Annotated in this window: 113 protein-coding genes, 4 tRNA genes and 1 pseudogene (1 of these 118 running past the window's edge); 69 read left to right on the forward strand and 49 right to left on the reverse strand. The window is 66.7% G+C overall.

Translation table 11 applies throughout. From position 1 onward, the window contains the following. Positions 1-552 (reverse strand): annotated as a pseudogene (locus ASE66_RS23755) (DoxX family protein); the annotation flags it as partial. Positions 553-599: 47 nt separating this feature from the next. Between ASE66_RS23755 and ASE66_RS23760 the strand changes: the two are divergent. Together ASE66_RS23760 and ASE66_RS23765 are read left to right on the forward strand one after the other, a co-directional pair. After that, positions 600-1,532: a ring-cleaving dioxygenase gene (locus ASE66_RS23760; protein ID WP_057192235.1), complete on the forward strand. Its 933-nt coding sequence runs from the start codon at positions 600-602 to the stop codon at positions 1,530-1,532. A 66-nt stretch (positions 1,533-1,598) separates the two neighbouring features. Then, positions 1,599-2,243, forward strand: a complete 645-nt coding sequence (locus ASE66_RS23765; RefSeq protein WP_057192236.1) for an alpha/beta hydrolase — start codon at positions 1,599-1,601, stop codon at positions 2,241-2,243. 6 nt (positions 2,244-2,249) lie between these two features. Here the strand turns inward: ASE66_RS23765 and ASE66_RS32230 are convergent, their stop codons facing one another. Continuing rightward, the gene (locus tag ASE66_RS32230) at positions 2,250-2,399 is read right to left on the reverse strand and encodes a hypothetical protein (protein WP_156412304.1); all 150 of its coding nucleotides are present in this window, start codon (positions 2,397-2,399) and stop codon (positions 2,250-2,252) included. A gap of 160 nt (positions 2,400-2,559) precedes the next feature. Then, entirely contained in the window at positions 2,560-2,862 is a 303-nt protein-coding gene (locus ASE66_RS23770) for an SH3 domain-containing protein (protein ID WP_057192237.1), read from the reverse strand. Between the two features lie 141 nt (positions 2,863-3,003). Between ASE66_RS23770 and ASE66_RS23775 the strand changes: the two genes are divergently transcribed. From ASE66_RS23775 to ASE66_RS23785, 3 genes are all read left to right on the forward strand, one after another. Further along, positions 3,004-3,279 (forward strand): hypothetical protein, encoded by a 276-nt coding sequence (locus tag ASE66_RS23775; protein WP_057192238.1) that lies wholly within the window; start codon positions 3,004-3,006, stop codon positions 3,277-3,279. Between the two features lie 118 nt (positions 3,280-3,397). Then, positions 3,398-3,601 carry a hypothetical protein gene (locus ASE66_RS23780; protein WP_057192239.1) on the forward strand — a complete coding sequence of 68 codons (204 nt, stop codon included), beginning with the start codon at positions 3,398-3,400 and terminating at the stop codon, positions 3,599-3,601. Positions 3,602-3,669: 68 nt separating this feature from the next. Then, positions 3,670-3,747: transfer RNA gene (locus tag ASE66_RS23785), tRNA-Pro, on the forward strand. Between the two features lie 331 nt (positions 3,748-4,078). Here the strand turns inward: ASE66_RS23785 and ASE66_RS23790 are convergent. After that, positions 4,079-5,332: an O-antigen ligase family protein gene (locus ASE66_RS23790; protein ID WP_057192240.1), complete on the reverse strand. Its 1,254-nt coding sequence runs from the start codon at positions 5,330-5,332 to the stop codon at positions 4,079-4,081. After that, the gene (locus ASE66_RS23795; protein WP_057192241.1) at positions 5,329-6,870 is read right to left on the reverse strand and encodes an undecaprenyl-phosphate glucose phosphotransferase; all 1,542 of its coding nucleotides are present in this window, start codon (positions 6,868-6,870) and stop codon (positions 5,329-5,331) included. The genes ASE66_RS23790 and ASE66_RS23795 overlap by 4 nt, the downstream gene beginning before the upstream one ends. Positions 6,871-7,383: 513 nt before the next feature. Between ASE66_RS23795 and ASE66_RS23800 the strand changes: the two genes are divergently transcribed. Continuing rightward, complete coding sequence (locus ASE66_RS23800) at positions 7,384-7,752, forward strand: DMT family transporter (RefSeq protein WP_082613690.1); 369 nt, start codon at positions 7,384-7,386, stop codon at positions 7,750-7,752. After that, positions 7,749-8,087: a multidrug/spermidine efflux SMR transporter subunit MdtI gene (mdtI, locus tag ASE66_RS23805; RefSeq protein ID WP_057192242.1), complete on the forward strand. Its 339-nt coding sequence runs from the start codon at positions 7,749-7,751 to the stop codon at positions 8,085-8,087. The genes ASE66_RS23800 and mdtI overlap by 4 nt, the downstream gene beginning before the upstream one ends. A 15-nt stretch (positions 8,088-8,102) precedes the next feature. Here mdtI and ASE66_RS23810 read toward each other — a convergent pair whose 3' ends face one another. The 6 genes from ASE66_RS23810 to ASE66_RS23835 all read right to left on the reverse strand — a co-directional run bounded on the left by ASE66_RS23810 (position 8,103) and on the right by ASE66_RS23835 (position 13,092). Then, positions 8,103-8,462, reverse strand: coding sequence for a hypothetical protein (locus tag ASE66_RS23810; RefSeq protein WP_057192243.1), 360 nt, complete (start codon positions 8,460-8,462; stop codon positions 8,103-8,105). Between the two features lie 5 nt (positions 8,463-8,467). Then, positions 8,468-9,838 (reverse strand): sulfite oxidase, encoded by a 1,371-nt coding sequence (locus tag ASE66_RS23815; RefSeq protein ID WP_057192244.1) that lies wholly within the window; start codon positions 9,836-9,838, stop codon positions 8,468-8,470. A 103-nt stretch (positions 9,839-9,941) separates the two neighbouring features. After that, the gene (locus tag ASE66_RS23820; RefSeq protein ID WP_057192245.1) at positions 9,942-10,706 is read right to left on the reverse strand and encodes an anti-sigma factor family protein; all 765 of its coding nucleotides are present in this window, start codon (positions 10,704-10,706) and stop codon (positions 9,942-9,944) included. Continuing rightward, on the reverse strand, positions 10,690-11,217 hold the full coding sequence (locus ASE66_RS23825) for an RNA polymerase sigma factor (RefSeq protein ID WP_057192246.1): 528 nt from the start codon (positions 11,215-11,217) through the stop codon (positions 10,690-10,692). The genes ASE66_RS23820 and ASE66_RS23825 overlap by 17 nt, the downstream gene beginning before the upstream one ends. Positions 11,218-11,344: 127 nt before the next feature. Next, the gene (locus ASE66_RS23830; RefSeq protein ID WP_057192247.1) at positions 11,345-12,508 is read right to left on the reverse strand and encodes a glycosyltransferase; all 1,164 of its coding nucleotides are present in this window, start codon (positions 12,506-12,508) and stop codon (positions 11,345-11,347) included. A gap of 26 nt (positions 12,509-12,534) precedes the next feature. After that, positions 12,535-13,092: a polysaccharide biosynthesis/export family protein gene (locus ASE66_RS23835; RefSeq protein WP_057193318.1), complete on the reverse strand. Its 558-nt coding sequence runs from the start codon at positions 13,090-13,092 to the stop codon at positions 12,535-12,537. Positions 13,093-13,279: 187 nt separating this feature from the next. Here ASE66_RS23835 and ASE66_RS23840 point away from each other — a divergent pair, with 187 nt between their 5' ends. After that, the gene (locus ASE66_RS23840; protein ID WP_057192248.1) at positions 13,280-15,466 is read left to right on the forward strand and encodes a GumC family protein; all 2,187 of its coding nucleotides are present in this window, start codon (positions 13,280-13,282) and stop codon (positions 15,464-15,466) included. Positions 15,467-15,516: 50 nt separating this feature from the next. On the opposite strand, the gene ASE66_RS23845 is transcribed toward ASE66_RS23840, so the two are convergent. Further along, on the reverse strand, positions 15,517-16,752 hold the full coding sequence (locus ASE66_RS23845; protein ID WP_057192249.1) for a GNAT family N-acetyltransferase: 1,236 nt from the start codon (positions 16,750-16,752) through the stop codon (positions 15,517-15,519). 116 nt (positions 16,753-16,868) lie between these two features. On the opposite strand from ASE66_RS23845, the gene ASE66_RS23850 reads away from it, so the two are divergent. Further along, positions 16,869-17,924: a polysaccharide deacetylase family protein gene (locus ASE66_RS23850; RefSeq protein WP_057192250.1), complete on the forward strand. Its 1,056-nt coding sequence runs from the start codon at positions 16,869-16,871 to the stop codon at positions 17,922-17,924. Positions 17,925-18,121: 197 nt separating this feature from the next. On the opposite strand, the gene ASE66_RS23855 is transcribed toward ASE66_RS23850, so the two are convergent. Further along, positions 18,122-19,132 (reverse strand): amino acid ABC transporter substrate-binding protein, encoded by a 1,011-nt coding sequence (locus ASE66_RS23855; protein WP_082613797.1) that lies wholly within the window; start codon positions 19,130-19,132, stop codon positions 18,122-18,124. Positions 19,133-19,349: 217 nt separating this feature from the next. Then, a complete protein-coding gene (locus ASE66_RS23860; protein WP_057193323.1) occupies positions 19,350-19,559 on the reverse strand; it encodes a DUF2842 domain-containing protein in 210 nt (69 codons plus the stop codon). A 129-nt stretch (positions 19,560-19,688) separates the two neighbouring features. On the opposite strand from ASE66_RS23860, the gene ASE66_RS23865 reads away from it, so the two are divergent. Further along, positions 19,689-20,750 carry a COX15/CtaA family protein gene (locus ASE66_RS23865; protein ID WP_057192251.1) on the forward strand — a complete coding sequence of 354 codons (1,062 nt, stop codon included), beginning with the start codon at positions 19,689-19,691 and terminating at the stop codon, positions 20,748-20,750. Positions 20,751-20,869: 119 nt separating this feature from the next. Here ASE66_RS23865 and ASE66_RS23870 read toward each other — a convergent pair whose 3' ends face one another. The 4 genes from ASE66_RS23870 to ASE66_RS23885 form a co-directional block, all read right to left on the reverse strand. Further along, positions 20,870-22,147, reverse strand: coding sequence for an O-acetylhomoserine aminocarboxypropyltransferase (locus ASE66_RS23870; RefSeq protein WP_057192252.1), 1,278 nt, complete (start codon positions 22,145-22,147; stop codon positions 20,870-20,872). Between the two features lie 45 nt (positions 22,148-22,192). Next, positions 22,193-23,446, reverse strand: a complete 1,254-nt coding sequence (locus tag ASE66_RS23875) for an FAD-dependent oxidoreductase (RefSeq protein ID WP_057192253.1) — start codon at positions 23,444-23,446, stop codon at positions 22,193-22,195. A gap of 10 nt (positions 23,447-23,456) precedes the next feature. Next, positions 23,457-24,431 (reverse strand): Bug family tripartite tricarboxylate transporter substrate binding protein, encoded by a 975-nt coding sequence (locus tag ASE66_RS23880; protein ID WP_057192254.1) that lies wholly within the window; start codon positions 24,429-24,431, stop codon positions 23,457-23,459. Positions 24,432-24,506: 75 nt separating this feature from the next. Beyond that, positions 24,507-25,037, reverse strand: a complete 531-nt coding sequence (locus ASE66_RS23885; protein ID WP_156412305.1) for a CoA-binding protein — start codon at positions 25,035-25,037, stop codon at positions 24,507-24,509. Positions 25,038-25,192: 155 nt separating this feature from the next. Here ASE66_RS23885 and ASE66_RS23890 point away from each other — a divergent pair, with 155 nt between their 5' ends. Further along, entirely contained in the window at positions 25,193-25,633 is a 441-nt protein-coding gene (locus ASE66_RS23890) for a hypothetical protein (protein ID WP_057192256.1), read from the forward strand. A 68-nt stretch (positions 25,634-25,701) separates the two neighbouring features. On the opposite strand, the gene ASE66_RS23895 is transcribed toward ASE66_RS23890, so the two are convergent. After that, positions 25,702-26,508: an enoyl-CoA hydratase gene (locus ASE66_RS23895; RefSeq protein WP_057192257.1), complete on the reverse strand. Its 807-nt coding sequence runs from the start codon at positions 26,506-26,508 to the stop codon at positions 25,702-25,704. A 105-nt stretch (positions 26,509-26,613) separates the two neighbouring features. On the opposite strand from ASE66_RS23895, the gene ASE66_RS23900 reads away from it, so the two are divergent. The 3 genes from ASE66_RS23900 (at position 26,614) to rpsI (ending at position 28,145) form a co-directional block, all read left to right on the forward strand. Next, positions 26,614-27,030 (forward strand): PaaI family thioesterase, encoded by a 417-nt coding sequence (locus tag ASE66_RS23900; protein WP_156412306.1) that lies wholly within the window; start codon positions 26,614-26,616, stop codon positions 27,028-27,030. Positions 27,031-27,201: 171 nt separating this feature from the next. Beyond that, complete coding sequence (rplM, locus tag ASE66_RS23905) at positions 27,202-27,663, forward strand: 50S ribosomal protein L13 (RefSeq protein WP_057192259.1); 462 nt, start codon at positions 27,202-27,204, stop codon at positions 27,661-27,663. Between the two features lie 2 nt (positions 27,664-27,665). After that, entirely contained in the window at positions 27,666-28,145 is a 480-nt protein-coding gene (gene rpsI / locus ASE66_RS23910; RefSeq protein WP_057192260.1) for a 30S ribosomal protein S9, read from the forward strand. A gap of 64 nt (positions 28,146-28,209) precedes the next feature. On the opposite strand, the gene ASE66_RS23915 is transcribed toward rpsI, so the two are convergent. Continuing rightward, positions 28,210-29,091 carry a LysR substrate-binding domain-containing protein gene (locus ASE66_RS23915; protein ID WP_057192261.1) on the reverse strand — a complete coding sequence of 294 codons (882 nt, stop codon included), beginning with the start codon at positions 29,089-29,091 and terminating at the stop codon, positions 28,210-28,212. Positions 29,092-29,210: 119 nt separating this feature from the next. On the opposite strand from ASE66_RS23915, the gene glyA reads away from it, so the two are divergent. Next, positions 29,211-30,536, forward strand: a complete 1,326-nt coding sequence (glyA, locus tag ASE66_RS23920; RefSeq protein WP_057192262.1) for a serine hydroxymethyltransferase — start codon at positions 29,211-29,213, stop codon at positions 30,534-30,536. 123 nt (positions 30,537-30,659) lie between these two features. Here the strand turns inward: glyA and ASE66_RS23925 are convergent, their stop codons facing one another. Further along, on the reverse strand, positions 30,660-32,024 hold the full coding sequence (locus ASE66_RS23925) for a serine hydrolase domain-containing protein (RefSeq protein WP_057193325.1): 1,365 nt from the start codon (positions 32,022-32,024) through the stop codon (positions 30,660-30,662). 169 nt (positions 32,025-32,193) lie between these two features. On the opposite strand from ASE66_RS23925, the gene ASE66_RS33395 reads away from it, so the two are divergent. Next, positions 32,194-32,406: a DUF3126 family protein gene (locus tag ASE66_RS33395; protein ID WP_057192263.1), complete on the forward strand. Its 213-nt coding sequence runs from the start codon at positions 32,194-32,196 to the stop codon at positions 32,404-32,406. A 150-nt stretch (positions 32,407-32,556) separates the two neighbouring features. Here the strand turns inward: ASE66_RS33395 and ASE66_RS23935 are convergent, their stop codons facing one another. Beyond that, positions 32,557-33,282 (reverse strand): hypothetical protein, encoded by a 726-nt coding sequence (locus ASE66_RS23935; RefSeq protein WP_057192264.1) that lies wholly within the window; start codon positions 33,280-33,282, stop codon positions 32,557-32,559. Positions 33,283-33,454: 172 nt separating this feature from the next. Here ASE66_RS23935 and ASE66_RS23940 point away from each other — a divergent pair, with 172 nt between their 5' ends. After that, complete coding sequence (locus ASE66_RS23940) at positions 33,455-33,784, forward strand: DUF6949 family protein (RefSeq protein ID WP_057193327.1); 330 nt, start codon at positions 33,455-33,457, stop codon at positions 33,782-33,784. 52 nt (positions 33,785-33,836) lie between these two features. Continuing rightward, a complete protein-coding gene (locus ASE66_RS23945) occupies positions 33,837-34,367 on the forward strand; it encodes a gamma carbonic anhydrase family protein (protein ID WP_057192265.1) in 531 nt (176 codons plus the stop codon). A gap of 367 nt (positions 34,368-34,734) precedes the next feature. Here the strand turns inward: ASE66_RS23945 and ASE66_RS23950 are convergent, their stop codons facing one another. The 3 genes from ASE66_RS23950 to ASE66_RS23960 all read right to left on the reverse strand — a co-directional run bounded on the left by ASE66_RS23950 (position 34,735) and on the right by ASE66_RS23960 (position 37,322). After that, positions 34,735-35,367: a transglutaminase-like cysteine peptidase gene (locus tag ASE66_RS23950; protein WP_057192266.1), complete on the reverse strand. Its 633-nt coding sequence runs from the start codon at positions 35,365-35,367 to the stop codon at positions 34,735-34,737. Positions 35,368-36,071: 704 nt separating this feature from the next. Beyond that, positions 36,072-36,686 carry a PilZ domain-containing protein gene (locus tag ASE66_RS23955; protein WP_057192267.1) on the reverse strand — a complete coding sequence of 205 codons (615 nt, stop codon included), beginning with the start codon at positions 36,684-36,686 and terminating at the stop codon, positions 36,072-36,074. A gap of 63 nt (positions 36,687-36,749) precedes the next feature. Next, positions 36,750-37,322 carry a PAS domain-containing protein gene (locus ASE66_RS23960; RefSeq protein WP_057192268.1) on the reverse strand — a complete coding sequence of 191 codons (573 nt, stop codon included), beginning with the start codon at positions 37,320-37,322 and terminating at the stop codon, positions 36,750-36,752. Between the two features lie 394 nt (positions 37,323-37,716). Between ASE66_RS23960 and ASE66_RS23965 the strand changes: the two genes are divergently transcribed. After that, complete coding sequence (locus ASE66_RS23965; protein WP_244495045.1) at positions 37,717-38,508, forward strand: rhomboid family intramembrane serine protease; 792 nt, start codon at positions 37,717-37,719, stop codon at positions 38,506-38,508. Positions 38,509-38,697: 189 nt separating this feature from the next. Beyond that, positions 38,698-39,129, forward strand: a complete 432-nt coding sequence (locus ASE66_RS23970; RefSeq protein ID WP_057192270.1) for a CBS domain-containing protein — start codon at positions 38,698-38,700, stop codon at positions 39,127-39,129. Between the two features lie 74 nt (positions 39,130-39,203). Here the strand turns inward: ASE66_RS23970 and ASE66_RS23975 are convergent, their stop codons facing one another. The 4 genes from ASE66_RS23975 to folE form a co-directional block, all read right to left on the reverse strand. Beyond that, the gene (locus ASE66_RS23975; protein ID WP_057192271.1) at positions 39,204-40,223 is read right to left on the reverse strand and encodes a patatin-like phospholipase family protein; all 1,020 of its coding nucleotides are present in this window, start codon (positions 40,221-40,223) and stop codon (positions 39,204-39,206) included. A gap of 149 nt (positions 40,224-40,372) precedes the next feature. Continuing rightward, positions 40,373-40,774, reverse strand: a complete 402-nt coding sequence (gene hisI, locus ASE66_RS23980; RefSeq protein WP_057192272.1) for a phosphoribosyl-AMP cyclohydrolase — start codon at positions 40,772-40,774, stop codon at positions 40,373-40,375. A 154-nt stretch (positions 40,775-40,928) separates the two neighbouring features. Continuing rightward, positions 40,929-42,074, reverse strand: coding sequence for an IS4 family transposase (locus tag ASE66_RS23985; protein WP_057192273.1), 1,146 nt, complete (start codon positions 42,072-42,074; stop codon positions 40,929-40,931). Between the two features lie 138 nt (positions 42,075-42,212). Continuing rightward, positions 42,213-42,854 carry a GTP cyclohydrolase I FolE gene (folE, locus tag ASE66_RS23990; protein WP_057192274.1) on the reverse strand — a complete coding sequence of 214 codons (642 nt, stop codon included), beginning with the start codon at positions 42,852-42,854 and terminating at the stop codon, positions 42,213-42,215. Between the two features lie 153 nt (positions 42,855-43,007). Here folE and ASE66_RS23995 point away from each other — a divergent pair, with 153 nt between their 5' ends. Further along, entirely contained in the window at positions 43,008-43,457 is a 450-nt protein-coding gene (locus ASE66_RS23995; protein ID WP_057192275.1) for an iron-sulfur cluster assembly scaffold protein, read from the forward strand. A gap of 3 nt (positions 43,458-43,460) precedes the next feature. Here the strand turns inward: ASE66_RS23995 and ASE66_RS24000 are convergent, their stop codons facing one another. Beyond that, on the reverse strand, positions 43,461-44,186 hold the full coding sequence (locus tag ASE66_RS24000) for a phosphatase PAP2 family protein (RefSeq protein ID WP_162262530.1): 726 nt from the start codon (positions 44,184-44,186) through the stop codon (positions 43,461-43,463). Positions 44,187-44,266: 80 nt separating this feature from the next. Between ASE66_RS24000 and yidD the strand changes: the two genes are divergently transcribed. Next, entirely contained in the window at positions 44,267-44,608 is a 342-nt protein-coding gene (gene yidD, locus ASE66_RS24005) for a membrane protein insertion efficiency factor YidD (protein WP_057192277.1), read from the forward strand. On the opposite strand, the gene ASE66_RS24010 is transcribed toward yidD, so the two are convergent. Next, a complete protein-coding gene (locus ASE66_RS24010; RefSeq protein WP_057192278.1) occupies positions 44,589-47,168 on the reverse strand; it encodes a hypothetical protein in 2,580 nt (859 codons plus the stop codon). The genes yidD and ASE66_RS24010 overlap by 20 nt on opposite strands. Positions 47,169-47,510: 342 nt before the next feature. Between ASE66_RS24010 and thrS the strand changes: the two genes are divergently transcribed. From thrS to ASE66_RS24045, 7 genes are all read left to right on the forward strand, one after another. Beyond that, positions 47,511-49,508, forward strand: a complete 1,998-nt coding sequence (thrS, locus tag ASE66_RS24015; RefSeq protein ID WP_082613695.1) for a threonine--tRNA ligase — start codon at positions 47,511-47,513, stop codon at positions 49,506-49,508. Between the two features lie 46 nt (positions 49,509-49,554). After that, the gene (locus ASE66_RS24020; RefSeq protein ID WP_057192280.1) at positions 49,555-50,844 is read left to right on the forward strand and encodes a DUF2157 domain-containing protein; all 1,290 of its coding nucleotides are present in this window, start codon (positions 49,555-49,557) and stop codon (positions 50,842-50,844) included. Beyond that, positions 50,841-51,464: a GDYXXLXY domain-containing protein gene (locus ASE66_RS32540; RefSeq protein WP_057192281.1), complete on the forward strand. Its 624-nt coding sequence runs from the start codon at positions 50,841-50,843 to the stop codon at positions 51,462-51,464. The genes ASE66_RS24020 and ASE66_RS32540 overlap by 4 nt, the downstream gene beginning before the upstream one ends. Before the next feature lie 284 nt (positions 51,465-51,748). Then, positions 51,749-53,059 (forward strand): serine--tRNA ligase, encoded by a 1,311-nt coding sequence (gene serS / locus ASE66_RS24030; RefSeq protein WP_057192282.1) that lies wholly within the window; start codon positions 51,749-51,751, stop codon positions 53,057-53,059. 4 nt (positions 53,060-53,063) lie between these two features. Next, entirely contained in the window at positions 53,064-53,825 is a 762-nt protein-coding gene (surE, locus tag ASE66_RS24035; protein ID WP_057192283.1) for a 5'/3'-nucleotidase SurE, read from the forward strand. Positions 53,826-53,836: 11 nt separating this feature from the next. Beyond that, positions 53,837-54,499 carry a protein-L-isoaspartate O-methyltransferase family protein gene (locus tag ASE66_RS24040; RefSeq protein WP_057192284.1) on the forward strand — a complete coding sequence of 221 codons (663 nt, stop codon included), beginning with the start codon at positions 53,837-53,839 and terminating at the stop codon, positions 54,497-54,499. A gap of 364 nt (positions 54,500-54,863) precedes the next feature. After that, complete coding sequence (locus tag ASE66_RS24045; RefSeq protein ID WP_057192285.1) at positions 54,864-56,195, forward strand: peptidoglycan DD-metalloendopeptidase family protein; 1,332 nt, start codon at positions 54,864-54,866, stop codon at positions 56,193-56,195. Between the two features lie 262 nt (positions 56,196-56,457). On the opposite strand, the gene ASE66_RS24050 is transcribed toward ASE66_RS24045, so the two are convergent. Further along, positions 56,458-57,336, reverse strand: coding sequence for an ATP-binding protein (locus ASE66_RS24050; RefSeq protein ID WP_057192286.1), 879 nt, complete (start codon positions 57,334-57,336; stop codon positions 56,458-56,460). Between the two features lie 292 nt (positions 57,337-57,628). Here ASE66_RS24050 and yajC point away from each other — a divergent pair, with 292 nt between their 5' ends. The 5 genes from yajC to ASE66_RS24075 all read left to right on the forward strand — a co-directional run bounded on the left by yajC (position 57,629) and on the right by ASE66_RS24075 (position 61,915). Beyond that, positions 57,629-57,898 (forward strand): preprotein translocase subunit YajC, encoded by a 270-nt coding sequence (gene yajC / locus ASE66_RS24055; protein WP_057193329.1) that lies wholly within the window; start codon positions 57,629-57,631, stop codon positions 57,896-57,898. Positions 57,899-57,949: 51 nt separating this feature from the next. Then, the gene (gene secD, locus ASE66_RS24060; protein ID WP_057192287.1) at positions 57,950-59,560 is read left to right on the forward strand and encodes a protein translocase subunit SecD; all 1,611 of its coding nucleotides are present in this window, start codon (positions 57,950-57,952) and stop codon (positions 59,558-59,560) included. 26 nt (positions 59,561-59,586) lie between these two features. Further along, positions 59,587-60,528, forward strand: coding sequence for a protein translocase subunit SecF (secF, locus tag ASE66_RS24065; protein ID WP_057192288.1), 942 nt, complete (start codon positions 59,587-59,589; stop codon positions 60,526-60,528). 3 nt (positions 60,529-60,531) lie between these two features. Next, positions 60,532-60,915 (forward strand): Mth938-like domain-containing protein, encoded by a 384-nt coding sequence (locus tag ASE66_RS24070; protein ID WP_057192289.1) that lies wholly within the window; start codon positions 60,532-60,534, stop codon positions 60,913-60,915. A 109-nt stretch (positions 60,916-61,024) separates the two neighbouring features. Then, positions 61,025-61,915 (forward strand): phytoene/squalene synthase family protein, encoded by an 891-nt coding sequence (locus tag ASE66_RS24075; RefSeq protein ID WP_057192290.1) that lies wholly within the window; start codon positions 61,025-61,027, stop codon positions 61,913-61,915. Positions 61,916-62,032: 117 nt separating this feature from the next. Here the strand turns inward: ASE66_RS24075 and trmFO are convergent, their stop codons facing one another. Further along, complete coding sequence (gene trmFO / locus ASE66_RS24080) at positions 62,033-63,445, reverse strand: methylenetetrahydrofolate--tRNA-(uracil(54)-C(5))-methyltransferase (FADH(2)-oxidizing) TrmFO (RefSeq protein WP_057192291.1); 1,413 nt, start codon at positions 63,443-63,445, stop codon at positions 62,033-62,035. Between the two features lie 169 nt (positions 63,446-63,614). Then, positions 63,615-63,770, reverse strand: a complete 156-nt coding sequence (locus tag ASE66_RS31580; RefSeq protein ID WP_110492672.1) for a DUF1127 domain-containing protein — start codon at positions 63,768-63,770, stop codon at positions 63,615-63,617. A 457-nt stretch (positions 63,771-64,227) separates the two neighbouring features. Between ASE66_RS31580 and ASE66_RS24085 the strand changes: the two genes are divergently transcribed. The 4 genes from ASE66_RS24085 (at position 64,228) to ASE66_RS24100 (ending at position 66,547) form a co-directional block, all read left to right on the forward strand. Beyond that, complete coding sequence (locus tag ASE66_RS24085) at positions 64,228-64,875, forward strand: ceramidase domain-containing protein (protein ID WP_057192292.1); 648 nt, start codon at positions 64,228-64,230, stop codon at positions 64,873-64,875. A gap of 90 nt (positions 64,876-64,965) precedes the next feature. Beyond that, positions 64,966-65,304: an ArsR/SmtB family transcription factor gene (locus tag ASE66_RS24090; protein WP_057192293.1), complete on the forward strand. Its 339-nt coding sequence runs from the start codon at positions 64,966-64,968 to the stop codon at positions 65,302-65,304. Beyond that, the gene (locus tag ASE66_RS24095; protein WP_057192294.1) at positions 65,301-65,768 is read left to right on the forward strand and encodes an SRPBCC domain-containing protein; all 468 of its coding nucleotides are present in this window, start codon (positions 65,301-65,303) and stop codon (positions 65,766-65,768) included. Before ASE66_RS24090 ends, ASE66_RS24095 begins: the two co-directional genes overlap by 4 nt. Positions 65,769-65,872: 104 nt before the next feature. Continuing rightward, positions 65,873-66,547: an RraA family protein gene (locus ASE66_RS24100; RefSeq protein WP_057192295.1), complete on the forward strand. Its 675-nt coding sequence runs from the start codon at positions 65,873-65,875 to the stop codon at positions 66,545-66,547. A 120-nt stretch (positions 66,548-66,667) separates the two neighbouring features. Here ASE66_RS24100 and ASE66_RS24105 read toward each other — a convergent pair whose 3' ends face one another. Then, positions 66,668-67,168 (reverse strand): invasion associated locus B family protein, encoded by a 501-nt coding sequence (locus tag ASE66_RS24105; protein WP_057192296.1) that lies wholly within the window; start codon positions 67,166-67,168, stop codon positions 66,668-66,670. Positions 67,169-68,078: 910 nt separating this feature from the next. Between ASE66_RS24105 and ASE66_RS32240 the strand changes: the two genes are divergently transcribed. From ASE66_RS32240 to ASE66_RS31590, 3 genes are read left to right on the forward strand one after another with little or no spacing between them, the layout of a single operon-like run. Beyond that, a complete protein-coding gene (locus ASE66_RS32240) occupies positions 68,079-69,266 on the forward strand; it encodes a DUF6884 domain-containing protein (RefSeq protein ID WP_156412307.1) in 1,188 nt (395 codons plus the stop codon). Between the two features lie 12 nt (positions 69,267-69,278). Continuing rightward, on the forward strand, positions 69,279-70,880 hold the full coding sequence (locus ASE66_RS31585) for an SIR2 family protein (RefSeq protein WP_082613696.1): 1,602 nt from the start codon (positions 69,279-69,281) through the stop codon (positions 70,878-70,880). Then, positions 70,873-71,337, forward strand: a complete 465-nt coding sequence (locus ASE66_RS31590) for a nucleoside 2-deoxyribosyltransferase (RefSeq protein ID WP_162262531.1) — start codon at positions 70,873-70,875, stop codon at positions 71,335-71,337. The genes ASE66_RS31585 and ASE66_RS31590 overlap by 8 nt, the downstream gene beginning before the upstream one ends. 3 nt (positions 71,338-71,340) lie before the next feature. Here ASE66_RS31590 and uvrA read toward each other — a convergent pair whose 3' ends face one another. The 3 genes from uvrA to ASE66_RS24130 form a co-directional block, all read right to left on the reverse strand. Next, positions 71,341-74,256: an excinuclease ABC subunit UvrA gene (uvrA, locus tag ASE66_RS24120; protein ID WP_057193331.1), complete on the reverse strand. Its 2,916-nt coding sequence runs from the start codon at positions 74,254-74,256 to the stop codon at positions 71,341-71,343. A gap of 190 nt (positions 74,257-74,446) precedes the next feature. Continuing rightward, positions 74,447-75,625 carry an MFS transporter gene (locus tag ASE66_RS24125; protein WP_057193333.1) on the reverse strand — a complete coding sequence of 393 codons (1,179 nt, stop codon included), beginning with the start codon at positions 75,623-75,625 and terminating at the stop codon, positions 74,447-74,449. Continuing rightward, positions 75,622-76,203 carry a GNAT family N-acetyltransferase gene (locus ASE66_RS24130; RefSeq protein WP_057192299.1) on the reverse strand — a complete coding sequence of 194 codons (582 nt, stop codon included), beginning with the start codon at positions 76,201-76,203 and terminating at the stop codon, positions 75,622-75,624. The genes ASE66_RS24125 and ASE66_RS24130 overlap by 4 nt, the downstream gene beginning before the upstream one ends. 324 nt (positions 76,204-76,527) lie before the next feature. On the opposite strand from ASE66_RS24130, the gene ASE66_RS24140 reads away from it, so the two are divergent. From ASE66_RS24140 to ASE66_RS24160, 5 genes are all read left to right on the forward strand, one after another. Continuing rightward, the gene (locus ASE66_RS24140; protein ID WP_057192301.1) at positions 76,528-77,412 is read left to right on the forward strand and encodes a LysR family transcriptional regulator; all 885 of its coding nucleotides are present in this window, start codon (positions 76,528-76,530) and stop codon (positions 77,410-77,412) included. A gap of 181 nt (positions 77,413-77,593) precedes the next feature. Then, the gene (locus ASE66_RS24145) at positions 77,594-78,586 is read left to right on the forward strand and encodes an ABC transporter substrate-binding protein (RefSeq protein WP_057192302.1); all 993 of its coding nucleotides are present in this window, start codon (positions 77,594-77,596) and stop codon (positions 78,584-78,586) included. Further along, complete coding sequence (locus ASE66_RS24150; RefSeq protein ID WP_057192303.1) at positions 78,583-79,440, forward strand: ABC transporter permease; 858 nt, start codon at positions 78,583-78,585, stop codon at positions 79,438-79,440. The genes ASE66_RS24145 and ASE66_RS24150 overlap by 4 nt, the downstream gene beginning before the upstream one ends. Positions 79,441-79,549: 109 nt before the next feature. Beyond that, positions 79,550-79,849, forward strand: a complete 300-nt coding sequence (locus ASE66_RS24155; RefSeq protein ID WP_057192304.1) for a putative quinol monooxygenase — start codon at positions 79,550-79,552, stop codon at positions 79,847-79,849. A gap of 71 nt (positions 79,850-79,920) precedes the next feature. Beyond that, positions 79,921-81,192, forward strand: a complete 1,272-nt coding sequence (locus ASE66_RS24160; RefSeq protein ID WP_057192305.1) for a 3-phosphoshikimate 1-carboxyvinyltransferase — start codon at positions 79,921-79,923, stop codon at positions 81,190-81,192. A gap of 21 nt (positions 81,193-81,213) precedes the next feature. Here ASE66_RS24160 and ASE66_RS24165 read toward each other — a convergent pair whose 3' ends face one another. Together ASE66_RS24165 and ASE66_RS24170 are read right to left on the reverse strand one after the other, a co-directional pair. After that, on the reverse strand, positions 81,214-82,422 hold the full coding sequence (locus ASE66_RS24165; protein ID WP_057192306.1) for a peptidoglycan-binding domain-containing protein: 1,209 nt from the start codon (positions 82,420-82,422) through the stop codon (positions 81,214-81,216). A 65-nt stretch (positions 82,423-82,487) separates the two neighbouring features. Further along, positions 82,488-84,110, reverse strand: coding sequence for a TIGR02594 family protein (locus tag ASE66_RS24170; RefSeq protein WP_156412308.1), 1,623 nt, complete (start codon positions 84,108-84,110; stop codon positions 82,488-82,490). A 149-nt stretch (positions 84,111-84,259) separates the two neighbouring features. Here ASE66_RS24170 and ssb point away from each other — a divergent pair, with 149 nt between their 5' ends. Continuing rightward, on the forward strand, positions 84,260-84,811 hold the full coding sequence (gene ssb / locus ASE66_RS24175) for a single-stranded DNA-binding protein (RefSeq protein ID WP_057192308.1): 552 nt from the start codon (positions 84,260-84,262) through the stop codon (positions 84,809-84,811). Between the two features lie 126 nt (positions 84,812-84,937). Here the strand turns inward: ssb and ASE66_RS24180 are convergent, their stop codons facing one another. The 3 genes from ASE66_RS24180 to ASE66_RS24190 all read right to left on the reverse strand — a co-directional run bounded on the left by ASE66_RS24180 (position 84,938) and on the right by ASE66_RS24190 (position 87,588). After that, entirely contained in the window at positions 84,938-85,711 is a 774-nt protein-coding gene (locus ASE66_RS24180) for an NAD kinase (RefSeq protein WP_057192309.1), read from the reverse strand. Between the two features lie 223 nt (positions 85,712-85,934). Then, positions 85,935-86,921, reverse strand: coding sequence for an MBL fold metallo-hydrolase (locus ASE66_RS24185; protein WP_057192310.1), 987 nt, complete (start codon positions 86,919-86,921; stop codon positions 85,935-85,937). A gap of 241 nt (positions 86,922-87,162) precedes the next feature. Next, positions 87,163-87,588 (reverse strand): hypothetical protein, encoded by a 426-nt coding sequence (locus tag ASE66_RS24190; protein ID WP_057192311.1) that lies wholly within the window; start codon positions 87,586-87,588, stop codon positions 87,163-87,165. Positions 87,589-88,193: 605 nt separating this feature from the next. Between ASE66_RS24190 and ASE66_RS24195 the strand changes: the two genes are divergently transcribed. The 3 genes from ASE66_RS24195 to ASE66_RS24205 all read left to right on the forward strand — a co-directional run bounded on the left by ASE66_RS24195 (position 88,194) and on the right by ASE66_RS24205 (position 90,797). Continuing rightward, positions 88,194-89,795: a sensor domain-containing diguanylate cyclase gene (locus tag ASE66_RS24195; RefSeq protein WP_156412309.1), complete on the forward strand. Its 1,602-nt coding sequence runs from the start codon at positions 88,194-88,196 to the stop codon at positions 89,793-89,795. A gap of 49 nt (positions 89,796-89,844) precedes the next feature. After that, positions 89,845-89,919, forward strand: a tRNA-Thr gene (locus ASE66_RS24200). 170 nt (positions 89,920-90,089) lie between these two features. Then, a complete protein-coding gene (locus ASE66_RS24205) occupies positions 90,090-90,797 on the forward strand; it encodes a L,D-transpeptidase (protein ID WP_244495046.1) in 708 nt (235 codons plus the stop codon). A 42-nt stretch (positions 90,798-90,839) separates the two neighbouring features. Here the strand turns inward: ASE66_RS24205 and ASE66_RS24210 are convergent, their stop codons facing one another. Further along, complete coding sequence (locus ASE66_RS24210; RefSeq protein ID WP_057192314.1) at positions 90,840-92,009, reverse strand: sensor domain-containing diguanylate cyclase; 1,170 nt, start codon at positions 92,007-92,009, stop codon at positions 90,840-90,842. Between the two features lie 418 nt (positions 92,010-92,427). Continuing rightward, the gene (locus ASE66_RS24215) at positions 92,428-94,095 is read right to left on the reverse strand and encodes an MFS transporter (protein ID WP_057192315.1); all 1,668 of its coding nucleotides are present in this window, start codon (positions 94,093-94,095) and stop codon (positions 92,428-92,430) included. A 343-nt stretch (positions 94,096-94,438) separates the two neighbouring features. Here ASE66_RS24215 and ASE66_RS24220 point away from each other — a divergent pair, with 343 nt between their 5' ends. Next, on the forward strand, positions 94,439-94,861 hold the full coding sequence (locus ASE66_RS24220; RefSeq protein ID WP_156412310.1) for a hypothetical protein: 423 nt from the start codon (positions 94,439-94,441) through the stop codon (positions 94,859-94,861). A gap of 3 nt (positions 94,862-94,864) precedes the next feature. Here ASE66_RS24220 and rlmB read toward each other — a convergent pair whose 3' ends face one another. Further along, entirely contained in the window at positions 94,865-95,656 is a 792-nt protein-coding gene (gene rlmB / locus ASE66_RS24225; RefSeq protein ID WP_082613703.1) for a 23S rRNA (guanosine(2251)-2'-O)-methyltransferase RlmB, read from the reverse strand. Between the two features lie 107 nt (positions 95,657-95,763). Here rlmB and ASE66_RS24230 point away from each other — a divergent pair, with 107 nt between their 5' ends. The 4 genes from ASE66_RS24230 (at position 95,764) to ASE66_RS24245 (ending at position 98,586) form a co-directional block, all read left to right on the forward strand. Further along, entirely contained in the window at positions 95,764-96,327 is a 564-nt protein-coding gene (locus tag ASE66_RS24230; protein WP_057192317.1) for an AAA family ATPase, read from the forward strand. Between the two features lie 47 nt (positions 96,328-96,374). After that, positions 96,375-96,953, forward strand: coding sequence for a hypothetical protein (locus ASE66_RS24235; RefSeq protein WP_057192318.1), 579 nt, complete (start codon positions 96,375-96,377; stop codon positions 96,951-96,953). Between the two features lie 152 nt (positions 96,954-97,105). Further along, positions 97,106-97,190 (forward strand) — tRNA-Tyr (locus tag ASE66_RS24240). Positions 97,191-97,350: 160 nt separating this feature from the next. Continuing rightward, positions 97,351-98,586, forward strand: coding sequence for an MFS transporter (locus ASE66_RS24245; protein WP_057192319.1), 1,236 nt, complete (start codon positions 97,351-97,353; stop codon positions 98,584-98,586). A gap of 20 nt (positions 98,587-98,606) precedes the next feature. On the opposite strand, the gene ASE66_RS33745 is transcribed toward ASE66_RS24245, so the two are convergent. Then, positions 98,607-98,729, reverse strand: coding sequence for a hypothetical protein (locus tag ASE66_RS33745; protein WP_274532969.1), 123 nt, complete (start codon positions 98,727-98,729; stop codon positions 98,607-98,609). Between the two features lie 157 nt (positions 98,730-98,886). On the opposite strand from ASE66_RS33745, the gene ASE66_RS32245 reads away from it, so the two are divergent. From ASE66_RS32245 to ASE66_RS24295, 11 genes are all read left to right on the forward strand, one after another. Continuing rightward, positions 98,887-99,024, forward strand: a complete 138-nt coding sequence (locus tag ASE66_RS32245) for a hypothetical protein (protein ID WP_156412312.1) — start codon at positions 98,887-98,889, stop codon at positions 99,022-99,024. Between the two features lie 105 nt (positions 99,025-99,129). After that, positions 99,130-99,203, forward strand: a tRNA-Gly gene (locus ASE66_RS24250). 334 nt (positions 99,204-99,537) lie between these two features. Continuing rightward, the gene (locus tag ASE66_RS24255) at positions 99,538-99,786 is read left to right on the forward strand and encodes a hypothetical protein (RefSeq protein WP_057192320.1); all 249 of its coding nucleotides are present in this window, start codon (positions 99,538-99,540) and stop codon (positions 99,784-99,786) included. Positions 99,787-99,795: 9 nt separating this feature from the next. Continuing rightward, positions 99,796-100,020: a hypothetical protein gene (locus tag ASE66_RS24260; protein WP_057192321.1), complete on the forward strand. Its 225-nt coding sequence runs from the start codon at positions 99,796-99,798 to the stop codon at positions 100,018-100,020. 189 nt (positions 100,021-100,209) lie between these two features. Next, positions 100,210-100,416, forward strand: coding sequence for a hypothetical protein (locus ASE66_RS24265; protein WP_057192322.1), 207 nt, complete (start codon positions 100,210-100,212; stop codon positions 100,414-100,416). A gap of 59 nt (positions 100,417-100,475) precedes the next feature. Next, entirely contained in the window at positions 100,476-100,733 is a 258-nt protein-coding gene (locus ASE66_RS24270) for a hypothetical protein (RefSeq protein WP_057192323.1), read from the forward strand. A gap of 91 nt (positions 100,734-100,824) precedes the next feature. Next, a complete protein-coding gene (locus tag ASE66_RS24275; RefSeq protein ID WP_057192324.1) occupies positions 100,825-101,328 on the forward strand; it encodes a GNAT family N-acetyltransferase in 504 nt (167 codons plus the stop codon). A 243-nt stretch (positions 101,329-101,571) separates the two neighbouring features. Beyond that, entirely contained in the window at positions 101,572-101,886 is a 315-nt protein-coding gene (locus tag ASE66_RS24280) for an NIPSNAP family protein (RefSeq protein WP_057192325.1), read from the forward strand. An 18-nt stretch (positions 101,887-101,904) separates the two neighbouring features. Continuing rightward, entirely contained in the window at positions 101,905-103,767 is a 1,863-nt protein-coding gene (locus ASE66_RS24285; protein ID WP_057192326.1) for a TRAP transporter large permease subunit, read from the forward strand. Next, entirely contained in the window at positions 103,758-104,741 is a 984-nt protein-coding gene (locus ASE66_RS24290; protein ID WP_057192327.1) for a TRAP transporter substrate-binding protein, read from the forward strand. Before ASE66_RS24285 ends, ASE66_RS24290 begins: the two co-directional genes overlap by 10 nt. 49 nt (positions 104,742-104,790) lie before the next feature. Next, positions 104,791-105,546: an SDR family oxidoreductase gene (locus ASE66_RS24295; RefSeq protein ID WP_057192328.1), complete on the forward strand. Its 756-nt coding sequence runs from the start codon at positions 104,791-104,793 to the stop codon at positions 105,544-105,546. 10 nt (positions 105,547-105,556) lie between these two features. Here ASE66_RS24295 and ASE66_RS24300 read toward each other — a convergent pair whose 3' ends face one another. Continuing rightward, the gene (locus ASE66_RS24300; RefSeq protein ID WP_057192329.1) at positions 105,557-105,868 is read right to left on the reverse strand and encodes a hypothetical protein; all 312 of its coding nucleotides are present in this window, start codon (positions 105,866-105,868) and stop codon (positions 105,557-105,559) included. Positions 105,869-106,134: 266 nt separating this feature from the next. Here ASE66_RS24300 and ASE66_RS24305 point away from each other — a divergent pair, with 266 nt between their 5' ends. The 3 genes from ASE66_RS24305 to argC all read left to right on the forward strand — a co-directional run bounded on the left by ASE66_RS24305 (position 106,135) and on the right by argC (position 108,755). Next, a complete protein-coding gene (locus tag ASE66_RS24305) occupies positions 106,135-106,413 on the forward strand; it encodes a hypothetical protein (protein WP_057192330.1) in 279 nt (92 codons plus the stop codon). Between the two features lie 19 nt (positions 106,414-106,432). Beyond that, positions 106,433-107,389, forward strand: coding sequence for an agmatinase (gene speB / locus ASE66_RS24310; RefSeq protein ID WP_057193336.1), 957 nt, complete (start codon positions 106,433-106,435; stop codon positions 107,387-107,389). Positions 107,390-107,822: 433 nt separating this feature from the next. Next, the gene (argC, locus tag ASE66_RS24315) at positions 107,823-108,755 is read left to right on the forward strand and encodes an N-acetyl-gamma-glutamyl-phosphate reductase (protein WP_057192331.1); all 933 of its coding nucleotides are present in this window, start codon (positions 107,823-107,825) and stop codon (positions 108,753-108,755) included. A gap of 482 nt (positions 108,756-109,237) precedes the next feature. On the opposite strand, the gene ASE66_RS24325 is transcribed toward argC, so the two are convergent. Continuing rightward, on the reverse strand, positions 109,238-109,595 hold the 3' portion of the coding sequence (locus ASE66_RS24325; protein ID WP_057192333.1) for a fumarylacetoacetate hydrolase family protein. It continues 491 nt past the right edge of the window; only the last 358 of its 849 coding nucleotides appear in the window; its start codon lies beyond the right edge, outside the window — the gene reads right to left on this strand; it ends in the stop codon at positions 109,238-109,240.

Raw genomic sequence — 109,595 nt, forward strand, 5'->3', positions numbered from 1 at the left:
GGGGTTGGCGGCGGCTGAAATGCCGGCGGGGCGCAGCGCCAGCGCGCCGTCGCCGATCAGGCCATGGGCAAGGGCGGTCAGGGCGAGGAAGGCGGGGTATTCCCAGCCGCCGTTCGGGGCGGTGAAGAGCCAGCCATTGGGGGCATGGACGCTGAGCGCGCCGAGCAGGATCGGCAGCAGCAGGAGCGAGACATAGCGGCCATAGAAGCCGGTGAGGATGGCGAGCCCACCGAGGACCTCCGCCAGGATGATCGGCCAGGCGAGGAAGCCGGGCAGGCCGATCTGGCCGAGGAAGCCGGCGAAGCCGGGCACGGTGAAGACGGCGAGCTTCAGATAGGCGTGGGCGATGAACATGACGCCGAGCGCGACGCGCAGAGCGAGGGCGCCATAGGGGGCAAAGCGAGTATCGATCATGGTCTTTCTCCGAAGGACCGGTTTGGTCTGCGGCAGAGAATGGCGATTTCGATTTAGCAATTCAAATTGGCATTTTCGGAGAATGACATTGCCGTTTTGCAATGAATTCAGCCTGGCATTTTGCCGAACCGCAATCATCTTTGGGCCCAACGAGGGCAGCCTCCAGCAGCCCGGAGGACGACACCATGCAGATCAACGGCATCCACCACGTCACCGCCATCGCCGGCCCGGCGCGCCGGAATCTCGATTTCTACAGCCGCGTCCTCGGCCTGCGCCTGGTGAAGAAGACGGTGAACTTCGACGACCCGACCACCTGGCATCTGTATTTCGGCGATGCCGAGGGCAATCCGGGCACGATCCTGACCTTCTTCCCCTGGGAGCATGTCGCGGCCGGCCGGCTCGGCGTCGGTGAGACGGAGGTGACCACCTTCCGCATCCCGGCGGCGGCGGTCGGCTACTGGACGCATCGCCTCATCGCCAACGGCGTCGCCCATGACGCCCCGCAGAAGCGCTTCGGCGAGACCGTGCTGGCCTTTCGCGATCCGGACGGCATGCGCCTCACTCTGGTCGCGGTGCCCGGCAGCGAGAGCGAGCCGGCCTGGGACAATGGCGAGGTGCCCGTGGACGTCGCGATCCGCGGCTTCCACGGCGTCACCCTGCTGCTCGACAAGACGGAGACGACCGCCGCGATCCTGCGCGACGTGTTCGGCTTCGTCGAGGCCGGCCGCGAGGGCAACACCGTCCGCATGCGGGCCGAAGGCACGGCCCATGGCAGTGTCGTCGACCTGCGCGCCGCCGGTGGCTTCCTGCCGGCCCGGATGGGCGCGGGCTCGGTACACCACATCGCCTTCCGCGCCGGCGACGACGCGGAGCAGGCCCGCATGGTGAAGACGCTGGTCGAAAGGTTCAGCCTGCGCCCCACCGAGCAGAGGGATCGGAACTATTTCCGCTCCGTCTACGTCCGCGAGCCCGGCGGCGTGCTGTTCGAGATCGCGACCGATGCGCCCGGCTTCGCCATCGACGAACCGGCTGAGGACCTTGGCGGCACCCTCAAGCTGCCGGCGCGGCACGAGCCGCGCCGCGCCGAGATCGAGGCCGTCCTGCCGGCCCTGGTCTGACCCTCAGATGCGCTCCGCCTCCGGGCGGAGCGCCCCTCACCGAATACCCCGAAAGGAGGCCGTGCCATGACACGTCTTGCAACCAGCGCGCCGGAAACCTTCATTCATCGCTTCGAGCCGGCGACCGCGCCCGGCCAGGCACCACTCCTGCTGCTGCACGGCACCGGCGGCGACGAGAACGACCTCTTGCCGCTCGGGCGCACCGTCGCTCCGGGCGCTGCGCTGCTCTCGCCGCGCGGCCGGACGCTGGAAGCCGGCATGCCGCGCTTCTTCCGCCGCTTGGCCGAAGGCGTCTTCGACGAGGAAGACCTGCGCCGGCGCACCCATGAACTCGCCGATTTCGTCGAGCAGGCGAGGGTTGAGTACGGGCTGCCGGCCCCGATCGCGCTCGGCTTCTCGAACGGCGCCAACATCGCCGCCGCGATGCTGCTGCTGCGGCCGGAGGTGCTGTCGGGCGCGGTCCTGCTGCGGGCGATGTCGCCTTTCGCCAAGCCGCCGGCGGCAGCGCTGACGGCCAAGCCCGTGCTGATCGTCTCCGGCAGCTTCGATCCGATCATCCCGGAGGAGGACGCGGCGCGTCTGGCGGCGACGCTCATCGGGGCGGGGGCTTCAGTCGACCATCGCAGCTTGCCGACCGGTCACGGCTTGTCGCAGGCGGATCTGCGGCTGGTGCGGGATTGGCTGGCGCAGCGCTTGGCGCTCGCGTCCTAGATGAGCTCAGGCTCCAGGCCTGATGTGCTTCGAAAGATAGCACGTCAGGCCGAGCCCGCCGAGCATCACCGAGATCATATAGGGGCCGAACAGGCAGGCGACGAACACCGCCGCGATGAAGCCGAGCATCAGGCTGTTGCGCCAGTCCAGTGTCATGACGGGGCCTCCACGAATCGGTGCCAGTATCATGAAGATAACCTTCACCCTGTGAACCGCATTTGAACAGAATTCGTTAACAGAATCTTGCCGTTGCGGGCCTTCTCTCACCCCGGCGGCAATTGCGGCAGGCCGCTTCCACGTCCGGCCAGCCCGCCACTCAACCGCACTCCCTGAGGAAGCGGCGCGCGACATGGCCCTCGGCGAAGCCGTCATAGCCCTTCGCCAGCCTGGCATCGCCGGGCCAGTGCCTGACCTTGCTCCAGGCGCCGCGTCCGCCCTCGACGATCTGGACCTCGTCACCGGCCTTCATGCGCAGGATCAGCCGGCTTTGCGCGCGAGGCGCGGCACGCAGGGCGACGAAGCCGTCGGCCGTTTCGGGCATGAGGCAGAACAGCGAGGCCCTGGCGTCGCCGCCATGGAGAAGCAGGCCGAACAGCGCGAACAGGGCAGGGCGGATCATCGGGCTTTCCCCTCGCAGCGCCCGGGCTTCACGCCTCTCAGCATGCCGCAAGATGCGGGGACTGTCGCCACGCCGCGGCACCTAGACCGTTCTCGCGCGTTGTGTTCCGCGACGCCGCAACGCGGCACGGAGACGATAACCATGATGTTCAATCTCTTTGACGCCTTCGCCGACAGGGTCCGCGAGCAGGCCGACGACTATGCCAAGGCGCAAGCGCGTATCGGCGCACGGACGCTGGCCCACGTCTTCGACCCGCTGGGGATGGCATCGGCTATGGCCGGGCCGGTACTTGCGCCGGCTGCCGGGACCGAGTTACGGCCGCCGCGGCTGAAGAGCGAGCGCCGCGCCCGCCGCAACGCGCGCCCTGCACCCAAGCGACAACTTCCGCGCCGGCGTCCGGCATTGAACTTCGCTTGACCGGTCCGCGCTTCGCCCGGAAAGTCGTGGATATGGTTGGCTGGCTGAACTCTGGATCGGCTGCGGCGCGAGGCCTTGCCTTGCTGCCCTGCCGCTTCGTGGCCGGGCAGGGGGCGGCATGACCAATATCCTCATCGTCATCGCGAGCCTCGTGACATTGGCGGCCATGATCTGGCTCGCCTTTGAGGACAAGGCGGTGCTGGCCCTGCCGCTGGTCATCGTCTTCGCCGGATTGGTGCGGACGCTCGTCCGCCGTTCGGGGCGCAGGGGTATCACGCCAGCCGAAATCGCGCCGCCGCCGCATGATGACCGGCAGCTGTGAATCCAGCGTCGCCACCCTGCAATTGCCGCGTTGCATCGCGGCGTCGTGCACTCTATAAGCCGACCCGTCGGAGCGTAGCGCAGCCCGGTTAGCGCACTTGTCTGGGGGACAAGGGGTCGGAGGTTCGAATCCTCTCGCTCCGACCATTTTCTTCTACAATTTCAGTTTTGTGGGAGGCGGCCGGGCTGCCGGCATCGTCGCGTCCTCAACGAAACCAGCTCAGGCTGCACCAATCGAGCGGACATGTCCGCTAGCTCCCCGGTGGGTGGTCGCATGCCGTTCCGGTCAGGAAGAATCACATCAGCTTTGCTGCTCGTCGCCTTCGCGCTCTCCGCTTGCGCGCAGGATGCGACACGCCCGGCGGTCTACCACAGCCACAAGGTCAGCAATGGCGAGCTGACGGAGAGCAGCTGATCCGCTGATGGGATGCTTTCCGCTCTGGGCCATGCCGGCGCGGAGCTTGACGACGGCTTCCGCCTACGCGCTCGTCCGCGAGGCAGGCCGAGCGCCTGACGTCGGCGCGGGCAGGGCGGCCATTCCCCAGATCAGGCCGAGCATCAGGTAGAAATGCCGCCAGTGGTCGGTATCGATCTGAAAACCCTGCAGGATCGTGACGAACAGCACCGACCACAGCACGATCGCATGGCCCTGCCAGGGTGTGCGGCGGAACACGACGCGCCAGCCGGCGATGCAGGTCGCGGCGGTCAGCGCCAGATAGGCGAAGCCGCCGAGCCAGCCATAGGAAGCAAAGCCGTTGATGTAGACGTTGTGCGGGTCTTCCGGGAAGTGGAAGCGGAAGCGCAGCGGCCCGAAGCCGTTCGGCAGGTCGAGCAGCATCGGCAGCGAGCGCAGCTGGTTGCCGAAGCGGCCGGTGACGCCCTGATCATAGTCCTGGTCGAGATTGGCGCGCAGCTCGAAGAGGCTGCGGATGTTCTCGAAGGAGAGCGCGATCAGCAGCGCCACCACCAGCAGGACCAGCATGACCAGCGTCAGGAGGACGATGCGGGCGCGTTGCGACGTGCTGCTCGAGGTCAGGAAGGTCAGCCCCGTCATCAGCAGCGCCGACACTGCGAGATTGACCCAGGCGCCGCGGGAGAACGACAGGAACAGCGCCAGCAGCGGGATGCTCAACAGCAGAAAGCCCTTCACCAGCCCGATCCGGCCGACGATCACCGCATGCAGCAGATAGATCAGCGGCAGCACCAGGAACGGTCCGAGCACGTTCGGGTCCTTGAACGTGCCCGATGCCCGGGACGCGTAGGTGAACACGCCGGAGAGGCCGCCGACATCGAAATAGCCGAGAACCGCGGCAAGGCCCGCGCACCAGGCGGCGAAGAGGTAGCCCTTGCGCAGCGTCTCCAGGCGGCCGAGCGGATCCTCCGCCATGATCGCCGCGAAGAAGATTGCGGTCAGCATCAGATAGACCGAGACGGCGGTGAAACGCACCGAGGCCGACTCGTCCATCCAGGGGATCAGCGCGATCACGCCGCCGATATTGTAGATCAGCAGCAGCACCGCCATCGGCAGCAGCTTCTGCGAGAAGCGGATGCCGGTGAGCGCGAAGACCAGCAGCGTGATCGGGAAGACGAATTCGTAAGGCGAGGGCTCGATCAGCGCGACGAAGCTCACCGCCAGCAGCAGCCACAGCGTGCCGCGCTTGATCGCGGCATGCGAGATCGTCAGCCCCCTGCGCCGGGGCGCACCATCCTGCCGCTGCGCCAGCGTGCTCAATAGGCGTTCTCGTTCTTGGTCATCAGCGAGAACGGCGTCTTGATCAGGATGTAGAGATCGAGCAGCACCGACCAGTTCTCGATGTAGTAGAGATCATGCTCGACGCGGCGCTGGATCTTGTCCTCGGTGTCGGTCTCGCCGCGCCAGCCATGGACCTGCGCCCAGCCGGTGATGCCGGGCTTGACCTTGTGCCGGGCGAAATAGCCGTCGACGACCTGCTCATAGGCGCGGTTCTGCATGGTGGCGTGGACGGCGTGCGGGCGCGGGCCGACCAGCGAGAGATTGCCCCTGAACACGACGTTGAGCAGCTGCGGCAATTCGTCGATCGAGGTCTTGCGGATGAAGCGGCCGACGCGGGTGACGCGCGGGTCGTCCTTGGTCACCTGCTTGGCGGCGGAAAAGTCGCTCATCTCGTGATAGAGGGAGCGGAACTTCAGCACCTCGATCATCTCGTTGTTGAAGCCGTAGCGCTTCTGCCGGAACAGGACCGGGCCCCTGGAGTTGAGCTTGACCGCGACGGCGGTCGCCAGCATCAGCGGCGAGAGCACGATCAGCGCCAGCGTGCCGACGATCTTGTCGAACACCCATTTGACGACGATGTCCCAGTCGGCGATCGGCCGGTCGAACACGTCGAGCACCGGGACCGCGCCGATATAGGAATAGGAGCGCGGCCGGAAGCGCAGCTTCGACATATGGGCCGACAGCCTTATGTCGATCGGCAGCACCCAGAGCTTGCGCAGCATGGCGAGCAGGCGCGCCTCCGCCGAGATCGGCAGGGTGAAGATCACCAGGTCGAGCTTGGTACGGCGCGCGAACTCGACCAGGTCGTCGATCGTGCCGAGCTTGGGATAGCCGGCGACGAGATCGGGCGAGCGGTCGTCATTGCGGTCGTCGAACACGCCGCAGATGCGCAGGCCCGTGTCGCGCTGCGCTTCCAGCGCCTTGATCAGCTCCTCGCCGGCCGGCCCGCCGCCGACGATCGCGGTGCGCCGCTCGAGCCGGCCCATCCGGGTGAGCCTCAGCACGATCAGCGAGACCGCCAGCCGCTCAGTCAGCAACAGCATGAGGCCGACAGAATAGAAGCCCGCGAGCCAGACGCGCGAGACCTGGTCGCTGATCTTGAGGAAGAAGAAGCCGGCGAGCGCCAAAAGGAACAGCACGGTCCAGCCGGCGGTGACCCGCACCGCCATGCCGATGAAGTTGCGCAGCGCGCCGACATGGTAGAGGTGCAGCGCTTGGAAGACGCCGAGCGCGCCGACCGCCATCAGCGGCACGGTGATCTGGTAGGGCAGGGTGTAGTCGGCCTTGCCGGCGACGTAGAAGGCGAAGATCAGCCCGCCGACACCGAGGATCACCAGCACGTCGGCGAGACGCACCAGGCCCTCGATCAGCACCGGCGACAGCGTCTGCTTGACCGGCATGGCAGCGATGCGCTCGGCCAGCGGGTGGAAGGTCCGGGTGCTGCCGGAATCTCCGCTCGTCGGCGCGGAGCCGGCTGAATCCGCCTTGATCAGGTCGCGAACGTCGAAAGCGCCCATCTCGTCCAGTCCTCGCGCACGGCGGCACGCCTGCCGTGCTGAAAGCCATCCCGACCTAGCGCAAATTGCTCTCGGAAGACTTAATCGGACTCTGCGGAAGCGATCGGGATTTGAAGTGATTTTCGCCGATCGCGGACGCCCTGAAATGGCGGCGCCAAAGCATCTTTTTTCGGACGCATGGAAAGGTCGATTTTCGCTCGGGCCTTCAATGTATTAGCGCATGGATTCGATGGTCGGAAAACGTACGAAAAAGCCGTTGAAAGTCGTGGTTGAGTTGACAAAAAGCATAGATTCAGGCATTTAAAGGGACGATGAGTGTCTGAGAAGCACATATTTCATTGATCTTGCCCACGGGTATTTCCGGTAATTTGGGCATGGCGATGTGCTGGCCTTGGGCGAAAGCCTGAACGCTCCCTTCATCTCAAACTTCGTCTCTTAAACGCTAACGATGCGCACCCCGCAGACGCCGCACCCGCGCCGCCTGCGCCCCGGGCCAGCGCCCTTGTGTGACTTATGTCTTTTCATTGGTTGATCCTGCTCGCGGCCATCGCCGTGGAGCTGCTCGCGACGTCGGCTCTGAAGGCCTTCGTCGCAGCGCCGGTCCTCGTCGCGGTCCTTCCGCTCGTGCTGATCGGACTATCCTTCGCCCTGCTCAGCATCGCGCTGCGCGTCATCCCGATGGCGGTCGCCTACGCGGTCTGGGAAGGCCTCGGCATCGTCGGCATCGCCCTGATCGGCCATGCCTTTTTCGCCGAGCACCTGACGGCCGGACGCATCCTGGCGCTCGCCCTGATCATCGGCGGCATCGTGCTGCTGGAACGCGGCGTCGGTCACGACGCCGATCATGTGGTCCCCGAGGAGGATGAGCGGAGGCTGGTGTGACCTTCGCTGCCTCCGCGCAAGCCTTCGCGCTTGCCTGGCTGGGACTTGCCGTCGCCCTCGAGGTGATCGGCACCAGCCTGCTCAAGCTCTCCGACGGGTTGAAGCGCCGGCTCGTCGGCGCCCTCGGCGTGCTGTGCGTCGTCGGCGCCTTCGCCGCCCTGGCGCAGGCGATCCGTGGCATGGACCTCTCTGTCGCCTACGCCGTCTGGGGTGGCGTCGGACTGGTGCTGACGGCCGTGGTCGGCTCGCTCGCCTTCGGCCAGCGCATCCGCCCGGCCGGATGGCTCGGCATCGCGCTGGTCGTCGCCGGCGTGGTCGCGCTCAAGCTGTTCTGAGCGGAAGGCGTCGCCTCAGTTCAGGAACGGGTTCTTCCACCCGCCCTGCAGGGATGGCGCCTTGGGCGGAAAGGCCTCGACGAGATAGTCGAGCACCTTGCCGCGCTCATCGGCGGCGAGGGCCGGCATGTTGTGCTTGCTCAGCATCCAGTCGAGCGTCTCGCCCCATTTCTCGCGGCTCAGCCCCTGGGCCGCGACCAGCTTGAAGTTGTGGCAGGCGATGCAGGCATAGAAGGCCTCGTCGCGGTTCGGCCCGGCCGGGAACATCTCCGGCGTCTCCTCCGCCGGGGCAGGGGCCTGCGCCAGCGCCGCCGGCATGGCGAGGAAAAGCCCCGCGCCGAGCGCGAGCCCGGCGCGGCGGATGCGTGCGATCATGGCACTCACCCGACCAGCACCGCGACCCGATGCATCGGATTGGCGCCGTAGCCCTGCGGGTTCCAGCCGCCGGCGACATGCGGTTGCGCCCGGCCCTTGCTGTCGGTCGCGCGCACCCAGATCTCGTAATAGCCGTCCGAGGGCAGCTCGACCTTGGCGGTCCAGCGCCGCCAGTCGTAGCGGTTGCGCGGCTCGGCCGCCTTGGCCTGCTGCCAGGTCGCGCCGAAATCGATCGAGACATCGACGCGCGAGATGCCTTCATGCCCGTCCCAGGCTGCGCCGCGCAGAGCGAGCTTGCGCGTGCCGGCGGCCAGGCGCGTACCGTTGGCCGGGTTGGTGATGATGCCGCGCACCGGCATGTCGGTCATGGTGCGCATGTTCGAATCGTCGGTCTTCCCGCCGGGGATCATCGGCTTGATCGCGACCGAATAGGAGGTGCCGCCCATGCCCTGGCCGTCATGCACCTTGTCGCGGATGGCGATCCGCTTCAGCCATTTATGCGAGACCGAAGCCGGGAAGCCGGGAATGATCACCCGCAGCGGCCCGCCATGGATGGCCGGCAGCGGCTGGCCGTTCATCGCCCAGACCAAGAGCGCATGCGGCTCCAGCGCTGCCGCGATCGGCACGCCGCGCGAGATCGCATCCTTGGTGGCGTCGCCCGAGAGATGCTGGTCGGCGCCGTAATTGCCGGTGTGGACCGCGGTCGACTTGAGGCCGGCGCTCTGCAGCACGTCGGCGAGCGGCACGCCGGTCCATTCGGCACAGCCGGCGCCGCCATTGGTCCACTGGTTGCCGCGTGCCTGCGGCTGGAAGAAGGAACGGCCATTGCCGCCGCACTCCAGCACCGTGCGGAAGGTCTTGTGCGTGAACTTCTGCTTGAGCTCGCCGAGCTTGAGCTTCAGCGGCGTGTTGACCTCGCCGTCGATGGTCAGCTCCCAGGCGTCGCCCTCCGTGAAGGGGTCCGGTGTCTGGCCGTTGTTGCGGACGAAGAACTTCTCGATCGGCGTGGTGTCGTCGTCGAGCAGGTGCTCGGGTGTCTCGGCGACGAGCGGGCGGTCGCCGAGCAGGACGAGGCCCTTGGCCTTGCCGGGGAAATCGAGGAGTTGCGGGCCCTTGGGCGCGGCGGCTGTCGGGGCGGCGGAGGGAACGGGCGCGGCGGGCGGCGCCCCTTGCGCCAATGCGGCCGGGATCAGACCGCCGGGCATGTTGTCCGAGAACGGGATGGCGCCACCGACGGCCGCGCCCATTGCCGCGAGCCCGGCACCGCCGAGGAAGCCGCGGCGCGAGGAACCGGTGCGGCGGCCGAAGGCGACGGCGTCGCCGCGCTCCGGATCGTCGCCATAGAGTTCGCTCAGGGACCGTTCCTGCTTCGCCATGGTGTCCTCCCTCGCGGCGTCGTCTTGGCGCCGGCTTCTGAGGAACAAGACGCGCGAGGGTGCCGGATCATTCCATCTGGTCGAAAAAGAATGTTGCCGCGATTCAGGCGAGGCAGGGCTGCGCGCTGCGCCACTCGCTTTGCAGGGCGGTGCGCAGCGGCTCGACCTTGTCGGCGGGCTCGCTCGTCAGGGCTTTGATGAAGCCGGCGATCATCTCGAAACGCGCCTGCGGCATCTCGGTTGCGATCAGGAGATAGCCGCGCCCGCCGGCGTTCCAGCCCGACAGCGCCGCGTTGGCTGAGGTCGGCGCGAGCGCCGGCTCGTCATGCGGACTCACATGCAGGCTGAGCCGGCAGCCGCGTGCGCCGACAAAGCCGATCCGGACCTGCCCCGAGGCCGAGGTCGCTTGCCAGATCGGCTGCAGGCCGAGACGGGCGAGCTCGTTCGTGACGGGCGAGGCTGCAGCCGGCGCAATCGCCACCGCGGGTTGAGCCGGCGCGCTCGCGAATTGCTCATGCGCTGCCAAGGATACCGTGACGAAACTCCCCGAGGCATCGCGCCGTAGCAGGACCGGCGTGAAGGCGACGGCCGTGGCGATGACGAGCGCGGCCGCGATCGCTGCGACCCGTTGCCAGCGCGGACGTGGCGGACCCGAGCGCACGGGCAGGGGCGGGGTCGCGCCGTCAGCCGGCAACCCCTGCAATTCCTGCTTCAGCCTGACGATGCCGCGCAGCCTCTCCGCCGTCTCCGGCGAGGTCGCCAGCCGCTCCGCCAGGACGCGCTGCTCGGCCGGCGCCAGTTCGCCGTCGGCGAAGGCGTTGAGCGTCTCCCAATCCGATGGAGGCGACTGGTCAGCTCGATGCGGCATGGCGGATCGGGAGCACGCGGATATTGGCTCCCCCTATGATCGAAAGCAGCATGGCCCGGGCCCGCGACAGGCGGCTCATGACGGTGCCGGCCGGCACGCCGATCAGTGCCGCCGCTTCCGCATAGCTGAAGCCGTCGAGGTCGACCAAAACCACTACCTCCTTCATCGCGGCGGGCAGCTGTTCCAGCGCCTGTCGCACCGTGATCGCGCTGAGCGCGCGTTCGTCGAAACGCCAATCCGCCGGCTCGGGCGCCGGCGTGCCCTGCTCGCGTTGCTGCCGGCGACCCTGGTCGATCAGCAGGTTGCGCAGGATGCTATAGAGCCAGCGGCGATAGGCGGGGTCCTCCGCCGGTTCGCTCCTGGCCGTGAGAACCCGCAAGGCGGCTTCCTGCGCGGCGTCGGCGGCCCGCTCCCGGTCGCGCGTCAGCGCGCAGGCATAGCGGAACAGCCGCGCCCATTCGCGTTCGAGCCGCGCATGGCGCGCGTTCGCCTTGCGTCCGTTGCGCCACATGCTCGCGCCATCCGAACCGGTTCATATCGCGAGCGGACAGGGCCAACGCCGGGTGCCCGCGACAGCGGCGAGCATAGGCGAGGATTCGCGAAAGCGGAACCGGAAGCGCGCGCCTGCCTGCCGGGTTTCAGCCGATGCGTCTGGCGAGCGCGGCGCGATAGGCGTCGACGACGCCGTCGACCATGGTGTCGAGACGGAAATTCGCCCGGACATGCGAGGCGAGATCGGCGGCCTCGGCGAGACGCTCCGCGACCGGCGTCGCCAGCGTCCTGCGGATAGCATCGGCGAGGATGGTCGGCTCGTTCGGGGCGATCAGCCGGGCGGCATGACCGGGCCCGTAGATCTCCTTGATGCCGCCGACATCGGTCGCGATCAGCGGCTGCGCCGCCGCCGCCGCTTCGAGGATCACATAGGGCAGGGACTCGGCCCGCGATGGGATCACCATCACATGCGCCTTGGCGAGCGCGGCGCGGATCGGGCCCGGCGGCTCGAACATGCATTGGCCCGCGATGCCCTGGTCGACCGTCATCTGCCGCAGCAATGCCTCGTCCGGGCCCGAGCCGACGATCAGGACGCGCGGCGTCAGCCCGTCGCGCCGCTGCAGCAGCGCGAGCGCCTCGATCAGCGTGTCGACGCCTTTGGCCGAGCGCAACTCGCCGAGATAGACAAGATCGAACGCCGCCTCAGTGTGGTCGATCGGCTCGAACTCGGCCTCCGAGATGCCGTTCAGGACGATGCGATGGTCGGTGCGCGGCTTGTGCCCGATATGGGCCTCGAAGCGCCCGGCGATGAAGGCGCTCTCGAACAGGAACATGTCGGTTGCCGGCTCGAGCAGGCGCTCGACCGTCATGTAGACGCGGTGCTCGGTGCTGCCCGGCTTGTAGTTGAAGCTGCCGCCATGCGGCGTGTAGGCGGTGACATAGCGCCGCCCGCGCGAGACCAGGGCTGGCAGGCGGGCATAGACGCCGCCCTTGGAGCCATGCGCGTGCACGATCTGCGGTGCGATCCGCTTGCGGGTCGACACGGCCGAGGCCTGCGCGCGCATGTCGGTGAGGCTCGGATAGCGCGACATCGGCACGCGGGTGACGCCGAGCGTTAGCTGCGGGCCGAGCTCGGCGAAGACCTGGTCGGCGCGCGGCCCGCCCGTGGTCGAATCGCAGAAGATGCCGACCGCATGGCCGCGCGCGATCTGGCCACGGGCGAGGTCGAGCACATGGCGGAACAGCCCGCCGAGCGGCGCCCGGAAGACATGCAGGATCGTCAGGGGAGCGGAGCCGGCCGCGACGGACATGGTCGGAAGGTCCCGGGCAGGCGCGGTCAGAACCAGCGTTCCTTGATCACGATCGTGTCGCCGGGCCTGACCGGATAGGTGACCGGCACCGTGCCGGTGACGAGTTGGCCGTCCATCAGGCGGGTGACCTCGGCATAGTTGCGCTGGCCGCGCGGGGTGAAGCCGCCGGCGATCGCCACCGCCGTCTGCACCGTCATGCCGTTCACGAACGGGAACTGGCCGGAATTGGTGACCTCGCCGAGCACGAAGAACGGCCGGTAGGCATCGACCTCGACCGAGACCTTGGGCTCGCGCAGATAGCCGCCGCGCAGCTTTGCCTCGATCGCCCGTTCGAGCTGCTGCGTCGTGCGCCCCTGGGCGTCCACCGCGCCGATCAGCGGCATCGAGATGCGGCCGGCGCCGTCGACGGCATAGATGTTGGAGAGATTGTCCTGTCCGAAGACGATGACGCGTAAGCGGTCGCCGCTGGCGAGCTGATAGAGAGCGGCCGTCTCGACGGCGAACTCCGGCGCGACGACGCGCGGCGCGCAGCCAGACATGGCAAGCGCGGCGGCAAGCGCCAGACAGACGGGATGTCTACTCATCATCACCGGCGGACCCATCGAGACATGCTCATAGGGATAGGTCGTCATGGTTAACAAAACCTGATCGAGCTGGCTCTTCGCGGCAAATTCGCGTCCGCCGCTCTTAACCGGCCACTAACCTTAATGGGCTCAGATGACGCAACGTGCCCCTTCAGGGGCGCGAGAGTTCTGCGTGAATGGAAGCCTCATGACCGCTCGCTACGACTCCGTTGCGGCCGCCGGCGAGAGCCGCTCCGAACTGCTCGATCTGCCGGCGCTCTGGGCCGCGATCAAGGCGAAGAAGCTCTGGATCATCGGGCCGACGCTGGCGGCACTGGGCTTGTCCTTCGTCGCGGTCAACGTCATTCCGCCGCGCTACACCGGCCAGGCGCAACTGCTGCTGCAGAGCCGCGACAGCTACTTCACGCGGCCGGGCCAGTCGGAGGTCTCCAACCAGCAATTCGATCCGGAAGCCGTCCAGAGCCAGGTTCAGGTCGTCCTGTCGCGTGACCTCGCGCGCGAGGCGATCAAGCGCATCGGCTTGGTCGGCAACCCCGAATTCGACTCCGGCGCCGGTGCGCTCGGAGCTCTGAAGAAGGTCGGTGTGCTACTCGGCATCGGCGCCCATCCGGCCGACCGCTCGCCTGAGGATCGGGTGCTGGAGGCCTATTACGACCGTCTCCTGGTCTTTCCGGTCGGGCGCTCGCGCATCGTTGCGGTCGAGTTCACCTCGCAGGATCCGGCGCTCGCCGCCAGGGCCGCCAACGCGATCGCCGCCGTCTATCTCGAAATGGAGGAGGCGGCCAAGCAGGACACCGCCCGCAGCGCCTCGTCCTGGCTCTCGACCATGATTGACCCGCTGCGCAAGAAGCTGGCGGAGTCCGAGGCCAAGGTCGAGGTGTTCCGCTCCCGCCACGGCCTGCTCGTCGGCTCCAACAACACCACCATCACCGCCCAGCAGCTCGCCGACCTGTCGACGCAGCTCTCGACTGCGCGCAATCAGCAGTCCGAGGCCCAGGCCAAGGCCGCGATCATCCGCGACGCGATCAAGGCCGGCCGCACCTTCGATATCCCGGACGTCGCCAATAACGAGCTCGTCCGCCGCCTGATCGAGCAGCGCGTCAACCTGCGTGCCCAGATCGCGCTCGAATCGCGCAACCTCCTGTCGGAGCATCCGCGCATCAAGGAGCTGACTGCCCAGCTCGCCGACCTCGAAGGCCAGATCCGCGCCGCCGCCGAGCGCGCCGTGCGCACGCTGGAGAACGAGGCGAAGATCGCCGGCCAGCGCGTCGAGAGCATGACCGCGGCGCTCGAAGGCCAGAAGAAGACCGCCTCCGGCGCCAATGACGACGAGGTGCAGCTGCGCGCGCTGGAGCGCGAGGCCCGCACCCAGCGCGAGCAGCTCGAGCAGTACATGCTGCGCTATCGCGAAGCGCTCGCCCGCGACGCCCAGAACGCGACGCCCGCCGACGCCCGCATCATCTCGCGCGCTGTCGAGCCGACGCAGCCTTCCTTCCCGAAGAAGCTGCCGACCATGGTCGTCGCGACGCTCGCGACCTTCCTGGTCGCGCTGGCGGTGGTGGTCTCGCGCGAGCTCCTGAACGGCGGCGCATCGACTCCCGCGCAGGACGCGCCGCGCCGCAAGGGGCCGATCCGTGGCGAGCCGGGCTTCGGCGCGCCGAAAGACGAGGAGGAAGACCGACACGAGGGCGAGGTGAAGGCCGCGCCGCCGCCCCGCCGCGAGCGCATCGCCGGCCTGCTGACCCATGGCGGGCGCGTCGGCCAGCTTCATCTCGATCTCGCCGATCCCGAGGCTGGCGCGGCCAATCTTGCGGCCTGCGTCAACAAGGCGAGCGAAGGCCATGCGCCGCTCGTCGTGGTGCTTGACGGGGCCGAGCCCGGCGAAGCGTCGCCGCGGGCGCTGGCGCAGCTTCTCTCCGAGCGCAGCCGCTGCATCCTGGTCGACCTCGCCAGCGATGGCGACCGCGACCGGGCCGGTTTCTCCGAGCTGCTCGCCGGCGAGGCGATGTTCTCCGACATCATCACCCGCGAAGAGGATTCGCGGCTGCACGAGATCGCGCCGGGCCGGGCTGGGCGCGCGGCGGTGCTGGCGGCATCCGACATCGTCGACGTCGCGCTCGATGCGCTCTGCGAGACCTATGACTGGGTACTGGTCGCCGCCGCCTCGACCGACGATGCCGAGACGCTGGCGCCGCTGCTCGGCCGTGCGCAGGGCGCGCTGGTGATGGCCGGCCATATCGGCAACGGCCACGCCGTCGAGGTCGCCTATCGCCTGACCGACCTGATGGGAGCGCCGATCGCGCTCGTTATGGTCGAGGCGCCGGAGGAGCAGCTCGAGCTCGCCATTCCGGACAGGGACCCGGTGCCGGCCTGACCCAGCCGACCGATCAAGCCTGTCGCTTCTCGGCAGATGTTAGGAGCGGCTTACTCGTCCGCCTCCGCCGGCTTGCGGCGTCTCAGTAGCCCGAGGATGCGCTGCGCCGTCTTCAGCGCCAGCGGCGAAGCCTTGATCCGCCGCTTCAGCGCCCGTTTGACCTGGCTATAGCCGGCATAGGCGCGCCCCTTGGCCGTCAGCGGGAAGAAGGTGTCGACGAGTTCGTCGCTGTCGTCGCAGATCGTCGTCTTGTAGCGGGCTTCGCCGATGCCGAGATCGAACATGGTGAAGCCGGCCTGGCATTTGCGCTTGATCAGCTCGATCAGGAGGAGCTCGCCGGGGCTGGTGCGTGCCGTTTCCGAGAGAAGGTCGAAGGAGGTCGCCATGCCGGAGAAGCGCTCGCCCTGTACGGCGCCGACATAGGTCGCGACCGAGCGCCCCGAGAGGTCGAGCGAATAGAGTTCGATGGCCGGCGGCAGGCCGGCTTGTCCGATCGCGCCATCGCGCAGGAAGGCGCGGATCGCCGGTGCCGCGAAGGGATCCGGCACGCCCATCTGGGCGAAGCGGGCGGCCTTCTGCGCCAGGAAGTCGTCGAGCACGCGCGCGATCTCGGCTTCGCTATGGGCCTGGACCAGCTCGGACGGGCCGAACTCGGCGAAGCGGTTGCGCTTCGTCGTCAGTTTCTTTCGGGCATGCTTGCTCATCGAGCGCCTGAGCGTGCCGTCGCCATCGCCCGGGTCGAGTGCGAGCTTGTAGGCGCAGCTCGGGCTCTGCCCTGCCGCAAGCTGGGCCGGCGGGTTGGCGATGCCGTGCCAGGCGGTCGGCTGGTTGATCAGGAACAGCGCGTCGATCCCGCCGATCGCCTCGCCGATCTCCTGCAGCAGCACTTGCGTCGCCTCTGCATCGAGCGCCTCGGCGAAGCCCGGCCGGTAGAGCGCCATGTGGTAATTGGCGTGCTTGCCGCCGATGAATTCGGCAAAGCGCGTGCCGAGGCGTTTGGTGATCACCAGCGGGAACAGCGCCAGCAGCCCGCCCTGGCTGTCCTCGACCCGGACGAAGCGGAAGTCCATGCCCTCGGCCCGGCCGATCGTCGCGGCGAAGGGCCGAACCCAGTCATAGGCCTGATAGGGCGTCACCAGCGCATTTGCTTCGAGCGCGCGCCAGTCGGCTTCGAGAGCGGCGAGGTCGCTGCCGGCCTCGACCCTGGCCCACGGGTGCGCCTCCACCTCCCGCCGCAAGGCGGGGGCGGCGGGTGTGTTTGGCGCGCGGTCGGCGACGGCGGACATGCCGCCTTCCTTAACCCGGCATTGTGAACGGACCTGCCACTGTCGCGGACGTTGCATGACGCCATCGCCGAACAGCGTTAGCGAAGGGTTGAATCGATCTATCGGAGACGCCGGGCATGAGCCTGCGCCACAAGGCTTTTTCAGCCGCCTTCGCGGCCATCGGTGCCACCGGCGCCGACCGCTGGGCCAGGGGGCTCGCGCAGGGCAAGGGCGCGATCCTGACGCTGCACCATGTCCGCCCCGCGGCGGCCCGCGGCGGCTTCCGCCCGAATGGGTTGCTCGAGATCACACCCGGCTTCCTCGACCGGGTGCTGACCCTGATCCGGGCTGAGGGCTACGACATCGTCTCGCTCGACGAGGCGCTGGCACGGCTGGCGGACCCGAAGCCCGGCCGCTTCTTCGTCACGCTCACCTTCGACGACGGCTATCGCGACAATCTCGACCATGCCTGGCCGGTGCTGGCCAAGCACGAGGCACCCTGGACGCTCTATGTCGTGCGCGGTTTCGCCGAGCGCACGGCGCGGCTCTGGTGGCTGGAGCTAGAGGAGGCGATCCGGGCCTTGCCGCGCATCTCGGTCGAACTTCCCGATGGCCGCTTCGAGGCTCCGGCCGGAACTGGCGCCGAGAAACAAAGGGCATTCGACCAGCTCTACTGGCGCCTGCGCAAAGGTCCGGAAGCGATTCTGCTCTCAGCGATTTCCGATCTTGGGCGGCTGGCCGGCATCGATCCCGCTGGGCTGGTCGAACGCGAATGCCTGCCGACCGAGACGCTGCGCTCGCTCGCCGGCGCCCCCGGCGTCACTATCGGCGCCCATACGCTGAGTCACCCGATGCTGGCCAAGCACTCGGAGGAGGTCGCGCGCCGCGAGATCATCGAGAGCAAGACCTGGCTTGAGGACGTGCTCGGCATGCCCGTTCGCCATTTCGCCTATCCGGTCGGCGATCCGACCTCAGCCGGACAGCGCGAATTCGCGCTGGCGAAGGAAGCTGGATTTACCAGCGCTGTGACGACCCGGCCGGGGCATCTCTTCGCCGAGCACGCCGACCACCTGCATGCGCTGCCGCGCGTCTCGCTCAACGGCCTGCATCAAAGCGAGGCCGCACTCAGGGCACTGCTCTCGGGACTGCCGTTCCTGTTGTGGAATCGGGGACGAAAAGTAAGCGTCGGTTAGCGCGGGATCCCCTCTCCCGGATGGGAGAGGGGTAGGGGAGAGGGACCGCCGCTGATTGTTAGAGCGGGTGGCCGCCGCTGCGCCTTCTGTGGATAGGGCAGGCCCTCATCCGGCGCGCCGCGCCACCTTCTCCCATCCGGGAGAAGGAACAGGGCGTCGAGCCGAGTGAAGCTGTCCTCAAAACTGTCCCGACGCAATTAGCGGATCGGCGGGGCGTAGTGCAGGCCGCCCTGTTTCCAGGAGGCGTTCAACCCGCGCTCGATCTTCAAGGGGCTGTCCTTGCCGATATTGCGGTCGAAGACCTCGCCATAGGCGCCGACCTTGCGGATGATGTTCAGCGCCCAGTCGCGCGACAGCCCGAGCGATTCGCCGATCGCGCCTTCGCGGCCGAGCAGGCGCAGGATGTTGGGGTCCTTGGTCGATGCCGCGACCTGCTCGACCGTGCCCGACGTCAGCCCGAATTCCTCGGCCGCATGCATCGCATAGGCCGACCACCGGACGACGTTGTACCAGACATCGTCACCTTGCCGGACGGCGGCGCCGAGCGGTTCCTTGGAGAGCGTGTCAGGGAGCACGACGTGCTTTTGAGGTTCCGTCAGCTTCGAGCGAAAGGCGTAGAGGACCGAGCGGTCGGAGCTGAAGGCATCGCAGCGACCCGCCTGATAACCCTGCAGCGCTTCCTCCTGGCTGGCGAACGCCACGATCTCGTTCTTCAGATTATTGGTGCGGAAGAAGTCCGTCAGGTTGAGCTCGGTCGTCGAACCCTGATTGGTGCAGAGCGTCGCGCCGTTCAGTTCCTTGCCGGACTTGACCTCGCCCGAGCGGACCATGATCCCCTGGCCATCGTAATAGGTCACGGCCGCGAACAGGGTGCCGTTCGTCGTCTCACGCCCCATCGTCCAGGTCGTCGTGTTGAAGAGGATGTCGACCTCGCCGGACTGAAGCGCCGTGAAGCGGGCCGCAGCCGGGAGCGGCACGATCATGACCTTTTCGGGATCGCCGAACACCGCCGTCGCCACCGCGCGGCAAAAATCGACATCGAGGCCGCGATGGCGGCCGGTCGCATCCGCCATGGAGAAGCCTGGCGTGCCCATGGTGGAGCTGCATTTCAGGACGCCGCGCTGCCTCACGGTTTCCAGGGTACCGGCCTGCGCCAGCCCGCCGCCAAGCACCAGGGCCAGAGAACCCAGCCGCAACAACGTCTTCATGATTCCGTCCCCCAACTCAGCCGCGGCATGCATCATGCCGGTCGACCTTTTCGATCGCGGCGAAACGCTATTGCGGCTGTCGAGAGAGAGGCGCTCTAAATTGACGGTCCAGCCGCAAGTTTTTTAACTTCAGCCGGACAAAAAAGCAGAAAACGACAATACGGCCTTGGAAGCGCTCGAGCAGGCCGTGGTCGCGCTGCGAGGCCGGAAGCCGAGGTCAGGCCTCGTCCTTGCGCTCCATCCATTTGATCAGCGGCAGCAGCGGCAGCACCCAGATCAGGCCGAGCACGACATAGGCGATGGTCTGCACGAGCTTCGAGGCTTCGGTGATCCGCCCCTGCGCCAGCGCCATGGCGACGAGCGCGTAGACGCAGACGAAGACGATCATCACGACCGTGCCGATGAGCTTGCGATGGGTCTGCCTCATGGCGATCTTCGGTCCGGGCTGCGGCATTGCGGGCGTTGTTCAGGTCCTAAGGGCGGACTATCTGTCACCCGCCGCCGCGCTTGTGAAGCGCAATCAACTCCGCCGCCTGCGACCCGAGGTCCCGCCGCCGTGACGATCGCGCTCGATCAGCCTGCCGTTCCGGCCGCCACAGGCCATACCGGCATTCGCCGCTGGCTCTGGGCCGTCGCCTTCCTCGTCTTCGTCATGGTCGTGGTCGGCGGTGCGACGCGATTGACCGGCTCCGGCCTCTCGATCACCGAATGGCGGCCGGTCACCGGGGCGATCCCGCCACTCTCCGACGCCGCCTGGGCGCTCGAATTCGAGAAGTATCGCCTGAGCCCGCAATTCCAGCTCCTGAATTCGGGGATGGAGCTCGGCGATTTCAAGTTCATCTACTGGTGGGAATGGGGCCACCGCCAGCTCGGCCGTTTCATCGGTTTGCTCTATCTCGCCGGCTTCTTCGTCGTTCTGCTGCGGCGGCTGATGCCCTGGCGCGAAACGGCGCTTCTGTTCGGCATGGGCCTGCTGCTCGGCCTGCAGGGCGCGATCGGCTGGATCATGGTCGCCTCTGGGCTGGAGCCCGGCATGGTCGCCGTCGCTCCGGTGAAGCTGACGCTGCACCTGACCTTCGCCGGCCTCTTCTTCGCCAGCGTGGTCGCCTTCGCCACCTGGCTGATGCCGCTGCGCCGCATCGAGCCGATGCGGGGCAGGGCTGGCGCCTGGGTCCTGCTTGCGCTGCTCTTCGTGCAGATCGCGCTCGGCGGGCTCGTCGCCGGCTCCAAGGCCGGATTTACCTTCAACACCTGGCCGCTGATGGACGGGGCGCTGGTGCCCTCGTCCGGAACCCTCTTCGCCGGCACGCCTTTCTGGGAGAACTTCGTCGACAATGTCGCGCTGGTGCAGTTCAACCACCGCATCGGCGCCTACATCCTGTTCGCCTTCGCGCTCTGGCAGGTGCTCGCCCTGCGCCGCGCCGCGCCGGGTTCGGGCGCTGCCAAGCGCGCTACTGCCATCGCCGGGCTCGTGCTCGCGCAATCTGCGCTCGGCATCGTGACGCTGCTGCTGGTCGTGCCGCTCTGGGCCGGCCTTGCCCATCAGGCGCTCGGCTTTACCGTGCTGGCGATGGGCGTGGTGCATCTGACGCGCACCGAGCAAGGGGCGCGCCGATAGAGTGCGTCATGCTCGGGCTTGACCCGAGCATCTCAGGCCGGAAGATGTTCCGGTCGGCGCCTTCGCGTCACGAGATTCTCGGGTCTGCGCTTCGCTCCGCCCGAGAATGACGCGCCCTCTCAGGCCAGCGCCTGATCCAGATCGGCGATCAGGTCTTCGGTATCTTCGATGCCGATCGACAGGCGCACCACCTCGGGGCCGGCGCCGGACGCCGTCTTCTGTGCGTCCGAGAGCTGGCGATGCGTGGTCGAGGCCGGGTGGATCACCAGCGAACGCGTATCGCCGATATTGGCGAGGTGCGAGAACAGCTGGAGTTTCGAGACCAGCTGGATGCCGGCGTCGTAGCCGCCCTTGAGGCCGAAGGTGAAGACTGCGCCGGCGCCCTTGGGGCAATAGCGCTGGGCGAGGGCGTGGTACTTGTTGTCGGGCAGGCCGGCATAGTTCACCCATTCGACCGCCGGGTGCTTGGCAAGATGCGTCGCCACCTTGAGCGTGTTCTCGCAATGGCGCTGCATGCGCAGCGGCAGGGTCTCGATGCCGGTCAGGATCATGAAGGCGTTGAAGGGCGAGAGCGCCGGGCCCATGTCGCGCAGGCCGAGCACGCGGGTCGCGATCGCGAAGGCGAAATTGCCGAAAGTCTCGCCCAGCACCATGCCGTTATATTCCGGCCGCGGCTTGGACAGCATCGGATAGCGCTCGTCGCCGACCCAGTTGAACGAACCGCCGTCGACGATCAGGCCGCCGATCGAATTGCCATGGCCGCCCAAAAACTTGGTCGCCGAATGCACGACGATGTCGGCCCCGAACTCGAACGGGCGGATCAGGTAGGGGCTGGCCATCGTGTTGTCGACGATCAGCGGGATGTTGTGCTTCTTGGCGATCTTCGAGATGCCCTCGATATCGACGATGACGCCGCCGGGATTGGCGATGGATTCGATGAAGATCGCCTTGGTCTTCGGCGTCACCGCGGCGGCGAAGGCATCGAGATCGTCGCTATCGGCCCAGATCACGTTCCAGCCGAAGTTCTTGTAGGAATGGTTGAACTGGTTGATCGAGCCGCCATAGAGCTTCCTGGCGGCGACGAACTCGTCGCCCGGCTGCATCAGCGCATGGAAGCAGAGGAACTCGGCAGCGTGGCCCGAGGCCACGGCGAGGGCGGCTGTACCGCCTTCGAGCGCCGCGACGCGCTCTTCGAGCACCGCGTTCGTCGGGTTGCCGATGCGGGTGTAGATGTTGCCGAAAGCCTGCAGCCCGAACAGCGAGGCGGCGTGGTCGACATCGTCGAAGACGAATGAGGTCGTCTGATAGATCGGCGTGGCGCGCGCGCCGGTGGCTGCGTCGGGGGCCGCGCCGGCATGGACGGCGAGCGTATGGAAACCCGGTGCGCGGTCGGTCATGGCGTGCTCCCTGACAATTCTGATCGTGAAACGGTCTCGTTCGATTTAACGAACGCTCCGCGAGGCGTCAATTCGGCGGCGCGGCGCCAACTCAGGCCCGACATGCTCCGGCCGTACGCCCATGCCGACCATGCGCGCCGGCAGTCGTCGCAGCAGCGGGAAACGTTGCAACAGCCTGAGCGGCCAGGGCGGGCTGATCGGCTTGTCCGCCGCCAGTAACGGCGTGATCACCCGGTTCTGGATCGCGATCTGGGCGGCCTGCGTCAGCTCGGCAGGCCATTCGCGTCGCTTCTGAACGGCGGCCAGGTCGGCATCCGTCAGCGTTCCCTCGCGTAGCGGTTTGGCCAGCAGGTTGGCGGTGGCGACCGCGTCCTGGATCGCCAAGTTGATGCCGACTCCGCCGATCGGCGACATGGCGTGCGCGGCGTCGCCGATGCAGATGAGGCCGGGCCGCCACCAGCGCTCCAACCGGTCGACCGCGACCGAGAGCAGCTTGATGTCGTCCCATGAGGCGAGTTCGCTGGTACGATCGGCCAGCTGCGGTGCGAGCGTGAGGAGCCCGGCCTTGAAAGCATCGAGCCCGGCGGCCTGCAGGCGCTCCAGCGAGCCCTTCGGGATGATGAAGGCGCACTGCCAATAATCACCGCGATTGAGCCGGATGAAGAAGCGCCCGGCTGCGACCTGCCCATAGGCCTGCGCCGGCTCATCCGGCCGGCGGCTAAAGCGAAACCAGAGCACGTCCATGGGGGCGCCCAGTTCGGTGACTGTGAAGCCCGCTGCGGCGCGAACATCGGAACGCCGCCCATCCGCCGCGACGACGAGATCGGCGCGGATATCCAGCGGGCCGTCGGGGCCATCCGCCTGCAGGCCCGCGACGCGTCCGTTTTCCTGGACGAGTCCGGTCGCCTTCGTCTGCATCAGCAGCCGGAAACTAGGCCACACCCGGCCGTGATCGGCGAGGAAGTCGAGAAAATCCCATTGCGGCATGAAGGCGATGAAGGGCGCCTTCACCGGCAAATGGCTGAAATCGGCGACGGTGATGTCTTCGCTGCCGAAGCGCGCGACGAGGTCGTCCTCCCTGACATGCGGCAGTTTCAGGAACTCTTCGAGCAGGCCGAGCTCGTGCATCACCTCCATGGTCGAGGGGTGGATGGTGTCTCCGCGGAAGTCGCGCAGGAAATCGGCGTGCTTCTCCAGCACGATCACGTCGACGCCGGCGCGTGCCAGCAGGAAGCCGAGCATCATCCCGGCCGGGCCGCCGCCGGCGATGCAGCAGGTCGTGCTCTCCTGGCGCATCATCTTGCCTCGCCTACTCGGTCAGCTTGATCCCGGTCTTCGCCACCAGCTCGGTCAGGATCGCGCGGTCGCGGGCCATGAAGGCGCCGGTCTCCTGCGGGCTCCATGCGACAGGCTCGATCACCAGCTCGCGATAGCGGACGACGAGCTCGGCATCGGTCATGGCCACGTTGATCGCGGTGTTGAGGACGCGCAGGGTATCGGGCGCGATGCCGGACGGAGCGACGAGCGAGGCCCAGCCGGGATAGACCACGTCGACGCCTTGCTCCTTCAGCGTCGGCAGGTCGGGGAGCTGCGGCTGGCGTGCATCGGTGGTGATGGCGAGCGCCTTCAGCTTGCCGCCCTGGATGTTGCCGAGGCTGGCGGCGAGGCTGTCGATCATCACCTGGACCTGGCCCGACATCAGGTCGGCGGCGGCGAGCCCGGCGCCGCGATAGGGCACATGCGCCAGCCTGATCCCGGCCGCCTGCATGATCATCTCGAAGACGAGGTGGTTGGTGCCGCCGGTCCCGGCCGAGGCGAAGTTGAGCTGGCCGGGCCGCTGCTTCGCGTAAGCAAGGAATTCTGCCAGCGAACTGACCGGCAAGGTCGGCGAGGCGTTCAGCACCAGCGGGAACAGGCCGAGCATGCCGACAGGGGCAAAATCGGCCTCGACATCATAGGGCAGCTTCTGGCCGAGCGCCGGGGCGGCGGCGAAGCTTGCAGCGGTCGCGACCAGGAGCGTGTGACCATCGGCCGGAGCCTTCACCACCGCCTGTCCGGCGACGATGCCGTTGGCGCCCGGCCGGTTGTCGATGATCACCGACTGGCCGAGCTGCCGCGCCAGGGTCTCGCCGAGCCGGCGCGCCGCAATGTCGGTGCCACCCGCCGGCGCGAACGGCACGATGAGCTGGATCGGGCGCTCGGGGAAGGCGGCGCGGGCGCTGCCGACGCCGAGCGCGCTGGCGAGCCCGGCGAGAAGGACGGTGCGGCGGTCGAGAGGGGGCATCGGCCTTCTCCGGCGACAAGCGGGAGCGGCGAGATTAGCGATCGTTTGCCCGCGGGGAAGGGCCCTCTCGCGGCCTCAGGTCCCCGGCCGGTTGATCGTCAGCTTCTGGAAGCCCTTGCCGGAGAGTACCGGCTTCTTCGCCGACAGGATGCGCGAATTGATGCCCTGCCAGCCGATCTCGCCGGAGAGCCGGCCATATTCGATCTTCGGGCAGCGGTTCATGATCACGGTGACGCCCTTGGCCTCGGCCTTCGCCGCGGCCTCGTCATTGCGCACCGAAAGCTGCATCCAGATCACCTTGGGCAGCGGCTGGAGGTTCAGCGCTTCATCGGTGATCGGCCCGGCTGCTTCCGAGTTGCGGAAGATTTCGACCATGTCGATCGTGCCGGGGATGTCCTTCAGCGATCCGTAGACTGTCTTGCCCAGCAGCGTCTGCCCGGCGAGCCCGGGATTGACCGGGATCACGTCATAGTCGCGATCGAGCAGGTATTTGGTGACGATCCAGCTCGGGCGCGCCTCGTTGGCGGAGGCGCCGACCAGAGCGATCGTCTTCACCTCGCGCAGGATGCGGCGAATGAGCGCATCGTCGTAAGCGTCGTGATTCACGAGACCAAAACCCCAGAGAATTGAACCGTTTGCCCGGCATTCCTGAATCAACGACGCAGGCACGCCGACGGCAGGACCATGGCACTGTCAGGCGCCTTCCCCATCTTGAGGAGGGAAGAGCAAATCCCGCTCTTCTTCAGTGAGGAGGGCCTGCCATGTGCGACTACAGTCTGCACCATGTGATGTCGACTCCTGCCAAAGTCGGCGACGTCCTCAAGAGCATCAGCTTCATCGGATCGAGCACCAGGGGCTTCTGCGCCGCTGGCGAGCCGAGTGTCGCGGTTTGTGTCTTGCCGGGCACGGAGCTGGCCTTTGCGTCCGAGATCGAATGCGACAGGGCGATCGGCTTCCTGCCGCACCGCCGCCTCGGGGCGACGCTGGCGCGCTTCCGCCAGGTCGATCTCGACAAGCCCTATGCCCATCACGACGCGATCGAATTGCCCAACGGGCAGATCGTGCTGCTGACCAACCTGTCGGAAGGCCAGACCGCGACGGTGCTGCAATTGCCGGCGGACGAGCAGGCGCAGCGGGCCACGCCGACCGAGGCGGAACCGGCGCGGGCGCAAGACGAGCCGGTCTATATCTTCGGCATCTGACCGGGCGATCATAGGCGCACAGGCGTCCATTCTGGGCGGCGGGCTCGGCTTCGGGCGAGCCCGCCCGTTCAGCTGTGACGCCACTTCGGCTGGCGCTTCTCCATGAAGGCGCCGATGCCTTCTTCCGCATCGCGCGCCAGCATGTTCTCGACCATCACCGCCGAGGCATGGTCATAGGCCGCCTTCAGCCCCATCTCGCGCTGCTCGTAGAAGGCGCGCTTGCCGACCTTGACGGTCGCGGCCGATTTCGAGGCGATGACCGCGGCGAGCCGCTTCGCCTCGGTCGACGCCTCGCCCGCCGGCACGACGCGATTGACCAGACCCATGCGCGCGGCCTCCTGCGCCGGCACCATCTCGCCGAGCAGCAGCATCTCCATCGCATGCTTGGCGGAGAGATTGCGCGAGAGCGCGACCATGGGCGTCGAGCAGAACAGGCCGATATGGACGCCCGGCGTGCAGAAGCGCGCAGCTTCGCCGGCGACGGCGAGGTCACACGATGCGACGAGCTGGCAGCCGGCGGCGGTCGCCGTGCCCTCGACAGCCGCGATCATCGGCTGGGGCAGGGCGGTGATCTGCTGCATCACGCCGGAGCAACGCCCGAGGATATCGGCGAAATAGGCGCGGCCGCGATCGGGATCGGCCCGGCGCGCACTCATCTCCTTGAGGTCGTGCCCCGCCGAGAAGACCGGGCCGGCGGCCGCCAGCACCACGGCGCGAACGCTGTGGTCTGCCGCGATTTCGGCCAGCGTCTCCGACAGGGCGGCGAGCATCGCCTCGCTCAGCGGATTGCGCGCTTCGGGCCGGTTCAGGGTCAGCGTCGCGATGCCGTCGGCATCTTCGCGCAGCAGGATCTGCGCTCTGGCATGGGCGTTCATGGCGAAAGCCTTTCGCTGTTTGCCCTATTGTCGGGAGGCGGGGGGCGTGCTGCAAGGGGCGTAACGTCCGATCAGACCCCGGTTTTCCGCACGATGACGACCCGCATGAGCGCCGCCGAGATCGAGGCCTATCTCGATCAGGTCTTCCCGCAGCTGCACTATGGCGGCCGGACCTATTTCGTCGAGGAGGTCGGTCCGCTCTCGGCGCGCATGCGCTGCGACTATCATGAGAAGCATCTGCGGCCGGGCGGCACCATCTCCGGCCCGACCATGATGGCGCTGGCCGATCTCGCGCTCTATGTCGCGATCCTCGCGCAGATCGGCCCGGTCGCGCTCGCGGTGACCACCAGCCTCAACTACAATTTCCTGCGCAAGCCGGGGCAGGCGGCGCTGATCGGCGAGGCGAAGCTGCTCAAGCTCGGCAAGCGCCTCGCCGTCGGCGAGGTCTGCCTCTATTCGCAAGGTGAGACCGAGCTGGTCTGCCACGCGACGGGGACCTATTCGATCCCGGCTGAGAGATAATCGCGGTATTCTGATACCGTTTCGTGCATTGCTCTGAAAACAATGGATTTTTCGCCAGAGACGGCTTTTATCTTTGCTTGACATCGATAGGGTAGCCGCCTATCCAGCGCTCACACCGCCGCCGGCTCGCCGGCGGCTTGTCCTTTTTTCAAGCAGCCGAAGGGTGCCGCGATGAAGACCATCTCGCTCAAGCCCGCCGATGTCGAGAAGAAGTGGGTTGTGATCGACGCCTCCGGGCTCGTCGTCGGCCGTCTCGCCTCCCTGGTGGCGATGCGTCTGCGCGGCAAGCACAAGGCCGCTTACACCCCGCATGTCGACTGCGGCGACAACATCATCGTCATCAACGCCGACAAGGTGGTGCTGACCGGTCGCAAGCGCGACCAGAAGATCTACTACCATCACACCGGCTATGCCGGCGGCATCAAGGAGCGCTCCGCCAAGTTCATTCTCGAAGGTCGCTTCCCTGAGCGCATCGTCGAGAAGGCCATCGAGCGCATGCTGCCGCGCGGCCCGCTCTTCCGCCAGATCCTCGGCAATCTGCGCGTCTACAAGGGCTCTGAGCATCCGCATGCCGCCCAGTCGCCCGAGGCGCTCGACGTCGCGGCGCTCAACCGCAAGAATGCGAGGGTCTGACGATGGCCGAGGTTCTCCAGTCTCTCGAGCAGCTCGGCCAGGTCGCCAAGGGCACCCAGCCCGAGGCTCCTGTCCACGTCAAGAAGGTCGACGCGCAGGGCCGCGCCTATGCCACCGGCAAGCGCAAGAACGCCATCGCCCGCGTCTGGATCAAGCCGGGTTCCGGCAAGGTCACGATCAACACCCGTGACCAGGAAGTCTACTTCGCCCGTCCGGTGCTGCGCCTGATCCTGCAGCAGCCGCTGATGCTGGTCGATCGCATGACCCAGTACGATGTGATCGTCACGGTCAAGGGCGGCGGCCTCTCCGGCCAGGCCGGCGCGGTCCGCCACGGCATCTCCAAGGCTCTGACCTTCTACGAGCCCGAGCTGCGTGGCCCGCTCAAGAAGGAAGGCTTCCTGACCCGCGACTCGCGTGTCGTCGAGCGTAAGAAGTTCGGCAAGGCCAAGGCCCGCCGCAGCTTCCAGTTCTCGAAGCGCTGATTTCTGTATCGGCCCCTGCCGATATCGATCCGAAGGGCGGCTCTCACGAGCCGCCCTTTTTCGTTCAGGAGTGGGCTTCCAGCCAGGCGACGACCTCGGCCCGCCGCGGATGCGGCTTGCCGGCCGGCGGGAACAGCATGGTCAGCCGGTCGCCGCTCGGAAGTTCGTCGATGAAAGGTGTAACCAGCCGCCCGTCCGCCAGATATGGCGCGACAAGGCTCCGGCGGCCGAGCAGGACACCGGCGCCGCCGAGCGCCGCATCGAGCGCCAGCGCATAGAGCGAATAGGACGGGCCGCGGCCGGCATCGATCCCATGGGTGGAGACGTGGCGCAGCCAGCGCGCCCAGTCGCTGCGCCAGACGGCGTCGTGCAGCAAGGTCTGCCCGGCGAGATCGGCGGGAGTCCGCAGTGCGCGAGCGAGCGCCGGGGCGCAGACCGGAAGCAGGCTGTCTTCGCCGAGCGCAAGCGCGTCGGCCGGGGGCTTGGCGAGATAGAACAGCGCGAGGTCGAAACTGTCGTGCCGGCCAGCGGGCGGCTCCTCCATCGCGCTGATCGAGATGGCAAGGTCGGGAAACGCCCGTTGCAGCGCCGGCAGGCGGGGCGACAGCCAGAGCTGGGCGATGCAGGGCAGGGCGGTGATGACGAGCGCCCGGCCGGCGTGGCTCGCCTTGAGGTCGTGCACGGTCAGGGCGAGCGCATCGAAGGCGGCGCTGAGACGCGGCCTTGCCTCCTGCGCGGCCTCCGTCAACGCCACGCCCTGCGGCAGCCGTCGGAACAGCGTCAGCCCGAGAAAAGCTTCGAGATGCCGAACCTGCTGGGCGATGGCGCCTTGCGTTACCCCGATCTCCTCGGCCGCCCGCGAGAAGCTGCCGAGCCGCGCCGCCGCTTCGAAGGCGCGCAGCGCATTGAGCGGCGGCAAAGGCGGGCGGGGTGGTCTGACGGGCATGCTCGACACCAGCGGGCAGGCCTAGATTTTCTAGGCCTTCCGGCGACGATAACTGGTTTGCATCCGCGCCGGCAAATCGCTGCAATGGCTGCACGAAACAACACTCTGCGGGGGATGCGATGACGGTGAAACTGGCGCGGCGCGATTGGGTGCCGGCGGCGAGCGAGGATTATGTGCTGAGGATTGCCGGAGAGATCGCCGGCCAGGACCGTGCGGCGCGTGAGACCAGGCTCGCCGATCTCGTCGCCGAGAACCGCACCATCCATGAGCGCGACTGCGTCAATCTCAACCCGGCGACCAATGTGATGAACCCACGCGCCGAGGCGGTGCTCGGGCAGGGGCTCGGGAGCCGGCCCTCGCTCGGCTATCCCGGCGACAAATACGAGATGGGCCTCGAGGCGATCGAGCAGATCGAGGTGATGGCGGCCGAGCTCGCGGCGCAGGTCTTCGGCGCTTCCTATGCCGAAATCCGCGTGCCCTCCGGCGCGATCGCCAATCTCTATGTCTTCATGGCGGCGGCGAAGCCCGGCGATGTCGTGATCGCGCCGCCGCCCGCGATCGGCGGCCACGTCACCCATCACGGCGCCGGCGCCGCCGGGCTTTATGGCGTCGTCAGCCATCCCGCGCCGGTCGATGCCGCCGGGTACACGGTCGATGTCGCGCGCCTACGCGAGGATGCGCTGCGGCTGCGACCGAAGGTGATCAGCATCGGCGGCAGCCTCAACCTGTTCCCGCATCCGATCCGCGAGATCCGCGCCATCGCCGACGAGGTCGGGGCGATCGTGCTGTTCGACGCCGCCCACCTTTCCGGCATGATCGCAGGTGGTGGCTGGCAGCAGCCGCTGGAGGAGGGCGCTCACGTCATGACGATGAGCACCTATAAGAGCCTGGGCGGCCCGCCTTCAGGTTTGATCGTCACCAACGATGCCGGCCTCGCCGAAAAGCTCGACGCCATCGCCTATCCCGGCCTCACCGCCAATTTCGACGCGGCCAAGTCGGCGGCGCTGGCGATCACCATGATGGACTGGCAGGAATTCGGTTCCGACTACGCGGCGATGATGGCGGCGACGGCAAAGACGCTGGCCGAGGCCCTGGCGGAGCGGCAGGTGCCGGTCTTCGCCCGCGATCGCGGCATGACGACCTCGCACCAGTTCGCGATCGAGGCGGCGCCCTATGGCGGCGGCCAGGCCGCGGCGAAGCGGCTGCGCGCCGTCAACATCCTGAGCTGCGGCATCGGCCTGCCGATCGCGGAGGTCGCCGGCGACGTCAACGGCCTCAGGCTCGGCACGCCCGAGATCGTCCGCTTTGGCATGAAGCCCAAGCACATGCCGGAACTCGCCGGCTATATCGCCGACGGGCTGTCGGGCGCGCGTCCTGACGAGGCGATCGCCCGCGACGTCACCGCCTTCCGGCGGAGGTTCGGCAGGCTGCACTATGTGAGGTGACGGGCGCGGCGCGTCATTCTCGGGCGGAGCGAAGCGCAGGCCCGAGAATCTCATGACCAGGAGGCGCTGACAGAAGCCTCCTCCGGCCTGAGATGCTCGGGGCAAGCCCGAGCATGACGCTCTTCAATGGCCGTAACGCTCCAGCATCTCCTCCTTCAGCGCGTCTTCCGAGATCACCTGCGCGGCGCCGATCCAGGCTGCTTCGATCTCTCCCGCCGCGTTGCGGACGAGTCGCGCCGGCTCGCCGGGGCTGGCGAAGGCCGAGGCCTTCACGATGCGGCCCCGGTCCTCGCCCTCGAGCGCGATCTCGCCGGCGTCGAGGAACGGGTTGAACAGCGCCGGATTGGCCATCAGCACCTTGCCGTCGACCGGGACGAGGTCGCCGGCGCCCCAGATCGTCCAGAGCCGCTTGCGCCAACGCTGCGTCGCCGGCGTTGGTGCGCCGTGCTCGGCGAAGGCGCGGAAGATCTGGATCACGCCGTCGAGCCAGGGATGGGCGAGGCCGTCTATGGCATTGGTCAGCACCGAGACGGTGAGGCCCTGCTCCGGCACGGTGGCAGTGCGGGTGATGAAGCCCTGGAAGCCGCCGGAATGGCCGACCCAGTCCCAGCCATCGCCACCGCCGGAGATGGTGCCGAGGCCGTAATGGCGGCCGAGGCTGCTCTCGGCGTCGGGCCAGAGCCGGCGCGTCATCTCGCGGCGGCTCAGCGGCGACAGGACGCTGGCTTCAGCCTTGGGCGAGAGCTGGGCGATATAGCGGGCGATGTCGGCCGCGGTGGCGACGAATCCGGCGGCCGAGACCATGGCATTGCCGGGATTGTCGGCTGGTATCACCACGCGCCGGCCGAGCGGCAGCGTGCCGCTATGGCCCTTCGCCATCGGCCCCTTCCAGAGCGTGATGTCGGGCCGGGTCTCCTTCAGCCCGGCGGGCGCGACGATCTCGCGGGCGATCCAGTCGGCATAGGGCTCGCCCGTCACCGCCTCGATGACGAGGCCGAGCAGGCCGAAGCCGTGATTGGAGTATTTGAGGCGCTGCGAAGCCGGGAAGACTGGGGGCCTGGCGAGATCGGCGAGCAGCTCGTCCTTGCGCAGATAGGGCCTGCGGTCGAAGAACTGGCCGCAATCGACGCCGTCGCGAGCGAGGCCGGCGCTGTTGGAGAGAAGCTGGGTCAGCGTGACCGCGGCGACCGCGGGATGCAGGCCGTCGATATGGGCGCCGGCCCGGTCGTCGAGCCGCAGGCGCCCTTGTTCGACAAGGCGCAGGATGCCGGCGGCGGTGAAGCTCTTCGAATGCGAGGCGATGCGGAAGCCATGGCGCGGCGTCAGCGCCTCGCCGGTCGCAAGGTCGGCGCTGCCGAAGGCGGCCTCCAGCACGATCTCGCCCTCGCGGGCGATCGCGACCGCGCAGCCGGGCTGGTCATGGAGACGGCGCTGGAATTCGAGCCAGCTTGCGACATAGTCGAGCGCGGCGGGCAGCCAGGGCTTCATCGGGGAATCCATCGTCGAGCGGGGCAGGAGGTAGAGCATCGCATGGGCGATGGCGCTGCGTCAGCGCCGCAAAGCACGGGAGCCATGCATTGCCCACCGAAACGCCTTCGTCCTTGCCCTCGACGCTTACGCGTGGCATCCGTCCGCGCCACACATAAGGATCGTCACCGTGGACAAGACCGAACTCGCCAAGCTCGAAGCCTATCTCCGCCGCACCTTCGCCAACCACAACATCAGCGTGCGCGCGCGGCTGAAGAAGACCGATTCGGCCGAGGTCTATCTCGCCGACGAATTCATCGGCATCATCCATGTCGACGACGAGGACGGCGACCGCTCGTTCAACTTCACCATGGCGATCCTCGACGTCGATCTCGAGGACTGAGGCGCACGCTCCGGGTATTTTCTGCCCTCATCCAGAGGAGGCCCGCAGGGCCGTCTCGAAGGATGGTCCAGATGTCTCCCGAGCCTCCTGAAACATCCTTCGAGACGCGGACTGTCATCCGCTCCTCAGGATGAGGGCTCGGGGCTTCGCTCAGCGCATCAGCCCGTCGATGGTGCGACGCACGCCGCCGAGCATCACCTGCCAGTCGGCGACGATGGCACGCGGGAAGCGGATGTTCACATCGACGCCGCGATGGCGGAAGGTCACGCGGCAAGGCTCGTCGAGGCCGACCTGGGCGGTGTCGACCGGGCAGCGCGCCGCAAAGCCGCGCCCGTCCGGCACCGAGACGTAGAGCTCGTCGCCGTCATAGGGTGAGCCCTTGCGGAAGCCGCGCACCACCAGCCCGCCCGGATTGGACCAGACCGTCGGCGTCAGGAATCGCGCATAGACGGAAAGCTGCGTCGCCGGCTCGTTGACCTTGTCCGGCGGACTCAGCGTGATCAGGAGCCGCTTGCGGGTTTCGGGCGTCACCGGCCCGAGGCTCGGCCAGTCCAGGCGCAGGCGCGCCATGCCGACGAGGCGGCCCTCATCCGAATCGGCGCCGGTCAGATTTTCCGGGATCGCCAGCACCACATCGCCGACGCGCGACGCTTGCAATTCGGTTCCGGCGTCCGGGTTGGGCCGGGTGGCGAGGAGAGCAAGGCCGGTGCCGCCGAGCCCGAGCACGACGATCGCCGCCGCGAGCCGCAGCAACGCCCGGTCGCCGCGCGGCGGGACCGGCACTGGGCGGCGCTTGAGATGGTTTCGGATCAGCGCCGCGACATTGGTGGCGCTGGCGAGCGGCTGGTTCTGGTCGGGCGCGGCGTAAAGGCTCATCGGATTCGTCCCCGGGGCCGGCGTGCGGCCCTGTCAGGAAACTCAACCAGAGCCGCCTTAACACCCCGTAAACCATGTCGGAGCCGGCGTGGTTAACCAAAGGTTAAAGCTTAGCTTTCACAGCCGGCGTCCCTGCGTCATGGTTCGGCAGCATCCGCTGGAAGCCACGCCCGTGACGCTCGAACCCTCCGCCGTCGAGGCCTTGAAATCCCTGATCCTCGGCTTCGCCTTCGCCGGCTTGCTGGCGAGCGCCTTCGAACTGTTCACGCAGAAGCGCGCCGGTTTCGAATTGCTGCAGAGCGGCGGCGTCGGCGCGGTGGCGAGCGTGCCGGTGGTGGTGTTCAGCGCGCCCTTCCTGATCCTGCGCAACACCGTCCGCGGTCGGCGGATCGAGGGGCGGCCCTTCTTCTTCGTGATGGCGGCGAGCATGATCGCCTCGCTCTGGAGCCTGATCAGCGGCCGGGTCGTGCTCGACCTGCTGATGATGCTCGGCGCGGCTTGACGGGCAGGGCGCCCGCCCTGCAATCCTCCGGGTGAAACTTGGAGGATACGCCATGCCGCTCTATTCGCTCGACGGGACCGCGCCTGAGACTCCGCCGGAAGGGCAATGGTGGCTCGCACCCGATGCCCATGTCATCGGCCGCGTCAGGCTGGCGAAGGATGTCGGGATCTGGTTCGGCGCGGTGCTGCGCGGTGACAATGAGTGGATCGAGATCGGCGAGGCCACCAACATCCAGGAAGGCTGCGTGTTCCACACCGATCCGGGCGCGCCGCTCAGGGTTGGCGCCGGCTGCACGATCGGCCACCGCGCCATCCTGCATGGCTGCATCATCGGCGAGAACAGCCTCATCGGCATGGGCGCGACCGTGCTCAATCATGTGAAGATCGGCCGCAACTGTCTGGTCGGTGCCAATGCGCTGGTGACCGAGGGCAAGGAGTTCCCCGACAACTCGCTGATCGTCGGATCGCCGGCGCGCGCGATCCGCACGCTGGACGAGGCGGCTGCTGCCGGCATTGCCCGCACGGCCGCCGGCTATTCCGAGCGCTGGAAGCAGTTCGCCAGGGGCATGAAGCGGATCGATTGAACGAAGCTGGAGGCTAGGCGCCTCGCGAGGCAAGAGCCTCTGTCGTCCCGGGCGACCGGAGGGAGACCCGCGATCCATGCCGGACCCTAAAGCGGGAAGGCTCCGGAATGGATCCCGGATCTCCGCTTCGCTCCGTCCGGGGTGACAAGATCATTCCTGCCGTCGTGGAGCTGGTACGTCCCCGCGGCAGAACCTCCTCAAAACGAAGCGGGCCGGCTCCCGGGGAAGGAGCCGGCCCTGGACGTGCCCGGTCGGGGACGGGTGGGTGGGGACGTGACCGGACTCGTCGTCTGGTTGGCTAAGCCCTTGCGAGCCTCGCCGATCTTGTGCTGCGCCGGGTTTCGTCCCCGCCCGGCGCCTGTTCCGTTCAGCGCAGCGATGCCACCGTCGAGGTCGACAGGCCGCCGAGCGAGGCCCAGCCGGTACGGGTCTGGGATTCACGCTTGACGTAGGTGTAGCCGGTCTGGCTCCACGGCAGGATGGCGTTGCGCTTGTTGTCGAGGATGAAGTCGCCGCGGTCGGTGCGGATCATCAGCACGGCGTGGCCGGCATTCTCTTCGTCGATCACGACGGTGACGCGCATGGCCCGGCGCGGCAGGCCGGCCTCGGCCAGGCGCTGGCGCTTCAAGAGGACGTAGTCCTCGCAATCGCCCTTGCCGTCGGTCGGGATATCCCAGCGGTCGACCACCCCCCAATGGTCCTGATCGGTGATCGCCTCGATCTCGCGATTGGCCTTGAGATTGGCCGCGACGATCAGCTTCCAGGCCTTGGGCGTCAGCTCGATCGACTCCGCTTCGCGGGTGTCGACGGCGCACTCGCTCGGGCTGCGCTTGCAGAAATCCGTCCAGGCGTAAGGCGCACGGGCGTCGCCGCCGGCAACGATCGGTGCGCTGGCGACTGGCACGCCGGCGCTCTGCTGCGCCTGGGCGCCGCTCACGCCGGCGACAGCGATGATGGTAGCTGCGGCAAAGCCGCGAAATCCCCGGAAGCTCGAAAACATGACGTCCCTTTCCTGTCCCGGGAACGACCATGATCTCGCGCTGTAGAGATCGCTTGAAATGAAAGCGAACAATTTTATTGAAATCGAGCCTGTTGAAAACGAAGATACTTACAGAGAATCAAGTATAAAACCCACAGTAAGAATTATCAGCGCTCGCGTCAGAGTATCTTAACCATGGGTTTCCTTAACCATCCAGTCTCTTAACCATGGTGGGGTGGGGGTGGGGCATGTGCCGTCGCCATAGCATCGGACCGAAAAGTGGAATCCACTTTTCGGAAAAATCCGATGCCATAACAGATAGATAGATCACCGTTATCGCGTCCGATAGGACGCGCGGTGATCTAGCGGCCGATGTTCTTGTCTCGGTTGGTGTGGCGCACTGACGAAAGGCGCAGGCAAACCCTCCCGAATGGGAGAGGGGCAGGGGTGCGGGACTGCCGCTGGTTATTGGAATGCAACGACGCCGCTGCGCCTTCTACGGATAGGGCGAGCCCTCATCCCTGCTCTTCTCCGACACGGGAGAAGGGTTCCCCGCGGACGTTTCCTCTGTTGCGAACCTTCCGGGGAGGCCGACGTGGGCTTTCAGCGTGGCGCCAAAATCAGGCGGTCAGGATGCCGTAAGGATGCGCGTGAAGAGCCGGTGGAGCGACTGCATGGCTGCCGGGCCCCAGCTCAGCTCGCGAGGGCTGCGCGGCCGTCCGTGCTCAGAGCTCGAGATTCTCGTCGAGCACGTCGGCGGAGAGCGGCATGCGGAACTGGGCGGCATAGCCGCCGTCGAAGTGCCGCACGATCATCGCCGCGGTGCTGCCGAGTCGGATCGCCGTGCCCATCTCGAACTGGTGGTCGCTGGCGAAGGCCGCGCCCGACAGCGAGATGTCGATCAGCCGCACGGCGTGCTCGGTGCCGTCCTCGAGCGTGATGACGCAGCGCGGATTGCGCGGCACGATGCGTTCGTGACGCCGGTCCTCGGGCAGGCCGAGCTCGTCGCGATTGGCGAGCCAGGTCAGCTGTGCGGTGAATTTCTCGCGCTTGCGGCTGGTCGCGGTGATGGTCATCGCGAAGCCGGCGGGGGTGGTGCGCACCGCCGTGCCTTCGATACGGCCGAGATGCTCCAGATAGACGATGACGCGATCGCCGACCATGGGCTTGGCCGGCGCGACCATATGCAGGCCACCCGGCGAGATGTCGGTGGTCTGGCACGGATATTCCATGCGGTTGGGCAGCATGTAGCGTCCCAGCAGGACGACTTTCATGCGCTGATGCCGCCGGCGCTCGACCGGGACCGAGCCCGTCTTCGGATTGTGGGGCGCCGTCAGCATTGCAGACCTTGTTTCTAACAGGGCCATGCTACCGGTCCGGCGGTTAAGAGGTGGTTAGTGCTGTCAGATACGGCCGCCGGGCAGGAGCATCAATTTCGGCCGCTTGTCCTGGGCCGCAGCCTCGGCCTGGCGCAGCGCGCGCGCATCCGGCCAGATCATCCTGAGCGAGATCATCCGCATCGAATCGAGCGTGTCGAGGCCGAGCCAATCCGGGGAGAGCGCCGGCGAGAGGGCGCCGAGGATGCGGGCATGGGTCCGCCCGCGATAGCGCAGCGGCAGCAGGAGAAGCTCGAGATGGACGCTGGCGCCGTTCTGCGTATGCGCCGTGAGCCCTGCGACGGCGCCCGCCGTCTCGTCCATCACGGTCTGGACCAGGCGGCGCGTGTCGCCCTGCGCCTCGACATCGGGCCAGAGCGCGGTGAAGGCGCGCCCGCGCAACTCGCGGCCGAACAGGGCGCAGAGTCGGGTTCCGGCCAGGCGAAAGACCGGCCCGATCGGCTCGTTCTCGAGCACGAAGGTGTCGGCCAGCGCATGGCGCAGCGCGCCCGGCTCGATCTCGCCCCGTTCGGGGGCGCTCCGTTCGCCGCGCAGCGTGTCCCAGTAGTCGAAAACCAGGCGGGTGCTCGGGTTCTTCATGTCCTGTCCAGTCCGGTCTGCGCTGTCCCTATTCGTGCGAAGGCGTGTCAAAGCGGATCGCTTTCGTTCGAGGCGGGGACTGTCGGGTCCTTGCGAATCGGTAGGACGCAGCACGCATGCCGTCTTGCCACGCGACCCGGACAGGGGGAGGCGGCAGGGGTCGTTAAGGTTAAGTAAGGGTTAAGCTTGTGGAAGATCCCTAAAATGCCCCATAAATCGGCTGTCGAATTCGAGTCCGTACGAAGCGTCCGGGCTCACTTGAAAAGGCGGGGGCGCGGGGGCGTGACCGGCCGGGGAGGAGAGGGGAGAGCGATCGCTCTCCCCTTTTCTGTTGCCTGCCGGCGCCCCATGCGCCAGTGAGGGCGCAATGTCGGCGAACCCAGACGATCCTCATATGCCTCCGGCACGCGAGCCGGTCTTCAACCTGCCCGGCGCCGTCGTCTGGTTGATCGCGGCATTGGCGCTGATCCAGGGCGCGCGTGAATTGCTCAGCGCTCGCGACGATTTCCTCCTCGTCTCCTGGCTCGCCTTCGTCCCGGCGCGGCTGACGCTCTGGCTTTCGCCCGAGCGCCTGGAAGAACTCTCCCAGGCGCTCGGCGCCGCCGGCACGCCTGATTTCGTCCAGCGCCTGCAACTCGTGCGCCTCCTGCTGGCCGATGGCGGTGGCCAGCTCTGGACCCTGCTCAGTTATGGCCTGCTGCACGGCTCCTGGCTTCACCTGATCTCGAACGTCGTCTGGCTGGCGGCCTTCGGCAGCCCGGTCGCGCGCCGGCTCGGGGCAGGGCGCTTCCTGCTGCTGATGGCGCTCTCGACCATCGCCGGCGCCCTGCTGCACTGGTGGTCGCGCGAGCTCGACGTGCTGCCGCTGGTCGGCGCCTCCGCCGGTGTCTCGGGCGCGACGGCGGCGGCGATCCGCTTCGTCTTCTCGCCGGGCGTGCATTTCGGCGGGCTCGGCCATGACGAGGTGGTGCGCATGATTCCGGCCGAGCCGCTCGGCGGCCTCTGGCGCAACTCGCGGGCGATGCTCTTCGTGGTGATCTGGTTCGTCACCAACATCCTGTTCGGCGCCGGGCTGGTACCGATCCTCGGGGAAGAGACCAGCATCGCCTGGGAAGCGCATATCGGCGGCTTCCTCGCCGGGCTGCTGCTGTTCCCGCTGCTGGATCGCGGACCGGTTCGGCGCTGACTGCAACCGGAGCGAGCAAGCTCCCCGTCGCGTCCGCCTTGCCGTCGCCGCAGAGTTCGCCCACATTGGAGTCAGTCCAGCGTGGCGTCGCGCCGCGGACGAATGGTCCGTTGGCCCCCGGCGCTGCTCTCGTCGCAACCCATAAACGTGCGCTGACCAACGGCGCCGCTATCGTCGGAGGAGAAGTCGATGAACGTCGCTCATATTCTCGGCAACAAAGGGGGAGATGTCGTCTCGGTGCAGCCGCACCGGACGCTTGGCGAGGCGACGCGGACCCTGGCCGAGAAGCGGATCGGCGCGGTGGTCGTGACCGGCGCCGATGGTGGCCTGCTCGGCATCCTGTCGGAGCGCGACATCATCAAGGCCCTTGGCACGGAGGGTGCCGCCGCCTTGGACACGCCGGTCTCGCGCGCGATGACCGCCAAGGTCGTGACCTGCCGGTCCGACACCAGCGTCGACGAACTGATGGAGATCATGACGTCGGGCCGCTTCCGGCATGTGCCGGTGGTGGATGGCGGCCGGATCGCCGGCATCGTCTCGATCGGTGACGTGGTCAAGCATCGCGTCGCCGAGATCGAGGCCGAAAGCCGGGCGATGCGCGACTATATCGCGATGGCGTGAGGCGCTTCCTCATTCCGGGCTCAGGGCTTCGGCCCGCCCTGGAATGAGGGCCGGTTTAGCGGCGATGCCGCCGCCTAGTTCAACGGCAGGTGGTTGGCGGCGACGATCGCGGCGATCTCGTCCAGCGCGCGTTCGGCCGCCTGCCGGCCGAGCGCGATCGCCTCGTCGGCACGGTGGAAGTCGAACAGCCCGACACGGCCGAGCTTGGGGCCGATCATCACATCCGGCGGATCGCCGGCGAGGCGCGAGCGCGAGATCCGGTCCTGGGTGATGTTGAAGGCGTCGACCATCACGCCGGCGAGCCCTGGCTGCTGGTCGTGGTTGGCCTTGCCGACAATGCCGCGCATGCGCTCGCGCATGCCGCCGAACCAGCTGCTGGCCGGACGCTGATCGGCCGCGGGTTCCGGGTCCGGATCGGCGCCATAGGACTGGATCACCGTGCCGCGGCCGGTCATGTCGCTGTTGAGGTTGACACAGAGCACCACGTCGGCGCCCAGCGCCCGCGCCACAGTGACCGGCACCGGGTTGACCAGCGCCCCGTCCATCAGCCAGCGCCCGCCGAGCTTCACCGGGTCGAATACGCCGGGCAGCGCATAGGAGGCACGCAGCGCATCGACCAGCGAGCCGCGGGTCAGCCAGATCTCGTGTCCGGTGCCGAGTTCGGTCGCGACGGCGGCATAGGTCTGCTTGAGATCGCCGATCTGCAGGCCGGCGAGGTCGCGTTCCAGCAGGCGCTTCAACCGGCTGCCTGAAATCAGCCCGGCGCCGCCGAGGTGGAAATCCATCAGGCCGACGACGCGCCGCTTGGTCAGGCCGAGCGCGAATTCGCGCAGCGGCTCGAGCTTGTCGGCGGCGTAGCAACCGCCGACCACAGCGCCGATCGAGGTGCCGGCGATCACCTCCGGCCCGTAGCCGGCCTCGGTCAGGACATCGAGGACACCGATATGGGCCCAGCCGCGCGCGGCGCCGCCGCCGAGCGCCAGGCCGATCCGCGGCCGGCTGAAGCGCGGGGCAGGTTCGGAAACGAGATCGTTCATCGCAGCTCCGCCGCCGCCCAGTCCAAAAGCCCGTCTGGCGATGTTCTCCAGTCTCATCGGCGCGATCCCTCCGCGGGAGGATCAGGATCACGCGAGCCGATGAGCGAAAGATGAACGGCGCCGGGACCCTAGGCGGCTATCAGTTGCTTTTGAAGGAAACATGAAAGCTTGGTGAAAGGATTGCCAACGAAGCAGGCGTTCCTGGTTCAGAAGGTCAATGGTCCGTCAGCGGCCGCGCCGACCGGCTTAACCCGATAGAAGCAGCTATGGCGCCCCGTATGGCAGCAGCCGCCGTCGCCGCCGACAGTGACCTTGATCCAGATCGCGTCCTGGTCGCAGTCGACCCGCATCTCGGCGATGCTCTGGAGCTGGCCGGAGGTCTCGCCCTTGCGCCAGAGCGCCTGCCGCGAACGCGACCAGTACCAGGCCTCGCGGGTCTCGATGCTCAGGCGCAGTGATTCGGCGTTCATATGGGCCACCATCAGCACCTCGCCGGTCGCGGCGTCGGTGGTGACGCAGGTGACGAGGCCGTCGCGGTCGAATTTCGGCGCGAGCACCGCGCCCTCCTCGATATCGGCCTTGGCTGAGAGGGTGGGGAAGCCGGTCATGTGGGGATCCTGAGGGACAGTGCCTTGCATATAGGGCGCGCAAGGCGCGCCGTCATTCTCGGGCGGAGCGGAATGGCGACCCGAGAATCTCAGGACCAGAGGGCACTGGTTTCCGAGATGCTCGGATCAAGCCCGCTGTTGTCCGGTTGGGGTTTTATAAGTTGAGAGCGAGTTGACGCGTGCTTTCTTGGGTCTGTTTTGGCGGTTTGAGAAGTGCGTGGATGTCTCGTCTGTGCATGATGTTGGCGCGGACGAGTCTTGCGAAGGCGAGCAGGCTGGCGCTGAGCTTGGCGGTGTCTTTTGCAAGCCTGAGCAGGAGATAGGCGATCAGGGCGACGGCGATCTGGATGCGGACGGCGTTTTCCGAGCGCCCGATGAAGTGCCTGATCTTGAGCGTCTGCTTGACCCATCTGAAGAAGAGTTCGATGGCCCAACGCCGCTTGTAGAGGGCAGCGATCTCATCGGCGGGGGCATCGAGGTCGTTGGAGACGACGCGCAGGAGCTTGCCGTCGTCGAGCACGACGCCGATCTCGCGGACGGGGTCCTGGAAGGGGTTGGCCCGCGCGGCGGCCTGGCGGGCCGGGAGGAAGCCGACGCGGTCATAGGCGAGCGCCGAGCCTTGCGGCAGGGAGCGCTCCTCGACGCAGGTGAGCGGCGTGTTGGCCTTGAGGCGCGTGACGATCCGGCAGCCGGCTGCGTCGAGGCGTGCCCACCAGGCGAAGTCGTAATAACCGAGGTCGAAGACATAGGTGGCGCCCGGCTCGATCGGCATGGCCCGGGCGGCGACGATGTCGTTGACCCTGGCGGGGGTGATCTCGAGATAGAGCGGGCGGTCGGCGTCGGGATCGTAGACGATGTGCGCCTTGGCGCCGCAGACGCCCTTCGAGAAGCGGGCCCAGTCGCAGGCGAGGCCGGACAGCCTGAGCCCGGTGGCATCGATCAGCCTGACCGCATCGGCACTGGCGCGGCGCAGGCCTCGCCCGCCCAGCCCCACCATCCGCGCGAACAGGCCCGAAAATACCTGATGGGGCCGCTGCGCATTGGCGTCGGCCAAGGTCGAGCGCGACGCCTCGCGCGTCCCCAGATGGTAGAGGCGAGCGCCATGGCTCTTCACCGCCGTCTCGATCTCGCGCAGCGAGGCTGCCCCGGCCAACTGGCCGTAAAGCAACGCGACGAGCTGACTTTTCGTCGAAAGCCGCCGCACCCGCGCATCCGAACCGTGCTCATCCACCAGTTTGTCGAAGGCAGACCAGGGAACATGCTTCAGAAGCCCATGGAAAACGCTATTCTGATGCCGCATGGCGTCGATCCCGTCTCGTGTCCAAAACACCGGCAAGTGCTTGGAAACAAGTAGAATCAACGCCATGCACAATGGCTAGCAATTTAAACCGGACACCCGTGGATCAAGCCCGAGCATGACGCGCCTTGGCAGGCCGGGTTACAGCCCCGGCGACTTCACCATGGTGAAGAAGCGCACCTGCTCGGCCGGATCGCGGAAGCGGCCGGTATACTGTGTCGTCATCGTCGACGAGCCCTGCTTCTGCACGCCGCGCATCGACATGCACATGTGCTCGGCCTCGACGAGGACGGCGACGCCGCCGGGCTTCAGCGACCGTTCGATCGCCTGGGCGATCTGCGCAGTCATGGTCTCCTGCGTCTGCAATCGGCGTGCATAGACCTCGACGACACGGGCGAGCTTCGAAAGACCGACCACGCCACCGCTCGGATAATAGCCGATATGGACCTTGCCGACGAAGGGCACCATGTGGTGCTCGCAATGCGAATAGAACGGGATGTCGCGGACGAGGACCATGTCCTTGTAGCCATCGACCTCCTCGAAGACGCGCTCGAGCATGTCGTGAGCATCTTCCCGATAGCCCTTGTAGAACTCGCGATAGGCCTTGGCGACGCGCTGCGGCGTATCGAGCAATCCCTCCCGCGACGGATCGTCGCCGGCCCAGCGGATGAGGGTGCGCACGGCCTCCTCGGCCTCGCCTTGCGTCGGTTGGGTGATGATGAACTTGTCTGCGGAGGGGCTGCGCGCCCGCTCTACGGACAAGGACTTAACCACATTATCCATGTGGAGCCTCCCGTTTCGGTTTCGCCCACCTTGCGGTAGGCAGGTCAGACAAGTTCGCCCGCTCGTCCAGCGATGGCACGCTCTCCCTAAGAGCGAACCGGCACTCTATATTGGTTGCGAAAGCCGGCAACTCCAGACCCGGCAGGGCAACCCATGCTGAACGACGTCTACAACAAGCGAATCCTGGAATTGGCAGGAAACATCCCGTTGCTCGAGCGCTTGCCGGCGCCCGATGCGACGGCGACGGCCCATTCGCGCCTGTGCGGCTCGACGGTGACCATCGACCTGACCATGGCCGAGGATGTCGTCACCGGCTTCGGCCACGATGTCCGCGCCTGTGCGCTCGGCCAGGCCTCGTCCTCGATCATGGCGCGCCATGTCGTCGGCTCGACCGCCGCCGAACTGCGCGAGGTCCGCGAGCAGGCGCGCGCGATCCTGAAGGAGGGGGCGGAGCCGCCCGCGGGCAAATGGGCGGATCTCTCGGTGCTCGTGCCGGTGCGCGACTTCAAGGCCCGCCACGCCTCGACCATGCTGACCTTCGACGCGGTCGTCGATGCGATCGGCCAGATCGAGGCGAAGCGGAGCGAGACGGTCGCGGGCTGAGCGCTATTTCAGCCCGAAGGCCTGCCGCGTCTCGATCCGCGTCTCGTCGAAGCGGACCCGGAACGCCTTCTCGGCGAGCAGCGCCTTGGCGACGACGCGGCCGATCTTGTCCCCCGCTTCCAGATCGGTCGGATAGTGGAAGCCGCAGACGAGGCGGCTCTCGCCATAGCTCTTGACCCGCTCCTCGAACTTGTCGGCGAGCTCGGGCACGGCTTCCGACAAGAGCGTGGCGTAGAGGGCTGCGGTCGCGGCGTGCCCAGAGGGGAAGGAGGTGCCTTCCGGCCGTCCGCCCGGGCAGGGCTTGACCCTGACCTTGTTCCACATCTGGAACGGGCGGATGCGGCTGGTCAGGCGGTTGACGCTCTTCAGGAGGATGGCGAGCTCGACCTGCGCCTCGCGCATGAGGAGCCGGGTCTCGCGATGGGTGCCCTCGACATAGGCGTGGTCGATGCCGTTCAGGAAGGCGTTGAGCGTCTGGTACTGGTCGGCGATGGCCTGCTTCTCGCGCTCGGGCGTGCGGGCCGAGGAGATGGCGAGGACCTTCTCGAACTCGGCGCGATGCTCCGGCGAGTTCTGGGCCGGGGGCAGGCCCATCACCTTGGCGACGTCGATTTTGCCGGCGTCGAGCCAGATCAGGTAAGGTCGCTGCTGTGCAGCCGCCGGCGTGGCCAGGGCGAGCAGCAGCCCGCAGAGGGCGGTGGCGGGAGCAAGGAAACGTGCGCGCATCATGACCGTGATCTGGAAAGGCGGGATCGAACAGGCGATGGAAGTCAGTGGGAGGGGGTCGGCAGGGTTCGGCCGAGTCATACTTGCCTAAACATGCTGAAAAAAGCCTTTCGTGGCGACGCGGCCTTGCGCTTGCTCCACGGCGGGGCGCGCACCTGCTGATCCGCGGCTACCAGCTCAGCCTTTCCCTGCTGATCGGCCGGCAGTGCCGGCACTGGCCGTCCTGCTCGGAATACACCGACGAGGCGATCCAGCGGCACGGGCTCTGGGCCGGCGGCTGGGTCGGCTTCTCCCGCATCTGCCGCTGCACGCCGCTCGGCACCTCCGGCATCGACCTGGTCTGCGAGGAGTTGCCCCCCGAGGGCGCTTGGTACAAGCCCTGGGCCTATGGCCGCTGGCGTGGCGTCAACGATCCGGCATCTTGACCGGGGCGCTTGCCGGCTGCTCGGCGATGGTCCGCTGCTCGGGCGCGGAAAGGGGCTCGTTGAGCCACATCCGGGCCTTGAGGAGCGACTGGCAGTTGCGCCGGTGATAGGTCTGCCGGTCGAGATATTCCTGAACCGGCTTCGACAGCCACCAGCTCATCGACACCTCCTTCAGCACGGCTGCCCGGTTCGGCACGGCGGGAGGGGGCGGCTCCTCGGCCGGGGCTTTCGCTCCGGTGGCAAGTTCGGTCGTCGGGCTGGTCCGCTCGTAGCATTTCGGTATCTCGCTGCCGGGCGGCACGTATTCGAAGCCCGTCAGCCGGTCGACGATGGCGAACTTGTCCTCGCTCGGAACCGAGGGTTCGCCGAAGACGAGGAAGTCGGCGACATTGTCCCTGCCGACCACGCCTGCCAGCGTGGCGAGGGCGTAGGAACCGCGTGCGCCACGGGTCGACAGCACCGTGTTCACCGGCGCCATGAGCAGCGGTGCCAGCGAGTCTTCGCGCGGAGGCGGGCGCTGGTCGCGCTCCGGATCGGCGATCAGGTCGACCGGATCGTTGGCGATATGGAGCACGACGGGCGCGAGGCCGAAGCGCTTCAGTGCGTCGGCGATCTCCGCCGTCGTCGTCGCCCCGTCATTCTCGAAATAGCCACCGTCGACGGCCCGCAGCGTGACGTCGCAGCCATCGGCGAAGCGACCGGCCGGCGAGACGATCGGAAAGCGCGCGCTGTTCAGGGCCGCGCTCGCGAGGGTGAGGTCGAGGCCGTTGCCGCGTGCAATGGCGCAGCTCGGCCTTGGCGAAGTCAGTTCGCCCAGGAAACGAGACGCTTCGAAGGCATCGACGAACAGCGTCGGCCGGTCGAGCTTGAGCTGGGTGGCAGGCTCCAGCTGGTTGGCGAGCTGGCTGGCGAGAACGCGCTTGCCGGTTTCTTCCGAGGTCGCATTGAGCACGAGGAGCGGCAGCCAGCTGCCGTCCTTGCGTGCGCCCTGGCCGAAGCGGCTGAACGACTGGGCGAGATCGCCGCGTGCCGGCATCGTCTGCGCCGGCGCGACGACATTGTCCTGATAGTGGTTGATCCAGCTGTTCTCGAGGATGGCGGCGCGATCAAGGAAATGACCGTTTGGCCAGAATCGGCCCAGCATCGGCTCCAGGAAGAGGAACGGTTCGCTCGTCACCAGGGCGAGCACGGTCGGGGAGAGGAAGTCCTCGCCTGCGAGCACCTGCAGGCAATCGCGCCATCTGCTCTCGTTCGGCGGTTTGTAGAAATGCGCCGGGCTCCTGTCGACGCAGGGCGGCAGCAGCGCGGATTCCGTCGGCGCCCGGCGTGCATCGCTCATGGCGGCGACGGCCTGGACCGCGCCGAGGGACCCACCGGACACGCCCGAGATCGCGAAGATCCGCTGCGCCAGCAGGGGAACGGTGGCGTCCGGCTTCTCGCAGGCGCGGCCGGGTTGCCGGCAGGGATTGTCGAGCAGCTCTCCGAGAATCGTCGCAGCGAAGAAGGCGGCTCGCGAGGCGCCGCCCGCAATCGTCACCAGGACCGGGCGCGGACAGGTGCCGCCCACGCAATTCGCCTGTTTCCAGGCCGCGACCGCCTCGCCGAATTCCATGGCTGGCTGCGGTTCTTGCTTGGCACGCGAGATCAGATTCGAATGGCCGCAGGAATTGGCGGCAAGGAGCCAGACGACCAGGAGCAGCACGGTGAACGGAAAACGCGTCCTCTGGCTCGCCATCCCGAGCTGCGTGAAGACGGGAATCCAGGCGCCGAGCAGGATCGGAACGAGATAGATGCCGGAAGCCACCCCCAGCAGGCGATCGCCGAAGACGGCGACCGCCGCGAGCATCAGCAGGCCGAGGGCGAGCCAGGCGCCGGCGTGGAGGCTCACCGCCTCGCGCCAGCTGCTCCCGCCTTCTCCTTCTCTCGTCTTCTCCCGGAAATGCGCCTCAGTTCTGGCGATCTGCCGGATGTTGCGGCCCCAGAGGATGAGATGGGCCGCGATGCCGCAGGCGAGGGCGACATAGAAGCCGGTTGAGCCGCTGCGGAGAATGCCCGCCGACAGGGCCAGCGAGCCGACGCCGTCGCCCGGCAGGTCGGCCAGCGCCGCCTCGTAACCGCACCAGACCGCGAAAAAGGTCAGGAGGGCGAGCGCGTAGGGCACGACGACGACGAAAGCGCGGAAGCGGCGATCGTAGATCGCCATGTCGCGCGGGGTCAGGTCGCGGGACGGGCCGATCAGCCAGGCGCTTTCGCCGAGCAGGTGCTCGGCCGAAGCCTGGACGGCGCTGCTCCAGGCGATGATGTGGATGACGAAATAGACCAGCCAGCGGAACAGCATCTCCCAGAAGCGGGGATAATCCGTTCCCGGACCGAAGGCCGGGCCGTGGAAGACCAGGAAGAGGTCGCGCGCCTGCGGAACCTTCGTCAGCAGCAGATAGCCGAGCAGGACGGAAATCACGGCGACGCGGCAGGCATAGATCACCCGCAGCAGATCGCCGATCCAGTTGAACGGCCACGAATCCACGTCTCGCAGGACGGGCGCCGCGGCGTCCGATGACATCGCTGGCTGCATGGCAATCGAGCCGATTGAGAGGATCGGAAGTCGACTGCATAACCTATCGTCAACCTAGCCATGGTTGCAACAGGCGAAGCTGCCCTGAAGCGCGCCGGAGATTGCTAGGGTTAATTCGCCTGCCGTCGAGCGCGTTTGTTGCAGCGTCTTCGTGACGAAACGGACAGCTTGCGACGGGTAAGGCCATTCCTTGATTGCCTGTCTCGCCCGCCTCGTATAGGCGGGGCCGGCGCGCGTGCCGAACCGGCTGCAGGCCGTGCCGCCCCGCTCATTCATGCAGCCGGCCTTGGCTTACGGGGCTTGTATCCCCGAGTGAGCAGGAGCCGATCGATGACGATCTCCCTGACATTTCCCGATGGCGCGCAGCGCGAATTCCCCTCCGGCATCACCGGCAAGGAACTCGCGGGCGGCATTTCCCCCTCGCTCCTGAAGCGCACGGTCGCGATGGCGCTCGACGGCACGATCGTCGATCTCGGCGACCCGATCACCGCTGATGCGAAGATCGAATTCCTCAACCGTGAGGACCCGCGTGCGCTGGAGCTGATCCGGCACGATACCGCGCACGTCCTCGCCGAAGCCGTGCAGGAGCTCTTCCCCGGCACGCAGGTGACGATCGGCCCCGTCATCGAGAACGGCTTCTTCTACGATTTCGCCCGCAACGAGCCCTTCACCCCGGAGGACTTCCCGGCGATCGAGAAGAAGATGCGCGAGATCATCGCGCGCGACAAACCCTTCACCAAGGAAGTCTGGAGCCGCGACAAGGCCAAGGATTTCTTCGCCAATAAGGGCGAGGCCTACAAGGTCGAGCTGGTCGATGCGATTCCCGCCGACCAGACGCTGAAGATGTACGCGCAGGGCGACTGGATCGATCTCTGCCGTGGTCCGCATATGACCTCGGTCGGCAAGGTCGGCAACGCCTTCAAGCTGATGAAGGTGGCCGGGGCCTATTGGCGCGGCGACAGCAAGAACGCGATGCTGACGCGCATCTACGGCACCGCCTTCGCCAGGCAGGAGGAGCTCGACGCGCATCTCAAGCAGCTCGAGGAGGCGGAGAAGCGCGACCACCGCCGCATCGGCCGCGAGATGGACCTGTTCCACTTCCAGGAGGAGGGGCCGGGCGTCGTCTTCTGGCACTCCAAGGGCTGGCGGTTGTTCCAGGAGGTGCTGACCTATATGCGCCGGCGCCTCGCCGCCGACTATGAGGAGGTCAATGCCCCGCAGGTGCTCGACAAGTCGCTCTGGGAGACCTCGGGCCACTGGGGCTGGTACCAGGACAACATGTTCGCGGTGAAGTCGGCCTCGGCTTTCGAGAACCCGAACGATCCGACGCGCGACCAGAAAGTCTTCGCGCTGAAGCCGATGAACTGCCCGGGCCATGTCCAGATCTTCAAGCACGGGCTGAAGAGCTATCGCGACCTGCCGATCCGGCTGGCCGAATTCGGCAATGTCCACCGCTACGAGCCCTCGGGCGCGCTGCACGGGCTGATGCGCGTGCGCGGCTTCACCCAGGACGACGCCCACATCTTCTGCACCGAGGAGCAGCTCGCGGCCGAGTGCCTGCAGATCAACGACCTGATCCTTTCGGTCTACGAGGATTTTGGCTTCACCGAGGAACTCGTCATCAAGCTCTCGACGCGTCCCGACAAGCGCGTCGGCTCCGACGCGGTCTGGGACCATGCCGAAGATGTCATGACCAATGTGCTGGAGAGGATCGCGAAACAGTCCGGCAACCGGATCAAGACCGAGATCAATCCGGGCGAGGGCGCCTTCTACGGGCCGAAGTTCGAATATGTCCTGCGTGACGCCATCGGCCGCGATTGGCAGTGCGGCACGACGCAGGTCGACTTCAACCTGCCGGAGCGTTTCGGCGCCTTCTATATCGGCTCGGACGGCGAGAAGAAGCAGCCGGTGATGGTGCACCGGGCGATCTGCGGCTCGCTGGAGCGCTTCGTCGGTATCCTGATCGAGCACCATGCCGGGCATTTCCCGCTCTGGCTGGCACCCGAGCAGATCGTCGTCTGCCCGATCACCTCGGAGGCCGACGGCTATGGCGAGGAGGTCACCATGGCGCTGCTCTCGGCCGGCCTGCGCGCCCGCGCCGACCTGCGCAACGAGAAGATCAGCTACAAGGTCCGCGAGCACTCGCTGGCCAAGGTCCCGGTGATCCTCGCCGTCGGCAAGCGCGAGGCCGAGGAGAAGACCGTGACCGTGCGCCGCCTCGGCAGCCAGGCCCAGACGGTGATGAGCCTCGACGCCGTGGTTGCGGCGCTGACAGAAGAGGCGACACCGCCCGATCTCGCCCGCAAGAGGAAGGTCAAGGCGGCCTGAAGCGACCATCTCGCCAAAACCCGTCAGCCCGTGCCAAATAGGCGCGATGCTGACGGGTTCCTATCGCAAACGGCTTGAAGCCGATCTCGGTCGCTGGGTGGGGGAGGGGCTGGTCAGCCCCGAGAGCGCTACGACCATCCGCCGCTCGCTGGCGCAGGAGGGCGGCGGTTTCAAGCTGCCGGCCCTGCTCGGCCTGTTCGGCGGCCTTCTGATCGCATCCAGCGTTTCCGCCTTCGTCGCGGCGAACTGGGAGGAGATTCCCAGGGTCGCCAAGCTCGTGATGATCCTGCTCGGCCTCGCCGGCGCGCTCGGCATCTCGGCCCGGCTGGAAAGCCGCGGCTCGACCGGCGGTGCCGATGCCGCCGCGACCTGCGGCACGTTGATCTTCGCAGCCGGCGTCGCGCTCGTCGGCCAGATGTACCATCTGCCGACCAATTGGGCGGGCGGGGCGCTGCTGATCGCCATCGGCGCGCTGATCGTCGCCGTCCTCTTGCGCTCGAACGGGGCACTCATCGTCGCGCTCGTGGCGATCGGTGCTTGGGCCGGCGGCCGCTGGGACGAGCGCGAGGCGAACGCCCATCTCCTGTTCTGGCTTCCCTTCCTGCCGGCGCTCTGGCTGGCCGCGACCCGGCACAACCGCCTCGTCCATCACCTTGCGGTGCTGGTGCTGCTCGGCTGGTTCGCGACCTTGCCGGGACAATACGCCTTCTTCCGCTTCGATTACGGCCTGCTCGCCTATTGGCTCGCGGTCTCCGCGCTGTTCGTCGCCCTCGGCGCGCTGGCGCTCGACCGCGGCGGGCCGGGCCTGCTCACCGCCTGCCTGCCCTGGGGGCTGATCGGGCTGATCCTCTCGCTCAATGTCGAGCTCGCCCGTATCCTCGATGCCGACGAGGCGAAGGCGGGCACCGCGCTCTGGCTGAACTATTTCGCCTATGCGCTGGCGCTGCCGGCGCTGGTCGGGTTCGGCCTGCTGGCGCGCGAGCGCCGCTTCGCCTGGCCGCTGGCGCTGGCGCTGTTCATGGCGCTGCTGGTGCCGGTGCTGTTCTGGAGCGGCGGCGCGGTCAGCATGGTCGGCAAGATCGTCGTTGCGGCGCTGATCCTCGCCATCGCGATCGGCATCGTCATTTCCGGCGCGGGCGGCGGCATACGCCGGCTCAGCATCGCCGGCTCGATCCTGTTCGCCATCGCGATCGTCATCCTGCTCTGGCAGACTATCGGCACCTTGCTCGACCAGTCGCTGTTCTTCCTGGTCGGCGGTGCGCTCTTGATCGGCCTCGCCAGCGGGATGCGCCGCCTCCTCGCCAAATTCAGCAAGCCGGTGGAGGCCGCGCCGTGATCCGCTTGCCCTCCGCTGACGCCATCACCGGCCGTGTCGCGCCGCTCTGGCGTGGGCTCGCCGCCATCGTCCTGCTCTGCGGGCTGATCCTTGCCCTGGTCGAATCGCGCGCCGGCATCCTGCGTTCCGGCACCGAGATCAGGCTGGCGACCGCGCCGGTCGATCCACGCGACCTGTTCCGCGGCGACTACGTGATCCTGAACTACAAGATCAGCACGCTCGATCTCTCCAAGCTCGATGGCGACAAGACCTTCGAGCGGAACCAGCCGGTATTCGTCCGGGTTGCGCCCGGCGCCGATGGATTGGCTGAGGCCAAGGGCGTCTACCTCGTGCGTCCTTCCGCGACGGGTGGCGGGGCCGTGCTCGAAGGCAAGGTCACCTCGGCCAGCGCCTGCGTCACCAATGCGGACGGCGATCCCGACTGCAATGCCGGCCGCCGCGCCATCCGTGTCGCTTACGGGCTGGAGAGCTATTTCGTGCCGCAGGGTACGGGCCGCGCCATCGAGACCACCGACAAGGCGCGTATCGAGATCGTCGCCGCCGTGTCGAGCTCCGGGCAGGCGGCGATCAAGCGCCTGCTGATCGACGGCAAGCTCGTCCATCAGGAGCCGCCTTACTGAAATTTGACGCGGCGCGTGGATGAAGGGCGCGGGGAACCCTTCTCCTGTGTGGGAGAAGGGCAGGGATGAGGGCCTGCCTTATCCGCAGAAGGCGCAGCGGCGCCGCATCGCTCAAACAATCAGCGGCAGTCCCTCACCCCTACCCCTCTCCCATCCGGGAGAGGGGATCCCGCGCGAGCCCGTTCCCGCTATTGCCGCACCCGCGCCGCGCGGACGGAACGCTTCCGTGCCGGCGCGGCATGCTCTAGAGGATCAGCCGATTCCACAACGGATCGGCTTGAGCGATGTACGACATCAGATGGATTCGCGAGAACGCTGAGGCGTTCGATCGGGGCTTGCAGCGACGCGGGCTTGAGAAACTGTCGTCGTCACTGCTGGCGCTCGACGACCGCCGCCGGATCGCAATCAGCAAATCGCAGGCCGCGCAGGAGCGTCGCAACGCCCTCTCCAAGGAGATCGGCAAGGCGATGGGCCAGAAGGACCTCGCTTTGGCTGAACAGCTCAAGGCCGAGGTCGCCGCGCTGAAAGAGCACGGGCCGGCGCTGGAAGCAGACGAGAAGGCCGCCGTCGAGACGCTGAACGAGCAACTCGCCGCGATCCCGAACAAGCCCTTCGACGAGGTGCCGGATGGCGCCGACGAGCACGGCAATGTTGTGCTCGAAGGTCACACCAATGGCCAGCAGCCGGAGAAGACCGGCGGTCGGCTCTTCGGTTTCAATCAGATCAAGGAGCATTACGAGCTCGGCGAAGCCCTCGGCCAGATGGATTTCGAGACGGCGGCCAAGCTCTCGGGCTCGCGCTTCGTCGTGCTCGACCGTCAGATCGCGCGGCTCAACCGCGCCATCGGCCAGTTCATGCTCGACACCCATGTCGAGGAGCACGGCTACACCGAGGTCAACCCGCCGCTGATGGTGCGCGACGATGCCATGTTCGGCACGGCGCAGCTGCCGAAGTTCCGCGACGACCAGTTCCGGGCGGGCGAGGATCACTGGCTGATCCCCACCGCCGAGGTCCCGCTGACCAATCTCGTGCGCGAATCCATCCTCTCCGAGGAGGAATTGCCGCGCCGCTTCACCGCGCTCACCCCGTGCTTCCGGGCCGAGGCGGGCTCCGCCGGGCGCGACACCCGCGGCATGCTGCGCCAGCACCAGTTCGAGAAGGTCGAGCTCGTCTCGATCACCGCGCCCGAAAAATCGCGCGAGGAGCATGAGCGCATGCTCGCCTGCGCCGAGACCGTGCTGAAGAAGCTCGACCTGCATTATCGCGTCATGACGCTCTGCACCGGCGACATGGGCTTCGCCTCGCAGAAGACCTACGACATCGAGGTCTGGCTGCCCGGCCAGAAGACCTATCGCGAGATCTCGTCCTGCTCGGTCTGCGGCGATTTCCAGGCCAGGCGGATGAACGCCCGCTACAAGACCAAGGACGGCAAGGGCCCGTTCTTCGTCCACACCCTCAACGGCTCGGGCACGGCGGTCGGCCGCGCGCTGATCGCGGTGATGGAGAACTACCAGAATGCCGACGGCTCGATCACCGTGCCGGACGCGCTGGTTCCTTATATGCGCGGGATCACCCGCATCGAAAAGGCGGCCTGAGCCCATGCGCATCCTGGTGACCAATGACGACGGCATCCATGCCGAGGGGCTCGGTATCCTCGAACAGATCGCCGCCCAGCTCTCCGACGATGTCTGGGTGGTCGCGCCGGAGACCGACCAGTCGGGCGTGGCGCATTCGCTGTCGCTGTCGAACCCGCTGCGCCTGCGCCAGATCGAAGAGAAGCGCTTCGCCGTGCAGGGCACGCCGACCGATTGCGTGATCATGGCGGTGCGCTCGGTCATGGCCGAGATGAAGCCCGACCTCGTGCTCTCCGGCGTCAATCGCGGCCAGAACGTCGCCGAGGACGTGACCTATTCCGGCACCATCGCCGCGGCCATGGAAGGCACGCTGCTCGGCATTCCCTCGATCGCGGTGAGCCAGGCCTATATGGCGGGCGACCGCACCAGCATCATCTGGGACTGCGCCCTGCAGCATGCGCCCGGCATCATCCGCCGCTTGCTCGAAGAGGGGATTCCGGACGGCATCCTGTTCAACCTCAACTTCCCGAACGTGGCCCCAAGCGAGGTCGCCGGTGTCGCCGTCACGGCGCAGGGGCGGCGCGACCAGGAGCTGATGCGGCTTGAGCCGCGGCGCGACGGGCGCGGCAATCCCTATTACTGGATCGCCTTCCAGCGCGGCAAGAACGAGCCGGCCAACGGCACCGATTTGCGCGCCCTCGCCGAGAACAAGATCTCGGTGACGCCGCTCGAGCTCGACCTGACGCACGAGCCGACGATGACCCGCTTCGCGCAGCTGTTCGCCTGAAAGCCACGGGAATGACCGAGGAGGGCGCCAGCAGCAACGAGAGCGAGCGCACCGTCGCCTTCCTGCTGTCGCTGCGGGCGCGCGGCGTCCGTGACATCGCGCTGCTGCGGGCGATGGAGCGCGTGCCGCGCGAGCATTTCGCGCCGTCGCGCTTCGCCGATCTCGCCCGGCAGGACGTCTCCGTGCCCTTGCCCTGCGGCCAGACCATGACGGCGCCGCACACGGTCGCGGCGCTGGTTGGCGCGCTCGAGATGAAGCCGGATTGCCGTGTGCTCGAGATCGGCTCCGGCTCCGGCTATGTCGCGGCACTGCTCGCGGCGATGGGCGGCACGGTCGTCTCGCTGGAGCGCTATCGCACGCTCGCGCTCGCCGCGCATGAGCGGCTCACCGGCGGCGGCTTCGCCAAATTGGTCGAGTTGCGCCACGCCGACGGCTTTCAGCCCGACCGCACGCTCGGCCGCTTCGAGCGCATCCTGGTCAACGGGGTGATGCAGGCGGTGCCGGAGGCGCTGCTCGCCAGGCTGGAGACAGGCGGGCGGCTGGTCGGCGCGCTGCGCGTCGAGGGGGCAGGGCGGCTCGTCGTCGTCACGCGCAGCGAGGACGGTTTCGACCATGCGCTCGGCGGGGTCGTGCGCATCCCACCGCTGGCGCCGGGATTGTCGCAGGCGCTGTAAGGGGTTGCTGCAGCCGTCATGCTTGGGCTTGACCTGCGGCTGTTCGGGTCATTTCAGAAGCATGCCAAAACGCCAGCGCGTTGAGGTATTCGAGCAGGCGGTGATCGAAGTGGCATCCGCGGGGAACCCTTCTCCCGTGTGGGAGAAGGGCAGGGATGAGNCCCCTGCCCCTCTCCCATCCGGGAGAGGGGTTCCCCGCGAGCGTCCTATTCGTCAGCCCACTAGATCTGCACGCTCCGTCCGAGAATGACGATCTCCGCCATCTCGAAAATTTACGCGCACTGTCAGCAGCGCAACGCCTTCTTAACCTAACCGGCTCTTTAATGCGGACCGTAGAGTTGCGTCGTTCGCGAGTACAGAGTCCATGCGTAAGCAAGTCGAACTGGCCGTGCCGAAATCCGTGGTTCGCGTCGTCTCGGTCTGCGCCCTTGCAGCCGGTCTGGGCGCCTGCTCCTCGGAGGCGATGCGCTTCACCGAGGCGCCCTTCGGCAGTCCCTTCAAGACCGCTCAGGCTCCCGCTTCGCAGCGCGATCCGGCGACGACAGGCTCGATCGGCCGCAATGCTCCGAGTCAGTCCTACGAGACGGCCTCCGCCACCGGCAATCCGGGCGTGCGCAGCCAGCCTCTGCCGCCACCGACCGCCTCCGTCGCGATGCGCTCCACGCCCCCTTCGGCTCCGACCCCGTCTGTGGGCGGTTCGGCTGCAGGGTGGAGCGCCCAGGGCGGTACACCCATCGTTGTCGCTCAGGGCGAGACGCTCGAAGTGATTTCCGGCCGCTACGGCGTGCCGCGCGCCGCGCTGATGCAGGCGAACGGCCTGTCCGGCGAGGCCGCGCCGGGTTCGCGCATTGTCGTTCCCGTCTACAACAGCACTGGCGCGCAGACCGCTTCGCGCCAGCCGGCGCCGACCGATAATCGCTTCGAGCAGCCCCGTCTCGCGGCGCCGCCGGTCTCGCGTCCGGTCGCATCCGTGCCCGCCAAGCCAGGGGCCGCTCCGAAGGTCGCGGCCGTCGATCCTAGAACGCAGGCCGCCGACGCCAAGGAGAAGGCTGCCGCCGACGCCAAGCGCATGGGCGAAGCCCGCGCCCGCTTCGCCGCCGAGGCCAAGGCCAAGGCGGCCGCCAAGGCCGCCAATGAGACCAAGACCGCGGCGCTGCCGGCCCCTGCCGCCCAGCCGGTCAAGCCGAAGGCTGCTGCGCCGGTCGTCGCCAGCGCCCCGGCCGACAAGATCCCCCCGCAGCCGAAGGCCGTCGCTCCGGAGCCGAAGGCCGCCGAGCCGCAGACCACCGCGAGCCTGCCGAAGGCGGAAGAGCCGGCTTCGTCCGGTGCCGAGTTCCGCTGGCCGGCCCGTGGCCGCGTCATCGCCGGCTATGCCGGCAAGGGCGGCAATGAGGGCATCAACATCGCGGTGCCGGAAGGCACGCCGATCAAGGCGGCCGAGGGCGGCGTCGTCGCCTATGCCGGCAGCGAGCTCAAGGGCTATGGCAACCTGGTGCTGATCCGCCACCCGAACGGCTACGTCTCGGCCTACGCCCATAATGGCGAGCTCAGCGTCAAGCGCGGCGAGCAGGTCAAGCGCGGCCAGGTCGTCGCCAAGTCGGGCCAGTCCGGCAACGTCAACTCGCCGCAGCTGCACTTCGAGCTGCGCAAGGGTTCGACCCCGGTCGACCCGATGCCCTATCTCAGCAGCAACTGATCGCGAACAGACGCAATTCCGGACGCGAAACCGCTTCACGCTTTCGCTGGAATGGCTCCGACACTTCGGCCGGCAATCGCGAGACCCCACCGGTCGAAACCAGGCGGGGCGGTCCCAGGAAAGGCCGCCCCGTTTTCCTTTCTTGAAGCGCGTCATGCTCGGGCTTGCCCGAGCATCTCGGGCAGGACGGGGCGCCGGTTGGCGCCTTTCTCGTCGCAAGATTCTCGGATCTGCGCTTCGCTCCGTCCGAGAATGACGGCCCTTACCCCTCCAGCCGCTTCTCCAGCCGCCCTGCCAGGTCCTGGATGTACTGCCAGGCCGTGCGGCCGGAGCGCGAGCCGCGCGTCGTTGCCCATTCCAGCGCCTCGCGCCGCAACTGCTCGGGCTCGATCGTCAGGCCGAAATGGCCGACATAGCCGTCGATCATCGACAGGTACTCGTCCTGGCTGCATTTGTGGAAGCCGAGCCAAAGGCCGAACCGGTCCGAGAGCGAGACCTTTTCCTCGATTGCCTCGCCCGGATTGATCGCGGTCGAGCGCTCGTTGTCCATCATGTCGCGCGGCAAAAGGTGCCGGCGATTCGAGGTGGCGTAGAACACGACATTGTCCGGCCGCCCTTCGACGCCGCCGTCGAGCGCCGCCTTCAGCGACTTGTAGGAGGTGTCCTGCCCGTCGAAGGAGAGATCGTCGCAGAAGACGATGGCAGGGTGCGGGTCGGCCTTGAGCAGCCCCATCAGCACGGGCAGGCTCTCGATGTCCTCGCGATGGATCTCGATCAGCTTGAGGGGGAGGGCGCCGGCCGGCAGGCGCTGGTTGGTGTCGGCGTGCACCGCTTTGACCAGCGACGATTTGCCCATGCCGCGCGCGCCCCAGAGCAGAACGTTGTTCGCCGGCAGGCCGCGGGCGAAGCGCTCGGTGTTTTCGGCCAGCGTATCGCGGACGCGGTCGACGCCGCGCAGCAGCGAGAGCGCGACACGGTTCACCTTGGCGACCGGCGAAAGCTCGTGACCGGCCGCATGCCAGACGAAGGCGTCGGCGGCGGTGAGATCGGCTGCGCGCCGGGCCGGCGGCGCGAGGCGCTCGAGCGCGTCGGCGATGCGCAGCAGGGTGGCGAGCGTCGGATCGGTGGCGGTGTCGGTCATCGCAGGCAGTCCGCATCAAAAGAGCGTACCGAACGGTACGGTACGCTCATAGCGCCAGTCGCCGCGCGAAGGCAAGGCCATTGCGCGCGGGGCAGGGAGGCCTTAGCTGGGGGATGCGGCCGAAAGACCGGTCGCTTTCGATTGATTTCACGATATCGCTGGCTATAGTCCGCGCGATTTTGCAACCCCCGCGCCGGCCGGCCGTCAATCGGCGGCGACGTGAAGGAGCCTTCCTGTGATCACCCCCGCTTTTGCCCAGGGCTTTGGAGGCGGCGGCACCAACGACGTGCTGATGTCGCTGGTTCCGTTCGTCCTGATCTTCGTCATCATGTGGTTCCTGATCATCAGGCCGCAGCAGAAGCGGGTGAAATCGCATCAGGAGCTGATCAAGAATGTGCGCCGCGGCGACACGATCGTCACCTCGGGTGGTCTCATCGCCAAGGTCTCGAAGGTGATCGACGATGCCGAGATCGAGGCCGAGATCGCCGACGGCGTGCGTGTGCGCATCGTCAAGGGCATGATCACCGACGTCCGCACCAAGGGCGAGCCGGTCAAGAGCTGAAGGCCGTGAGGCGCGGCTCAGCCGCGCCCGCCAACAAGGCTGTCCATAAAGATGCTTCGTCTCCAGGCCCGCAAGGTCATTCTCGTTCTGCTCGTGCTGGTCTTCGGCTGCGGGCTCGCCGTGCCGAACCTGTTCTCGCCCGAGACCCGCAAGGCGATCGAGCAGGGCGCTCCGGCCTGGATTCCGCGCTTCCTGCTGCCGATCCATGCGATGACGCTCGGCCTCGATTTGCAGGGCGGCTCGCACGTCCTGCTCGAGATCGACCGCGCCGACCTGATCCGCAGCCAGGTCACGCAATTGCGTGACGACGTCCGCCGCATCCTGCGCGAGGAGCGCGTCGGCCTGCAGGGCGGCATCGGCATGACCCCGCGCGGCGTGCAGCTGCGTGTTCCGGACGCGGCTGACCGCGCCAAGCTGATGCCGAAGCTTCGCGAACTCGCCCAGCCGATCGGCACGTTCGGCGCCTTCGGGCCCTCGGGCAACCAGTCGATCGAGATCAACGAGAATCCTGAGGGGCTGATTCAGCTCAGTGTCACCGAAGCCGGCGCGAACGAGCGCATTCGCCGCGCCGTCGAGCAGGCGATGGAGGTGCTGCGCCGCCGCGTCGATGCGCTCGGCACCACCGAGCCGAACATCCAGCGCCAGGGTCTCGACCGCATCCTCGTCCAGGTGCCGGGCCTGCAGGATCCGCAGCGGCTGAAGCAGATTCTCGGCGAGACCGCCAAGCTCCAGTTCCGCATGGTCGCGGATGCGAACGCCGGCGATGTCGATATGCTGCCCTCGCAGGATCAGGGCGGCCAGCCGATCCCGATCAGCCGCCAGGTCATCGTCGAGGGCGAGGACCTGATCGACGCCCAGCCGGCCTTCGACCAGCGCACCAGCCAGCCGATCGTCAATTTCCGCTTCAACATCCGCGGCGCGCAGCGCTTCGGCCAGGCGACGACCGAGAATCTCGGCCGCCAGCTCGCCATCGTGCTCGACAACAAGGTGATCTCGGCTCCGGTCATCCAGTCGCCGATCACCGGCGGCTCCGGCCAGATCTCGGGTAACTTCACCGTCGAATCCGTCAACAACCTCGCCATCCTGCTGCGCGCCGGCGCGCTGCCGGCGAAGATGACGATCGTCGAGGAGCGTACCGTCGGCCCCGGCCTCGGCCAGGATTCGATCCAGGCCGGCAAGATGGCGACCATCATCGCCACCGTGCTGGTCATCCTCTACATGATCGGCAATTACGGGCTGTTCGGCATCATCGCCAGCGTCGCGCTGCTCGTGCACGTCTGCCTGATCCTCGGGCTGATGTCGCTGCTCGGGGCGACCATGACCCTGCCAGGCATTGCCGGCATCGTGCTGACCATCGGTACGGCAGTCGACTCGAACGTGCTGATCTATGAGCGCATGCGCGAGGAGTCCCGGATGGGACGATCGCTGGTCTCGGCGCTGGAGGCCGGCTTCACGCGCGCCTTCGCCACGATCATCGATTCGAACGTCACCATGCTGATTGCGGCGGTCGCATTGTTCGCGCTTGGCTCCGGCCCGGTGCGCGGCTTCGCCGTCGTCTTCATCCTCGGCATCCTGACCACGGTCATCACCGCGGTGACACTGACGCGGATGCTGATAGCGCTTTGGTATCGCTGGGCGCGGCCGAAAGCCCTTCCGTTCTGACGCCGCAGGCCAGGAGATAACAGACCATGCGCCTGCTTCGCATCGTTCCCGACAATACTCGCTTCCGCATCGTTCACTGGCGCCGCCTCGCCTATCCGTTCTCGGCGGCCTACTCCGTCCTGGTGCTGGTGCTGTTTCTGACCGTCGGCCTCAACTTCGGCATCGACTTCCGCGGCGGCACGCTGATGGAGATGCAGTCCAAGAGCGGCAAGCCCGACATCGCCCAGGTGCGCCAGACCGCCAACGGCTTCGGCTTCGGCGAAGTCGAGGTCCAGGAGTTCGGCAATTCCGGCGAGCTCTCCATGCGCTTCGCGCTCCAGCCGGGTGGCGAGATCGCCCAGCAGGGCGTGGTGACCAAGGCGCGTGCGGCCTTCTCCGAGGCTTATGAGTTCCGCCGGGTCGAGACGGTCGGCCCGCGTGTCTCGGGCGAACTGGTCCAGGCCGGCACGCTCGGCGTCGTGCTCGCGATCCTCGGCGTGCTGGTCTATCTCTGGTTCCGCTTCGAGATGCAGCTCGCCATCGGCGCGATCGTCGGCACGATGCACGACATCGTGCTGACGATGGGCTTCTTCCTGATCACGCAGCTCGAATTCAACCTGACCTCGATCGCGGCGATCCTGACCATCGTCGGCTACTCGCTGAACGAGACCGTGGTGGTGTTCGACCGCACGCGTGAATTGCTGCGTCGCTACAAGACCATGCCGATCCCGGAGCTGCTCGACCTCTCGGTCAACACGACTTTGTCGCGCACCGCGATCACCTCGACCACGACCGTGCTCGCGCTGATCGCGCTGGTCTTCTTCGGCGGCACGGCGATCGAGGGCTTCGCGCTCGTCATGCTGTTCGGCGTGGTTGTCTGCACCTATTCGGCGATGTTCATCTCGACGCCGGTTCTGCTCTATCTCGACGTCCGCGCCGGCCGCCTCGACCAGAGCGAGGATGCGGCCGAGGCCAAAGCGCGGGTCTGAGGGTTGGCTGAACGTCGCTTCGACGGCTTCGTCCCCGGTCGGTACCAGCTCGACGCCTTCGGCGCCGGCGGCTTCCGCTTCGCGGATATGAGCCATCGCGGCTCGATCCTGGCGACGCCGTCCGGCATCCGGATCTGGCCGGTCTCCTCCTTCGCCGAAGTCACACTGGAGAGCCTCCAGCCGATCCTCGACGAGGCCGGGACGATCGACTTCCTGATCCTCGGCATCGGCCGCGAGATCGCCTTCCTGCCGGCTTCGCTGCGCGATCCGTTCAAGGCAGTGGGCATCACCGTCGAGGCGATGGCGACGCCGGCCGCGGCCCGGACCTACAATGTCCTCGTCGGCGAGGAGCGGCGCGTCGCCGCAGCGCTGATCGCGGTGGAGTGATTGGCGATCAAATCCCACCAGCCATGCCGCTCCCGCGTAGCCAAGGCGGCCGGGCCGGCCTAGACTGCCGGCACTTCGGCCCGGGTGACGACGGGAGCGGGGAGAGCGCATGACCACGAAAACCGAGAACCGCGCCGGCACTGCGCCGGGTCCGCTCTCCCAGGCCTATGGCCATTGCCTGGCGCTGGTGCGCGAGCATGATCCCGACCGCTACATCGCCTCGCTCTATGCGCCGGAGGCGCTTAGGCCCGGCCTGTTCGCGCTCTATGCCTTCAGCCATGAGGTCGCGCGCGTTCGCGAGCAGGTCAGCGAGCCGCTGCCGGGCGAAGTCCGCCTGCAATGGTGGCGCGACGTGCTCGAGGCCGGCCCGGACGCGCCGGCGCAGGGCCATCCGGTCGCGCAGGCGCTGCTCGACACCGTCAGGCGCTTTCGCCTGCCGATCGCGCCGTTGTCCGGCCTGATCGAGGCGCGCGTCTTCGATCTCTACGATGATCCGATGCCCTCGCTCTCGGATCTCGAAGGCTATGCCGGCGAAACCTCGAGCGCACTGATCCGGCTCGCCTGCCTGGTGCTGGGACAGGGTCGTGATCCGGGCGGTGCCACGGCCGCTGGCCATGCCGGCGTCGCCTATGCGCTCTCCGGGCTGATGCGCGCCTTCCCCTGGCATGCGGCCCGCGGCCAGGTCTATCTGCCGGCCGACCTGCTCAACCGCAACGGCGTCACCCGCGAGGACATCGTGCGCGGGCGCGGTGGGCCGGGCCTGATCTATTCGCTGAAAGAGATGCGGGCGCTGGCGCGCATCCATCTGCGCAAGCTCAACGACCTCTCCGCCACCGTGCCGGCGGCGATCAGGCCGGCCTTCCTGCCGGTCGCCCTGGTTGAGCCCTATCTCAGGCAGATGGAGCGGCGTGGCTACGATCCTTACCGCACCATCATCGGCCTCTCGCCGCTCAAGCGCCAATGGACGTTGTGGCGCGCGGCACGGACCGCTGGGCAGTGAAAAGGCGTCGTGCTCGGGCTTGACCCGAGCATCTCAGGCAGGAAGAGGCTCCTATCCGCACCTTCTCGTCATGAGACTCTCGGGTCTGCACTTCGCTGCGCCCGAGAATGACGGCGGCTATTCGGCCGCCTGAGCGCCTGCTGCCCCAACCCACCCATCCATCTCGACCTTCGCCCGCGCCGTCAGCGCCTGCTTGCGGGCGACGCTCTTGGCCGGGCCCTTCAGGCGCTTGCCGTCGGGCCCTTGCGTCGCCACGCCCTCGATATGCGGGAACAGGCCGAAATTGATGTTCATCGGCTGGAAGGAGCGCGGCCCCTCGTCGATGGTGACGATGTGCCCACCGGTGATGTGGTTGACCAGCGCGCCCAGCGCCGTCGTCGCGGGCGGTAGTTCGAGGGGCCGGCCAAGGCGCTCCGCCGCGGCCAGACGGCCGGTCAAAAGGCCGATCGCTGCGCTCTCGACATAGCCCTCGCAGCCGGTGATCTGCCCAGCGAAGCGCAGGCGCGGATCGGCCTTCAAGCGCAATTGCGGGTCGAGCAGCTCCGGCGAGTTGAGATAGGTGTTGCGGTGGATGCCGCCGAGCCGGGCGAACTCGGCGTTCTGCAGGCCCGGGATCATCCGGAAGATCGCGGCCTGCTCGCCGTATTTCAGCTTGGTCTGGAATCCGGTCATGTTGAACAGCGTGCCCAGCGCATTGTCCTGACGGAGCTGGACGACGGCATAGGCCTTCACCGTCGGGTTGTGCTTGTTGGTCAGCCCGACCGGCTTCATCGGCCCCCAGCGCAGCGTCTCGCGGCCGCGTTCGGCCATCACCTCGATCGGCAGGCAGCCGTCGAAATAGGGCGTGCCCTCCCACTCCTTGAACTCGGTCTTCTCGGCCGCCAGCAGCGCGTCGATGAAGGCCTCGTACTGGTCGCGATCGAGCGGGCAGTTGATGTAGTCGGCGCCGGTGCCGCCGGGCCCCGCCTTGTCGTAGCGCGACTGGAACCAGGCGACGTCCATGTCGACCGAATCGAAATGGATGATCGGCGCGATCGCGTCGAAGAAGGCAAGCTCCCCCGCACCCGTCAGCGAGCGGATGCCTTCGGCGAGCGCCGGCGAGGTGAGCGGACCGGTCGCGACGATGACCTTGTCCCACGCGGCCGGCGGCAGGCCGGCGATCTCGCCGCGTTCGATCGTGACGTTGGGATGGGCTTCGAGCGCTGCGGTGACCGCGGCGGAGAAGCCGTCCCGGTCGACCGCGAGTGCTCCACCGGCCGGGACCTGATGGGCATCGCCCTTGGCCATGATCAGCGAGCCGAGCCGGCGCATCTCCCAATGCAGCTGGCCGACGGCGTTGGACGACGAATCGTCGGAGCGGAAGGAGTTGGAGCAGACCAGCTCGGCCAGGCTCTCTGTCTTGTGGGCGTCGGTGCCGCGGACCGGGCGCATTTCGTGCAGGACGACCGGAACGCCGGCCTCTGCGATCTGCCAGGCAGCTTCCGAACCGGCGAGGCCGCCGCCGACGATGTGGATGAGTGCGAGTGTCATGGCCGCGATGTGTCCGCGGTGGCGCCCAAGGTCAAGGGCGCAAGGCTAATCAAGCCCCCAGAAACGCAAAATGCCCGCTCGAAAGCGGGCATTCGCTCTTCGACCAGACCCTGAGGGGAGGAACACAGGGTCTAGGAGAAACTACTCGTCAAACCTGGGCGGTCGGAAATCAGGCAGTCGCGTGGGTACGGGCGACGTACTGGATGTCCGAGCGCGACAGGCCGAGGTCGTCGAGCTCACGGTCGGTGAGGCGGGACAGCTCGCGGACGGTCTCGCGATAGCGAAGATAAGAGCGGATCTTGGAAGCGATCATGGACAGGAACATGGCGATAACCTTTTGGTTTTTCGGGGTTTGGCCCCGACAGCGATGAATTCGTTGTGCACTGCATATAGAGCGATCATGCTGCCTCTCACAGGGGCGCCGCATCAATTCTGTTATGCTTTTGACGCATGACAAATTAAGAGATCGTTTGGAAAGGCGCGCTGACCCGCGCAGAGCGCTTAACGATTTTGTCAGAACAGTGAAAATTTGGCCTAATTTTTAGGCGACGAATGGCCGAAGGTCACGCCGTGCCGGCATATGGCGCGAATCTGCGCAAAACCGCCGCGATCCGCTATGCGGTTTGCACCGCAACATTGGTTGCCGAGCCGAAGGACAGTGTAACGCGCTGTTCACCATGGCGAGATTCGAAGAGAATTCCGTCCCGCTCGGCCGGGTGGCGTCATGCGCTCGCATGATCTTCGCGGCATGATTCGACGATTCGGGTGGCGCGGGGCAGGGCATGCGGGGCGCGGGCTATTGCGAGCGATTGAGTGAGGCGTTCTGGGCCGAGCCGCTCAATGCGGTCAGCAATGCCGCCTTCCTACTGGCGGCGCTTGCGGCTCTCCTGCTGTTGCGACGAAACGGCCGGCGCGACTGGCCGGTCGAATCGCTGACGGCGCTGGTTGGGCTCATCGGCTTCGGCTCCTTCCTGTTCCACACCATGCCGCAGCGCTGGACCCTGCTGGCCGATGTCGTGCCGATCCAGCTCTTCGCGCTCTGCTATTTCGGCCTGGCGCTCAATCGCTTCCTGGGCCTGTCGCCGGTGATGGCGGCGATCGGCGCGCTTCTTTTCCTTGGTGCCTGCTTCGGACTGGCTTCCGGCCTCGCGCCGCTGCTGCCTGCCGGCATGCGCGGCTCCGCCGGCTATGCCGGCTTCCTCATCGGCCTTGCCGGTGTCGCGCTGGCGGCGAAGCTCCGCGGGGATGTCGCTACGGGCAAGCGGATCGCCATCGGCGGCCTCGTCTTCGCTGCATCGCTCAGCTTCCGCTCGCTCGATTCCGTCCTCTGCGGCGCGGTTCCCTTTGGCCTGCATTGGGGCTGGCACCTGCTCAACGGGTTGCTGCTCTATCTGTTGCTGCGGGCAGCCATCCTCGCGCCGCGCGCCTGAACGGCATCCTCGTTCCGCCATGGTGCCGAAAATGGCGCTTGACCATGCATAATCAGTTATATAACAAAATAGTTATATATAGAGGTCGACATGAACAGGTTGGACACGGCCTTTTCCGCTCTCGCCGATCCGACGCGCCGGGCGATCCTGGCGCGGCTGGCCCTCGGTGAAACCACGGTGATGGAACTCGCCGAGCCTTTCGCGATGTCGCAGCCCGCGGTGTCGCGGCACCTGAAGGTGCTGGAAGAGGCGGGGCTGATCACAAGGCGGATCGAGGGAACCAAGCGGCCCTGCCGGCTCGCGCCGGGAGCGCTTGAGGAGATCGACAAATGGCTCGCCATGCTCAGGCGAGCCTTGGAGGCGAATTATGACCGGCTGGACCAGCTTCTGGCCGAGATGGAAGCAGGCAAGGAGAAAGACCAAAAATGACCAAGCTTACCTTGACGACCGAAGGCGACACTCATGTCCTCGTCACCCGTCGCTTCAAAGCTTCGCCGGAGACAGTCTACCGCGCCCATACCGAGACGGTGCTGATCCAGAAATGGCTGCTCGGCCCCGAGGGCTGGACCATGCCGGTTTGCATCAACGATCACCGGCCCGGCGGCAAGTTCCGCTATGAGTGGAGCGACGGCCAGGGCGAAGAACTGACGCTTACCGGCGAATACGTCACACTCGAGCCGTTCAGCCGCATCGTCCATATCGAGCGCTTCCACATGCCCGACGTCACGCCCGACAACCATATCGAGACCCGCTTCGAGGCCGAGGGCGCCGGCACGCTGATGACGATGCGCATGACCCTGCCGGACGCCGCCACTCGCGAGGCTATGCTCGCGATCGGCATGGAAGAGGGCATGGAGGCGAGCTATGCCCGCCTCGACGCGATGGGTAGCTGACCGCGTCGGCCTGAGCGCCGTTCCGCCCCACGCACCGGCGATGGCTTGACCCGCCGCCGGCGCGCCCGGAAGCTCCTCCTCAACTATATAGAGGGGAAGCGCGCATGCCGGATCCGGCCCAGGAACTCGATCTCGCCAGCCTGAAGGGCCGGCTCTATTCGGCCGTGCTCTCCGACGTGCTCGACGAGCTCGGCCATCCCAACCAGGCGGTCAGGCCCTTCGTCCGGCCGCTCGATGACGCCTCGGTGCTCTGCGGCTTCGCCCGCACCGGGCTCTACATGAAACGCTACCATCTCCCTGAGGGGCACAACCCCTATGCGCTGGAGATGGACCTGATCGACAGCCTCAAAGCCGGCGAGGTCGCGGTGCTCGCCTGCGACGGGCCGACCGACCGGATCGCGCCCTGGGGCGAGTTGCTCACCACCGCCTCGAAAGTGAGGGGTGCCGCCGGCTGCCTCACCGACGGGCTGGTGCGCGATGTCCGCCGCATCCGCGAGCTCGGCTTCCCGGTCTTCCATGGCGGCATCGGCCCGCTCGACACCAAGGGCCGGGCCGAGATGATGGCCGCCGACGAGCCGGTCGAGGTCGGCGGCGCCCGCGTCGCGCCGGGCGATTTCATCTTCGGCGACGTCGACGGCGTCGTCATCGTGCCCCGCGCGATCGCGCCCGAGGCGATCCGGCTGGCGCTGGCCAAGATCGAGGCCGAGGATTCGACTAGGCAGGAACTGCTCGCCGGCGAAAGTCTGCGCTCGGTCTTCGAGCGCCACGGGGTGCTTTGACGAACCGTCATGCTCGGGGTTGACCCGAGCATCTCTGGCCGGAAAAGGCGCCAGCCCGCGCCTTCTCGTCACGAGATTCCCGGGTCTGCGCTGCACTTCGCCCGGGAATGACGCCTTTTGTCAGCCACACCGCTCCAGCAGCCGCGACGCCGCGGTCACGCCTTCGAGCGAGAAGGTGTAGCTGGTCTCGTTGCCGCGGGCCGAGCGCGCCGCCAGCACCATCTCGTCGCCGGCCTTCATCGCCTGGAGCAGCTCGCCTTCGCGCTCCAGCCGCTGCAGCCAGGCATTGTTGCCCGAGGTCAGCATGCGGAACGTCTCGTCGCCGATCGTCACGGTGACGGTGGAATCCTTGGCGAAGTCATAGCCGGTCTGGAAGCTCGACTCGGTGCGGCTCTGAGCGCTCGGCGCGGTCTGCACGAAGAAGAACACGTCACCATGACGCAAGGTATCAGGTTTCTCGGTGCCCGGTGACGATACGATATAGCAACGCTTGCCATTGCTGCCGTCATAGGCGGCAGCATTCCACTGCTTGAACTGGCCCATAGGCTGGGCCGGAGCGGCGAAAGCCGGGGCCGTGGCGGAAAGAAGGCTCAGGGCCGCGGGAAGCGCCAGTCTGATCATCGGGTCATCTCCTGTTTGCATCGCAGGGATGTCCAAGAGCGGTTTAACAAGGCGTAAACAAGACCCTCACAATGCCGTGCGACGGAAGGGCGCGGGGGAGGGGATGCCACCCGCCACGCCTTCCTTCTCCCGGATGGGAGAAGGTGGCGCGGAGCGCCGGATGAGGGCCTGCCGCTGCCGCAGAAAGCGCGGCGGCTCCGCTGCGGCCTCTTACGGGGAGGGCGGGNNNNACCCCTGCCCCTCTCCCATCCGGGAGAGGGGTTCTCCGTCGCGGTTCCCGCGCCCTTGCTTCACCCACGCGCCAATCCCCGCCCGCAGGCCTGCCTGCGGGCGCTCAAAATACGGGGCTGGCGGAGCGCCGCGAGGCGCGTTTGGTATTCCGCTTCCATTGAGCCAGGAAGCGGCGCGGATGGTCCCCATCCGCACGCCCCGTGGCGCTCCGCCTTCGGCGTTCTTCAAGTCTCCGGGCCGCGCTTCTGCGGTTGGCCTGCCCGTCCGTCCCGCTCCTGCCGGCGCCAGTGCCCCTCAACGGGTGGTCGCGCCGACGGCGGAGCAGGGCGGCGCGTAACGGGCCGTCCATCTAGCGAGCTCCTCGCACAGGGATCGTAGTGTCCCACGCAGACAAGCTTGCGCAGTCTGCGATCGCAAAGTCGGAAGACGCCGCCGCAGGCGGCGGCTTTCGGCGGTGCCCCGAAGCCTCCCGGGAGCGGGGCGTAACCCCCGCCCGCAGGCGCCGACCCTCACCCAGCCTCTGGCATACCTCCGGACGGCCGCCCCGTATGGGTGATGGGCGAGGGGAATATACGGGAGGTTTTGGCAGCGGGGATAAGTTTGCGGCAGCAATCGATGATCTCACGTGCTAAAACGCCCTTGCTCGGCTCCGGGTCTTTTTGGGAATCACAAGAGGCAAATGAAGATGGCGGTGGACGATGCTCAGGGCGAGCTGTTTGCGCCTGTGAGCTATACGCTTCGCCCGGCACTGATTGGTGCGGACGGAGCGCCGCCATTCATCGTAATTGGCTGTAGTCGAGAAAAGCGCCGTGAAAGTGCTCCAGCTGAGAAGCTATATATTTCGAGCCGGTTTAAGGCCAGTCTGGCGCTTGTCCACGCGCTCGCTGCTCCGCATGCGGTTCTTTCTGCGAAGCATGGGATAGTAGCATCGGGTGCTCTTCTTGAACCCTATGACTTACATCTGTCAGCGCTATCGGCTGCGGAGCAGGAGGCCTGGGCTCGACAGGCTCTTGAGGAGTTGCGCACGTGCGCCCGCGGTCGCAGTGTGACTTTGCTTGCCACTTCGGAGTATGTCGAGCCTCTCATAAATGCCAACAATAATAGCGGTAAGCCATTGAACGTCCAGGCGCCGTGGTCTGCTTTAGGTAAACCGGATGTTGGCGTTTGGCTCAGTCAAGCTAAGCGTATGGTAGGAAGAATTCATGATCTTAAATCGCTATATAGCTGGATCAGCGATCAGCGGTCTGGCGGTCATGTTCTTGATTTTTGGGAGCTTTCTAAGAAGTCTGTTCCTAAAAGAGGTGTATATATATTCTTAGATCGACAAGAGCCTAATTTTCTCCAGATTCATCCGCGAATTGTTCGCGTTGGCACTCACGGCGTGAGCCAAGGGTCGATGGCTACGCTGCGCGGCCGTCTTCGCAACCATCTAGGGCCAGCGACGGAAGTTGGTAATCATCGTGGGTCAATTTTCCGACTTCATGTCGGGCGTGCAATGTTAGAGGCCGAGCAAAGAGGGGCACATCTGCCCACATGGGGAGCGGGACAAGATGCCGACGCGCGCGTTAAAGCTGTCGAGGCCGACCATGAAATTGCGGTGTCGCGATATCTTAGAGAGCTTGAGGTGGCGCTTATTGCTATAGATGACGAGCCAGCGAAAGGAAGCCTTCGAGCAAGCGTGGAGGCGCAGCTGATCGCGCTATGTAGCGAGGGGATGCGCACTATTGATACGCCCTCTGATCATTGGCTTGGACGCAGCTCTCCAATCGCATTGATCCGGGGGTCTGGGTTATGGAATATCCGTGGTGTCGGAGCGGACTATGATCCAAATGGACGCGGTTCGGTTTCGACCATTGTTGAGAGATGAAGAGAGGTGAGCATGCTCGATGCGGCAATTGCCCGTCAGCCGCGGCTACCGCGGTTCCTATGTCACATCTTTCAACGTTTAACTCAGCATCAGTTAAACCTTGTGACAGGAGCCGGCATCTCGATGGAGGCGGGCGTCCCGGGTTGGACCGCGTTGTTGGAACGACTCGCTGCTCGCGAGGATGATTTAAAGCAGGATCTTGGCCAGCATAGTGCCGCTGGCCTGCACCCGGAATATCTTGGGCAGATCATTTATCACAGGTTCAAGAATTCCAGCCCGTCGACTGAACCGGAAGAGTTGCGTGCTGCTGTTATTGAGCACGGCTGGGGTGCGGCAATTCATAAAGCTATATATCAAGACACTCTTGGAGATATAGAGAAAATATTGGAAGTCCATCCCTATCTTGTACAACTGCGCGACCTGTCTCGGAAATTGCCGCTCGTAATCAATTTTAATTTTGATGACTTGCTTGCTGAGGCAATAGGTAGTCAAATAAAATCTGAAGATTCTGATGGAAATTCTTTAACTATTACTTGGAACGCTCCTCTTGTTGATAGAAAAGGAAATACGACCATTTACCATGTAAATGGTATTTTGCCGAGGATTAGTCTTAGAAAAAGAAGCCCACAGATCATATTTACAGAAGATTCGTTTGCTGCTGCCCGCGCGAGAGCGCCAGGGCTTAGTGCGGAGTATCTATTTCTACGGTTTGTTCAAAATACGATGCTTCTTGTTGGGCACTCACTTGCCGATAGTTCGCTAAAAAATTACTTGAGAATGAATAGAGATAAGAGTCCGGCAAATCATCATTATATGATCCATTGGCTGAAAAATCCCAGTGAGCTATCGAGTAGCAGGCAGAGGGATATTTTCGAGGCGAATTTGGAATTGTACAATCTGGTGACAATATTTTTGACTTCAACTGAGATAAGTCAATTTCTGCAAATACTTAATATGGGATCAAGAGAATTTAGGGATTTGTTAGAGTCATTGGGAAGTGATCGGCGATCTAGATATCATTATTACATCGTTGGGCCGGTGGCCTCGGGAAAATCCTCTTTGCTTGAGCAGCTTAGATGCTTCCAAACCCATGAGGAATGGACCAGGCCTCCGCCGAACGAGATGTACCTTGCATCGACAAAAATTAACGACTCGCAACGCGAGATCGTAGATAAATTTGTGTATTCAGAGCTTAAAGAGAAAAATAATCGGATGCACTCTGCTTCGGCAGGATTTCATTTTATGGATCGCGCGCCGCTCGATTTATACGCCTTTTCTAGAGATGAATCTGAGAATTCTGAGAAGTCACAAAATTTGCGAGACATTGTAATTCGTGATCGGTCATTAAAAGAAGGAGAGATCATTTTTATCGAGGCATCACCTCAGAATTTGGTCAAGCGTAATATGGCGCGCGGAAGGGCTCCGGAGGATGCAGGTACTGAAGAGTATTTTCAGAATCAGACACGGATTTTAAACGAAATCTACACGCCAAATTTCAGATTTTCTACCGATCAGTGCAGCTCAGATGATTTGGCGCGTCGTGTTGCGCGTCATGTACTGCTTGGTGAGTACTGTCCGGTCGATCTTGATGGAATTATTGCCCGCTATGCGTGAAGATGGTGATACTTATCGAATTTATCTTGCAGCTCCGCTGTTTAATGACATTGAGCGCGCTTTCAATGCGCGTCTTGCCGAATTGCTCACGCCAGCAGTGGAAGTGTTTCTTCCCCAGCGCGATGGAAGGTTGATGCGGGACCTTGTTCGTGAAGGAACCCCGCTTTCAGCAGCACGGCAGCTGGTTTTTGAAGCAGATACCTACGCGATTCGACGCTGCCATTGCGTTGTTGCAGTCCTTGATGGGCGCACCGTTGACGAAGGTGTTGCGTTCGAGATTGGGTTCGCGCGTGCTCTCGATAAACTCTGTCTTGGTCTCAAAACGGATGACCGAACGTTACTCGCTTCTGGCGACAACCCTATGATTGTTGCCGGATGCCATGAAATCTTTGGTAACATAATCGAGCTAACGGGCGCGTTGCAGGGAAAGCTTGCGCCTTTTCGGAGCGCAAGCTGACCTCTACTCCGCCGCCTGCCGCGCGCCTTTCCCCTTCAACGGCCGGCGCTCCAGCACCTCCTTCAAGAACCGCGCGGTGTGGCCTTTGCCGATCCGGACGATGTCTTCCGGCGTGCCTTGCGCCACCACCATGCCGCCGCCGTCGCCGCCTTCGGGGCCGAGGTCGAGGACCCAGTCGGCGGTCTTGATCACTTCGAGATTGTGCTCGATCACCACCACGGAATTGCCCTGCTCGACCAGCTCGTGCAGCACCTCCATCAGCTTGGCGACGTCGTGGAAATGCAGGCCGGTGGTCGGTTCGTCCAGGATGTAGAGGGTGCGACCGGTGGCGCGCTTGCTGAGCTCCTTGGAGAGCTTGACGCGCTGCGCCTCGCCGCCCGAGAGCGTCGTTGCCTGCTGGCCGACCTTGACATAGTCGAGGCCGACGCGGGCGAGCGTCACCATCTTCTCGCGGATCGAGGGCACGGCCTTGAACAGCGTCTTGGCCTCCTCGACCGACATGTCGAGCACGTCGGCGATCGACTTGTCGCGGTACTTCACCTCAAGGGTCTCGCGGTCATAGCGCTTACCCTTGCAGACATCGCAGGTGACGTAGACGTCGGGCAGGAAGTGCATCTCGATCTTGATGACGCCGTCGCCCTGGCAGGCCTCGCAGCGGCCTCCTTTGACGTTGAAGCTGAACCTGCCGGCCTGGTAGCCGCGCGCCTTGGCCTCGGGCAGGCCGGCGAACCATTCGCGGATCGGCGTGAAGGCGCCGGTATAGGTCGCCGGGTTCGAGCGCGGGGTGCGGCCGATCGGCGACTGGTCGATGTCGATGACCTTGTCGAGATGCTCCATGCCCTCGATGCGGTCATGGCTCGCCGGATGCTCGATCGAGCCGTTGAGCTTGCGCGCGATCGCCTTGTAGAGCGTGTCGATGATCAGCGTCGACTTGCCGCCGCCGGAGACGCCGGTGATGCAGGTGAACAGGCCGAGCGGGATGTCGACCGTGACGTCCTTGAGGTTGTTGCCGCGGGCGCCGACGATCTTCAGGCTCCGGCCCTTCTGCGGCTTGCGGCGCTTCAGCGGGACAGGGACGCTCATCTCGCCGGTGAGGTATTTGCCGGTCAGCGAGTTCGGGTCGTCCAGAATGTCCTGCGGCGTGCCCTTGGCGACGATCTCGCCGCCATGGATGCCGGCGCCGGGGCCGACGTCGACGACATAGTCGGCGGTCATGATCGCATCCTCGTCATGCTCGACCACGATCACGGTGTTGCCGAGGTCGCGCAGGCGGCGCAGCGTGCCGAGCAGGCGCTCATTGTCGCGCTGGTGCAGGCCGATCGACGGCTCGTCGAGCACATAGAGCACGCCGGTGAGGCCAGAACCGATCTGCGAGGCCAGGCGGATGCGCTGGCTCTCGCCGCCGGAGAGCGTGCGCGAGCCGCGCGCCAGCGTCAGGTATTCCAGGCCGACATCGAGCAGGAAGGTCAGGCGGTCGCGGATCTCCTTGAGGATGCGCGGGGCGATCTCGTTCTGCTTGTGCGACAGGCGCGAGGGCAGGGCGGTGACCCAGGCGAGCGCGTCCTTGACCGAGAGCTGCGAGATCTCGCCGATATGGCGCATGTCGATCTTGACCGCCAGCGCCTCGGGCTTGAGCCGGAAGCCGTTGCAGGCCGCGCAGGGCGTCTCCGACATGAAGCGGCCGATCTCCTCGCGGGCCCAGTCGCTCTCGGTCTCCTTCCAGCGCCGCTCCATATTGGTGATCACGCCCTCGAAGGGCTTCTTCACCTCATAGGCGCGCAGGCCGTCGTTGTAGGCCATGCGCACCGCCTCGGTGCCGGTGCCGAACAGGATGGCGTCGCGCGCACTCTGCGGCAACTCGCTCCAGGGCTTGGTGGTCGAGAAGCCGAAATGCCTGGCGAGCGCATCGAGCGTCTGGCCGTAATAGGGCGAGGTCGACTTGGCCCAGGGCGCGATCGCGCCCTTCTTCAGGCTGAGCCCATGATCCGGGACGATCATCTCCGGATCGATCCGCATCTCATGGCCGAGGCCGTCGCAGACCGGGCAGGCGCCGAACGGGTTGTTGAACGAGAACAGCCTGGGCTCGATCTCGGGGATGGTGAAGCCGGAGACCGGGCAGGCGAATTTCGAGGAGAAGGTGACGCGGCGGGCCTCGCCGTTCTCCTCCTTCTCGTCGGCATATTCGAAGACGGCGATGCCGTCGGCGAGGTCGAGCGCCTGCTCCAGCGAGTCGGCGAGGCGGGCGCCGAGATCGGGGCGAATGACGATGCGGTCGACCACGACGTCGATGTCGTGCTTGAACTTCTTGTCGAGCGCCGGCGCATCCGGGATCTCGTAGAACTCGCCATTGACCTTGACGCGCTGGAAGCCGCGCTTCAGCCAGTCGGCCATCTCCTTGCGAAACTCGCCCTTGCGGCCGCGGACGACCGGCGCCAGCAGGTAGCCGCGGGTCTTCTCCGGCAGCTCGACCAGCCGGTCGACCATCTGCTGCACGGTCTGGCTCTCGATCGGCAGGCCGGTCGCCGGCGAATAGGGGATGCCGGTGCGGGCCCAGAGCAGGCGCATATAGTCGTGGATCTCGGTGACGGTGCCGACCGTCGAGCGCGGGTTCTTCGAGGTCGTCTTCTGCTCGATCGAGATCGCCGGCGAGAGCCCGTCGATCTGGTCGACATCGGGCTTCTGCATCATCTCGAGGAACTGGCGGGCATAGGCCGAGAGCGACTCGACATAGCGGCGCTGGCCCTCCGCATAGATCGTATCGAAGGCGAGCGAGGACTTGCCCGAGCCGGAGAGCCCGGTGAACACCACCAGCTTGTCGCGCGGAATGGCGAGGTCGACATTCTTGAGATTGTGCTCACGCGCGCCGCGCACCGAGATGACGCGCGCGTTCGGGTCGGCCGCACGGTTGCGGTCGAACATGTCTTCCAGCGCGGCAGCCTGGTCGGCGAGCGTGGTCTTGCGAGCCATGGTGGTGTCCGGTTCGGGGTCAGCCGTAGAGATAGGGCAATCGCCGTGCCGTGCCAGTGCGGCCGGGCGGGAGGCCGGCATGACTAGCACGCAACCGCAGATGTTGCCGCATTGTTCCGGTGCGGTGTGCTGACAGGAATTGTCAGGAGCGTGGCAGGCTGCGGAAACGTAGCCGGAGCAGCATCGCCGCGACGAGCATGGCGACGGCCAGAACCCCGGACAGGATCAGCGCCGCCGAGGCGCCATAACGTTCGATCAGCAGCGCATAGCCGAGCGGCGCGGCGGCCGAGAGGAAGAAGCCCGGCGCCAGCAGGCGGCCGACATAGGCGCCATAGCTCCTCGGATCAAACAGCATCAGCGGCAGCGTCCCGCGCGTGATCGTCAGCACGCCGTTGCCGGCACCATAGGCGAAGGCGAAGACGAGGGCCGCGATGGCGCTCGCGCCGCCGGCGAGGCCGACGACGAAGCAGAGCGGCAGCACCAGGCAGGCGACGAGATTGAGGTCGAACGGGCTGGTGCGGGACCCGAACAGCACCTCGCCGAGCCGCGCCAGCGACTGGCCGATGCCGCGCGTTGAACCGATCCAGACCGCGGCGGCGGCAGGCAGGCCGAGCCCGGCAAGGATGCCGATCATATGCGCGGACATGCCGGCGTTGAGGATGCCGGCGAAGGTGACGATCAGCGCATAGAGCAGGCCGGCAAAGCGGGTGTCTGCCGGGCTGAGCGCAATGGTGGGCTTTGCCGCGGCGGCCTCGGTCCGGAGACGAACGGAGCCGCCCGGCAGCGTCAGGTGCAAGGGCAAGGTGAGCAGCGCGAAGCCGGCATAGGCGATGAGTGCGCCGCGCCAGCCGAACTGCTCGGCGAGTGCATGGCCGAGCGGCCAGAACACGGTCGAGGCGAGGCCGCCGAGCAACGTGATCTGGGCGATCGGCCGGCGCGCCGCGCTGCCACCGATATAGGCCAGCGCAGCAAAGGCGGCGTCATAGAGGCTGAGCCGCATGGCGAGGCCGAGGCAGAGCCAGGCGGCGTAATAGGCCGGAATCGTCTGGGCGAAGGCGAGGCCAGCGCAGCCGGCAGCCGTGAGCAGTGAACCGGCGCACATCACTGTGCGGCCGCCATGGCGGTCGATCAGGCGGCCGACTGCGCCGGAGGTCAGTCCCATCACCAGCAGGCCGGCCGAGAGCCCGCCATGGATGATCGCCTGCGACCAGCCGAGCTCGGCCGCGATCCGCTCGCCGAAGGCGCCGACCAGGTAATAGGAGACGCCCCAGGAGATGAGCTGGGCCAGCCCGAGGCAGAAGACGGTGCTGCGAGTGATCACCGGGCCGGCCCGGCCGCCCATGGCTGTGGCAACGTCTCGTCGCCGGCCCCGAGGCTGCGCTGCATCAGGATCGTGTCGACCCAGCGGCCGAACTTGAAGCCGGTCGAGCGCAAGGTGCCGACCGGCTCGAAGCCGAAGCGGCGGTGCAGGCCGATCGAGCCGGCATTGCCGCTATCCCCGATATTGGCGAGCATCTGGCGCCAGGGGCCGGCTTCGCAGCGGGCGATCAATGCGCCAAGCAAGGTGGAGCCGATCTTCCGGCCGCCGAGCCCGTCGGCGACATAGATCGAATCCTCGATGGTGTGGCGATAGGCCGGGCGGGGGCGATAGGCGGTCGCATAGCTGTATCCGACGATCCGGCCGTCGAGTTCGGCCGCGAGATAGGGCAGGCCGAGCCCCAGCACCGCCTGCCGGCGCGCCAGCATCTCCTCGACGCTCGGCGGCGTCTCCTCGAAGCTGGCGAGGCCGTGCAGGACGTGGTGGGTGTAGATCGCCTGGATCGCGCCCATGTCGCCTTCTCGCGCATCGCGGACAAGGATTTGGGGCGCAGCGTTGCCGGTGGGCTCAGAGGTCGTCATCGCAATCGTTTCGGCCCGGCAGGGCCGCCTTTCCGTCGTATCGGGGCGCCCGGTCAGCGCCTAGCGTCGTGTCACGCCGATATCGGCGAGTCAGTGCTCGTCAAGCTCGCGCAGGGTCCGCAATTGCTGATAGCGCGAATGCTGGGAGGCGCCGACATAATCTGCCGCCTCGCGCAGCAGCTTTCGTCCCGCACACCAGATCCCGCTCATCGCCTGCGCCCCGCCACGGCCGGACACTCTCTCCAGCCGCGTGGCCAACTTGCGCTTTGCCGCGTCATAAATGAAGCTTCTCGAAATTATGCAGAGCATAAGAGATTCTTTGAGATGCGTGACCTCCGCCTCGATCAGCTCGACAGCTTCCGCCAGGTGATCGCGCTCGGAAGCTTCTCGGCGGCGGCCGAGCGGCTCGGCCTGAGCCAGCCGGCGGTCAGCCTGCAGATCCGCGAGCTCGAGCGCCGGCTCGGTACGCTGCTGATCGAGCGGGTCGGCCGCCGCGCGCAGCCGACGGCTGCTGGCATCGAATTGCTCGACCATGCCGGGCGGATCGCGGCGGCCGTAGCGGCGGCGCGCGAAGCCATGGCGCGGCACGCAACCGGGGCGATGGGCCGTGTCCGGATCGGCACCGGGGCGACCGCCTGCATTTTCCTGCTGCCGCCGGTGCTGCGCGAATTGCGCCAGCGACATCCGACACTGGAGATCACCGTCAGCACCGGCAACACCTCAGACATCGTCAAGGCGATCGAGGACAACCTGATCGATATCGGCCTGGTCTCGCTGCCGGCCGCCGGCCGCAGCCTCGACGTGACGCCGCTGCTCGACGACGAGTTCGCCGTGATCGCGCCGCCGGACATGGAGCTGCCGGCGCGGTTGACGCCCGAAGCGCTGGCGCGCCTGCCGGTGCTGCTGTTCGAGCCAGGCGGCATCACCCGGCGCATCGCTGATGAATGGTTCGCCCGCGCCGGCGTGACGCTGCGACCGGTGATGTCGCTCGGCAGCGTCGAGGCGATCAAGCGGCTGGTCGGAGCGGGTCTCGGCTGCGCCATCCTGCCCGGCATGGCGGTGCGCGGTGAAAGCGATGGGCTGGTCGTACGGTCGCTATCGCCGCGCGTGCATCGCACGCTCGGCCTCGTCCTGCGCAAGGACAAGCCCTTGCATCGCGGACTGCGCGAGACGCTGAAGGCGCTGCGGGCGCTCGGGACGCTTGGCTGAGCGGCTGCGCGCTGCTGACAGACCTGGTCAGTCCAGGAACTTACCCGCCTGCTCTCCGGCGCGGTCGCCGGAGTCCGAGACGCCCCTTGGGGCGGAACATTTCCCGGCCTTTTGCGGTTCGTGGACATGACCGATCGTCCGGGTGCACGATCGGGTACTGCAGCCAGCGGGGGATATCACGATGAAAGCCGTTCTGCGAGGAGCAGCGCTGCTGCTCGGCCTCGGTCTGACCGCTCCCGGTTTCGCATGCGAGCTCGACCGCCCGCTGAAGATGGCGGGTCTCGACTATGATTCCGCTGCCTTCCACACCGCTGTCGCCAGCGCCATCGCCGAGAAAGGCTTCGGCTGCAAGGTCGAGCGCGTGCCGGGCGTGATCGCGCCGCTGGTCAACGGCCTAGGCCGCGGCGATGTCGACATCGTCATGGAAATCTGGCTGGCGAACCCGGTAGAAGCCTGGGTCAAGGAGGCTGCCGCGGGCAAGGTCGAGCCGCTCGGCACAACATTCCCCGATGCGAACGAAGGCTGGTTCGTGCCGCGCTATCTGGTTTCAGGCCCCGACGCCAAGGCGCCGGAGCTGAAATCGGTGCAGGATCTCAAGCGCTACAAGGACCTGTTCGCCGACCCTGACGAGCCCGGCAAGGGGCGTTTCTATAATTGCGTGGCGGGCTGGGTCTGCGAGGGCATCAACAGCAAGAAGCTCGTCACTTACGGGCTGGCCGGCGATTTCAACAATCTCCGCGGCGGCTCCGGCGAGGCGATCGTCGCCGCCATCGAATCCGCCCTGAAGCGCAAGCGGCCTGTCGTGTTCTACTATTGGGGACCGAGCTGGTTGCTGGGCGCCTATGACCTGGTCAAGCTCGACGAGCCGGCCTTCGACCAGGCGATCTGGGATGACGTGAAGGCGAGCGATGCGCCCAAGCGCGCCACCGCCTATCCAGTGAGCCGGGTCGTCATCGGCGCCAATATCGAGCTTGCGAAGAAGGCGCCGCAGCTTGCCGGCTTCTTCAAGAAATACACCACCACCAGCGAGTTGACCTCGAGGATGCTCGCCGAGGCGCGTGAAAAGGGCCAGTCGCCCGAGCAGCAGGCGCTCGTCTTCCTCAAGACGCAAGCTGATGTCTGGAAGGCCTGGTTGCCGGCCGACATCGCTGCCAAGGTCGCGTCCGGCCTGTGAGCCCGGACTGGCTGCCGGATCTCGGCAAGACGCTGCAAAGGCTGGTCAACCAGGCGGTCAATGCCGTCGTCACAGGCTATGGCGACGATCTCGACGGCTTCAGCAGGTTGCTGACGGCGCCGGTACGCGGTGTCGAGACGGCTCTGCTTCATATCCCCGTGCCGGTTTTCGTTCTGGCCGTCGCGGCAGGCGCCTGGCTGGCGCGGCGTACGCTGGGCTTTGCGCTGGCGATGGCGGTGCTTCCGCTCATCCTCGCCGGCCTTGGCCTCTGGACCGAGGCGATGCAGTCGCTTGCCCTCGTCGCCGTCGCCGTGGTGCTAGTCGTCGTGCTCGGTCTGCCGCTCGGCATCGCTGCGGCCCGCCTGCCGCGGCTGGGACGGGTGCTCGCGCCCGTCTACGACCTGATGCAGACCATTCCGAGCTTCGTCTACCTGATTCCGGTGGCGATGCTGCTCGGGCTGGGGCGCGCGCCGGCGCTGCTCGCGACCTTGATCTACGCCTTGCCGCCCTTCGCGCGGCTGACCGAGCTCGGCTTGCGCGGCATCGATGACGGGCTGGTCCAGGCCGCCCGCGCGCTTGGCCTCGGCCCGCGCCAGACGCTTCTGCTCATCGAATTGCCGCTGGCTCGGCCGGTCATTCTGCAAGGCCTCAACCAGGCGATCATGCTGGCGCTCGCCATGGTCGTGGTCGCCTCCATGATCGGCGCCAAGGGCTTGGGGGAAGTCGTGCTGCTCGGCCTGCAACGCGCCGATCCCGGGCTCGGCTTCGTCGGCGGCCTCGCGATCGTCGCGCTTGCGATCCTGCTCGACCGCATGGCGCAGGCAATTTTGGGAGAGCGGCGGCCATCTGCGTGAGTGGCCTTGCCGAGGCGGCTCTTGCTGCTGACGGATTCGGTCAGGGCGTTCAGTTGCGCCGTATCCAACGCTTGGGCAGGGTGCCGGCCGAAACGGGAGATGCGCCGCCATGTACGGATTGATCGGGAAGATGCGGGCCAAGCCCGGCGAGCGCGAGGCGCTGATCGGCTACATCCTCGAGAGCAGCGGCATGATGCCCGGCTGCCTGAGCTATGTCGTCGCCCGCGATCCCGGTGATGCCGATGCGATCTGGGTGACCGAGGTCTGGGACCGCGAGGAGAGCCACAAGGCGTCGCTCGCTCTGCCGGCGGTGCAGGCGGCGATCACCAAGGCCAGGCCGATCATCGCCGGCTTCGACAGCCATGTCGTCACCGAGCCGGTCGGTGGGTTCGGGCTGGCGAAGGGCTGAAGGCGGCGGACCCGCCTTCCGCTCGCGGGCCGCTCGGTCTAAGACCCTCGCGACCGAGCCGCGAGCCTGCCATGATCCAATCCGCCTTGAGCAAACTCACCATCCTGCCCACGAAGGCGGCGCTGACGGGCCGCGTGATGCCGCCCGGCTCGAAGTCGATCACCAACCGAGCGCTGCTGGTCGCGGCGCTGGCGAAGGGCACCAGCCGGCTCAGCGGCGCGCTGAAGAGCGACGACACCCGCTATATGGCGCAGGCGCTCAGGGACATGGGCGTCGAGATCGCCGAGCCCGACGACACCAGCTTCATCGTCACCAGCAACGGGCGCCTCAAGGCGCCCGCCGGGCCGCTCTTTCTCGGCAATGCCGGCACCGCGACCCGCTTCCTGACGGCGGCGGCGGCGCTGGTCGATGGCAAGGTCGTGGTCGACGGCGACGAGCACATGCGCAAGCGGCCGATCCTGCCGCTGGTCGAGGCGCTCACCCGATTGGGCGTCGCGATCGCGGCGCCGAGCGGCTGCCCGCCGGTGACCATCCAGGGGCAGGGCGGCTTCGATGGCGGGCTGGCCGAGGTCGATGGCGGCCTCTCCAGCCAATACGTTTCGGCGCTGCTGATGGCCGGCGCCTGCGCCCGCAATCCCGTCGATGTCGTCCTGACCGGCCAGGAGATCGGTGCGCGCGGCTATGTCGACCTGACGCTGGCGACGATGCGCGCCTTCGGTGCCGAGGTCTCGGAGCCGGAGAGCGGCGGCTGGCGGATCGCGCCGACCGGTTATGTCGCGACCGATTACCTGATCGAGCCCGATGCTTCGGCCGCGACCTATCTCTGGGCCGCGGAGGTGCTGACCGGCGGCGCGATCGATCTTGGCGTGCCGGCCGAAGCCTTCACCCAGCCCGACGCCAAGGCGCATGCGCTGATCGCTGCCTTCCCGAACCTGCCGGCCGAGATCGACGGCTCGCAGATGCAGGATGCGGTGCCGACGCTGGCCGTGCTCGCCGCCTTCAACAGGACACCGGTGCGCTTCGTCGGCATCGCCAACCTCCGCGTCAAGGAATGCGACCGGGTCGCCGCGCTGGCGCAGGGCCTGTCGCGGATCAGGCCGGGGCTCGGCGTGGAGGAGGGCGACGATCTCATCGTCGCCTCGGATCCGGCGCTGGCCGGCCAGACACTTCCTGCCGAGATCGACACCTTCGCCGATCATCGCATCGCCATGAGCTTCGCGCTGGCCGGGCTGAAGATCGGCGGCATCACCATCCTCGACCCTGCTTGCGTGGCCAAGACCTATCCGGACTACTGGCGCGCAATCGGCTCGCTCGGTGTGCGTTTCGAGGGCGAGGTGCCGTAACGGTCCTTCACGCGCTGCCGATCAGCGGTGGAGGTCCTTGATATTGGCGCCGGTGCGATGGTCCTCGACGCGGCGTTCCGCGACATTGTCGGCTGAGCGCCAGAGATAGGCCGCCGCTCCCGCGAGGCCGAGCCAGATACCCGGGCTACCCGGGCTGATCAGCCCGAGCGCCAGACGGGCAAGCGGCTCGATGAAGGCCGGACCCGTAGACGCGCCGGCGCCGCCACCGAACAGGTCCGTCAGCCGGGTCGCCAGCGTCGGCAGGACCTGTGTCTGGCTGTCGCCAAGGCCGAGAGCTGCGAGCAGGCCCGTACCGATGGCGACGCGCTTCGACCGATCGGTTTCGCCGATGGTGACCGAGCCGAGCTCGCGAAGCGTCTGCTGGTTGGCGGTGACCCGACCGACGGGCAGGGATCGCGGCGCCGCGGCCGTTAGAGCCGGCCATTGGGCGGCATCGAATACGCCGGTCGGGGGCAGGCCTGCATCCTTCTGGAAGGCCAGTAGAGCCTGTTCCGTCAGCGGCCCGAACTCACCGTCGAGAGGACCAGGCGGGTAGCCCTTCTGCGCCAGTGCCGCTTGCAGCGCCAGGACCGCGGCGCCCTGAGGGCCTCCGCGGAACAGGGCGCCGGCCGGGACCGGGCCGGTCATCGCCGCACCGGCGCCGGCGGCCGCCTGCGAGGCGGCGCGGATCGCAGCCAGGAACCGGCGGGCATAGGTCGCGATCTGATCGGCGCGGTCGGTGCCATTGACGATGCGCCTGGCATTGAACCAGTCCTCCATGCCGGGGCTGAAATAGTCACCGAGCTTCTTCCCCGTGAACCAGCCGCCGCTCATGCCGTTGAACATGATCGCCGCGGCGAGGCCGGGGTCCAGTGCGAGATCGGGCTGGTTGACGAAGTCGCGGCCGAACAGCTGCGTCGCCTTGGCGTAATTGTTCTTCCAGGTGAGCTGGACATAGCCGCGGCCGTAATAGGCCTGGCCGGACTGGGGATCAGGGGCGCCATATCTGCGACCGCGGCCACGCCCGAATTCACGGATCGGCTGCATGGTGAAGGCGGTCTCGTGATATGCCGTCGCCAGCATATAGGCGAGCCAGCGCGGATCGCCGGTGGGCATGCGCCGTTCCCATTCGTCGAGGATGGCGCGCAGGCCCTGTTCCTGGCCCGTCTGTAGCCGGCCGCCGAACGGCGCCCGTCGCGCTTCGGCGAGAAAAATGCTGCGATCCAGCATGACGACGTCTCCTCCGGACGCGGCAGACGATGGCAACCTGAAACGGGTGGACCGATGGCGGCGGCTCAGCGGCCCAGATTGGCGGCGTTGCGGTAGTCCTGCAGGCGATACTCATTGATCTGGCCGCCGCTGCGATAGGCCAGAAACCCGCCCAGGGCGACCAGCAGCCAGGTTGCCGAACCCTGGCCGCCGATCAGCGCCGGGATCAGATCGAGCAGCGGGCCGACGAGACCGGGCGAGGGCGCGGTGCCCGCCGGGCCCGGCACCATGGAAATCGGTTTCGCCAGCGGCGCCAGCTTGTCCATCAGCTCGAATGTGAGCTTCGGAATCTGGGTCGCGGCGGCAGGCAGATCCCTGCCCAGCAGAGAGCGAATCTCGCTCTGCAGTTCGAATAGTTTGGTCGGGGCCAGGTTCGCGTCGCCGCTCTGCAGGGGCAGGACGGTTTTCTGAACGAGGGCGACGAGCTTCTCCGATGTCTGGTTCAGGACATTGGGCGCGATGTTGTTGACGCCCTTCAGTCCCTCCTGGAGCGTGGCTTCGACCTCTCGCTGCAACCTGATCGCATTGTCGACAAGCTGCGACGGAGAGGCGACGCCGGTGGCGACTTTCAGCCCGCCGACCATGCGTTCGACGATGTCGGTCTGCCTGTCGGTGAAGCCGAGGGCACCGAGCAGGCCGGTCCCGATGCCCACCTTCCGCAGCCAGTCGGCCGTGGCGACGGTTCGCGAGCCGGTTTCGCGCACCTTATCGAGATCAGCGCCGTTGCGTTGCGGCCCGAGCGGCCGCGCCGTGGCCGCCGCCAGCTTCGCCCATTCCGCGCTGCCGACCTGGCCGGTCGCCGGCAGCCCGTTCTCGGCCTGGAAGGCCAGGACGGCAGCGAAGGTCAGCGGCCCGAAGATGCCGTCGGTCGCGCCCAGATGATAGTTCAGTTTGGTGAGCTGGGTCTGGAGCGCCTCGACATTGGCGCCGCGCGCGCCCATCCCGATCGTGGGGTCGGCTGGTACGGGCTCGAGTTCGGGCCAGTCCAGCGGATCGGACACGTCCGGCGAGCCGGAAAGGTGGGGAGGGGCCTGGTCGGGCGCGATATCGAGGATCGTCGGCAGCGATGTCGAGACCGGCAGCGGCGCGGTCTTGACCGGCCAGCGCATGGCGACGATGTCGTCCGCCGCGTAGTTCTGCTCCTTCGCCGCATCGCTCTGATTGCCGCCGAGGAGCCGGACGCGGCCGTTCGTCATCGACACGAAGAAGCCGACATGTCCCGACGCACCTGCCGTCTGCGGCTTCAGCACGATGACGCAGCCCGGCATGGGCGCGCTCAGTTTTTCCCCGAAGGTCTTGTAGCTGGAGGCGAGCAAGCTGCTGGTCGGCGCATAGCCCGACAGTTCGAGGCAGGCTCCGACGAAGGCGGCGCACCAGGGCACATCGTCGCTGCGGGCCGTCCCGGTGACGAGGCGGTACATTTCGCTGATGCGCGGGTCACTGGCGGCGCTGGGAACCTCGGCAAGACGCTCGGCTACGAAATATCCGGCTACCGCCATCCAGGGAGTGTCCATGGCAATCTCTCGCATTACGCAAGGGCATGATGAACGAGAATTGATGATGCCGTTGAGGAACACAAGTAAAATTGCGTGTATGGCTCGCCCATGGGTTGTGGCGCTGGTGCGCTCGGCACTGGCTCGCCGCGCCAAGAGGCGAGTGAGAATATTCTCGGGGAAAACGTCGGAAATGCCTTGAACAAAACAAGAACATAATTGATGATGGCAGCGTGGTCCGCTAGGGTCCGGCTCCGGTCGATCGGCCGGATATGTGGTGAAGTGCGCAGGAAGTGGAGCCTGTCATGGCTGGTAGCGTCAACAAGGTCATTCTGGTCGGCAATCTCGGGCGCGATCCCGAAGTCCGGCGCCTCGGCAGCGGCGAGCCCGTGGTCAATCTCAGGATCGCCACCTCGGAAACCTGGCGCGACAAGCAGTCGGGCGAGCGCAAGGAGCGCACCGAGTGGCACTCCGTCGTGATCTTCAACGAGAACCTCGCCAAGGTCGCCGAGCAATATCTGAAGAAGGGCTCGAAGATTTACATCGAGGGCCAGCTGCAGACCCGCAAATGGCAGGATCAGCAGGGCGTCGAGAAGTACACCACCGAGATCGTGCTGCAGCGTTTCCGCGGCGAGCTCACCATTCTCGACAGCCGCGGCCAGGGCGGCGACGAGTTCGGCGGTGGCGGCGGTAGCAGCAGCAGCGGCGGCTATGGCGACGAGGGTTCGTCGGGCGGCAGCTCCTTCGGCCGGTCGAGCCCGGTCGGCGGCGGTTCGCGCCAGCCGGCCATGGCGAGCGGCAGCGGCAGCAGCGGTTCACGCTCGTCGAGCCATCTCGACGACGACATCCCGTTCTAGGGACTCGTTCGACCGGCCTGCATTGGAAGCCGACCGGTCAAGCGACAGCCAAACTAGAGCAGCGGATCGACAAGCGGGCAGCGCTTTTCGGTCCGCTGTCTTAGCAAGGCGTCGCGCATCGCCTGTTCAATAACCGAACTGCTCGCGCAGGATGCGTTCGTCCAGGCTGTGGCCGGGATCGTGCATCATGACGAGGTCGAGCGAGCGGTCGATCGCAATCTGGACCGAGATCACGTTGTCGATCTGGGTGTGGTCCGCGACCGCGCTGACCGGGCGCTTGTCGGCCTCCATGACTGCGATGGTCACCTTGGCATGGTCGGGCAGGAGCGCGCCGCGCCAGCGCCGCGGCCGGAAGGGCGAGAGCGGGGTCAACGCCAGCAACGGCGCATCGAGTGGCAGGATCGGGCCGTTGGCCGAGAGGTTGTAGGCGGTCGAGCCAGCCGGCGTCGCGAGCAGCACGCCGTCGGCGACGAGTTCGGACAGGCGCACCTGCCCATCGACCGAGATGCGCAGCTTCGCCGCCTGATAGGAACGGCGGAACAGCGAGACTTCGTTGATCGCGCGCGCCTCGACGCGCTTCCCCTTGCAGTCGACCGCCGTCATCGCCAGCGGATGGACGACGCTGCGCTGCGCCGCCTCGAGCCGCTGGCGCAGGCCGCGCTCGCGGAACTCGTTCATCAGGAAGCCGACCGAGCCGCGGTTCATCCCGTAGATCGGCTTGGCGGTGCCCATGAAGCGATGCAGCGTCTGCAGCATCAGGCCGTCGCCGCCGAGGGCGACGACGACCTCGGCCTCAGCCGGGTCGGCGTCGCCATAGCGCTCGACCAGCTTGACCCGCGCGGCCTGGGCCTCGGCGGTGTCGCTGGCGACGAAGGAGATGGCGGCAAAGCGCTCGGTCATCGCGGGTATCCGGTCGGCATGGCTCGGAACGATCTAGCATGCCGGGGAGGCGGATCGCGAGCCGCCTTGCGAAGCTGCCGGAAAAAGAAAGGCCGAGGCGCTTGCCCCGGCCTTTCTCCAGCGGCCTGGAGCTGGATACATCCGGCTCCAAACTAACGCGTTGGAACATGTTCCGATCGCAAAAGCGCTTCCCACTTTTGCGGAACATGCTCCTGCGAGGGTCTCAGATCGCGCTGCTCCACTGCACCGGGACGAGCTCGAAACCGTTGCCGGCCTTGGCGATATGGCCGGTTGCCGGGAAGGGGGCGTGATAGAAGCAGACCTGCATCTTGTCGGTGACCGCCATGTCGAGCAGCTTGCGGCGGGTGGCGACCGCCTGCGGCCCATCCATGTCGAACACCGCCGACCAGTCGGGATTGCGCACGAATAGGGCCGGGTGGTTTGTCGTGTCCGACAGGACCAGCAGCTTGCCGCTGCCGGAGGCGACGGCGAAGACGGTGTGACCGGGCGTATGGCCTGGCGCGGCGATCGCGGTCACGCCCGGGAGGACCTCCTTGCCGGCCTCATACTGCTTCACGTCCTTGGCGACCGGCCCGAAGACGCGGCGCACGCCGGCAAAAGCGCCCTTCATCGCCTCGGGGGCGGCGTTCATCTTGGCATCGTCCATCCAGAACGCCCATTCAGCCGCCGGCACCATCACCTCGGCGTTCGGGAACACGGCGGTCCCGTCCTTGAGACGGAAGCCATTGATGTGGTCGCCGTGGAAATGGCTGAAGACCACGCTCGAGACGTTCTTGGGGTCGAACCCGGCGGCCTGGAAGTTCTTCATCCAGGCGCCCGAGGTCGGCGCGCCGGAATCGCCGTTGCCGGTGTCGATCAAGGTGATCTTGTCGCCGATCTGCAGCGCCAGCGTGGTGAAGGTGATCGAGAGCGCGTCGGCCGGCAGGTAGGCTTGCTCCATCGCCTTCTTGACGTCGGCGAGTTCGGCATTGCGGACGAAGCCCTCGAGCGGGCGCTTGGCGAAGCCGTCATTAATGGCGGTGACGGTGATGTCGCCGACCTTGTAGCGGTAGAAACCCGGGTTCTGGTTCACGGAAGCTCCTTGCGCATGGGCCGGTGCGATGCCGGCGGGCAGGTCGAGCGCGGCTGCGGCGGCGAGCGCGCCGGCGCCTGCCATCATGGTGCGGCGTGAGGGTTCGACATGGGCCATCGATCAGGCTCCAACAACGAGAAGGGCGCGACCTCTCCCGAATGGCGCCCCGCCAGCCAGAATCGCATCCTGGGCATTGGTTCAGCCCGACCGCCAAACTAGCTGTGCAAACAACGCCTTCAACCGCTGTGTGGATGGCCAGGGTCAACTTTCCGTGAAGTTGCCGCCGCAGCGGCGCCCGGTCCGTAGGTTGAATCGACCTGTCAGGGCAAGCGGCTTCGCCTTTGGAACCGAAGCCGTTTCAGCGATCGGCCGGCGCCGAGGTCTGGTCGGAATCGCTCCTGGCGAAAGCCTTGAGCAGAGCGGCGCAGAGCGCCAGCGAGGCGAGCGCGCCATGGCCCGAACAACCGGCGACCAGTGCCTCGTAGGTCTGCTCTTCCGAGGCGACCGACTGCAGACTCCAGTTCCACTCAGGCGCCTTCTGCCGGATGACGTTGACCGCGACGTCGATCTCGGCGCTGATCTTGCCGATCGCCTTCCAGAGCGAGCCCTGCTGATAGATGCCTCCGGGCGGGGTGCGCGGGCCGATCAGATGGGCCGGCTTGCGCCGGACGGTGAAGCCGAGCGCCTCGTAGATGTCGGCGTCGAGGTTGCGGTCCGGACGACCGGTGCTCTCGCAGCGCCGTGCGAGAGCGAGCAACTGGTCGTGCTGATCGGCGCAGGTCATTCCTCGCTATACCTCGTTCGCGTCACCAGGGCAGCCCTTGCCGCGCCGTCGGAGCCGCCCGCAATCGGTACCGGCCGGATGTGCCGGACAGACGGGCGTTTAGCGTCAGTCGGGCAAGATCGCCAGTGCCATTCTGGCGCAAGCGGGCAGGGCGGCCAAGCCGTCGGCGATGCGCTGACCACAGGGCAGGTCGCTCGCTCGAAAAAGGCCGGAGGCCTTTACCTTTCGGTCAGCAGCTTGCTCCCATGGTTCGCTGACGATGTCGGCAGGCAGCATTGTTCGCCCCAATGCAGCTTGTGCTGAAATAATAGGCAGGGCGTATGCGCAGGTTTTTCCTGGTTGCTGTACTTTTACTCGTCGTGAATTCTGCCGTTGACGCCTCCTGCCTGGCTCCCTCCGGCCCCTTGCTTTCAAGTATCAGTGATCTCGTGGGGCGAGACCCTGAATTGGCGTCGCGGCTCGCCGAAGATGCTCTCGCAAGCAAAGGCGATCAGACGGTCGAGACCAGAGGGCGCCTGCTGGCCTTGCAGGCCGAGGGATTCGGGCGACGGTCGCAAGCCGCGGCCGCGCGGCGGATAGCCGGGCTGGGAGTCACGGAGCCGCTATTGGCCGATAGCGATGCGCGTGTGGAGCTGCTCTGGATCCTGGCCACAAACACATTCCAGCCCGAGGCGCTCGCGGAGTTGCAATTGTGGATCGAAGCACTCGCAGCGCGGGTCGATCCGCACTCGGCCAAGGCGATCTGCCTCGATATCGCTCTCGGAAACATCCAGCGCGTGCGCGGCAATTTCGGCGAGGCAGCGCGGTTGCTGTTCCAGGCCTATCGCGCGAGTAACACGCCGGCGCTGACGCTCGCCAACATCGAGGCGGTGCGCCTGCTCGGCCGCGTCTGGGGCGATGCCGGCAATGCCGATGCCGCACTGGAGCTCAACCGGGCGGTCATCGATTTCGAGAGCGCGACCGGAAACACCTTCCTGCTCGGAATGGCGCACGGCTATCGCGGAATCTATCTGAACAATAAGCGGCGTTTCGAAGAGGCGCTCCCGGAGCTCGAACTGGCCCGCGTCTCGCATCGCCGCTTCTTCGCCGAGGCGAGCGAAGCTCACATCGAGCGGGAGTTCTGCCGTGCACGGATCGGGCTCAAGCAATGGAGCATGGCGAGACGCCACTGCGAGCAGGCGCAGGAGAAGTTCGTCCGCCTGGGCGAGGCGGAGCCCGAGCAAACCGAGCTGCTCGCGGCGGAGGTCGATCTGGCGGAGGGAAAGCTCGACGAGGCACGCCGGCGCCTGAACGCCGTCATCGAGAAGGGAGACGCCACAAGGGGCGTCAGCTCATTCGAGTCGTTCCGGCTGCGAGCCGAGCTCAATCGCCGAGAGGGGGAATTCGCGGCGGCGTTCTCGGACCTCCACCAGTACATTGAAAGGCACGGCCGCTGGAAGGACGCGGCCACGGCACGCCAGACGCTGGTTCTGTCGGAGCAGTTCACCGCGGATCTCCAGGCGGCGCGAGCCGAAGCGTTGCAAAGAACCCTCGACGCTGAACGGGCCGAGAGGCATGCCAACACCAGGAACATGATCGTCACCGTCGTCGCGATGGTGCTGATACTGCTCATTCTCTTCCGCATGCACTATCTCGACCTGCGCCATCGCAGCCGCCTGGAGGAGATCGCCAACACCGATGCCCTCACCGGTATCTCGAACCGCCGGCATATCCTCGAATGCGCCGATGCGCAGCTGGCGGCGGCCCGCGAGGCCGGCCGCACCTTCTCGGTCGCGCTCCTCGATCTCGATCACTTCAAGGCGATCAACGACACTTACGGTCATCAGGTCGGCGACTCCGTGCTGAAGCGGGTCGCCTCCGCCGCGACCGCGCGACTGCCCGCCAATGCGTCGATCGGCCGGTGGGGCGGCGAGGAATTCCTGATCGCCTTCGACGGCCACGGGCTCGAGGATTGCGCGGCCCATCTCGAACGGCTGCGCCTGGGCGTTCGGCAGATCTGGGCCCATCACGATGCGGCTGTCATGATCGACTTCAGCGCCGGTCTCGCCGACAGCGACGATCCCGGTCTTTCTGTGGAGCAGTTGATCGAGCGGGCGGACAAGGCCCTCTATCGCGCCAAGGCAGGCGGGCGCGGCCAGACCTGCCTGTCCCGCCTGGGGGCGAGCATCGTCCCGGCGGCAAGCCGTCCGGAGCACGTCCAGCTCTGAGCCCGCCGGTCTTGCTCTCGCCCCAGCGGCCTGATACCGCAGCGCGAGGGCCGGCGTAGCACAGCGGTAGTGCAGCGGTTTTGTAAACCGAAGGTCGGGAGTTCGATCCTCTCCGCCGGCACCATTCCCTTGACACCCAGGACGGGCCTCTTCGCGATCGTCGCGGCAGCGAGGCGGATTTCCTGGCCTATATCGGCGGTCGTCGACCTTCGGTGCCGAATAGCGCGCCGGCATTCACGCGTCCGTAACCATCTAAGTCGATGCTTTTGCAAAAGCCTTGCCTGAGATGTGCCCATGCTGAACCGCCGCTCCTTTACCATGTCCTCGCTTTCGCTCCTCGCCCCTGGCCTTGCCGGCTGTGGCGGCGGTGGCAGCATCGTGGCGCTGCCGGACATCGCCGCCCCGAGCGGGCGCAGCCTGACGCGCACGCTCTCACGCCCGAACTACGCGCAGGTCTACATGGCCTATCCGGGCGAGCGCTTCCCGGTGCCGGCGATCGACTATCAGAGCATCGAGCCGCGCTATCTGCGCCAGACCGTCGAGTTCCGCGGCGCCGAGCCGCCAGGCTCGATCGTCGTCGATCCCGGCTCCTACCATCTCTATTTCGTCGAATCGCAGGGCGTCGCGACGCGCTATGGCGTCGGCGTCGGCCGCGAGGGCTTCGGCTGGACGGGCCAGGCGAAGATCAACATGAAGCGGGATTGGCCCGACTGGGTGCCGCCGCAGGAGATGATCGAGCGCGATCCGCAGATCAGGGCCCAGCTCGAGCCGACGCCGCGCGGCCCCGGCGTCCGCGGCGGGCCGAAGAGCCCGCTCGGCGCCCGCACCCTCTACCTCTTCGGCGAGGGACGCGATCTCGGCTACCGCATCCACGGCACGACCGAGCCCTACACCGTCGGCAGCAACGTCTCCTCGGGCTGCATCCGGATGATCAATCAGGACATCATCCACCTCTACGCCCGTGTCGCGCTCGGCACGCCGGTGACCGTGCTGCCGGTGTGAGGCGAGTGATGCCGGGGAGGCAGGCCGAGGAGCCCTGACGGCTCAGGCCGCCGCGGCGACGCTCGTCGATCCTGCAATCTCGATACGATTGCGTCCGAGCAGCTTCGCCCGATAGAGCGCGCCATCGGCGACGGCGAGAAATTCGGTCAGGTCGAGCTTGTTGGTGCCAGCCACCGCCAGGCCGACGCTGACGGTTGCCGCGATGGCGAGGCCGTCGCTGAGTGCTGCCGCCTCGGCAAAGCGCCTGGCGATGTCCTGGCCGATCTGGTGCGCGTCCTGCACGCCCATGCCCGGCAGCAGGACAGCGAATTCCTCGCCGCCGAGCCGGGCGCACATGGCATCCGGTCCCGTGGCTTCACCGGCGACCCGTGCGAACAGCTTCAGGATCTGGTCGCCCGCATCGTGCCCGTAGGTGTCATTGATCGCCTTGAAGTGGTCGAGGTCGAAGGCGAGCAGCGCATGCGAAGCGCTCTCGCCAGTTTGGCGCAGGCGTTCAGGGCTCAGCTCGAAGAAGCCCTGGCGATTGTTGAGGCCGGTCAGGAAGTCGGTTCGCGCGCTCGCCAGCAGCCGCGCCCGATCCTCCTCGCGCGCCAGAGCGATCAGGGACATCGGCATCGCGACCGTAAACAGCACCGCTTCATACATCGTCAGCTTGGCGACGATGGGCAGCACGCTCTCGCCATAGACCGAGACGACCATCGGCACGACGAATGTGCGGATGGCGTAGGTCAGGCTGTGGCAGGCGAAGACGGCGATCGCGATCGGGCGGGAGCGCAAGCCTTTCGCTGTGCGGCTGCGGAACAGGGCGAGGGCGGTCAGAGCGCAAATGACCGCGATGGGGAATGCGCTCGCATGGTTCCAGAGCAGGCTCGCCCAGCCCGTGCCGAGGACGAACCAGGCGGTGCCGATCGCAGCGAGGAAGCCCGCGACGAGGACGGGGCGCAGGGACCGGCCGTCCAGCACCAGAACCCCCTGCAGGACCAGGGCGTAGCCGAGCAGCATGACGACATTGGTCAGGGCGGGACCGGAAACGCCGGGAAGCAGGCTCCGATTCATCGCGAGGATGCAGCCCAGGGCGAACACGCCATAGGCTGCCGCCCAGAGGCCGAGTTCCCGCGATCGCGGGGCGTGCGCCTGCCGCTCCCACAAGGTCATGGCCGCGGCGATGAGCAGCGTTCCGATCGTCAGATACCAGAGGGTTGCAAGGTCCATCGCGATCGTCGTCAGCAGTGGCTGCGTTCGGCGTCAGGCATGATCAAGCGCTCCCAGCCTGGCCGAGTGCAGGAAAAGCTAGCCCAAATGAGTTAATATCCGCTTGTGACGATCTGCCTTCGTAGCAGGCATCCGGGCCTGAGCGATGCATCGTCAAGATCCGCATGTTCAATGTTGGCGATATATACTCTGCACGAGCTCTCGATAAACGCGAAGAACTCGGCTCGACTTCATGCATTGCCATCTCGATATCGGCGCCCTCCAGTTGGGGTAGCTGGAAGTATCCGGTCTCGAGACTGCCGATACGCCGCTTGCGGTCGATCCGCGCAGATGCCCCTCGGCTCTCGTCGTTCGACAAAAAAAGCCCCGCCCTTTCGGGCGGGGCTCGCGGAACCAGCTGGCTGGTCGGATCTGGCGATCAGTGATCGTAGGTGAGGATGTCGCGATCCTTGGTCTCGGGCACGAAGAGCATGCCGATGACGAAGGTCATCATCGCGATAACGATCGGGTACCAGAGGCCGTAGAAGATGTCGCCGGTGCCGGCCACCATGGCGAACGAGGTCGCCGGCAGCAGGCCGCCGAACCAGCCATTGCCGATATGGTAGGGCAGCGACATGCCGGTGTAGCGGATGCGGGTCGGGAAGAGCTCGACCAGGGCCGCGGCGATCGGGCCGTAGACCATCGTCACATAGATCACGAGGATCGTCAGGATGCCGATGATCGTCAGCGACTGGGCATTGAACAGCGCGTTCCCGAAGCCGGTCTTGACGATGCGGGCGTCGTTCGGGGCGGGATAGCCGGCGGCGATCGCTTCCTTGGCGATGTTGGCGGCGAAGGTGGCGTCGATCGCGACGTCCTTGCCGTTGACCGTGACCTTGGCCGCGGTGCCGGCGGGCGCCGGGGTCTGGGTGTACTGGATCGCCTGCGAAGCCAGCGTGCGACGGGCGATGTCGCAGGGCTGGGTGAAGGTGCGCACGCCGACCGGATCGAAGACCGAGCCGCAGGTGGCGGGATCGGCGACGACGACGACCTTGACGTTGTCATGCGCCGCGGCGAGGCCCGGATTGGCGGCCTTGGTGAGGGCGCCGAACAGCGGGAAATAGGTCAGCGCCGCAATCAGGCAGCCGGCGAGGATCACCGGCTTGCGGCCGATCCTGTCGGACAGCGAGCCGAAGAAGATGAAGCCGCCGGTGCCGATGATCAACGACCAGGCGATCAGCACGTTGGCCGAATAGAGGTCGACCTTCAGGATGCTCTGGATGAAGAACAGGGCGTAGAACTGGCCGGTGTACCAGACGACGGCCTGGCCGGCGGTGAGGCCGAACAGAGCCAGCAGGGCGATCCTGGCGTTCTTCCATTGGCCGAAGGCCTCGGAAAGCGGCGCCTTCGAGCCGGTGCCCTCTTCCTTCATCTTCTGGAAGGCCGGGGATTCCTGCATCTGCAGGCGGATCCAGACCGAGATCGCGAGCAGGAAGATCGAGGCCAGGAACGGGATGCGCCAGCCCCAGGCGGTGAACTCGGCCTCGCCCATGGTGGTGCGGATGCCGAGGATGACGATCAGCGAGAGCAGCAGTCCGAGCGTCGCCGTGGTCTGGATCCAGGAGGTGTAGAAGCCGCGGCGGCCCGGGGGCGCATGCTCGGCGACATAGACCGCGGCGCCGCCATATTCGCCGCCGAGCGCGAGGCCCTGCAGCATGCGCAGCGCGATCAGGATGACCGGGGCGATCCAGCCGATCGAGTTGTAGCTGGGCAGCAGGCCGACCAGGAAGGTCGAGGCGCCCATGATCACGATCGTGACGAGGAAGGTGTATTTGCGGCCGATCAGGTCACCCAGGCGGCCGAAGAACAGCGCGCCGAAGGGGCGCACAAGGAAGCCGGCGGCGAAGGCGAGCAGGGCGAAGATGGCGCGCGTGTTCGGATCAAAGGCCGAGAAGAAATGCGCGCCGATCATCACGGCGAGTGAACCGTAGAGATAGAAATCGTACCATTCGAAGACCGTGCCCAGGGAGGAAGCAAGGATGACCTTCTTCTCCTCCCTGGTCATCGGCCGCGGCCCTGCGGCCGCCGGTGCATGTGCCATGCTCATGAAGCGCTCCCGTTTTTTCGTTCCCCCGGGCGCTGCGGACCATCCGCTGCGCCCTCACGCCGCCTTCTGGCGGTTCTTCGCTTGGAGTCGGCGCAGGGCCGACTCAGGAAAAGGCCTTGGAAAAGCCAAGTTTGATGGGCTAGGAATGCGTCCACACCCCGCAATCTTCAACCGAGCACTTGGTCTTGCACCGAAAGGCGTAAGACGAAGGATTGAGCGCGCGCCGGGGTCGATCCCGCCCCGCATCTCGTCACGACTCGCCTTGCCGGCCCCGAGTTGTTAACCTTTCGCCAACCATGCCGGCCTCGGGGTCGACGGGCTGCGCAGGACGGGAGTTGGTCGCATGAGAGTTCGCTCCGGAGTGCCTCTGCTCGCAGCGTTCGTCGGGCTTTGCGCGGCGTCGTCCTCGGCCACGGCCGCCCCCGGTTTCGGCGCGGCGCCCTCGGCCGGCGTATCCGGTTCAGCTCCGCGTTTCGCTCCGATGCGACCGAGCGCGCGGCCGGGTCATGCCCGCCACGGCCGCGCCGCTTTCTATGGCGGCGGCTATTCCGGCTTGTATGGCTGGCCGGGCGACCAGCGGGTCGTGGTGGTGCTGCCGGAGGCGAGCGAGCCGCCATCGGTGAAGGAGCCCTCGATACCCGTCGCGATCGGCATCCCGAGGCCGCCGGCGGCCGATCCGGTGCTGTATCGGATCGAAACGCGTCAGGGACGCCCGGTGGTCAGGGTCATGCGCTTCAGTAGCGACGGCGCGGTAGCGCGGCGCTGAGCTTTATCCGCGCCGGGTCGCGGCGTAGAGCGCGATCGCCGTCGCGTTCGAGACGTTGAGGCTCTTGATTGCGCCGGGCATGTCGAGCCGGGCGAGATGGTCGCAGAGCTCGCGCGAACGCTGGCGCAGGCCCTTGCCTTCGGCGCCCATTACCAGGACGAGCGGACGGCGCAGCGGCACCTCGTCGAGCGAGACGTCGCCTTCCGAATCGAAGCCAAGCCGCAGGAAGCCGCGATCGCCGAGCTTGTCGAGCGCATCCCCCAGATTCTTCACGGCGACCAGCGGCACGTGCTCGAGCGCGCCGGAAGCCGATTTCGCCAGCACGCCGGTCGCCGCCGGCGAATGGCGGATGGTGACGATCACGGCCGCGACCGCGAAGGCCGCGGCTGAGCGCAGGATCGCCCCGACATTGTGCGGGTCGGTTATCTGGTCGAGCGCCAGCACGATCGCGTCGTCCGGCAGGCTGTCGAGATCGGGCGAGGGCAGGGGATCGCAGATAAGGTAGAGCCCCTGGTGGACGGCGTCGGGCGTCAGCAGCCGGTCGATCTGCGAAGGCCGCACCATCTCCGGCTCGATCGGCAGTTCGCCGACCTCCTCGGTCAGCCGCTTCAGCGCGTTTTCGGTGGCGAGCAGCTTGCGGAAGCGCCGCTGCGGATTGCGCAGCGCCTCGATCACCGGATGGGCGCCATAGAGGATCGCCTCGTCGATCTCGCCGGGCCGGTGCGGCGGCGGGCCGTCGCGATGCGGGCGACCGTGGCGGCTCTGGGGACGTGGGCGGGACGGGGCGGACATCATGGCTCCGGAAACGTGACGCCATGCCCTGCCACGGCGCGGCCGGCTTGGCCAGCCCGAAGGCCGGGAAGCGGGATTTCCATCTCATTCAACACACGGAGACAATACAGATGACGAAGACAGATCGGCGCCTGTTCGTGGTGACCGGCGGGCCCGGTGCCGGCAAGACGACCTTGCTGGCCGCTTTGGCGGCTGCAGGCCATGCCGTCGCCCCCGAGGCGGGACGGGCGATCATCCGCGACCAGCTCGCCATTGACGGGCCGGCCTTGCCCTGGCGCGACCGGGTGCTGTTCGCCGAGCTGATGCTCGGCTTCGACCTGCGGTCCCATGGCGAGGCGCAGGCGAGCGCCTCTCCGGTCTTCTTCGACCGCGGCGTTCCCGACAGCATCGGCTATCTGCGCCTCTGCGGGCTGACGGTGCCGGAGCATCTTGACCGGGCGGCGCGCGCCTTCCGCTATGCCCGCATCGTCTTCGCCGCGCCGCCCTGGCGCGAGATCTATGCGCAGGATGCCGAGCGCAAGCAGGATTTCGCCGAGGCCGAGCGCACCTATGAGGCGGTCACCACGGCCTATCGCGATCATGGCTACGAACTGGTGGAGCTCCCGCGTGCGGATGTCGAAACGCGCGTCGCTTTTGTGCTGGGGCGCGTGCGAGGCCTCGCTTCCGGGCGGTGACGATCCGAGCTAGGCTGAGGCTTCGCCGCAGCCCCGGGAGGCGCGTCATGGCGGAGAGCTCCGAGGCCGGCACGATGCGCTCGGGCCGGACGCTGAACCATCTCGTGCCCGGGCGCGATTGCGGCGACTGCGTCGCCTGTTGCGAAGTGCTGCGCATCGTCGATCCCGAGGTCGGCAAGCCGGCCGGCATCATGTGCCGCCACAATACCGGCAGCGGTTGCAGCATCCATGCGACGCGGCCGGAGATCTGCCGGCGCTGGTTCTGCCTGTGGCGGCGCATCGACGCGATGCCGGACGAGGCGCGGCCGGACCGGAGCGGCGTGATCTTCTGCCTGGAGGGCGAGGAGCGCCATCCGAATCCGTTCGCGCGCTTCTGCGTGGTGGCGCGGCCCGTCGGCAGCCCGCGGGCGCTGCGCAGCGGGCTGGTCAGGCAGGTCGTCGCCATGTTCGCCAGGCAGGGAGAGCTGCCGGTCTGGTTGCACCGCCATGGCGTGCGCAGCCTGGTTCACCCGCTGCCCGACCTCGCCGATGCGATCGAACGGCCGCGGGAGACCCCGTTCCAGGCCTTCGTTCCCGCTGCGCTGGCCTGGCGTCGGCGCCATCGCGCCAGCTGGCCGCAGGGCTGAGTGGTCTGCCGCCACGATCGCTTGTCGTTAGATGGCTTTTAGGCGTTGACAGGCGGCGGCCCTCTCATCATAAGTCCGCCCGCGCCTGCCGCCCTTCACAAAAGTGAAACAGGCGGTTGCGGCCAGCCCTTCGGGGCGGCCTGCGGCAAGGCGGGGGAATGTCCCGAGCGGCAAAGGGGGCGGACTGTAAATCCGCTGGCTATGCCTTCGCAGGTTCGAGTCCTGCTTCCCCCACCACCTTGCTTTTTGAGCATTGATATCCCTCACATTTTTGAGGCGTTGCCTGCACCTGATGACGAAGGTGCGGGAACCCGTGCGGACCGCGAGCAGTCCGTCTTCCCCGAATCCGAGCGAGCTGATAGCTTCGCTGCAATGGCTATTCGGGCATGATCGCGCAGTGACAGCAAAGACCCAGGGCGGTTCTGTTGCCGCGCTCGGCGCCATCGTTGCGGGCGCCTTGATCCTGCAAGTTGCCGGCACGATCGTGAACACGGTCGTGCCGTTGCAGATGGCGGTCGCGAACCAGCCGCCGCTGCTGATCGGCCTTGTCGCCTCGGCCTATTCGTTCGGCTTCCTGATCGGCTGCTTCGTCAATCCCTCGCTCGTCCGCCGGGTCGGCCATATCCGCGGCTTTGCCGTGTTCGCCGCGCTCCAGGCCGTCTCGACGCTGAGCTTTCCGCTGTTGCCGGAGGCCTGGTGGGGACTGGCGCGGCTGGTCATGGGCCTGGCGGCGGCCGGCCACGGCATCTGCATCGAGAGCTGGATCAGCGGCCAGGCCAGCCGGGCCCAGCGCGGCCGCATCTTCGGCATCTACCAGATTCTCAACCGCGTCGCGCTGATCGGCTCGCAGATCGGGGTCGGCTATGTCGCGATCCAGTCGCAGGACGTCTTCCTCTTCGCCAGCATGGCCTTCTCCATCGCGCTGATCCCGGTTGCGCTGACGCGGGCGAAGGGGCCCGAATCGAGCGAGATCGTCTCGGTCGGGCTGCGGACGCTGTGGCGGCAGGCGCCGGCCGCCGTCGTCGGCTGCCTCTATGTCGGCATGGTCGGCGGCCCGCTGACCAGCGTCGCCCCTGCCTACGGCATCCTCTCAGGCCTCGACCAGCGGGCGACGATCCTGCTCACGGCCGGCATCCAGATCGGCGCCCTCTTGCTGCAATGGCCGATGAGCCTGCTGGCGGACCGCGTCGCCAGCCGTCTGATCATGCTCGTCGCCACGAGCATCGTCGCGGTGGCCGCGGCTGGGCTCATGATGCTCCTGGAGGTCGATGCCGCTCATGGCCGGATCTGGCTCTTCGGCCTGTTCGCCCTGATCGGCGGCTGCAGCGTCCCGCTCTACACGGTCGCCGTCACCCACGCCTATTTCCGCATGGGTCGCGATCAGGCCGTCGGGCTCTCCGCGCAATTGCTGTTCCTCTGGGGCACGGGCTCGGCGATCGGGCCGTTGGCTGCGACCTTGCTGATGCAGCTCAGGGGCCCGCAGGGCATGCTGATCTATCTCGTCGGGCTCTCGGTCGGCGTCGCCATCTACATCGCGCTGCGGCTCTCGCGGAATCCGTCGCCGCCATTGGTCGAAGGCGAGCGTGGCGCCACCGGGCCGACGATCCCGGATATCGAGATGACCAAGCGCTAGACTAGCAGTGCCAGATCTGATCAGGGCTCGGGCAAAAGCAGGGCCAGAATACCAGCGCTGTGGATCAGCAACGCCAGCCGCAGCGGAATGGCGGAGATGATCTCGGTCCTGAACGGACAGTAGAGCTCGCCGAGTTCGGACATGTCGTTTCCCCCAGCAAATCCGTATCAGCGCTGAGGTCGGCCATCGCCCCCCATTTGGGGGCTTGAGGCTCGATGACTCGAAATTTGTTCTTTCGCCCCCAAATGGGGGGAGCCGGCTGGCGCCGCCTCGCTACATTTGCCGCCGGGGAGAGGGTTCATGGGGATCGCGCTTTTCAGTACGGCAGTGGCTGCTGCCGGCGCTCTGGCCTTCGGCACGCTCACCGGAGGGGCGGCGCTCGGCCTGTTCATCGGCGCGGCGATCTGGCTCGGCCAGCGCGCCTTGAGAGACATATGAACTCGCGCGCACGCTTCTCGGTACACTCATCAGGTGGATGAGGCGATCTTCTTCGCCGGGATGGGTTGACACTGACCGGTCCGATGCGGAATTTGGCGGCCCGGCGCGGGTGTAGCTCAATGGTAGAGCAGCAGCCTTCCAAGCTGAATACGAGGGTTCGATTCCCTCCACCCGCTCCAATCGCCTCATGCCTTTCGTGGCGCGAAGCGCCAGGGCGTCGGCCCGTCATCGGCATCTCCACAAGCCAGAGCATTCCCCGGTCTGCACATGGCATCGGGCGAGGCCGGTCATCGATTCTTGCCCCGGTCATAATCGTGGCCAGATTGCGGCGCGCTGCGGGTAGCAAAGCCGCAAGCTGATCTGCTAGGTTCTGGGGGGAATAGCGGTGATCTGCCTGCTGATCTGGCCGGTCACTACGGATAATCTCGCGGAAGCGCGCGAAAATCGGACTGACGGACGCAAGCCCGCCACGCGGTGCTGGACATATTTCCGCCGCAAGACAGGAGAAATGCCATGCTCAAGATAGCAATCGCCGCAGCGGGCTTCGCTGTTCTCAGCCTCGCGGCGGCTCCGGCCTTCGCCCAGGGCAAGAAGGGCAAGGACGAGTTCCTCGGCGTCGATCTCGACACCGGCCGCACCTATTACGATGGCCGCAACGACGGCAAATACTGCCTCTACAAGACGGTGCGGGTGTTCAACCGCTACTCCGGCTACTACGAGAACCGGCGTGTGCGTCGCTGTGGCCGCGGCCTCTATATGTGAGGGGCTGACATGACCCGTATCGCCAAGTTCATCATCGCTCTCGGCCTTGCGTCGGCAGCAGCGGCCTGCGGCCCGACCGTCGTCGCCGATCCCAACGGCCGTCTCATCAACACCGGGCTGGTGCAGGACGGCGACTGCCTGACGCGCACCGTCATGGTCTATGACCGGGAGCTCGGCTACGAGCGCGCGGTCGAGCAGCAATTCTGCGGCGGGCGCGCCCGCATCGCGCGCTGATACCGCAGGCCCCGCGTCCATGGTGGAGGCGGGGCCTCCGTTTTTTGCTAGATCATCGCGCGTCGAACGGACGCGATCACGATGATCTACCATATTGTTATTGCATCGGATTCTTCCGAAAGTGGATTCCACTTTTCGGTCCGATGCCATAGGGTTCGGTGAATCGTTCGGTCGTCCCGGAGAGAACCCGTGCCCAGGCTCTGCAAGTTCACCTCGCCCAGCGACGGCAAGCCCGTCTACGTCAATCCCGACCAGGTCAGCGTCGTCTACACCTTCAAGGGCCAGCCACCCGACACGATCATCGCCTTCGGCAAGGACTTCCAGCTCGGCGTGAAGGAAAGCCTGGAAGAGACTGTCAGGATTCTCGAAAGCGTCACCGGGGATGCCGGGCGCTGACAGCCTGAACCGGCGCAGCCGTTTCCCCATCGCTGCCGGATTGTCGCCCCAAAGCAGCCATGCGGCGCTTCCATCCTCGCGCCATGAGGATCATCGCCGCATCAGCACTCACCCTGGCTCTCGGCGCTTGCGCCACCACGCCGGACCCGATCGTCGAGGACCGTTCGCGCTGCGACGCCTATGGCTTCCAGCGCGGTACCGACGCCTACGCCAACTGCGTCATGACGCAGGATCGTGATCGTGAGCGTCGTTACGACCGCCAGGCCGGGCAGCGACCCTCCCGCGCCGAGCGATCTTACGGGTCCAGCGAAGAATAGCTCTCGGTCTCGGGTTTGCCATCCGGCTGGCGCGGCTGCGGGTTTCCGCTCCTGCCCGCTTCCGGCTGCTCGAGACTGTTCAGTCAGAGCCATGATCCATGCTTCGCAGCTCGAGACGGCCCGGCTCGTCGTCAGGCCCTTCTGGCAGGCCGACGCATCGCTGCTGGTCGCTCTTTTCGCCGATCCGGAGGTCCATCGCTTCGTCGATGACGGGCAGGCGCTCGCGCCTGATGTCGCGGCGCTCTGGGTCGGGCGCTCGGCGGCCAATCTCGAACGCTTCGGATACGGCACCGGCGCCGTGATCGAGCGCGCCAGCGGCGAGCTGATCGGCTGGGCCGGCTTTGCGCGGCCGGGCGATGGCTCGCAGGAGGTGATCTACGGTCTCCGGAGAGCAAGCTGGGGCAGGGGGCTGGGGAAGGAGCTGCTCGCCGGCCTCGTCGCCTTCGCCGCGCAGCGCGGCATCTCGCCGGTCAGGGCGACGGTCGATCCTGGCAACTGGGCCTCGGTGCATCTCTTGCGGCGGGCGGGATTCGTGCTGGCCGAACAGGCATATCGCGGCGATACCGCGGCCGATCTCTATCTGCATGGCGGTTGAGCGGTCCGCGCGCCCGAAAAAGCAGGATGTTGCTCTCGGCGGGCCGAATCGCAGTTCATTTTTCTCCGAAACGCGGTTCTGGCGCGTGCTCCCTTCGCCGACGGCCGGCCGCTGGCCGCGAAAGTGGGCCGCCATGCACCGATCGCAGGCTCGGCCGGTGCCGCGCCGGTTGGGCTTTGCGGCGAAGACGGCTACTGATCGCTCGGCCGCTGGGCGGCTTCGCCATCAGGGGCCGGCAGGACGATGATACTCGACGAGCGTACCTACGCCATCAAGCCCGCGCATGTGCGCGACTATCTCGACCTCTACGTCGCCGAGGGGATGGAGCTGCAGATCTCCCATCTCGGCCATCTGATCGGCTGGTTCACCACCGACACAGGCGTCGTCAACGAGGTCGTGCATATGTGGCGCTTCGAGGATGCCGGCGATCGCGAGCGCCGGCGCGCCGCGATGGAGGCCGATCCGCGCTGGCAGGTCTTCCGCGCCAAGGCGGCCCCTTACGTGCTCGAGATGCGCAGCCGGATCCTCAGGCCGACGCATTTCTCGCCGCTGCGCTAGCTGGTGTCGGGCGCTGCCATGGCCGCTGCGCCGACCCGACCGTCCGTCCGGCCGCTGGGCGGGCGGGGACTCGCTCTGCTCGTGGCTGGCCTCGAATGGCTGGGTGCGGCGATCCTCGCATCGCTCTTCGTCGTGGTGATGGCCGCGGTCACGCGCCGCTACCTGTTCGGCGGCGGTCTCGTCTGGTCGGACGAGCTTGCGATCTGGCTCAATGTCGCGCTCGTTGCGGTCGGTGCGCCGCTCGCTGCGACGAGCGCTCTCGCCATGCGGCTCGATGTCGTCGTCAATCTGTTGCCGCCGCCGGGGCGGCGCCTCGCCGCCATCCTGGCCGAGGCGATCGCCGTCCACGGCGCGTTGGTGCTGGCGCTCGGCGGCGCCAGCGTCGCGGCATTGGTCGGCGGCACCTCGACTGTGCTCGGCCTGCCGGAGAGCCTGCGCTTCGCGACCTTCGCCATCGGCGGCGGGCTGACCCTCGTCGTCGTGCTCTGGCGCGCGGCGCTCGCGCAATCCTGGCCGGCGGCGCTCGCCGCGCTCGTGCTCGGGGCGGGGCTCTATGCACTCGCGCAGACGGCGACCGGCCTCTTCGTCGGGACGCCGAGCCTGGTCGCCGGGCTCGCCGCCGCAGCAGGGCTCCTGCTCGGCGCGCCACTGCCTTTCGCCCTGCTCGCCGGCGTCTCGCTCTCCGGCGCCTTCGGCGGCCTGCTGCCGGAGCCGGCCATCGTCCAGAACACGGTGGCGGGCGTCTCGAAATTCCTGCTGCTGGCGATCCCGTTCTTCCTGCTCGCCGGCGAATTGCTGACGGCAGGCGGTCTTGCCGAGCGGCTGGTGCGCTTCGCTGCGGCGCTCGTCGGGCACCTGCGGGCCGGGCTGGCACAAACCGCGCTGGTCGCGAGCGTGCTGTTCTCCGGCGCCTCCGGCTCTTCGGTCGCCAATGCCGCCTTCGGTGCCAAGGTGATGGCGCCGGCTCTCGTCGCCCGCGGCTACCCGCCGGCCAATGCGGCGGCGATCGTCGCGGGCGTCTCGATGCTCGACAACATCATCCCGCCCTCGATCGCTTTCCTGATCCTGGCGGCAGCGACCAATCTCTCGGTCGGCTCGCTGCTGGTCGGCGGCTTCGTCGCCGGAGCGGTGCTGACGCTGGCGCTCGCCATCGGCATTCATCTCAGCGTCCGCGGCGTCGTCGATTCCGCCCCGCGCGCCAGCGGCGCCGAGCGAGGGCGGGCCTTCGTCGGCGCGCTCCCGGCGATCGGGCTCGGCATCGTCGTCGTGGTCGGTATCCGCTTCGGCGTGGTCACGGTGACGGAAGCCTCGGCGCTCGCCGTCGCCTATGCGCTCGTCGCTTGCCTGCTGCTGCGCAGCCTGAACGCCGGCACTGTGCTGGCGTCCTTGCGCAAAGCGGCGGGGGAGGCGGCGGCGGTCGGCCTCCTGATCGGCGCCTCCGCGCCTTTCGCCTTCCTGCTCGCGGTCGACCGCGTCTCCGAGCAGATGGCCGGGCTGGTGACGGCGCTGGGCGGCGGGCCGCTCGCGGTGATGCTGCTCTCCAATCTCGTCCTGCTGGTCGCCGGCCTCTTCCTCGATATCGGCGCGGCGATCCTCTTGCTGGCGCCCTTATTGCTCCCGGCCGCCATCGCCGCCGGCCTCGACCCGATCCAGTTCGGCGTCGTCCTGGTGGTCAACCTGATGATCCACGGGCTGACGCCGCCGCTCGGCATCCTCGTCTATGTCGTGAGCGGCATCATGCGGCTGTCGCCGGCTGCAGTGTTCCGGGCGGTGCTGCCCTTGCTGGCGAGCCTCCTCGTCGCACTCTTCGTTCTCTGCCTTGCGGTGGCGGCCTGGCCGTCGCTACCTCTGTCCTTCAAGGAGTTGTTCCGATGGCTTTGACCCGCCGCGCCTTCGCCGCCGCCACGATCGCCGCACCGGCCGTTCTGTCTGGCCGCGCCTTCGCCGCCGGCCGGCCGGTCACGGTCGCCTCGCTGCTCGGCGAGGACAAGCCGGAAACCCGGATCTGGCGCCGCGTCACCGAGAAGCTCAACGCCAGCGCGCCCGGCCGCTTCGACCTGCGCGTCGTGCCCAATGCCGCGCTCGGCGGCGAGAAGGAGGTCGCCGAGGGTCTGCGTCTCGGTTCGGTCCAGGCCTCGCTGTTCACGATCTCGGCGCTCTCGGCCTGGGTGCCGGACGGGCAATTGCTCGATCTGCCCTTCCTGTTCCGCGACCGCGCCCATCTGAAGCGCATTCTGGCCGGGCCGCTCGGCGAGGAGCTCAAGCGCAAATACGAGGCGCAAGGCTTCGTCGTGCTCGGCTTCATCAATTACGGCGCCCGCCATCTCCTCGCCAAGGAGCCGCTGACCATGCCTGCCAGCGTCAAGGGCAAGCGCATCCGCGTCATCCAGAGCCCGCTGCACACCGAGCTCTGGTCGGGATTCGGAGCCTACCCGACGCCGATCCCGATCCCCGAGACCTACAATGCGCTGAAGACCGGCGTGGTCGACTGCATGGACCTGACCAAGTCGGCCTATGTCGGCTTCAAGCTGCACGAGGTCGTGCCCTATCTGATCGAGACCGGCCATATCTGGGCGGCTGGCGTCGTGGCGGTCTCGGCCAGCTTCTGGAAGGGCCTTTCGCCTGAGGACAAGGCGGCGTTCTCGGCCGCGGCTGCGGAAGGGGCGGGCTATTTCGACGAGCTCATCATCGCCGACGAGGACGCCTCGATGGCCAAGGCGAAGGCCGAGGGCGGCAAGGTCGTGCAGCCGGAGGACCGGCCCGGCTGGGAGGCCGGCGCGCGCAAAGTCTGGGCCTCCTTCGCGCCCAAGCTCGGCGGCCTCGACAAGATCGAGGCGATCGCCAGCAGCGCCTGAGGCCGCTTGCGATCCAATCCAGCATTGATCTCACAGGAGCGCCGTCCGCATGTCCGACCGTCCCGTCCTTCTCGTCACCGGCGGCAGCCGCGGCATCGGCGCCGCGATCTGCCGGTTCGCCGCCGAGCGCGGCTATGACGTCGCCGTCAACTACCAGGGCAATGCGCAGGCGGCGGCCGATGTCGTTGCGGCCTGTGGCCGGGCCGGAGCGAAGGCGGTTGCGATCCAGGGCGACATGGCGAACCCCGCCGATATCGCGCGTGTCTTCGCCGAAGCCAAGGCAGCCCTCGGACCGCTGACCGCGGTCGTCAACAACGCCGCCATCACCGGCAAGAGCAGCCCGCTCGCCAAATCCGACTTGCAGGTCATTCGCGCCTGCATCGACCTCAATGTCACCGGCGCGATCCTGGTGGCGCGCGAGGCGGCTCAGGCCCTGCTCGCCAACGAAGGCGCGAAGAACCGCGCCATCGTCAACATCTCCTCGATCGCGGCCGGGCTCGGCTCGCCCAATGAGTATGTCTGGTATGCCGCCTCGAAGGCGGCGGTCGATTCCATGACCATCGGCCTCGCGATCGAACTCGCTCCCGCCGGCATCCGTGTCAACGCGGTGGCGCCCGGCATGACGCAGACCGATATCCACGCGCTCTCGACCGGCGATGCCGGCCGCGTCGACCGCATCGCTCCGACGATCCCGCTGAAGCGCGTAGCCGAGCCGGAGGAGATCGCCGAAGCGGTGCTGTTCGCGCTCTCCGAGGCCGCCTCCTACATGGTCGGCTCGATCATCCGGGTCGGCGGCGGCCGCTGAGAGGCGTAGGTCAGTTGCAGAGCTCGACTTGCCTCATGCGCCCTTCGACAAAGGCCTGCGTGAAATGGCAGGGCATGCGGTTGACCGGCTGGGAGAACCAGCTCGCCGTCGGCGAGTCGTGGTAGACCGGATAGGCCTGCGTCTGCGGGTCCGGTTGGGGCTGGGTCATGTGCTGGTTCGGCGTGGTGCGGTTGTTCGCGACCGTGGTGATCAAGCCATGAGTGCCGGAGCCACCAACGGCGGCTAAAGCTGGCGATTGAAGAGCGAGGCTCCCGAAGGAACCGGCCAGGGCGAACGCTGCTGCGATCAGTGTCTTGTTCATAACAGCCTCCAAAGTCGCGATATCGCTTAATCAAGGCCACTTGGCCGCGCCGGATTGGCGGGCAGTCGACTTTGCCGCCCGCAAATCGGCCAAGCTGTGACCTGGATGTGTTGCCTGATCACGAAGCCGTGCCGCGGGGCTCACGAAGGGGTGAGGCGCAAGCGCCGCCTAAACGACAGAATCGGCTGCAGGAACAGCCACAGACGGCTGGAGCCGCGGCCCGTCCGTGCTAGATCGGCTGCCAGCCTGTTCAACCGGAAGCCGCCATGCGCGTCCTGCTCGTCCTGATCGCCTTCGGCATGGTCGCGGTGCCGGCCCTGCTCGCGCTGGCACGCAGCGACCTGCCGCGCGGCCGGCGGATCGTCAACGCGCTGATCGTCTTCCTGGCGCCGGCCTGCGCGCTCGGCTTGATCCATGGCGTGCCGGAGCTCGACGGCAGGGCGCTGCAATACCCGGTCGCCTGGACGACGCTGCGACTCGTCCTGACCGGCCTCGCACTGATCCTGCCCTGGTGCCTCTATGTCTGGCTGAACGGCCGGCGCTGACTTCCTACGGATGATCGAGATGACCGAACCTGCCGAAACACCGACGATCGACCACGCCTTCACCGGCGACCGCAAGGGCCCGGCCCACGACCCGACCTATGCCGGCGCGCTCTCCTTCATGCGCCGCCGCTACAGCAAGGATGTCGCCGGCTGCGATGCCGTGGTCTGGGGCGTGCCCTTCGACCTCGCCGTCTCGAACCGGCCCGGCACCCGCTTCGGGCCGCAGGCGATGCGCCGCGTCAGCGCGATCTTCGACGGCGATGCGCAATACCCCTCGCGCATCGACCCATTCGAGAGGCTCGCCGTGGTCGATTATGGCGACTGCCTGCTGCCGCGCAGCGATCTGCAGGGCTGCGCCCGGGCGATCGAGAGCGGGGCCGCCGCGATCATCGCCAGCGGCGCCCAGCTCGTCACCCTCGGTGGCGACCATTTCATCACCTTGCCGCTGCTGCGCGCCCATGTCGCCCGCCATGGCAAGCTCGCCATCGTCCAGTTCGACGCGCACCAGGACACCTGGGATGACGGCGTCGGCGCGATCAGCCACGGCACTTTCGTGCTCGAGGCGGTGCGCGAGGGGTTGATCGATACCCAGCGTTCGATCCAGATCGGCATCCGCACCGTCGCGCCGCGCGATTGCGGGATCAAGGTGATCGACGCCTATCAGGCGCATGCGCTCGGCGTCGACGGCATCGCGGCCCAGATCAAGGAGAGGGTCGGGGAGGGGCCGGCTTACCTCACCTTCGACATCGACGCGCTCGATCCGGCCTTTGCGCCGGGCACCGGCACGCCTGTCTCCGGCGGCTTCTCCTCGGCAGACGCGCTGCGCCTGGTCTGGGCGATCCGCGACCTCGATTTCCGCGGCATGGACATCGTCGAGGTCTCGCCGCCCTATGACCATGCTGATGCGACTGCGATCGCCGGTGCGGCGGTGGCGCAGCACTATCTGCAGGCGCTGGCGCTGAAGAAGGCGGGTTGAATCGGGATGGCAGCTTCGGCCGCTATCCGATTCCGAATGCTGCGATATCTCGAAGCGCGTCCTGCTCGGGTTTGACCCGAGCATCTCAGGCCGAATGAGGCTTCAGCGGGCGCCCTCTGGTCAATGAGATTCTCGGGTCTGCGCTCCGCTCCGCCCGAGAATGACGTGAGCGCGTACCCGCATCATTGACAGCCGCCCCGGTGCGGAACATATACGCTCCATGACGATGAACCCGACCCGACGTCGCAGTGAACAGGCCGCCTTGGCGCGCCCGCGATGACGCTCGGCTTCTAGTCCGAACGCCCGCGACCGCGCCCCGAGCGCGGTTTTTTTATGCCCGTCGCAAAAATGATGTCCGGTTTTGCGACAGTCATACTCGAAAAGCCAGCCAACGAATTTCGTCCGCTTCCACCAGACGCCTTGCGAGGGTCCGATGAGCCAGAACCTGAAATCCATCTTCATCGACGGCGAAGCCGGCACCACCGGGCTCGGCATCCGCGAGCGCCTCGCCGATGTGGCGGAGGTCGTGGTCAAGAGCATCGATCCGGACAAGCGCAAGGACCCCGCCGCCCGCAAGGCGATGATGGCGGGCGTCGATCTCGTCGTGCTCTGCCTGCCCGACGATGCGGCCAAGGAATCGGTCGCGCTCGCCGACGAACTCGGCAATGACGCGCCCAAGATCGTCGATGCTTCGACCGCCCATCGCGTCGCGCCGGACTGGACCTATGGCTTTGCCGAGCTCGAGCCTGGCTTCGCCACGAGGGTCGCCAACGCCAACCGCGTCTCCAATCCCGGCTGCTACCCGACCGGCGGCATCGCCCTGCTGCGTCCGCTCGTCGATGCCGGGCTGCTGCCGGCCGGCCATCCGATCACCGTCAACGCGGTCTCCGGCTATTCCGGCGGCGGCAAGAGCATGATCGAGGCCTATGAAGCCGGCACAGCGCCCGATTTCGAGCTCTACGGTCTTGGCCTCAAGCACAAGCACCTGCCCGAGCTCCAGGTCTACTCGCGGCTGGAGCGGCGGCCGATCTTCGTGCCCTCGGTCGGCAATTTCCGGCAGGGCATGCTGGTCTCGATCCCGCTGCATCTCGATCTGCTGCCCGGCAAGCCCAAGCCCGCCGATCTCGAAGCGGCGCTGGCGGACCGCTATGCCGGTTCGACCTATGTCAGCGTCCTGCCGGTGGATGCGAACGGCAAGCTCGAGCCGCAGGCGCTCAACGACACCAACAAGCTCGAGTTGCGCGTCTTCGGCAATGCCGATCTCGGCCAGGCCGTGCTCGTCGCCCGGCTCGACAATCTCGGCAAGGGCGCATCCGGCGCCGCCGTGCAGAACATCCGGCTGATGCTCGGCCTGCCGGAAAGTTGACAGCGGTTCACATTTCGAACCGTTTCCACCGACCCCGACGAAACAGTGGCTGCACCCCCCAAATGGGGGATGCGGCCACTTGCGCTTGAGATCATAGCTGAATCTGGCGGCTGGAAAGCGGGGGCGATTCGATGCCGGGATTTGATACGTTGGGCGCGCGTCTGGCGCGCAGCCGGCGAAGGCTCGAGCGCGAGCGCGCCGAGATGAATGTCGAGCGGCTGGCTGGGCTCGATACGGCCGTTCGGGGCGATGGCGTCTCTGCTATCGCAACGGCCAGTGTGCCGGTGCCGTCATCGGCGCAAGTGATCAGGTTTCCGCGCTTGAGCGAGCGCAGCAGGGACTGAGGCGGCCGTGCCAGGGTATGGCTGCCAGCGCTGCCGGGGCGAGGTCGAACAGCCCCGGCAGCGTTTTTTCTTTGGTTTACCGACGCCAGATCGAAAACTTGACCTGCCAGCCTGCCTTGCAGGCTGGCAGGTGTCGTCTCAACGCGAGTAAGGCTTGAAGAGCTGCTTCTGCGTGCCCAGGCCCTCGATGCCGAGGGCCACCGTCTCGCCGCCCTTGAGGAAGCGCGGCGGCTTGAAGCCGAGGCCGACACCGGGCGGGGTGCCTGTGGTGATGACATCGCCCGGATCGAGCTGCATGAACTGGCTGATATAGTGGACGAGATAGGCGGCGCCGAAGATCATCGTCTTGGTCGAGCCGTTCTGGACGCGCTCGCCGTCGACCTCGAGCCACATCGCCAGGTTCTGCACGTCGGCGATCTCGTCCGGCGTCACCAGCCAGGGGCCGAGCGGGCCGAAGGTCGGGCAACCCTTGCCCTTGGCCCATTGGCCGCCGCGC

The sequence above is a fragment of the Allobosea sp. Root483D1 genome, assembly GCF_001429505.1.
Taxonomy (GTDB): domain Bacteria; phylum Pseudomonadota; class Alphaproteobacteria; order Rhizobiales; family Beijerinckiaceae; genus Allobosea.

Bases quoted from the DNA above. Each gene is read 5' to 3' on its own strand.
- ASE66_RS24185 (WP_057192310.1), bottom strand. From the start codon at position 86,921: ATGGCCCATGTCGAACCCTCACGCCGCACCATGATGGCAGGCGCCGGC.
- ASE66_RS24075 (WP_057192290.1), top strand. From the start codon at position 61,025: ATGACCACGAAAACCGAGAACCGCGCCGGCACTGCGCCGGGTCCGCTC.
- ASE66_RS23955 (WP_057192267.1), bottom strand. From the start codon at position 36,686: ATGCTGACGGCGCCCCACAATCCGAAGACGGGCTCGGTCCCGGTCGAG.
- ASE66_RS23845 (WP_057192249.1), bottom strand. From the start codon at position 16,752: ATGTCCGCCGTCGCCGACCGCGCGCCAAACACACCCGCCGCCCCCGCC.
- ASE66_RS23815 (WP_057192244.1), bottom strand. From the start codon at position 9,838: ATGGCGAAGCAGGAACGGTCCCTGAGCGAACTCTATGGCGACGATCCG.
- ASE66_RS24220 (WP_156412310.1), top strand. From the start codon at position 94,439: ATGAGAGTTCGCTCCGGAGTGCCTCTGCTCGCAGCGTTCGTCGGGCTT.
- ASE66_RS23855 (WP_082613797.1), bottom strand. From the start codon at position 19,132: ATGAAGACGTTGTTGCGGCTGGGTTCTCTGGCCCTGGTGCTTGGCGGC.
- ASE66_RS24050 (WP_057192286.1), bottom strand. From the start codon at position 57,336: ATGACCGACACCGCCACCGATCCGACGCTCGCCACCCTGCTGCGCATC.
- ASE66_RS23830 (WP_057192247.1), bottom strand. From the start codon at position 12,508: ATGTCCGTCGCGGCCGGCTCCGCTCCCCTGACGATCCTGCATGTCTTC.
- ASE66_RS24045 (WP_057192285.1), top strand. From the start codon at position 54,864: ATGCGTAAGCAAGTCGAACTGGCCGTGCCGAAATCCGTGGTTCGCGTC.
- ASE66_RS23840 (WP_057192248.1), top strand. From the start codon at position 13,280: ATGACCGCTCGCTACGACTCCGTTGCGGCCGCCGGCGAGAGCCGCTCC.
- ASE66_RS23880 (WP_057192254.1), bottom strand. From the start codon at position 24,431: ATGCCCCCTCTCGACCGCCGCACCGTCCTTCTCGCCGGGCTCGCCAGC.
- rlmB (WP_082613703.1), bottom strand. From the start codon at position 95,656: ATGATGTCCGCCCCGTCCCGCCCACGTCCCCAGAGCCGCCACGGTCGC.
- ASE66_RS23760 (WP_057192235.1), top strand. From the start codon at position 600: ATGCAGATCAACGGCATCCACCACGTCACCGCCATCGCCGGCCCGGCG.
- ssb (WP_057192308.1), top strand. From the start codon at position 84,260: ATGGCTGGTAGCGTCAACAAGGTCATTCTGGTCGGCAATCTCGGGCGC.
- ASE66_RS23890 (WP_057192256.1), top strand. From the start codon at position 25,193: ATGTGCGACTACAGTCTGCACCATGTGATGTCGACTCCTGCCAAAGTC.
- ASE66_RS23825 (WP_057192246.1), bottom strand. From the start codon at position 11,217: ATGTGGCGCAACGGACGCAAGGCGAACGCGCGCCATGCGCGGCTCGAA.
- ASE66_RS24255 (WP_057192320.1), top strand. From the start codon at position 99,538: ATGCTCAAGATAGCAATCGCCGCAGCGGGCTTCGCTGTTCTCAGCCTC.
- ASE66_RS24140 (WP_057192301.1), top strand. From the start codon at position 76,528: ATGCGTGACCTCCGCCTCGATCAGCTCGACAGCTTCCGCCAGGTGATC.
- ASE66_RS24285 (WP_057192326.1), top strand. From the start codon at position 101,905: ATGGCCGCTGCGCCGACCCGACCGTCCGTCCGGCCGCTGGGCGGGCGG.
- ASE66_RS23965 (WP_244495045.1), top strand. From the start codon at position 37,717: ATGCCTCCGGCACGCGAGCCGGTCTTCAACCTGCCCGGCGCCGTCGTC.
- ASE66_RS23875 (WP_057192253.1), bottom strand. From the start codon at position 23,446: ATGATGCGCCAGGAGAGCACGACCTGCTGCATCGCCGGCGGCGGCCCG.
- ASE66_RS24130 (WP_057192299.1), bottom strand. From the start codon at position 76,203: ATGACGACCTCTGAGCCCACCGGCAACGCTGCGCCCCAAATCCTTGTC.
- hisI (WP_057192272.1), bottom strand. From the start codon at position 40,774: ATGACCGGCTTCCCCACCCTCTCAGCCAAGGCCGATATCGAGGAGGGC.
- surE (WP_057192283.1), top strand. From the start codon at position 53,064: ATGCGCATCCTGGTGACCAATGACGACGGCATCCATGCCGAGGGGCTC.
- ASE66_RS24295 (WP_057192328.1), top strand. From the start codon at position 104,791: ATGTCCGACCGTCCCGTCCTTCTCGTCACCGGCGGCAGCCGCGGCATC.
- ASE66_RS31580 (WP_110492672.1), bottom strand. From the start codon at position 63,770: ATGTTCCTGTCCATGATCGCTTCCAAGATCCGCTCTTATCTTCGCTAT.
- ASE66_RS24165 (WP_057192306.1), bottom strand. From the start codon at position 82,422: ATGCTGGATCGCAGCATTTTTCTCGCCGAAGCGCGACGGGCGCCGTTC.
- ASE66_RS23975 (WP_057192271.1), bottom strand. From the start codon at position 40,223: ATGAGACTGGAGAACATCGCCAGACGGGCTTTTGGACTGGGCGGCGGC.
- ASE66_RS24190 (WP_057192311.1), bottom strand. From the start codon at position 87,588: ATGACCTGCGCCGATCAGCACGACCAGTTGCTCGCTCTCGCACGGCGC.
- uvrA (WP_057193331.1), bottom strand. From the start codon at position 74,256: ATGTTCGACCGCAACCGTGCGGCCGACCCGAACGCGCGCGTCATCTCG.
- ASE66_RS24010 (WP_057192278.1), bottom strand. From the start codon at position 47,168: ATGTCATCGGACGCCGCGGCGCCCGTCCTGCGAGACGTGGATTCGTGG.
- ASE66_RS23800 (WP_082613690.1), top strand. From the start codon at position 7,384: ATGTCTTTTCATTGGTTGATCCTGCTCGCGGCCATCGCCGTGGAGCTG.
- rpsI (WP_057192260.1), top strand. From the start codon at position 27,666: ATGGCCGAGGTTCTCCAGTCTCTCGAGCAGCTCGGCCAGGTCGCCAAG.
- ASE66_RS32240 (WP_156412307.1), top strand. From the start codon at position 68,079: ATGAAGATGGCGGTGGACGATGCTCAGGGCGAGCTGTTTGCGCCTGTG.
- ASE66_RS24155 (WP_057192304.1), top strand. From the start codon at position 79,550: ATGTACGGATTGATCGGGAAGATGCGGGCCAAGCCCGGCGAGCGCGAG.
- ASE66_RS23820 (WP_057192245.1), bottom strand. From the start codon at position 10,706: ATGCCGCATCGAGCTGACCAGTCGCCTCCATCGGATTGGGAGACGCTC.
- ASE66_RS23775 (WP_057192238.1), top strand. From the start codon at position 3,004: ATGATGTTCAATCTCTTTGACGCCTTCGCCGACAGGGTCCGCGAGCAG.
- ASE66_RS24100 (WP_057192295.1), top strand. From the start codon at position 65,873: ATGCCGGATCCGGCCCAGGAACTCGATCTCGCCAGCCTGAAGGGCCGG.
- ASE66_RS23915 (WP_057192261.1), bottom strand. From the start codon at position 29,091: ATGCCCGTCAGACCACCCCGCCCGCCTTTGCCGCCGCTCAATGCGCTG.
- ASE66_RS24180 (WP_057192309.1), bottom strand. From the start codon at position 85,711: ATGACCGAGCGCTTTGCCGCCATCTCCTTCGTCGCCAGCGACACCGCC.
- ASE66_RS23795 (WP_057192241.1), bottom strand. From the start codon at position 6,870: ATGGGCGCTTTCGACGTTCGCGACCTGATCAAGGCGGATTCAGCCGGC.
- ASE66_RS24235 (WP_057192318.1), top strand. From the start codon at position 96,375: ATGGCGGAGAGCTCCGAGGCCGGCACGATGCGCTCGGGCCGGACGCTG.
- ASE66_RS24020 (WP_057192280.1), top strand. From the start codon at position 49,555: ATGCTGACGGGTTCCTATCGCAAACGGCTTGAAGCCGATCTCGGTCGC.
- ASE66_RS23770 (WP_057192237.1), bottom strand. From the start codon at position 2,862: ATGATCCGCCCTGCCCTGTTCGCGCTGTTCGGCCTGCTTCTCCATGGC.
- secF (WP_057192288.1), top strand. From the start codon at position 59,587: ATGCGCCTGCTTCGCATCGTTCCCGACAATACTCGCTTCCGCATCGTT.
- ASE66_RS23870 (WP_057192252.1), bottom strand. From the start codon at position 22,147: ATGACCGACCGCGCACCGGGTTTCCATACGCTCGCCGTCCATGCCGGC.
- ASE66_RS24215 (WP_057192315.1), bottom strand. From the start codon at position 94,095: ATGAGCATGGCACATGCACCGGCGGCCGCAGGGCCGCGGCCGATGACC.
- ASE66_RS31590 (WP_162262531.1), top strand. From the start codon at position 70,873: ATGCGTGAAGATGGTGATACTTATCGAATTTATCTTGCAGCTCCGCTG.
- ASE66_RS33745 (WP_274532969.1), bottom strand. From the start codon at position 98,729: ATGTCCGAACTCGGCGAGCTCTACTGTCCGTTCAGGACCGAGATCATC.
- argC (WP_057192331.1), top strand. From the start codon at position 107,823: ATGAGCCAGAACCTGAAATCCATCTTCATCGACGGCGAAGCCGGCACC.
- ASE66_RS24230 (WP_057192317.1), top strand. From the start codon at position 95,764: ATGACGAAGACAGATCGGCGCCTGTTCGTGGTGACCGGCGGGCCCGGT.
- ASE66_RS31585 (WP_082613696.1), top strand. From the start codon at position 69,279: ATGCTCGATGCGGCAATTGCCCGTCAGCCGCGGCTACCGCGGTTCCTA.
- ASE66_RS24105 (WP_057192296.1), bottom strand. From the start codon at position 67,168: ATGATCAGACTGGCGCTTCCCGCGGCCCTGAGCCTTCTTTCCGCCACG.
- ASE66_RS24280 (WP_057192325.1), top strand. From the start codon at position 101,572: ATGATACTCGACGAGCGTACCTACGCCATCAAGCCCGCGCATGTGCGC.
- ASE66_RS24145 (WP_057192302.1), top strand. From the start codon at position 77,594: ATGAAAGCCGTTCTGCGAGGAGCAGCGCTGCTGCTCGGCCTCGGTCTG.
- ASE66_RS24040 (WP_057192284.1), top strand. From the start codon at position 53,837: ATGACCGAGGAGGGCGCCAGCAGCAACGAGAGCGAGCGCACCGTCGCC.
- ASE66_RS24290 (WP_057192327.1), top strand. From the start codon at position 103,758: ATGGCTTTGACCCGCCGCGCCTTCGCCGCCGCCACGATCGCCGCACCG.
- trmFO (WP_057192291.1), bottom strand. From the start codon at position 63,445: ATGACACTCGCACTCATCCACATCGTCGGCGGCGGCCTCGCCGGTTCG.
- ASE66_RS23935 (WP_057192264.1), bottom strand. From the start codon at position 33,282: ATGAGCCTTTACGCCGCGCCCGACCAGAACCAGCCGCTCGCCAGCGCC.
- ASE66_RS23810 (WP_057192243.1), bottom strand. From the start codon at position 8,462: ATGATCGCACGCATCCGCCGCGCCGGGCTCGCGCTCGGCGCGGGGCTT.
- folE (WP_057192274.1), bottom strand. From the start codon at position 42,854: ATGGATAATGTGGTTAAGTCCTTGTCCGTAGAGCGGGCGCGCAGCCCC.
- ASE66_RS23960 (WP_057192268.1), bottom strand. From the start codon at position 37,322: ATGAAGAACCCGAGCACCCGCCTGGTTTTCGACTACTGGGACACGCTG.
- serS (WP_057192282.1), top strand. From the start codon at position 51,749: ATGTACGACATCAGATGGATTCGCGAGAACGCTGAGGCGTTCGATCGG.
- rplM (WP_057192259.1), top strand. From the start codon at position 27,202: ATGAAGACCATCTCGCTCAAGCCCGCCGATGTCGAGAAGAAGTGGGTT.
- ASE66_RS24160 (WP_057192305.1), top strand. From the start codon at position 79,921: ATGATCCAATCCGCCTTGAGCAAACTCACCATCCTGCCCACGAAGGCG.
- ASE66_RS23995 (WP_057192275.1), top strand. From the start codon at position 43,008: ATGCTGAACGACGTCTACAACAAGCGAATCCTGGAATTGGCAGGAAAC.
- speB (WP_057193336.1), top strand. From the start codon at position 106,433: ATGACCGAACCTGCCGAAACACCGACGATCGACCACGCCTTCACCGGC.
- thrS (WP_082613695.1), top strand. From the start codon at position 47,511: ATGACGATCTCCCTGACATTTCCCGATGGCGCGCAGCGCGAATTCCCC.
- ASE66_RS23860 (WP_057193323.1), bottom strand. From the start codon at position 19,559: ATGAGGCAGACCCATCGCAAGCTCATCGGCACGGTCGTGATGATCGTC.
- ASE66_RS24095 (WP_057192294.1), top strand. From the start codon at position 65,301: ATGACCAAGCTTACCTTGACGACCGAAGGCGACACTCATGTCCTCGTC.
- ASE66_RS23835 (WP_057193318.1), bottom strand. From the start codon at position 13,092: ATGAGTAGACATCCCGTCTGTCTGGCGCTTGCCGCCGCGCTTGCCATG.
- ASE66_RS23925 (WP_057193325.1), bottom strand. From the start codon at position 32,024: ATGAAGCCCTGGCTGCCCGCCGCGCTCGACTATGTCGCAAGCTGGCTC.
- ASE66_RS23900 (WP_156412306.1), top strand. From the start codon at position 26,614: ATGAGCGCCGCCGAGATCGAGGCCTATCTCGATCAGGTCTTCCCGCAG.
- secD (WP_057192287.1), top strand. From the start codon at position 57,950: ATGCTTCGTCTCCAGGCCCGCAAGGTCATTCTCGTTCTGCTCGTGCTG.
- ASE66_RS23765 (WP_057192236.1), top strand. From the start codon at position 1,599: ATGACACGTCTTGCAACCAGCGCGCCGGAAACCTTCATTCATCGCTTC.
- ASE66_RS23985 (WP_057192273.1), bottom strand. From the start codon at position 42,074: ATGCGGCATCAGAATAGCGTTTTCCATGGGCTTCTGAAGCATGTTCCC.
- ASE66_RS23945 (WP_057192265.1), top strand. From the start codon at position 33,837: ATGCCGCTCTATTCGCTCGACGGGACCGCGCCTGAGACTCCGCCGGAA.
- ASE66_RS24300 (WP_057192329.1), bottom strand. From the start codon at position 105,868: ATGAACAAGACACTGATCGCAGCAGCGTTCGCCCTGGCCGGTTCCTTC.
- ASE66_RS24085 (WP_057192292.1), top strand. From the start codon at position 64,228: ATGCGGGGCGCGGGCTATTGCGAGCGATTGAGTGAGGCGTTCTGGGCC.
- ASE66_RS23895 (WP_057192257.1), bottom strand. From the start codon at position 26,508: ATGAACGCCCATGCCAGAGCGCAGATCCTGCTGCGCGAAGATGCCGAC.
- ASE66_RS23850 (WP_057192250.1), top strand. From the start codon at position 16,869: ATGAGCCTGCGCCACAAGGCTTTTTCAGCCGCCTTCGCGGCCATCGGT.
- ASE66_RS24205 (WP_244495046.1), top strand. From the start codon at position 90,090: ATGCTGAACCGCCGCTCCTTTACCATGTCCTCGCTTTCGCTCCTCGCC.
- ASE66_RS23780 (WP_057192239.1), top strand. From the start codon at position 3,398: ATGACCAATATCCTCATCGTCATCGCGAGCCTCGTGACATTGGCGGCC.
- ASE66_RS23970 (WP_057192270.1), top strand. From the start codon at position 38,698: ATGAACGTCGCTCATATTCTCGGCAACAAAGGGGGAGATGTCGTCTCG.
- yajC (WP_057193329.1), top strand. From the start codon at position 57,629: ATGTCGCTGGTTCCGTTCGTCCTGATCTTCGTCATCATGTGGTTCCTG.
- ASE66_RS24000 (WP_162262530.1), bottom strand. From the start codon at position 44,186: ATGATGCGCGCACGTTTCCTTGCTCCCGCCACCGCCCTCTGCGGGCTG.
- ASE66_RS24260 (WP_057192321.1), top strand. From the start codon at position 99,796: ATGACCCGTATCGCCAAGTTCATCATCGCTCTCGGCCTTGCGTCGGCA.
- ASE66_RS24275 (WP_057192324.1), top strand. From the start codon at position 100,825: ATGATCCATGCTTCGCAGCTCGAGACGGCCCGGCTCGTCGTCAGGCCC.
- ASE66_RS23950 (WP_057192266.1), bottom strand. From the start codon at position 35,367: ATGTTTTCGAGCTTCCGGGGATTTCGCGGCTTTGCCGCAGCTACCATC.
- ASE66_RS24270 (WP_057192323.1), top strand. From the start codon at position 100,476: ATGCGGCGCTTCCATCCTCGCGCCATGAGGATCATCGCCGCATCAGCA.
- ASE66_RS32245 (WP_156412312.1), top strand. From the start codon at position 98,887: ATGGGGATCGCGCTTTTCAGTACGGCAGTGGCTGCTGCCGGCGCTCTG.
- ASE66_RS24090 (WP_057192293.1), top strand. From the start codon at position 64,966: ATGAACAGGTTGGACACGGCCTTTTCCGCTCTCGCCGATCCGACGCGC.
- ASE66_RS32230 (WP_156412304.1), bottom strand. From the start codon at position 2,399: ATGACACTGGACTGGCGCAACAGCCTGATGCTCGGCTTCATCGCGGCG.
- ASE66_RS24305 (WP_057192330.1), top strand. From the start codon at position 106,135: ATGCGCGTCCTGCTCGTCCTGATCGCCTTCGGCATGGTCGCGGTGCCG.
- ASE66_RS24210 (WP_057192314.1), bottom strand. From the start codon at position 92,009: ATGGACCTTGCAACCCTCTGGTATCTGACGATCGGAACGCTGCTCATC.
- glyA (WP_057192262.1), top strand. From the start codon at position 29,211: ATGACGGTGAAACTGGCGCGGCGCGATTGGGTGCCGGCGGCGAGCGAG.